The 113,191-nt window shown below is 63.5% G+C and carries 100 protein-coding genes (1 of these 100 cut by a window edge); 45 read left to right on the forward strand and 55 right to left on the reverse strand.

Translation table 11 applies throughout. The features are described 5' to 3' along the window. The first annotated feature begins 473 nt into the window (after positions 1-473). Genes ACFQ2F_RS13015 through ACFQ2F_RS13025 form a run of 3 tightly spaced genes read left to right on the forward strand, consistent with a single transcriptional unit; the run spans position 474 to position 2,564 of the window. Positions 474-1,247, forward strand: coding sequence for an ABC transporter ATP-binding protein (locus tag ACFQ2F_RS13015; RefSeq protein WP_379090741.1), 774 nt, complete (start codon positions 474-476; stop codon positions 1,245-1,247). Further along, positions 1,247-1,954, forward strand: a complete 708-nt coding sequence (locus tag ACFQ2F_RS13020; protein WP_379090744.1) for an ABC transporter ATP-binding protein — start codon at positions 1,247-1,249, stop codon at positions 1,952-1,954. Before ACFQ2F_RS13015 ends, ACFQ2F_RS13020 begins: the two co-directional genes overlap by 1 nt. Further along, the gene (locus tag ACFQ2F_RS13025) at positions 1,920-2,564 is read left to right on the forward strand and encodes a hypothetical protein (RefSeq protein ID WP_379090746.1); all 645 of its coding nucleotides are present in this window, start codon (positions 1,920-1,922) and stop codon (positions 2,562-2,564) included. The genes ACFQ2F_RS13020 and ACFQ2F_RS13025 overlap by 35 nt, the downstream gene beginning before the upstream one ends. A 460-nt stretch (positions 2,565-3,024) precedes the next feature. On the opposite strand, the gene ACFQ2F_RS13030 is transcribed toward ACFQ2F_RS13025, so the two are convergent. The 3 genes from ACFQ2F_RS13030 to ACFQ2F_RS13040 all read right to left on the reverse strand — a co-directional run bounded on the left by ACFQ2F_RS13030 (position 3,025) and on the right by ACFQ2F_RS13040 (position 6,368). Then, positions 3,025-4,050, reverse strand: coding sequence for a branched-chain amino acid ABC transporter permease (locus ACFQ2F_RS13030; protein ID WP_379090748.1), 1,026 nt, complete (start codon positions 4,048-4,050; stop codon positions 3,025-3,027). Further along, on the reverse strand, positions 4,043-4,915 hold the full coding sequence (locus tag ACFQ2F_RS13035) for a branched-chain amino acid ABC transporter permease (protein WP_379090752.1): 873 nt from the start codon (positions 4,913-4,915) through the stop codon (positions 4,043-4,045). Before ACFQ2F_RS13035 ends, ACFQ2F_RS13030 begins: the two co-directional genes overlap by 8 nt. A gap of 154 nt (positions 4,916-5,069) precedes the next feature. Then, complete coding sequence (locus ACFQ2F_RS13040) at positions 5,070-6,368, reverse strand: ABC transporter substrate-binding protein (protein ID WP_379090755.1); 1,299 nt, start codon at positions 6,366-6,368, stop codon at positions 5,070-5,072. A 469-nt stretch (positions 6,369-6,837) separates the two neighbouring features. Between ACFQ2F_RS13040 and ACFQ2F_RS13045 the strand changes: the two genes are divergently transcribed. Genes ACFQ2F_RS13045 through ACFQ2F_RS13055 form a run of 3 tightly spaced genes read left to right on the forward strand, consistent with a single transcriptional unit; the run spans position 6,838 to position 9,897 of the window. After that, a complete protein-coding gene (locus ACFQ2F_RS13045) occupies positions 6,838-7,824 on the forward strand; it encodes a phosphotransferase enzyme family protein (protein ID WP_379090758.1) in 987 nt (328 codons plus the stop codon). 11 nt (positions 7,825-7,835) lie between these two features. Continuing rightward, on the forward strand, positions 7,836-9,173 hold the full coding sequence (locus ACFQ2F_RS13050) for an aspartate aminotransferase family protein (RefSeq protein ID WP_379090759.1): 1,338 nt from the start codon (positions 7,836-7,838) through the stop codon (positions 9,171-9,173). A 43-nt stretch (positions 9,174-9,216) separates the two neighbouring features. Then, a complete protein-coding gene (locus ACFQ2F_RS13055) occupies positions 9,217-9,897 on the forward strand; it encodes a haloacid dehalogenase type II (protein ID WP_379090761.1) in 681 nt (226 codons plus the stop codon). A 3-nt stretch (positions 9,898-9,900) separates the two neighbouring features. Here the strand turns inward: ACFQ2F_RS13055 and fabG are convergent, their stop codons facing one another. Then, entirely contained in the window at positions 9,901-10,677 is a 777-nt protein-coding gene (fabG, locus tag ACFQ2F_RS13060) for a 3-oxoacyl-ACP reductase FabG (RefSeq protein WP_379090762.1), read from the reverse strand. 117 nt (positions 10,678-10,794) lie between these two features. Next, positions 10,795-11,307: a DUF3617 domain-containing protein gene (locus ACFQ2F_RS13065; RefSeq protein WP_379090763.1), complete on the reverse strand. Its 513-nt coding sequence runs from the start codon at positions 11,305-11,307 to the stop codon at positions 10,795-10,797. Between the two features lie 257 nt (positions 11,308-11,564). On the opposite strand from ACFQ2F_RS13065, the gene ACFQ2F_RS13070 reads away from it, so the two are divergent. The 3 genes from ACFQ2F_RS13070 to ACFQ2F_RS13080 all read left to right on the forward strand — a co-directional run bounded on the left by ACFQ2F_RS13070 (position 11,565) and on the right by ACFQ2F_RS13080 (position 13,756). Further along, positions 11,565-12,158, forward strand: coding sequence for a tyrosine-protein phosphatase (locus ACFQ2F_RS13070; protein ID WP_379090765.1), 594 nt, complete (start codon positions 11,565-11,567; stop codon positions 12,156-12,158). 23 nt (positions 12,159-12,181) lie between these two features. Continuing rightward, on the forward strand, positions 12,182-12,832 hold the full coding sequence (locus ACFQ2F_RS13075; RefSeq protein WP_379090766.1) for a cytochrome b/b6 domain-containing protein: 651 nt from the start codon (positions 12,182-12,184) through the stop codon (positions 12,830-12,832). Positions 12,833-12,991: 159 nt separating this feature from the next. Next, the gene (locus tag ACFQ2F_RS13080; protein ID WP_379090767.1) at positions 12,992-13,756 is read left to right on the forward strand and encodes a glucose 1-dehydrogenase; all 765 of its coding nucleotides are present in this window, start codon (positions 12,992-12,994) and stop codon (positions 13,754-13,756) included. Between the two features lie 57 nt (positions 13,757-13,813). Here the strand turns inward: ACFQ2F_RS13080 and ppsA are convergent, their stop codons facing one another. Continuing rightward, the gene (gene ppsA, locus ACFQ2F_RS13085) at positions 13,814-16,204 is read right to left on the reverse strand and encodes a phosphoenolpyruvate synthase (protein ID WP_379090769.1); all 2,391 of its coding nucleotides are present in this window, start codon (positions 16,202-16,204) and stop codon (positions 13,814-13,816) included. A gap of 100 nt (positions 16,205-16,304) precedes the next feature. Between ppsA and ACFQ2F_RS13090 the strand changes: the two genes are divergently transcribed. Further along, positions 16,305-17,594: an SDR family oxidoreductase gene (locus ACFQ2F_RS13090; protein ID WP_379090771.1), complete on the forward strand. Its 1,290-nt coding sequence runs from the start codon at positions 16,305-16,307 to the stop codon at positions 17,592-17,594. Then, a complete protein-coding gene (locus tag ACFQ2F_RS13095) occupies positions 17,594-18,073 on the forward strand; it encodes a DUF2269 family protein (RefSeq protein WP_379090772.1) in 480 nt (159 codons plus the stop codon). Before ACFQ2F_RS13090 ends, ACFQ2F_RS13095 begins: the two co-directional genes overlap by 1 nt. 10 nt (positions 18,074-18,083) lie before the next feature. Here ACFQ2F_RS13095 and ACFQ2F_RS13100 read toward each other — a convergent pair whose 3' ends face one another. The 7 genes from ACFQ2F_RS13100 to ectA all read right to left on the reverse strand — a co-directional run bounded on the left by ACFQ2F_RS13100 (position 18,084) and on the right by ectA (position 26,385). Beyond that, positions 18,084-19,331: an MFS transporter gene (locus ACFQ2F_RS13100; RefSeq protein ID WP_379090774.1), complete on the reverse strand. Its 1,248-nt coding sequence runs from the start codon at positions 19,329-19,331 to the stop codon at positions 18,084-18,086. Next, on the reverse strand, positions 19,331-20,746 hold the full coding sequence (locus ACFQ2F_RS13105) for an MFS transporter (protein WP_379090776.1): 1,416 nt from the start codon (positions 20,744-20,746) through the stop codon (positions 19,331-19,333). The genes ACFQ2F_RS13100 and ACFQ2F_RS13105 overlap by 1 nt, the downstream gene beginning before the upstream one ends. Positions 20,747-20,864: 118 nt before the next feature. After that, on the reverse strand, positions 20,865-22,301 hold the full coding sequence (locus tag ACFQ2F_RS13110) for a sodium/proline symporter (RefSeq protein ID WP_379090778.1): 1,437 nt from the start codon (positions 22,299-22,301) through the stop codon (positions 20,865-20,867). After that, a complete protein-coding gene (locus tag ACFQ2F_RS13115) occupies positions 22,301-23,740 on the reverse strand; it encodes an aspartate kinase (RefSeq protein ID WP_379090779.1) in 1,440 nt (479 codons plus the stop codon). The genes ACFQ2F_RS13110 and ACFQ2F_RS13115 overlap by 1 nt, the downstream gene beginning before the upstream one ends. A 327-nt stretch (positions 23,741-24,067) precedes the next feature. Further along, on the reverse strand, positions 24,068-24,472 hold the full coding sequence (locus ACFQ2F_RS13120) for an ectoine synthase (protein WP_379090781.1): 405 nt from the start codon (positions 24,470-24,472) through the stop codon (positions 24,068-24,070). 11 nt (positions 24,473-24,483) lie between these two features. Continuing rightward, positions 24,484-25,788 carry a diaminobutyrate--2-oxoglutarate transaminase gene (gene ectB / locus ACFQ2F_RS13125; RefSeq protein ID WP_379090782.1) on the reverse strand — a complete coding sequence of 435 codons (1,305 nt, stop codon included), beginning with the start codon at positions 25,786-25,788 and terminating at the stop codon, positions 24,484-24,486. Positions 25,789-25,845: 57 nt separating this feature from the next. After that, positions 25,846-26,385 carry a diaminobutyrate acetyltransferase gene (ectA, locus tag ACFQ2F_RS13130; protein ID WP_379090783.1) on the reverse strand — a complete coding sequence of 180 codons (540 nt, stop codon included), beginning with the start codon at positions 26,383-26,385 and terminating at the stop codon, positions 25,846-25,848. Between the two features lie 476 nt (positions 26,386-26,861). Here ectA and speE point away from each other — a divergent pair, with 476 nt between their 5' ends. Together speE and ACFQ2F_RS13140 are read left to right on the forward strand one after the other, a co-directional pair. Further along, on the forward strand, positions 26,862-27,692 hold the full coding sequence (gene speE, locus ACFQ2F_RS13135) for a polyamine aminopropyltransferase (RefSeq protein WP_379090785.1): 831 nt from the start codon (positions 26,862-26,864) through the stop codon (positions 27,690-27,692). Positions 27,693-27,751: 59 nt separating this feature from the next. Continuing rightward, positions 27,752-28,201: a hypothetical protein gene (locus tag ACFQ2F_RS13140; protein WP_379090786.1), complete on the forward strand. Its 450-nt coding sequence runs from the start codon at positions 27,752-27,754 to the stop codon at positions 28,199-28,201. A gap of 149 nt (positions 28,202-28,350) precedes the next feature. On the opposite strand, the gene ACFQ2F_RS13145 is transcribed toward ACFQ2F_RS13140, so the two are convergent. From ACFQ2F_RS13145 to egtB, 3 genes are all read right to left on the reverse strand, one after another. Next, on the reverse strand, positions 28,351-29,601 hold the full coding sequence (locus tag ACFQ2F_RS13145; protein ID WP_379090787.1) for a 6-phosphofructokinase: 1,251 nt from the start codon (positions 29,599-29,601) through the stop codon (positions 28,351-28,353). Between the two features lie 224 nt (positions 29,602-29,825). Beyond that, a complete protein-coding gene (gene egtD / locus ACFQ2F_RS13150; RefSeq protein WP_379090789.1) occupies positions 29,826-30,836 on the reverse strand; it encodes an L-histidine N(alpha)-methyltransferase in 1,011 nt (336 codons plus the stop codon). Next, on the reverse strand, positions 30,836-32,134 hold the full coding sequence (egtB, locus tag ACFQ2F_RS13155) for an ergothioneine biosynthesis protein EgtB (protein WP_379090791.1): 1,299 nt from the start codon (positions 32,132-32,134) through the stop codon (positions 30,836-30,838). Before egtB ends, egtD begins: the two co-directional genes overlap by 1 nt. 159 nt (positions 32,135-32,293) lie before the next feature. Here egtB and ACFQ2F_RS13160 point away from each other — a divergent pair, with 159 nt between their 5' ends. After that, positions 32,294-32,782 carry an MmcB family DNA repair protein gene (locus ACFQ2F_RS13160; RefSeq protein ID WP_379090793.1) on the forward strand — a complete coding sequence of 163 codons (489 nt, stop codon included), beginning with the start codon at positions 32,294-32,296 and terminating at the stop codon, positions 32,780-32,782. Between the two features lie 48 nt (positions 32,783-32,830). Here the strand turns inward: ACFQ2F_RS13160 and ACFQ2F_RS13165 are convergent, their stop codons facing one another. Together ACFQ2F_RS13165 and ACFQ2F_RS13170 are read right to left on the reverse strand one after the other, a co-directional pair. Beyond that, positions 32,831-33,397, reverse strand: a complete 567-nt coding sequence (locus ACFQ2F_RS13165) for an ActR/PrrA/RegA family redox response regulator transcription factor (RefSeq protein ID WP_379090795.1) — start codon at positions 33,395-33,397, stop codon at positions 32,831-32,833. A 218-nt stretch (positions 33,398-33,615) separates the two neighbouring features. Beyond that, entirely contained in the window at positions 33,616-34,995 is a 1,380-nt protein-coding gene (locus tag ACFQ2F_RS13170) for an ActS/PrrB/RegB family redox-sensitive histidine kinase (RefSeq protein ID WP_379090798.1), read from the reverse strand. Positions 34,996-35,149: 154 nt separating this feature from the next. On the opposite strand from ACFQ2F_RS13170, the gene ACFQ2F_RS13175 reads away from it, so the two are divergent. The 3 genes from ACFQ2F_RS13175 to ACFQ2F_RS13185 all read left to right on the forward strand — a co-directional run bounded on the left by ACFQ2F_RS13175 (position 35,150) and on the right by ACFQ2F_RS13185 (position 38,044). Further along, on the forward strand, positions 35,150-35,746 hold the full coding sequence (locus ACFQ2F_RS13175) for an SCO family protein (protein WP_379090800.1): 597 nt from the start codon (positions 35,150-35,152) through the stop codon (positions 35,744-35,746). A gap of 97 nt (positions 35,747-35,843) precedes the next feature. Beyond that, positions 35,844-37,115, forward strand: a complete 1,272-nt coding sequence (locus tag ACFQ2F_RS13180; protein ID WP_379090802.1) for a polyhydroxyalkanoate depolymerase — start codon at positions 35,844-35,846, stop codon at positions 37,113-37,115. A 131-nt stretch (positions 37,116-37,246) separates the two neighbouring features. Then, positions 37,247-38,044 carry a M48 family metallopeptidase gene (locus ACFQ2F_RS13185; protein ID WP_379090804.1) on the forward strand — a complete coding sequence of 266 codons (798 nt, stop codon included), beginning with the start codon at positions 37,247-37,249 and terminating at the stop codon, positions 38,042-38,044. 6 nt (positions 38,045-38,050) lie between these two features. Here the strand turns inward: ACFQ2F_RS13185 and ACFQ2F_RS13190 are convergent, their stop codons facing one another. Beyond that, positions 38,051-39,904: a transglycosylase domain-containing protein gene (locus ACFQ2F_RS13190; protein WP_379090806.1), complete on the reverse strand. Its 1,854-nt coding sequence runs from the start codon at positions 39,902-39,904 to the stop codon at positions 38,051-38,053. Between the two features lie 324 nt (positions 39,905-40,228). Between ACFQ2F_RS13190 and ACFQ2F_RS13195 the strand changes: the two genes are divergently transcribed. Next, positions 40,229-41,563, forward strand: coding sequence for an NAD(P)/FAD-dependent oxidoreductase (locus tag ACFQ2F_RS13195; protein WP_379090808.1), 1,335 nt, complete (start codon positions 40,229-40,231; stop codon positions 41,561-41,563). A gap of 194 nt (positions 41,564-41,757) precedes the next feature. Here the strand turns inward: ACFQ2F_RS13195 and gyrB are convergent, their stop codons facing one another. The 9 genes from gyrB to mutM form a co-directional block, all read right to left on the reverse strand. Next, positions 41,758-44,187, reverse strand: a complete 2,430-nt coding sequence (gene gyrB, locus ACFQ2F_RS13200) for a DNA topoisomerase (ATP-hydrolyzing) subunit B (protein ID WP_379090810.1) — start codon at positions 44,185-44,187, stop codon at positions 41,758-41,760. A gap of 65 nt (positions 44,188-44,252) precedes the next feature. Next, entirely contained in the window at positions 44,253-45,464 is a 1,212-nt protein-coding gene (recF, locus tag ACFQ2F_RS13205) for a DNA replication/repair protein RecF (RefSeq protein WP_379090812.1), read from the reverse strand. Next, positions 45,461-46,579, reverse strand: coding sequence for a DNA polymerase III subunit beta (dnaN, locus tag ACFQ2F_RS13210; RefSeq protein ID WP_379090814.1), 1,119 nt, complete (start codon positions 46,577-46,579; stop codon positions 45,461-45,463). Before dnaN ends, recF begins: the two co-directional genes overlap by 4 nt. 243 nt (positions 46,580-46,822) lie before the next feature. Next, on the reverse strand, positions 46,823-48,253 hold the full coding sequence (gene dnaA / locus ACFQ2F_RS13215; RefSeq protein ID WP_379090816.1) for a chromosomal replication initiator protein DnaA: 1,431 nt from the start codon (positions 48,251-48,253) through the stop codon (positions 46,823-46,825). Between the two features lie 110 nt (positions 48,254-48,363). Then, a complete protein-coding gene (locus ACFQ2F_RS13220; RefSeq protein ID WP_379090818.1) occupies positions 48,364-48,798 on the reverse strand; it encodes a rhodanese-like domain-containing protein in 435 nt (144 codons plus the stop codon). 855 nt (positions 48,799-49,653) lie between these two features. Next, the gene (gene rpsT / locus ACFQ2F_RS13225; RefSeq protein ID WP_379090820.1) at positions 49,654-49,923 is read right to left on the reverse strand and encodes a 30S ribosomal protein S20; all 270 of its coding nucleotides are present in this window, start codon (positions 49,921-49,923) and stop codon (positions 49,654-49,656) included. Positions 49,924-50,044: 121 nt separating this feature from the next. After that, positions 50,045-50,572, reverse strand: a complete 528-nt coding sequence (locus ACFQ2F_RS13230; protein ID WP_379090822.1) for a GrpB family protein — start codon at positions 50,570-50,572, stop codon at positions 50,045-50,047. A gap of 21 nt (positions 50,573-50,593) precedes the next feature. Next, positions 50,594-51,388: an enoyl-CoA hydratase gene (locus ACFQ2F_RS13235; RefSeq protein ID WP_379090824.1), complete on the reverse strand. Its 795-nt coding sequence runs from the start codon at positions 51,386-51,388 to the stop codon at positions 50,594-50,596. Positions 51,389-51,412: 24 nt separating this feature from the next. Then, positions 51,413-52,297: a bifunctional DNA-formamidopyrimidine glycosylase/DNA-(apurinic or apyrimidinic site) lyase gene (gene mutM / locus ACFQ2F_RS13240; RefSeq protein ID WP_379090826.1), complete on the reverse strand. Its 885-nt coding sequence runs from the start codon at positions 52,295-52,297 to the stop codon at positions 51,413-51,415. A 172-nt stretch (positions 52,298-52,469) separates the two neighbouring features. On the opposite strand from mutM, the gene ubiE reads away from it, so the two are divergent. Then, positions 52,470-53,219 (forward strand): bifunctional demethylmenaquinone methyltransferase/2-methoxy-6-polyprenyl-1,4-benzoquinol methylase UbiE, encoded by a 750-nt coding sequence (gene ubiE, locus ACFQ2F_RS13245; protein WP_379090828.1) that lies wholly within the window; start codon positions 52,470-52,472, stop codon positions 53,217-53,219. 8 nt (positions 53,220-53,227) lie between these two features. After that, complete coding sequence (gene ubiB / locus ACFQ2F_RS13250) at positions 53,228-54,793, forward strand: 2-polyprenylphenol 6-hydroxylase (protein ID WP_379090830.1); 1,566 nt, start codon at positions 53,228-53,230, stop codon at positions 54,791-54,793. Between the two features lie 3 nt (positions 54,794-54,796). On the opposite strand, the gene ACFQ2F_RS13255 is transcribed toward ubiB, so the two are convergent. Then, positions 54,797-55,255: a MarR family winged helix-turn-helix transcriptional regulator gene (locus ACFQ2F_RS13255; RefSeq protein WP_379090832.1), complete on the reverse strand. Its 459-nt coding sequence runs from the start codon at positions 55,253-55,255 to the stop codon at positions 54,797-54,799. A 49-nt stretch (positions 55,256-55,304) separates the two neighbouring features. Between ACFQ2F_RS13255 and ACFQ2F_RS13260 the strand changes: the two genes are divergently transcribed. The 5 genes from ACFQ2F_RS13260 (at position 55,305) to ACFQ2F_RS13280 (ending at position 59,724) form a co-directional block, all read left to right on the forward strand. Further along, positions 55,305-55,763, forward strand: a complete 459-nt coding sequence (locus ACFQ2F_RS13260) for a hypothetical protein (protein ID WP_379090834.1) — start codon at positions 55,305-55,307, stop codon at positions 55,761-55,763. A 44-nt stretch (positions 55,764-55,807) separates the two neighbouring features. Then, positions 55,808-57,043, forward strand: coding sequence for a bifunctional phosphopantothenoylcysteine decarboxylase/phosphopantothenate--cysteine ligase CoaBC (coaBC, locus tag ACFQ2F_RS13265; protein WP_379090836.1), 1,236 nt, complete (start codon positions 55,808-55,810; stop codon positions 57,041-57,043). Between the two features lie 17 nt (positions 57,044-57,060). After that, positions 57,061-57,522, forward strand: a complete 462-nt coding sequence (gene dut / locus ACFQ2F_RS13270; protein ID WP_379090838.1) for a dUTP diphosphatase — start codon at positions 57,061-57,063, stop codon at positions 57,520-57,522. Between the two features lie 2 nt (positions 57,523-57,524). After that, positions 57,525-58,328, forward strand: a complete 804-nt coding sequence (locus ACFQ2F_RS13275) for a HesA/MoeB/ThiF family protein (protein WP_379090842.1) — start codon at positions 57,525-57,527, stop codon at positions 58,326-58,328. 151 nt (positions 58,329-58,479) lie between these two features. Then, positions 58,480-59,724 (forward strand): FAD-dependent oxidoreductase, encoded by a 1,245-nt coding sequence (locus ACFQ2F_RS13280; RefSeq protein WP_379090844.1) that lies wholly within the window; start codon positions 58,480-58,482, stop codon positions 59,722-59,724. Between the two features lie 144 nt (positions 59,725-59,868). On the opposite strand, the gene ACFQ2F_RS13285 is transcribed toward ACFQ2F_RS13280, so the two are convergent. Continuing rightward, on the reverse strand, positions 59,869-60,858 hold the full coding sequence (locus ACFQ2F_RS13285) for a 2-hydroxyacid dehydrogenase (RefSeq protein ID WP_379090846.1): 990 nt from the start codon (positions 60,856-60,858) through the stop codon (positions 59,869-59,871). A 275-nt stretch (positions 60,859-61,133) separates the two neighbouring features. Here ACFQ2F_RS13285 and ACFQ2F_RS13290 point away from each other — a divergent pair, with 275 nt between their 5' ends. After that, entirely contained in the window at positions 61,134-61,640 is a 507-nt protein-coding gene (locus ACFQ2F_RS13290) for an SH3 domain-containing protein (RefSeq protein ID WP_379090848.1), read from the forward strand. 64 nt (positions 61,641-61,704) lie between these two features. Here the strand turns inward: ACFQ2F_RS13290 and irrA are convergent, their stop codons facing one another. Continuing rightward, positions 61,705-62,124: an iron response transcriptional regulator IrrA gene (irrA, locus tag ACFQ2F_RS13295; RefSeq protein WP_379090850.1), complete on the reverse strand. Its 420-nt coding sequence runs from the start codon at positions 62,122-62,124 to the stop codon at positions 61,705-61,707. Between the two features lie 286 nt (positions 62,125-62,410). Between irrA and fabA the strand changes: the two genes are divergently transcribed. The 4 genes from fabA to ACFQ2F_RS13315 are packed head-to-tail and all read left to right on the forward strand — an operon-like array spanning position 62,411 to position 65,388. Beyond that, the gene (fabA, locus tag ACFQ2F_RS13300) at positions 62,411-62,941 is read left to right on the forward strand and encodes a 3-hydroxyacyl-[acyl-carrier-protein] dehydratase FabA (RefSeq protein ID WP_379090852.1); all 531 of its coding nucleotides are present in this window, start codon (positions 62,411-62,413) and stop codon (positions 62,939-62,941) included. A 55-nt stretch (positions 62,942-62,996) separates the two neighbouring features. Beyond that, complete coding sequence (fabB, locus tag ACFQ2F_RS13305; protein WP_379090855.1) at positions 62,997-64,217, forward strand: beta-ketoacyl-ACP synthase I; 1,221 nt, start codon at positions 62,997-62,999, stop codon at positions 64,215-64,217. 47 nt (positions 64,218-64,264) lie between these two features. Further along, complete coding sequence (fabI, locus tag ACFQ2F_RS13310) at positions 64,265-65,173, forward strand: enoyl-ACP reductase FabI (protein WP_379090857.1); 909 nt, start codon at positions 64,265-64,267, stop codon at positions 65,171-65,173. 29 nt (positions 65,174-65,202) lie between these two features. Beyond that, on the forward strand, positions 65,203-65,388 hold the full coding sequence (locus tag ACFQ2F_RS13315) for a hypothetical protein (protein ID WP_379090859.1): 186 nt from the start codon (positions 65,203-65,205) through the stop codon (positions 65,386-65,388). A gap of 121 nt (positions 65,389-65,509) precedes the next feature. Here the strand turns inward: ACFQ2F_RS13315 and pnp are convergent, their stop codons facing one another. The 9 genes from pnp to trmB all read right to left on the reverse strand — a co-directional run bounded on the left by pnp (position 65,510) and on the right by trmB (position 76,051). Then, positions 65,510-67,633 carry a polyribonucleotide nucleotidyltransferase gene (gene pnp / locus ACFQ2F_RS13320; protein WP_379090861.1) on the reverse strand — a complete coding sequence of 708 codons (2,124 nt, stop codon included), beginning with the start codon at positions 67,631-67,633 and terminating at the stop codon, positions 65,510-65,512. A gap of 120 nt (positions 67,634-67,753) precedes the next feature. Beyond that, positions 67,754-68,023 carry a 30S ribosomal protein S15 gene (rpsO, locus tag ACFQ2F_RS13325; RefSeq protein WP_379090865.1) on the reverse strand — a complete coding sequence of 90 codons (270 nt, stop codon included), beginning with the start codon at positions 68,021-68,023 and terminating at the stop codon, positions 67,754-67,756. A 39-nt stretch (positions 68,024-68,062) separates the two neighbouring features. Then, complete coding sequence (gene truB, locus ACFQ2F_RS13330; RefSeq protein WP_379090868.1) at positions 68,063-68,989, reverse strand: tRNA pseudouridine(55) synthase TruB; 927 nt, start codon at positions 68,987-68,989, stop codon at positions 68,063-68,065. 24 nt (positions 68,990-69,013) lie between these two features. After that, on the reverse strand, positions 69,014-69,403 hold the full coding sequence (gene rbfA / locus ACFQ2F_RS13335; protein ID WP_379090870.1) for a 30S ribosome-binding factor RbfA: 390 nt from the start codon (positions 69,401-69,403) through the stop codon (positions 69,014-69,016). A 203-nt stretch (positions 69,404-69,606) separates the two neighbouring features. Further along, the gene (gene infB / locus ACFQ2F_RS13340) at positions 69,607-72,120 is read right to left on the reverse strand and encodes a translation initiation factor IF-2 (protein ID WP_379090872.1); all 2,514 of its coding nucleotides are present in this window, start codon (positions 72,118-72,120) and stop codon (positions 69,607-69,609) included. Next, positions 72,117-72,797: an RNA-binding protein gene (locus tag ACFQ2F_RS13345; RefSeq protein ID WP_379090874.1), complete on the reverse strand. Its 681-nt coding sequence runs from the start codon at positions 72,795-72,797 to the stop codon at positions 72,117-72,119. Before ACFQ2F_RS13345 ends, infB begins: the two co-directional genes overlap by 4 nt. 27 nt (positions 72,798-72,824) lie before the next feature. After that, the gene (nusA, locus tag ACFQ2F_RS13350; RefSeq protein ID WP_379090876.1) at positions 72,825-74,507 is read right to left on the reverse strand and encodes a transcription termination factor NusA; all 1,683 of its coding nucleotides are present in this window, start codon (positions 74,505-74,507) and stop codon (positions 72,825-72,827) included. 61 nt (positions 74,508-74,568) lie between these two features. Next, positions 74,569-75,123 (reverse strand): ribosome maturation factor RimP, encoded by a 555-nt coding sequence (rimP, locus tag ACFQ2F_RS13355; RefSeq protein WP_379090878.1) that lies wholly within the window; start codon positions 75,121-75,123, stop codon positions 74,569-74,571. A 163-nt stretch (positions 75,124-75,286) separates the two neighbouring features. Next, positions 75,287-76,051, reverse strand: a complete 765-nt coding sequence (trmB, locus tag ACFQ2F_RS13360) for a tRNA (guanosine(46)-N7)-methyltransferase TrmB (protein WP_379090880.1) — start codon at positions 76,049-76,051, stop codon at positions 75,287-75,289. A 131-nt stretch (positions 76,052-76,182) separates the two neighbouring features. Between trmB and ACFQ2F_RS13365 the strand changes: the two genes are divergently transcribed. Then, the gene (locus ACFQ2F_RS13365; protein WP_379090882.1) at positions 76,183-76,986 is read left to right on the forward strand and encodes a sulfite exporter TauE/SafE family protein; all 804 of its coding nucleotides are present in this window, start codon (positions 76,183-76,185) and stop codon (positions 76,984-76,986) included. Between the two features lie 22 nt (positions 76,987-77,008). Here the strand turns inward: ACFQ2F_RS13365 and metK are convergent, their stop codons facing one another. The 7 genes from metK to miaB all read right to left on the reverse strand — a co-directional run bounded on the left by metK (position 77,009) and on the right by miaB (position 84,566). Further along, the gene (gene metK / locus ACFQ2F_RS13370) at positions 77,009-78,184 is read right to left on the reverse strand and encodes a methionine adenosyltransferase (RefSeq protein WP_379090884.1); all 1,176 of its coding nucleotides are present in this window, start codon (positions 78,182-78,184) and stop codon (positions 77,009-77,011) included. A 106-nt stretch (positions 78,185-78,290) separates the two neighbouring features. Further along, complete coding sequence (locus ACFQ2F_RS13375) at positions 78,291-78,704, reverse strand: helix-turn-helix domain-containing protein (RefSeq protein WP_379090886.1); 414 nt, start codon at positions 78,702-78,704, stop codon at positions 78,291-78,293. A 160-nt stretch (positions 78,705-78,864) separates the two neighbouring features. Further along, positions 78,865-80,517, reverse strand: coding sequence for an apolipoprotein N-acyltransferase (gene lnt, locus ACFQ2F_RS13380; protein WP_379090888.1), 1,653 nt, complete (start codon positions 80,515-80,517; stop codon positions 78,865-78,867). Between the two features lie 31 nt (positions 80,518-80,548). Continuing rightward, complete coding sequence (locus ACFQ2F_RS13385; protein WP_379090890.1) at positions 80,549-81,520, reverse strand: hemolysin family protein; 972 nt, start codon at positions 81,518-81,520, stop codon at positions 80,549-80,551. Beyond that, positions 81,517-82,104, reverse strand: a complete 588-nt coding sequence (gene ybeY, locus ACFQ2F_RS13390) for an rRNA maturation RNase YbeY (protein WP_379090892.1) — start codon at positions 82,102-82,104, stop codon at positions 81,517-81,519. Before ybeY ends, ACFQ2F_RS13385 begins: the two co-directional genes overlap by 4 nt. A 2-nt stretch (positions 82,105-82,106) precedes the next feature. Beyond that, positions 82,107-83,039: a PhoH family protein gene (locus ACFQ2F_RS13395; RefSeq protein ID WP_379091559.1), complete on the reverse strand. Its 933-nt coding sequence runs from the start codon at positions 83,037-83,039 to the stop codon at positions 82,107-82,109. Positions 83,040-83,174: 135 nt separating this feature from the next. After that, on the reverse strand, positions 83,175-84,566 hold the full coding sequence (miaB, locus tag ACFQ2F_RS13400) for a tRNA (N6-isopentenyl adenosine(37)-C2)-methylthiotransferase MiaB (protein WP_379090894.1): 1,392 nt from the start codon (positions 84,564-84,566) through the stop codon (positions 83,175-83,177). Between the two features lie 139 nt (positions 84,567-84,705). Between miaB and ACFQ2F_RS13405 the strand changes: the two genes are divergently transcribed. Then, positions 84,706-84,894, forward strand: a complete 189-nt coding sequence (locus tag ACFQ2F_RS13405) for a DUF3008 family protein (protein WP_379090896.1) — start codon at positions 84,706-84,708, stop codon at positions 84,892-84,894. A 16-nt stretch (positions 84,895-84,910) separates the two neighbouring features. Here the strand turns inward: ACFQ2F_RS13405 and pbpC are convergent, their stop codons facing one another. The 3 genes from pbpC to ACFQ2F_RS13420 all read right to left on the reverse strand — a co-directional run bounded on the left by pbpC (position 84,911) and on the right by ACFQ2F_RS13420 (position 93,299). Next, entirely contained in the window at positions 84,911-86,974 is a 2,064-nt protein-coding gene (gene pbpC / locus ACFQ2F_RS13410; protein WP_379090898.1) for a penicillin-binding protein 1C, read from the reverse strand. Between the two features lie 32 nt (positions 86,975-87,006). Further along, positions 87,007-92,232 (reverse strand): alpha-2-macroglobulin family protein, encoded by a 5,226-nt coding sequence (locus ACFQ2F_RS13415; protein ID WP_379090900.1) that lies wholly within the window; start codon positions 92,230-92,232, stop codon positions 87,007-87,009. Positions 92,233-92,378: 146 nt separating this feature from the next. Then, positions 92,379-93,299: a LysR substrate-binding domain-containing protein gene (locus ACFQ2F_RS13420; protein WP_379090902.1), complete on the reverse strand. Its 921-nt coding sequence runs from the start codon at positions 93,297-93,299 to the stop codon at positions 92,379-92,381. 346 nt (positions 93,300-93,645) lie between these two features. On the opposite strand from ACFQ2F_RS13420, the gene ACFQ2F_RS13425 reads away from it, so the two are divergent. Beyond that, positions 93,646-95,751, forward strand: coding sequence for an AsmA family protein (locus ACFQ2F_RS13425; protein ID WP_379090904.1), 2,106 nt, complete (start codon positions 93,646-93,648; stop codon positions 95,749-95,751). A gap of 29 nt (positions 95,752-95,780) precedes the next feature. Here the strand turns inward: ACFQ2F_RS13425 and ACFQ2F_RS13430 are convergent, their stop codons facing one another. After that, positions 95,781-96,377, reverse strand: a complete 597-nt coding sequence (locus ACFQ2F_RS13430) for a TadE/TadG family type IV pilus assembly protein (protein ID WP_379090906.1) — start codon at positions 96,375-96,377, stop codon at positions 95,781-95,783. Positions 96,378-96,387: 10 nt separating this feature from the next. After that, the gene (locus tag ACFQ2F_RS13435; RefSeq protein ID WP_379090908.1) at positions 96,388-96,924 is read right to left on the reverse strand and encodes a TadE/TadG family type IV pilus assembly protein; all 537 of its coding nucleotides are present in this window, start codon (positions 96,922-96,924) and stop codon (positions 96,388-96,390) included. Positions 96,925-97,184: 260 nt separating this feature from the next. Between ACFQ2F_RS13435 and ACFQ2F_RS13440 the strand changes: the two genes are divergently transcribed. Beyond that, entirely contained in the window at positions 97,185-98,762 is a 1,578-nt protein-coding gene (locus tag ACFQ2F_RS13440; RefSeq protein WP_379090910.1) for a pilus assembly protein TadG-related protein, read from the forward strand. A gap of 116 nt (positions 98,763-98,878) precedes the next feature. Here ACFQ2F_RS13440 and ACFQ2F_RS13445 read toward each other — a convergent pair whose 3' ends face one another. Beyond that, positions 98,879-99,373, reverse strand: a complete 495-nt coding sequence (locus ACFQ2F_RS13445) for a pilus assembly protein N-terminal domain-containing protein (protein WP_379090912.1) — start codon at positions 99,371-99,373, stop codon at positions 98,879-98,881. Positions 99,374-99,828: 455 nt separating this feature from the next. On the opposite strand from ACFQ2F_RS13445, the gene ACFQ2F_RS13450 reads away from it, so the two are divergent. From ACFQ2F_RS13450 to ACFQ2F_RS13490, 9 genes are all read left to right on the forward strand, one after another. Beyond that, positions 99,829-100,008 carry a Flp family type IVb pilin gene (locus ACFQ2F_RS13450; RefSeq protein WP_379090914.1) on the forward strand — a complete coding sequence of 60 codons (180 nt, stop codon included), beginning with the start codon at positions 99,829-99,831 and terminating at the stop codon, positions 100,006-100,008. A gap of 134 nt (positions 100,009-100,142) precedes the next feature. Continuing rightward, the gene (locus ACFQ2F_RS13455) at positions 100,143-100,649 is read left to right on the forward strand and encodes an A24 family peptidase (RefSeq protein ID WP_379090916.1); all 507 of its coding nucleotides are present in this window, start codon (positions 100,143-100,145) and stop codon (positions 100,647-100,649) included. Positions 100,650-100,835: 186 nt separating this feature from the next. Then, a complete protein-coding gene (gene cpaB, locus ACFQ2F_RS13460; RefSeq protein ID WP_379090918.1) occupies positions 100,836-101,618 on the forward strand; it encodes a Flp pilus assembly protein CpaB in 783 nt (260 codons plus the stop codon). A gap of 44 nt (positions 101,619-101,662) precedes the next feature. Next, complete coding sequence (locus tag ACFQ2F_RS13465; protein WP_379090920.1) at positions 101,663-103,168, forward strand: type II and III secretion system protein family protein; 1,506 nt, start codon at positions 101,663-101,665, stop codon at positions 103,166-103,168. 21 nt (positions 103,169-103,189) lie between these two features. After that, the gene (locus ACFQ2F_RS13470; RefSeq protein WP_379090922.1) at positions 103,190-103,939 is read left to right on the forward strand and encodes a CpaD family pilus assembly protein; all 750 of its coding nucleotides are present in this window, start codon (positions 103,190-103,192) and stop codon (positions 103,937-103,939) included. Next, complete coding sequence (locus ACFQ2F_RS13475; protein ID WP_379090924.1) at positions 103,932-105,230, forward strand: AAA family ATPase; 1,299 nt, start codon at positions 103,932-103,934, stop codon at positions 105,228-105,230. The genes ACFQ2F_RS13470 and ACFQ2F_RS13475 overlap by 8 nt, the downstream gene beginning before the upstream one ends. 2 nt (positions 105,231-105,232) lie before the next feature. After that, on the forward strand, positions 105,233-106,789 hold the full coding sequence (locus tag ACFQ2F_RS13480; protein ID WP_379090926.1) for a CpaF family protein: 1,557 nt from the start codon (positions 105,233-105,235) through the stop codon (positions 106,787-106,789). After that, positions 106,782-107,771, forward strand: coding sequence for a type II secretion system F family protein (locus ACFQ2F_RS13485; RefSeq protein ID WP_379090928.1), 990 nt, complete (start codon positions 106,782-106,784; stop codon positions 107,769-107,771). The genes ACFQ2F_RS13480 and ACFQ2F_RS13485 overlap by 8 nt, the downstream gene beginning before the upstream one ends. Positions 107,772-107,773: 2 nt before the next feature. Further along, a complete protein-coding gene (locus ACFQ2F_RS13490; protein ID WP_379090930.1) occupies positions 107,774-108,751 on the forward strand; it encodes a type II secretion system F family protein in 978 nt (325 codons plus the stop codon). 198 nt (positions 108,752-108,949) lie between these two features. Here the strand turns inward: ACFQ2F_RS13490 and ACFQ2F_RS13495 are convergent, their stop codons facing one another. After that, on the reverse strand, positions 108,950-110,218 hold the full coding sequence (locus ACFQ2F_RS13495; protein WP_379090932.1) for a tetratricopeptide repeat protein: 1,269 nt from the start codon (positions 110,216-110,218) through the stop codon (positions 108,950-108,952). Positions 110,219-110,376: 158 nt separating this feature from the next. After that, complete coding sequence (locus ACFQ2F_RS13500) at positions 110,377-111,054, reverse strand: glutathione S-transferase family protein (protein ID WP_379090934.1); 678 nt, start codon at positions 111,052-111,054, stop codon at positions 110,377-110,379. A 130-nt stretch (positions 111,055-111,184) separates the two neighbouring features. Here ACFQ2F_RS13500 and ACFQ2F_RS13505 point away from each other — a divergent pair, with 130 nt between their 5' ends. After that, positions 111,185-112,615: a leucyl aminopeptidase family protein gene (locus ACFQ2F_RS13505; RefSeq protein ID WP_379090936.1), complete on the forward strand. Its 1,431-nt coding sequence runs from the start codon at positions 111,185-111,187 to the stop codon at positions 112,613-112,615. A 3-nt stretch (positions 112,616-112,618) separates the two neighbouring features. After that, on the forward strand, positions 112,619-113,191 hold the 5' portion of the coding sequence (locus ACFQ2F_RS13510) for an NlpC/P60 family protein (protein WP_379090938.1). It continues 303 nt past the right edge of the window; the window shows 573 of its 876 coding nt (coding positions 1-573); the start codon lies at positions 112,619-112,621; its stop codon lies off the right edge, out of view.

Genomic DNA, 113,191 nt, shown 5'->3' on the forward strand with positions numbered 1-113,191 from the left:
GAAGCAGACAATCTCAGGCACATCCGCACCCTTCTGCTTCGCAGACTCAAATGCCCGAAGCGCCGCCAGCCCGCTCGGACCAGCCCCAATAACGCATACGCGCTCGCTCATAACACGGCTCCTCATCGTTCTCTTATTAGCTTGCGTTCAGATTGCTGCCGCTCGGTGCCGCGCCCGCATTTTTGCGGTGTCTAGGATGGTCTCCGAACGGCACTCCCTCAGTGGAAATCGATGGGGGATCGCAACCATGGCGATCCTTCAACCGAGTCTTGGGATTTTCGCGTGTCTGCCAATTGCCATGGTGGGTTATCCCTTTAGGGATAGGCCGCATCGCCCGATCGCCGCGGTTCTACGCGGATCGTTCCGGAAGCGCCCTCGCGGCTAACCCGAAAGAGGTACGAACTTCGATGAATGCCCCGGGATAGGGGCCCGTGATATTGGTCATCTATCGCAACCGAAGGCCGGGCGGGCAGATGACCACGAGCGAGCAACACATCCTCGAAGTGCACAATCTGGGGCGCAACTTCGGCGGCATCGTCGCCGTCGACGATTTCAGCCTTAAGGTCAGACGGGGCGAAATCCACGGGCTGATCGGGCCCAACGGTGCCGGCAAGACCACCACCTTCAATGTCATCAGCGGCTTCTATCCGCCCTCCAGGGGGCGGATCGTCTATGCGGGCGAGGATATCTCGGGCCGGGCGACAAGCGATCTCGCCAGCCTCGGTCTCATCCGCACCTTCCAGGGCACGACCCTGTTTCATGAGCTGAGCGTGATCGACAATGTCCGCCTCGGCCGTCACCGCAGCGCCAAGGCCAGCTTTCTTCAGCGCGTTCTGGGCACGGACCGCGCCGTGGAGCAGGAGGCCGACGAGAGGGCGCATGAGATCCTCGCCTTTCTCGGCATGGACGGTCTGGCCGAAGAGCTGACCGCCAATCTCTCCCACGGTCACCAGCGGGCCTTAGGCCTCGCCGTGGCGCTGGCCGCCGATCCGCAATTGATGCTGCTCGACGAGCCCTTCACCGGCATGAACCCGGAAGAGACCAAGCGCATGGTCGACCTGGTGAACCGGGTACGAGACGAGCAGGACGTGACCATCGTCCTGATCGAGCACGACATGCAGGCGGTGATGGGGCTGTGCGACCACATCACCGTGATGAATTTCGGCACGCTACTGGCCAGCGGCAGCCCCAAGGAAGTGCGCGCCAATCCGCATGTCATCGAAGCCTATCTGGGGAGCGCAGCCTGATGCTCTTGGAGCTCCGCGACGTTCACGTCCACTACAACAAGGTCGCCGCCCTCAAGGGCATCGACATGGGCATTCCCGATCAGGGCATGGTCACCATCATCGGCGCGAACGGCGCCGGCAAGAGCACGACCTTGCGCGCCATCTCCGGCCTCACCCGGATCAGCAAGGGAGAGATCGTCTTCGACGGCCAGCGCATCGACAAGCTGCCGCCGGAAAAGATCGTCGCTCTGGGGATCGCCCATGTACCGGAAGGCCGCCGCATCTTCCCCGATCTCAGCGTCGAGGAGAATCTGCGCACCGGCGCATTTCTCCGCAAGGATCACGCCGAGATCGAGAAGGATCTGAAGGACGTCTTCAGGCGCTTCCCCCGTCTGGAGGAACGCCGCAGCCAGTGGGGCCGGTCGCTCTCCGGCGGCGAGCAGCAGATGCTCGCCATCGGCCGCGCGCTCATGTCCAGGCCCAAGATGCTGATCCTGGACGAACCCTCCATGGGACTTTCCCCCGTCATGGTCGACGAGATGGCCAGTATCATCCGTGACATCATGGAGCGCGGCGTGCCCGTCGTTCTCGTGGAGCAGAACGCGGAGCTGGCCCTCAAGCTCGCCCGCTTCGCCTATGTACTTGAGACTGGCAATATCGCCCTGGAGGGCCCCGCTAAGGAGCTGCACGACAATGAGCATGTCCGGCGCGCCTATCTCGGAGCGTAAGGCCGAGCGGATGCCTTCACTCTCCGAATCCTGGTCGACCCAGGAGATGATCAATGCCGGCTGGCGCGAGGCCGATCTTCAATGGGAAGAGGCCTCAGCCGCGGTCCTCGATGCGCTCAGCCGGGATAATTACGCCACCGCCGCTGAGCACGCAGGCCGCGCGCTCCAGCTCGCCCGGGAAAATTTCGAGCCCATCGATCCACGGCTCGGCACGAGCCTCGCCAATTACGGTATCTGCCTCGCGATCGAGGGCGACGCGGCCGCACTTCAATCGCTTGTCGACAAGGCCCTGAACACCTGGCGCGGCTCGCAGCCCTGGATCGCCAAGCTCACCGCGCCGCGTTCGGCGCGAAGCTCCATGTTCCATCTTCGTATGGAAGCCCTTCACCGGGAGACCTATCGCGCACGTTGGCGCCAGCGTTGGCAGGAGATCGCCGAGGAGTCCACCGGCCGGCTGCAGCGCCTGAACGACAGGCTCGCGTCGGGCGACCCTGCGTCTCCGCAAGTGCCGGCCGAAACCATGCTCGCCACCTGGATGCGCGAGCGGCCGGCCATGCTCAACGATACCCGCAAGCTTCTCGGTGCCAGCCTCCTGCTTCTCGTCTCCTGAGCTAAGCAAGCAATCGTCGCGGCCGTAGTGCCACGTTATCCTGAGGTGCGCGCGCAGCGCGCCTCGAAGGAGGCGTGGCCGGAACTCGGCGCTCATCCTTCGAGGCTCGACGCTGCACGCCGAGCACCTCAGGATGACGAGTGAACGTGTGGCTAGCGACCGGCCCCACACTCAGCGTCATGCCCGGACTTGATCCGGGCATCCACGCCGTTAGCGCGCAGCGAACTCAGCGGTCACTGGAAGGACGGAGAAAGTTGAGAAGGAACGGCATGGACTGCCGGGTTAAGCCCGGTAATGACGCTCTCTCTCTCTCTCTCTGGATCCGGGCCTGCATCCTTCGAGACGCGCGCTTCGCGCGCCCTTAGGGTGAGGAGCAACCTCTCAAGTCTGCTGCGCTGCTCCTCATGGTGAGGGCATTTGCGCAGCAAATGCGTCTCGAACCATGAGGCCCGGACGAAGCCTACTCCGCAGGCACCTCTTCGGTGCGCGTGGCCTCCCGCCGCTCCTTGCGGCCGGCGAGCCAGGCCTTGGTCTTCGGTACCAGGCTTTCCAGCCCGTCGGGCAGGAACAGGATGGAGGCGATCAGCAGCGCGCCGTAGAGCATCGGCCGCATCTCGTCGACCCCGAGACCGCGCAGGATCACCTCGTTGATAATGGTCAGCGTCACCACGCCGATGATCGGACCGTAGAAGGTCGCCGTGCCGCCGACGATGGCCCAGATGAGAATGTAGACCATCTCCTCCACATCGAACCGGTTGGGTGCGACCGCCCCCACATAGTGGGCATAGAGCGCACCGGCGAGGCCCGCGAAGAACGCAGAGATCACGAAGGCCAGCATCCGGTAGCGGAACGTGTTCACGCCGACGGATTCCGCCAGCCTGTCCTGCCAGTGGATGGCGTGGAAGGTGAGGCCGATGCGCGAGCGCTCGATGCGATAGAGAATGAAGAGCGAGACCGACACCACGATCAGGCAGAGATAGTAGTAGTTCACGGGCTCGAAGAAATCGATGCCGAAGAAGTCCGGCATGGCCGGGATCCGCTTGATGCCCTTGGGTCCGCCGAACAGGAAGGTGAGATCGCTCCACTTCCACATCAGCCGGATCACCTCGCCCGCGGCGAACGAGCCAATCAGGAAATAGAACCCCTTCATGCGGAAGAGCGGGAAGCTGAGCAGGAAGGCCACGAAGCCGGCCACGCTCGCGCCGAGCAGCATGGCGATCGGCACCGGCACCCCGAGCTCCTTGGCGAACAGGGCGGAGCCGTAGGCGCCCACGCCCATGATCACCGCATGGGCCAGGGACCATTCGCCGGTCAGGGTCAGCAGCCGGTAGCTGCACACCAGCAGCACGTTGATCACCAGCATCACCAAGATCTCCTGCTGCGAGAACGACAGGAGAAATGGCAGCACGATCAGAACGGCGGCCAGCACACCGAAGCCGATAAGCCAGCCGATGTTGTTGGAGGTTTTGGTTTCAGGCTTAGGCACGTTCCTTGGCTCCGAACAGTCCGGTTGGCTTTACGATCAGGACCGCCAGCATGAGCAGGAGCCCCACGATGTTGGCGAGCGTCCCGTCATACATCGTGGTGACGAAGGTGTAGACGAAGCCATACAGGATGGCGACGAGCACCGCCCCCTCCAGGGACCCGATACCCCCCACGATGATGATGATGAAGGCGGTCACGATCACCGAGTGGCCCATGAAGGGCGTCGGCGAGACGAGCGGCGCGGTCAGCGCGCCGGCCACGCCGGCAAGCCCCGCACCAATGAACATGGCAATCCGCGCCGTCTGGTTGATCGAGATGCCCTGCAGCGCGGCCGCTTCCCGGTCTTGGGCGCAGGCCCTGAGCGACCAGCCGAACTTGCTCTTGCGCAGGAAGATCCACAGCGCGCCTAAGAGTCCGATGGCGGCAAGGATCACGTAGAGACGCTGATAGGTGAGCACCGCACCATCGAGAAAGACGATTTTGTCCTGGGTGGAGGGCGGCACGTTCTCCATCCGCACGCCGAAGCCGAGCATGGCGGTCGTCTGGAGGATGAGTAGGAAGCCGATCGATGCGATCAGCCCGCCGAGCGGATTATCCCGTAACGGTCTGAACAGGCCCACCTCCATGAGCAGGCCGAGACAGCCCACGAAGATCAGACCGACGACGACGGCGAGGAAGAAGGGGAGGCCCATATCGGCGTAGAGCGCCACCACCGTATAGGCGCCCGCCATATAGAGCTCGCCATGGGCGAAGTTGATGACCCCCATGACGCCGAAGATGAGCACGAAGCCGACCGCGATCAGCGCCATGTAGCTCGCGGCATAGGTTGCGTTCACCACCGTCTGAAAGAACAGCTCGGCTGTCATCGTAAAGCTCCGTCTTGTGCCGGGCGGACGGAGAGCCGCCCGGCGAAACACCAGAATGTCATTCGAAGAAGTGGCGGCCTCTCCCGCTGTCCGGATTGCGCCAGGCGCAATCCGTCTGTGCGCCGGTAGCGGGAGAGGCCAATGGTCATCAGCCTCAGCTGCGCTGATAGTACATCTGGCCGAGCGCCTTCATGTGCTTGATCAGGAGCTCGCTGTGTTTGCCCCACCAGTCGGGGATGGACTTGAAGTCCTGGATTTTCGCCTTGCCGTCCTGGATGGCGACGACCGGCCAAAGACCGACCAGCGCGTTGTCGATGCCGAACAGCTCTTCGCCCCACCAGTCGGCCTCGCCGAAGGCGTGCTTGCCGACGCCGCCTTCCTTCATGGCGGCCAGCACGGCGGTCGGCTCCGTGGTGCCCGCCTTCTTCGCGGCGTCAGCCCAGAGGTCCATGATCGATGCATATTCCCAGGACACGGCGCCCCACTCGCCCGCGCCGTAGCGCTTCAGATATTCCTGATAGAAATCGTTGGGGCGCTTGAAGTTCACATGGGGCTCGTTCAGCTTCGGATCGTCGAAATCCGGGAACTGGAAGATGAAGCCCTCCATGAATTCCTTGGAGGTCTTCTCCACCATCTTCTCGTAGAAATCCGCCGTGCACGAGATCATCTGACCCTTGAAGCCCTGCTGGAAGGCCTGCTCGGTCAGCGGATGCACGTAGTCGGCGTAGCAGGTGTCGAGGCAGATGATGTCCGGCTTCAGCGCCAGCATCTTCGACATTATCGGCGCGAAGTCCGTGGTCGCCGGGTCGAAGAAGATCGGCTCGTCGAGCACCTCGATGCCCGCCGCCTCGAACGCGGCGAGATAGGTCGCCACTGAAGGCTTGCCGAGCGCGTCGTCCTGGGCGCAGATCACCGCGGTCTTCAGATCCGGCTTGTTCTCCGCGAGCCATTCCACGCCGGTCACGTTGTAGATCGGATGCACCTCGCACGGCGCAAGCAGCATGGTGGTTTCGGGCGTCAGATCGCTCGGCAGCAGGGTGGAGACGAGCATCTCCTCCCGTTCGGCAACCGGCGAAGCGCCGGGCCAGGGGTCGCCGCCAAGCATCATGATGAACTTGACCTCGTCCTCCTTGATCAGCTTGACCGCGCCGGCGCGCGCTTTGCTCGGGTCGTATTCGTCGTCGTACGAAACGAACTCGACCTTCATCATCTCGTCGCCGACCTTGATGCCGCCATCGGCGTTCACCCAGTCAGCCCAGATCTTGCAGCCGTCGAGCCCGGGCTTACCCCAGGCGGCGACCTCGCCGGTCAACGGTGCGAGAAAGCCGATCTTGACCGTCTTCTCCGCGCCGAAGGCAATCTTCGGCATGGAGACGCTGGCCATGAGAGCTGCTGCGGCCGTGGTTGACAGAAATTGACGGCGGTCCATGCCGCCCTTACCGAGTTTCCTCACCTTGATCCCTCCCTATCGGACCCGGAGCGCGATTTTCACTGGGCCGGAGGCCGGCACTCCTGTTTTGGACGGCTTGACGGTCGGTTTTGTCGAGCTGCGGGGCGATCGAGTGCCCATCGGCTCTGGCGTCTCTTTCCCGCAAGCGCTGGGTCGTTTACGTCGAACTCCCGTCCCGGTTGGACGCCGAAAACCTCGGGAAACAAGGCAGTTTGCGGTTCGCCGGGCGGCCGAGTGCGACAAGTTCACTCACCTCTTCGACTCTGAGAATCTCCCGGAAAACAACAATCCTCTTCTGGGGGTAACCCGAAGGGGGTACGGGATGAGGTGCCCCGCAGGCGCGTATCGTCAGCCTCGGATTTTCGAGGGGAACGGTGCGGGTTTGGGACGCGTCTGCGCCTATCCCCTTTTACATTGGGCGTCGGTTCGGCGATGCTGAAAGCACCGTAGAAAAACAGCAAACGGCCCGCCTATGCTTTATCAAGACGCTCTTTTGGAGAGGCTCGAATCCGGCCTGCGCAAATCGCTCCCCCAATGGGGTCTGCCGCAGGATGCCAAGGTCTCCCTCCTCGAGATTTCCGAGAACGCGACCTATCTCGCCGAAGATGGAAACGGCGAGAAGACCATCTTCCGCGTTCACCGGCCCGACTATCATACCGAGGAGGAGATACGGTCCGAGCTCGCCTGGGTCGCGGCCCTGCGGGAAGACGGCGTCGTGGAGACACCCCGCACCATCCCGACCGAGGACGGGTCGCCCCTGTCGTCCTTCTCAGACGGTGAAGCGACCCGCTACATCGCCGCCTTCTCCTTCATGTCCGGCAAGGAGCCCGACGCCGAGGACGATCTGGTGAAGTGGTACGGCGAGCTGGGCGAGATCAATGCGCGCCTCCATACCCATGCTCGGGAATGGCAGAAGCCCGAAGGCTTCACTCGCAAGACCTGGAATTTCGACACCATCATCGGCGATGGCGCCCTGTGGGGCGAGTGGTCCGCAGCCCCCGGCCTCACCGAAGAGGGCCATGCGATCCTGGAGAAGACCGCCGCGCTGCTCCGCAAGCAGACCGATGCGTTCGGGGCCGGCGAGGACCGCTTCGGTCTGATCCATTGCGACATGCGCCCGGCCAATCTCCTGGTCGATGGCGACCGTCTCGGCGTGATCGATTTCGACGATTGCGGCTTCTCCTGGTACGCCTACGACTTCGCCGCCGCGGTAAGTTTCCTGGAGCACGAGCCCTATCTGCCCGATCTCATGGCGGCCTGGGTCGAGGGCTACCGCAAGCAGGCCCCGCTTTCCGACGAGATCGCCGCGGCGCTTCCCATGTTCGTTATGCTCCGGCGAATGCAGCTCACCGCCTGGATCGCCTCTCATGGGGAAACGGAGACCGCCAAGTCCATGGGCGTGCCCTATACGGAAGGAAGTGTCGCTCTCGGTGAGACCTATCTCGCCGAGAACGGCTGAGGCTGAAGACAATGCCCGATACGAAGCAGATTCTGGCGCTCAATCGCTTCGATGCCGAAGACAGCGGATCCCTCGATCCGGCGCTTGCCGATCTCGTCCAACGGCGCGAGGCGACCTTCGGCGCGTCCTCCGTGCTGTTCTATCAGGAACCGCTCCACATCGTCCGGGCCGAAGGCGTCTTCATGTACGACGCCGACGGCAACCGCTATCTCGACACCTATAACAACGTGGTCCAGGTCGGCCATTGCCATCCTCGGGTGGTCGAGGCCATCGCGAAGCAGGCGGCGACCCTCAACACCAACACCCGCTATCTCTACGACAACATCCACGAATACGCCGAGCGGCTGCTGGAGACCTATCCGGCCTCGCTCTCCAATGTCGTGTTCACCTGCACCGGAAGCGAAGCCAACGACATCGCGCTTCGGCTGGCGAAGCTCTTTACCGGCGGACGGGGCTTCGTGGTCACCGAGAACGCCTATCACGGCAACACCGCCGCGGTGTCCGAGGTCTCACCCGCCTCGTTCAAGGGCCGCGCCCTGCCGCCCCATGTGCGCGCGCTGCCGGCGCCAGATCCCTATCGGGACCCCACCGACGAATTAGGCGAGCGCTTCGCCGACCAGATCGAGGAAGCCATCGGCGAGCTGGAGGAAGAGGGCATTCCCTTCGCCGGTTTCATCGCCGACTCCATCTTCTCAAGCGACGGCATCTATGCCGATCCGCCGGGCTTTCTGGAGCACGCCATCGAGGTCGTGCACAACGCCGGCGGGCTCTTCATCGGCGATGAGGTCCAGCCAGGCTTCGGCCGCACGGGCTCCCATATGTGGGGCTTCCAGCGCCACGGCCTAACGCCCGATATCGTCACCATGGGCAAACCCATGGGGAACGGCTTTCCTGTGGCCGGCGTCGTCACCCGGCCGGAGATCCTTCAGCCCTTCTGCGATGAGACCGGCTACTTCAACACCTTCGGCGGTAACCCGGTCGCCGCGGCGGCGGGCCTCGCCGTTCTCGATGTGCTGGAGGAGGAGGGCCTGCTGGAAAACGCCGAGAAGATCGGCAGCTATTTCCGCCAGGCCCTGGACGCCATGCAGCAGCTCAACCCGTGCATCGGCGATGTCCGCGGCGCCGGATTGTTCATCGGCATTGAGTTCAGCAAGCCCGGCACCACCGATCCCGATCCCGCCATGGCGACCGCCGTGATCAATGCCATGAAGGAGGAGGGGGTGCTGATCGGGGCTGCCGGCGCCGACGGCAACATCCTGAAGCTCCGCCCGCCGCTCTGCCTCGAAACCGAACATGTCGACTTCTTCCTGGAGAGCCTCTTCGACGTCCTGCAAAGGCAATCGTCATGAGCGGGCGAACGTCATAAGGGACAATCGGCATTAGGAGAATGTCATGACACCAAAGGTCATCTTCTTCGACGTCAACGAGACCCTGATCGATCTCGCAAGCATGCGCCGCTCCGTGGCCGACTCTCTCGGCGGCCGGGACGATCTCCTGCCGCTCTGGTTTTCCACCATGCTGCATCACTCGCTGGTGGAAAGCGCGACCGGCCACTTCCATCCCTTCGGTGAGGTCGGGGTCGCGGCCCTGATCATGGTGGCGGAATCCAACGGCATCCATCTCACTCAGCCCGACGCGGAGGCCGCCATCTCCGAGCCCTTCGCGTCGATGCCGCCCCATGCCGATGTTCGTCCCGGCCTGGAAGCGTTGAAGAAGGAGGGCTTCATCCTGGCGACCCTGACCAATTCGTCGGACGCCATGGTCGCCCGCCAGCTCCAGAACGCCGGGTTGTCCGATCTCTTCGACCGGCTGCTGACCGTGGAGAGCCTACAGATCTACAAGCCCAACCGCGCCGTCTACGACTGGGCGCTGGATCAGATGGATGTCGATCCGGAAGAAGCCATGATGGTGGCAGCCCATGGCTGGGACATCGCCGGCATCAAGACCGCGCGCATGCACGGCGTCTTCGTCGCACGGCCGGGCCAGGCGCTCTATCCCCTGGCCCCGCCACCCGATCTCGTGGTGAAGGATCTCGTCGAGCTGAGCGAGATCATGGTCTCCCGCGCGAGCTGAGCGCTAGCTATCCATTTCGTCGAGGGCTTCCGGCGACTCCGGCAGCACCTGACCGCCATCGACCACGATGGTCTGCCCCGTCACATAGGACGCCTCGTCGGACGCGAAATAGAGCGCTGCATTGGCGATATCGGCCACGTCGCCCAGCTCGTGCAGCGGGATCGCGGCCTTCATGCCTTCCAGATACTCCTCGCCCGTGTCGGCCAGGCCTTCCGTCATGATGTTGCCCGGCAACACGGCGTTGACCGTGATCTTGTTCGGCGCAAGCTCGATCGCTGCGGTCTTCATGAAGCCGAGCTGTCCCGCCTTGCTCGCCCCGTAATGGGACCAGCCGGGAAAGCCCGTGATCGGTCCGGTGATCGACGAGGTGATGACGATGCGGCCGCTCTTCTTTTGCTTCAGATAGGGCAGGACCGCGGAGACGCACAGGAAGGTGCTCTTCAAATTCGTGTCCATCACGAAGTCGAAATCCTGTGGCGTCATCTCGCCCAGCTTGGCCGACGGGAAGATGCCCGCATTGGCGCAGAGGATATCGATGCCGCCGTAGCGGTCGGCGGCGGCCTTGGCCATGGCCTCGCAGGCGTCCGGATCGCTCACATCGGCCTGGAAGCCCGAGGCATGATCGCCGATTTCCTTGGCGACCTTCTCCGCTTCTTCCAGATGGCGCGAGACGACCAGCACATTGATGCCGGCCTCGCCGAAGCGCTTGGCGATGCCGCGCCCGATTCCCTTGCTGCCGCCCGTGACGATGGCCGTGCGGCCTTCCAAAGATTTGAACATTTTTCTTTCTTGTCCCAGCTCGTGTTCCGACGGCCTCAAGACTGCGGCACCAGCGTTGCACTGTAAAGGCGGCACCCCCGGCAAAACCGCGCGACGCGACGGCGCGGGCAGGGGCGGCTATTTGACGTCGCCGCAATCCTCGCCGAGCCAAGTCCCTTCCGACTTGTGCGTCATCGCGATGGGTTGTCCCGCACGCGAGCCATTGAACTGCATGTTGCCCGTGTAATGAGTCTCGCTATCGAACACGTAGTCGATGTGTCCTGTTCCCTGGATCTCTCCCGTGCAGACCAGATCGGCGCTCATCCGATCTTCGCTCATCTGACGGTTCTCCATGGTGCAATCGCCCATATCTTCCGGCTTCGGCATCTTCTGATTGGCGAGTTCCTCTTCCGTCAGACACGTCTTGATGGTGGTGGTCTGCGGCTTTGAAAAGTCGGGGATCTCGATCCCCATGGCTTTGAGCTGGGCCATCTTGTCGGCCGGGATCGAGGGCATCTTCGGCATGCCGGCTCCGCCGATGGTCATGGTGGTCTTCTGTTCCCACAGGCCCGGCCGGCCGTCGGCCAAGGCGGATTGTGCCGAGAGGGCGGCGGCGCAAAGCGCGGCCGAAACGGTCCAGATTGCACGCATCGTATCTCTCCCTTGAACAATGATCGGCTTGCAAAGCTTCGCGAGCAGTTTGCGGTCTGGCGGTGTAAAGGTGAACCCCCCACTGCCATTCCGCCCGACCATGGACACTTCGCTTAGCGGACGCCCGTGCTATAGTCGCCGTCGCTCGAAAGGCCTGAAAAACAAGGGTTTCAGAGTAGGAATTTGTTGCCGCATGTCTCACGGAGCGCCGAGGGGATAGAAGCCCTTCACGGCCTTCTGAGAGAGGATAGAGCGGTATGGAAACGTCGAAGGGAAACACGCCCTCGTTCGGTCTTCAGGCGAAGCGTGTTGGCATCGGAGCCCTCGTCATGCTCGGGCTTATGGGCGCCTATCTCGGCATGCTCGAATTGTCGGGCAATTTCCGCGCCGTCATCCCTGGCGAGCTTTATCGCTCGGGACAGCCGACCGCTGCCGCCATTGCGCGCTATCGCGCAGCTCATGGGATCAAGACCATTATCAATCTCCGCGGCGAGAATGCAGGCCGCGACTGGTACGATACAGAGCTCGCGGAGTCGGAGAAGCTGGGCATCACTCATCTGAACTTCCGCATGTCGGCGAAGCATGAGCTCTCGCAAGCGAAAGCCGCGGAGCTTATCGACATGATGGCCGCGGCCGAGAAGCCGCTCCTGATCCATTGCTCTTCCGGCGCCGACCGCACAGGTCTCGCCTCCGCGCTCTACGTTGCCGCGGTCGCCAAGCTCGGCGAGATCCGCGCCGAGGACCAGCTCACCCCGGTCTACGGTCATATCCCGCTGCCATTCCTGAACATCTACGCAATGGACGACACCTTTGAGAAGCTTGAGCCCTGGCTCGGCTTCCCGGATTCATAAGAGGATCATGAAAGGGCTGGAGAATGACGGTGGAAACGGGAGGCGATCCGGCTTTGCTCGAAGACGATCCCAAAAGGCGCGGCGAGACGGCTGTCCAGGACAAGGGCTGGACTTATGTCTGGGACCCGTTCGTGCGTGTCTTTCACTGGGCGACGGTGCTGCTCTTCGCGGTCGCCTATATCACCGGCGACGAAATCATGGTCGTCCATGTCTGGGCCGGCTATGCCATCGCGACCCTCGTGACCTTGCGGGTGATCTGGGGCTTCGTCGGACCGGAGCACGCCCGGTTCAGCGACTTCATCTACAAGCCCTCGACAGTCCTCCGGTATTTCTCCGACCTGCTCCGCCGCAAGGCAGAGCGGCATCTCGGTCACAGCCCCGCAGGCGGTGTCATGATCGTCGCCCTGCTGATCGGCCTCGCCGTCACCTGCGGCAGCGGCGCCGTGCAATATGCGCTTGAAGATGGCGCCGGCCCCTTGAGCCTTGTCCTCACCCAGGTGCCGAAAGGGCAGCACAGCACCCTCCTTGCGCTCACCCACGAGACCCACGAGCTCGTGGCCAATCTCACCCTGGCCCTGGCGGTGGTGCATCTCTCCGCCGTGCTCTTTGCGAGCTACGCCTATCGGGAGAACCTCATCCGCGCGATGGTCTCAGGCTACAAGCGGCCGAACTAGGCTGCGTTCGCGCACCTCTCCGAAGGATCTGCACCGGGCTGCGGCCATGTCGCCTGCCGAGTCACGTTCAAATCCGGACATTTGCTTCCCATGTGAATCGGATATTGCCGCTGGTCTCGAGCCTGCCTTGGGGCCGTCATTGACGAGGAGGAAAACGCAATGGGCCGAGTAGATGGGAAAGTCGTTTTGGTCACCGGCGGGGCTGTGGGCCTCGGCAAGGCCATGGCCGAAATGATGGCGCGCGAAGGCGCCAAGGTCGTCATCACCGATATCAAGGACGAAGAGGGTAAGGCCGCCGCGGAAGGCATTCCGGATGCGCTCTATCTCCATCACGACGTCTCCAAGGAAGACGAGTGGGAAGACGTCATCGCCAAGACGGTCGAGAAGTTCGGCCGCCTCGACTGCCTGGTGAACAATGCTGGCGTCGCCATGGAAGGCGCTCCCGAAGACACCACCCTGGAGCAGTGGCGCTGGCTCATGGGCATCAATCTGGACGGCGTGTTCCTCGGCACGAAGCACGCCATCCGCGCCATGAAGAAGAACGACCCGAAAGGCGGCTCGATCATCAACCTCTCGTCTATCGAGGGGATTATCGGTGATCCCGGGCTCAGTACCTACAACGCCTCTAAGGGCGGGGTCCGGCTGCACACCAAGGCGGTCGCGCTCTACTGCGCCAAGAACAAGCTGAACATCCGGGTGAACTCCATCCACCCCGGTTATATCTGGACGCCAATGGTGGAGAAGCTGATGGCCGAGACCGTCGGCGTCGAAGAGGGACGCAAGCAGCTCGACTCCATGCACCCGATCGGCCATGTGGGCGAGCCCGACGACATCGCCTATGGCGCGCTCTATCTCGCCTCCGACGAAGCGAAGTTCGTCACCGGCGCCGAGCTCGTCATCGATGGCGGCTATACGGCCCAGTAGAAAAGCGGATTTCGAACCCGGCCGGATTTAAACCCGGCCGGGCCTGGTTGTCTGGCTCTAGCGCGATTTGGCTTTCGTGGCTTCCGCTTCGGCCACATGCTGCTTCACCGACATGAAGCTGTCCGGGGTGACCGAGATGGAGTCGATGCCGCATTCCACCAGGAAGTCGGCGAACTCCGGGTGGTCGCTCGGCGCCTGACCGCAAAGTCCGACCTTGGCGCCGGCCTCGTGAGCGGAGGCGATCACCGTGGAGATCATCCACTTCACCGCCGGGTCCTGCTCGTCGAACAGCTCGATGAGCTCTTCGGAATCCCGGTCCACGCCGAGGGTGAGCTGGGTGAGGTCGTTGGAGCCGATGGAGAACCCGTCGAAGCGTTCCGCGAACGCCTTCGCGCGAACCACATTGGCCGGCAGCTCGCACATCACGTAGACACCGAGCCCGTCCTCGCCGCGCGTCAGCCCGTTCTCGGCCATCACCTCCAGAACCTTGTCGGCTTCCTTGGTGGACCGGCAGAACGGGATCATCACGAGGATGTTCTTGAAGCCCATCTCGTCGCGTAAGCGGCGGATCGCCTGGCATTCCAGCGCGAAGCCCGGCGCGTAGTTCGGCGAGTAGTAGCGCGAGGCGCCCCGGAAGCCGATCATCGGATTGGCCTCCTCGGGCTCGAACCCGCTGCCGCCCAGCAGATTGGCGTATTCGTTGGTCTTGAAGTCGCTCATCCGCACGATCACCGGGTTCGGATAGACGGTAGCCGCGATCCGGGCCAGGCCACGGGAAAGCTGCTCCACGAAATACTGCGGCTTGCTCTCATAGCCGCGGGTCATGGCGTCGATCTCGCGCTTCACCTCTTCGTCTTCGAGCTGGTCGAACTCCACCAGCGCCATGGGATGCACCTTCACATGGTTGGAGATGACGAATTCCATGCGCGCCAGACCCACGCCATCGGCCGGAAGCTGCCACCAGCGCATGGCGGCGGCCGGATTGGCGAGGTTGAGCATGATCTTGGTTTCGGTTTTCGGGATATCCGCGAAATTGAGGGTCTCCTCCTCGAACTCCGCGTCGCCCTCATAGACGAAGCCGTCCTCGCCCTCGGCGCAGGAGACGGTGATGTCCTGCTCGTCATGCAGCACTTCGGTGGCGTCGCCCGTGCCCACGATGGCCGGCAGGCCGAGCTCGCGGCTGACGATGGCCGCGTGGGACGTGCGCCCGCCGCGATCTGTCACCACGGCCGCGGCCCGCTTCATGATCGGCACCCAGTCCGGATCCGTCGTCTCCGTCACCAGGACCGAACCGTCGACGAAGCGGTCGATATCGGAAGGATCGCGGATCAGGCAGACAGGCGCGGAGACCACCTTGCCGCCGATGGCGAGACCGGAGGTGAGCTGGCGCCCCTTCTCGGTGATGCGATAGCGCTTGAAGGAGCCCGTATCGCGCTGGGATTGCACGGTCTCGGGACGCGCCTGGACGATGAACATCTCACCGGTCCGGCCGTCCTTCGCCCACTCCATATCCATGGGGCAGCCGTAATGGCTCTCGATCTCCACCGCCCAGCGGGCAAGGTTGAGGATCTCCTCGTCAGTCAGAACGAAGTTGAGCTGCTCGGCGCGCGAGGTCGGCACGATACGGGTCGGATCTTCGCTATCGCGCGAATAGATCATCTTCTCCAGCTTCGAGCCCCGGCCCTTATGGATGATCGGGGTCAGGTCGGGCTTGTCGAGGAGCGGCTTGAAGACCTGGTAGGCGTCCGGATCGACGGCGCCCTGCACCACGCTCTCGCCCAGCCCCCACGAGCCGTCGATCACCACCAGCTTGTCGAAGCCGGTCTCGGGATCGATGGAGAACATCACGCCGGCCCCGGCCAGGTCGGAGCGCACCATCTGCTGCACGCCGATGGAAAGCGCGACCTTCAGATGGTCGAAGCCCTTGGTTTCGCGATAGCTGATCGCCCGGTCCGTGAAGAGAGAGGCATAGCAGCGGCGGCAGGCGGCGAGCAGCGCCCGGGTCCCGCGAATATTGAGAAAGGTCTCCTGTTGCCCGGCGAAGCTCGCATCGGGCAGATCCTCCGCCGTCGCGCTGGACCGTACGGCCACGTCGCCGGTCTCGCGTCCCATGCGCTGGGAGAGCTCCGCATAGGCAGTCTTGATCGCGTCGGAAATATCCTCCGGCCAGTCGGCGGCCAGGAATGCTTGGCGGATGGCGGAACCGGTCTCGGACAGGGTGGCCTTACCGTCCTGATAGTCGGCCAGGCGCTTCTGGATTTCTTCGTCCAACTGATTGGCTTCGACGAAGCGTCGATAGGCGTCCGATGTCGTGGCAAAACCCGGCGGCACCGGGACCCCGCGGCTCGCCAGGTTGGAGACCATTTCTCCAAGCGATGCGTTCTTGCCGCCGACCGTTGCCACGTCGTCGCGGCCAACCTCATCAAACCACAGGACGGAATTCGTCATGGCGTTTCCTCAAGTTTTTTTATGGCACTCTGCATAGAATGAACAATGCAAGAATGGGCCCAGAGAGCTTGGAGGCGGCTGTAGCAGGAAAGGGGGCAGCGTGCGAATTTTAGTCACTGGGGCGAGTGGATTTATTGGGGCTGCAATTTGCGCGCGTATGATCGCCGAAGGTCATGCCGTCGTGGGCGCTGGAAGGCCTGGCGGGTCACCTCTGCCCCGCGGTCTCGCCTGCGAGGTGACTGTCGATATGGCGCGGGCCAAGTCGCCTGACGACTGGACTCCCCACCTGTGTAACATCGAAGCGGTCGTCAACTGTGCCGGCCTGTTACAAGCCGGATCCGCGGGCACCCCCTCCGATCTCCACATCGCAGGGGTCGATGCGCTCTTCGCGGCCTGCGAGGCCGAAGGGATCCGGCGCATCGTGCATATCTCCGCCCTCGGGGTCGCAGAGGACTCGCCGACGGAGTTCGCTAAGAGCAAACACCAGGGCGACGAGGTCCTGATGACGCGCGACCTCGACTGGGTCGTCCTGCGCCCCTCGGTCGTGCTCGGCCGCTCTGCCTACGGAGGCAGTGCCCTAATCCGCGGCCTGGCCGCGCTTCCCATCCTGCCTCTCATCACGAGGAGCGGACCGCTGCAGGTCGTCGCCCTCGACGATGTGGTCGAGTCGGTCGTGTTCTTCCTGAAGCCGGATGCGCCAAGCCGCCTGGTCCTGGAGCTCGCAGGTCCGGAGCGGCTCAGCTTCGAAGAGGTCGTGGCCGCCTATCGCCGATGGTTCTGCTGGCCGCCCGCCCAAACGGTACGGTTGCCGGATGCCATCGGCTCCCTGCTATTCAGCCTGGGCGATTTCGCTGGCGCTCTCGGCTGGCGCCCGCCCGTGCGCAGCACGGCCCGCAAGGAGATCCTGCGCGGCTCCACCGGCGATCCCGGACCGTGGATGGAAGCGACCGGCATCAAACCGCAATCTCTGAAGCAAATGCTGGAAACCACGCCGCCCTCCGTGCAGGAGCGCTGGTTCGCAAAGCTGTTCTTCCTGAAGCCGCTGACCCTCATCGTCTTCGCCGCCTTCTGGCTCGTCAGCGGCCTGATCGCCTTGGGGCCGGGCTATGCCGAAGGGGTCGAGATCATGGAGTCGGCCGGAACGGGGGCATTGGCCAAGCCCATCGTCATCGGCGGCGCGCTGGCCGACATCGTCTTGGGGCTCGCCATGCTCTACCGGCCGACCGCCCGGCCGGCGCTCATAGCCGCTTTCATCCTCTGCATTCTTTATCTTGTCGTCGGCACGGTCCTTGCCCCGCAAATGTGGTCGACGCCGCTCGGCATCTTCACCAAGGTCGTGCCCATCATGGCCCTAAACCTGGTCGTGCTCGCGCTTCTGGAGGATCGCTGATGGCCCATATGCTTCTCGAATATCTGCACATCATCGGCGCGGCTATTCTGCTCGGCACAGGCATCGGCATCGCGTTCTTCATGCTGCTCGCCCACCGCACGGGAGATCCGGCGACAATCGCCGCGGTCGCGCGCATGGTGGTGATCGCCGACTATGTCTTCACCACCACCGCAGTGATCGCCCAGCCCATCACCGGTATCGCCTTGGCGCTCAGCGCAGGCTACTCTCTGCATCAGGGCTGGATCGTCCTTGCGATCCTGCTCTACCTGGTCACCGGCGCGTTCTGGCTGCCCGTGGTCTGGATGCAGTTGAAGATGCGCGATCTGGCGGAGCAGGCGGTGGAGCAGGGAACGCCGCTGCCGGAGCGTTATCACCGGCTGTTCCGCACCTGGTTCGCTTTTGAATTTCCGGCCTTCGCCGCCGTTCTTGCGATCTACTGGCTGATGATCGCCAAGCCCCAGCTTCCGTTGGTGGGCTGACGCACGCCGCTCAGCTCTGATCGGCCGGCACGTAGTCCTCCGGAATCTCCGGATCGAGGGTGGCCGACATCGGCGTCGTGGTGGCGTAGGTCATGAACGCGCCCTGGGCGTCGTCCGGAATGGCCTGGCCGGTCTGCGCACGCCAGAAGCCGTAAAGCGCGGCCAGGCCTGAGCAAATGCCGATGAAGAGGAACAACCCGCCGGCGCCCATGATGCCCATCATCGCCGCGGCAATCATCGGGCCGAGCGCCGAACCGGCCGAATAGACCAGCACCAGACCGCCGGAGACGCCGACGCGCTCTTCCAGGGGCACCTGATCGTTCACATGGGAGGCGCAGAGCGGATAGAGCGCGAAGCTCGTTCCGCCGAAAAGCATGCCGAGCAGCAGCAGAGCCACGTCGGGCACGTCCACGAAGGTGATGGCGAGCGACACGAAGAATACGGCCGTGAAGCAGCCGATGATCACCATGCGCCGGTCGTACCGGTCGGACAGCCAGCCCAGCGGCCATTGCAGCACGACGCCGCCAAGGATCACCTGGCTCATGAAGAAGGCTGTCGCGGTCAGGGTTAGTCCTAGCCGCGAGGCATAGACCGCGCCCAGGCCGAAGAACGCGCCGAGCATCATGCCGGCAAGCGTCGCGCCCACCAGACCCAGCGGCGAGATGGCGTAGAGCCGGCGGATCGTGGAGCGCGGCTGATAGGTGATGTCGGGCTGCGGAATATGGGTCAGAGCCACAGGCAACACGGCAAGCGACAGGATCACGGCCGCCGCCATGAAGGGCAGGGAGGGAAGCTCGTCCCCCAGATTGAGCAGGAACTGACCGAAGCCCTGGCCCGAATAGAGCGCGATCGTATAGCCGGCCAGGATCGCCCCGCGGGTGGTCATGGTGGCCTTTTCGTGCAGCCAGCTCTCCAGGCAGATATAGACGCCGGCCAAGCAGAACCCGTCGACGAAGCGAAGGAACGACCAGAGCGGCACATCCTGATGGAAGGCGTAGGCCAGGGTGCTCGCCGAGAAGATCGAGACGAAGCTCGCAAAGGCCCGGATATGCCCGACCCGCTGGATGACGTGGGACGCGCGCAGGGAGCCGATCGTCAGCCCGGCGAAGAAGCACGTGGCGACCAAACCGATGAGAAAGGAGGAGACGCCCTCCCGCTCGAGCCGGACACTGAGCAAGGTGGAGAGAAAACCGGTGCCCGCCATCATCATGAAGATGGCCAGCAGCAACGTGCGCACCGGCATAACCGCAGTAAGCATTAGGGAGTAGCGCCGGCGCCTTCCGCCATTTCTTCCTCGTCCATCTCAAGCACTTCGCGCTTCGATGCCTCGGTGCCGGGAATTTCCGTGCCGCGCAACGATTCGCCGGCCGTCTCCACAACAAAGAGCAGGGAGATGGCGCCGATCACGCAGGCCGCCATCATCAGATAGGCGGGCACCAGGAAATTACCGGTCTCGTCGATGAGCCATTCGTTGAAAGCCGGAGCCGTGCCACCGAACAGCGACGTGGAGACGTTGTAGGCGATGGCGAATCCGGCGAAGCGCACCTGAGTAGGAAACATCGCCGGAAATGTGGCCGAGATGGTGGAGAGCTGCGGCACATAAAGCAGGCCGAGCACCGCAAAGCCCACGATTGCGCCGGTTAGCGAGGTCGCCATGAGCTGGTAGAGCGGGATAACCGCGACGAAGAGTCCGATCAGCGAGAACCACCAGAGCGGCTTGCGGCCTATTCTGTCGGACAGATGTCCGAAGAAGGGAAGGAAGATCATCATGAACAGCATGCCGAGGATCGGCACCACCAGGGCCTCGTCCGTGGAAAGCCCGAGCTCGGTGCCGAGATAGGTCGGCATGTAGCTGAGCAGCGTGTAGTTCACCACGTTCAGCGCGATGACCATGCCGCCCATGGTGAGCAGGATGGGCCAGTATTCCGAGATCAGATCGCCCAGCTCGCCGACGACCGTCTTCTCCTGCTCGCCATGCTCCTCGATTTCCTCGAAGACCGGCGTGTCCTCCATCTTCGACCGGAGATAGACGCCGACGAAGCCGAGCGGTGCGGCCACCAGGAAGGGCAGCCGCCAGCCCCAATCGTGCATGGTCTCCGTGCCGAGCAGCAGCGAGAAGCCGAGCATCATCAAAGCGCCGGCGGAGAAACCGCCAAGCGTGCCGAATTCCAGGAAGCTGCCACAGAGCCCACGCTTATCGTCGGGCGCGTATTCGGCCATGAAGGTCGCCGCGCCGCCATACTCGCCGCCGGTCGAGAAACCCTGCAGCATGCGCAGCACGATCAGCATGATCGGCGCCCAAATGCCGATTGTCTCGTAGGACGGAACCAGCCCGATCAGGAACGTGCACCCGGACATCATCAGGATCGTCAGCGCAAGGATCTGCTTCCGGCCCAAAGTGTCGCCGAGCGGCCCCCAGAAGAAGCCGCCGAACGGCCGGACCAGGAAGGAGATCGCGAAGGTCGCCAGCGCGAACAGCGTGGCTTCCTTGGTATCGCCGGGAAAGATCGCCGTGGAGATATAGGTCACGCCATAGGCGTAGATCCCGTAGTCGAACCACTCGGTCGCATTGCCGATGGACGAGGCAGCGATGGCCCGCCGCAGCACGCCAGGCGGTGCGGCTTCGTCCGTTCCGGGATGTGGATGATGCGGATGCTGTTCGCCCTGGCTCATATGCGTCCCCCTTAGGTTTCACCTTGGGTTTCCCCTCGGCTTTGCCGGCCGCGCGCACGTGTCGCCAGCGAATTTGAATCGCGCCCAGCATGGGCACATCGCCATGCCAGTGCAAATCTCAGCCCTCGGCGAGGGCCTCTTCGGCGTCGTCTCTGCGCCGCTTCGTCATCGGGCTGGATATGAAAAGTCCGATCAGCACGCCGATCACCAGCCCTGGCAGTCCTTCGAAGATCATCTCGTGCAGGCCCACATGGCGCCAATAGAGGGCCACGGCCACGCCGGCGAACATCATCAGGATGGCGCCCCATTCGGAGACCCTGCGCCCCAGGGCGTAGACGATAAGGAGCGGGCCGAACGCCACGCCAAGCGTCGACCAGGACAGCACGACGAGATCGAAGACGCTCTGATTGCCGCCCAGCGCGATTACCAGGGCCAGGGAAGTCACCAGCGCCGTTGCGCCCTTCAGGATCCAGGGGTGCTCTAGCCGTCCGGGCACGATGTCATGGGTCAAGGAGGCGGAGCAGCTCAGCACAAGAGAGTCGGCGGTCGAGATGGTCGCCGCAAAAATACCGGCAAGCACCACGCCCACCAGCACCGGCGGCAGCACCTTGTCCGCCATAGTCGGCAGGGCGAGCTCGGGGTCGAGATTTGCCAGATCGGGCAGGTAGAGGCGGGCCAGCATGCCGACGCCCGTGGCCAGCGCGTAGAACACTGTGAAGAAGGTGTAGTACCAGACCCGGGCCCGGACCATGCTGTCGGCGCTGTCCAGCGCCATGAAGCGGACCATGATATGGGGCTGGCCGATGACGCTTAAACCGGCGAAGAGCCAGCCGACGGCGAACATCAGGATGCCGGCGATGCCGGGCACCAACATGTCGGGGGGCGTGAGGTCGAAGAAGCCGGGGATCTCGCGCCAGGCCTCAAAGGTCGCGCTCCATCCGCCAAGCGCCTGAATTCCGGCGATGAAGAGCACCGTCATGGCCACGAGCATGACGAGGCTCTGGGCGACATCGGTCCAGATCGAGGCGCGGATTCCGCCGGCGATGCTGTAGGAGAGCACCATGGCTGCGACCATCCAGGCGCCGGTCTCAGGCTCCCAGCCGAGCGTGCCCTGCAAAGCCTTGCCGCCCGCCGCGATCTGGGCGGCGGCGTAGGAGCCGAGAAACACGATGGTCATGAAGGCCGCGAGACGGCGCCAGATCGGCATATCGCCGCCGCTCCAGCGGGCCATCACCGCGCTGAAGGAGGCTTCCCGCGTCCGCTCCGTGGCGTGGCGCAGCCGGCCGTGAACATAGAGAGAAGCGAGAAAGTCGCCGAGGATCCAGCCCACCATGAGCCAGACGGCCGCCAGCCCGACCGCATAGGTGTAGCCGATCACGCCGATGAACATGTAGCCGCTGTTGTTGGTGGCAACAGCCGACAGTGCGACAACCGAGGGCGGGACCTGGCTACTGGCGAGGTAATAGTCCTCGCGAGACTTCCGGGCGTGTCTCGCCGAGGAAAGGCCCACGGCGAGGAAAAGCAGCAGAAAGAAAATGAAGCTGGCGAGGACCATTACGCCGCTTCGCGTTTCCCCCCGATATCCCCTTCTTCGATCAGAGCGCTATGCAAGGTGCGCACGGCGGTCTCGTAATCGGCCGGATCGAGGATGAACTGAACGTCCACGTTGCGGATCTGATACTGCAGCGCCATCACGTCGACATCCGCCTTGAGCAGCACCTCCAGCGCCCGCGGGACGAGGCCGGGGCCACCGAGATCACTGCCGATCACCGCAACCATGCAGACCGGCTGGGACGAGATCGCCGCGGCCGGGAACTTCTCGTCCAGATCGGCGACCACGCGGTCAACCGTGGCGCTGTCGCTGGAGAGATAGTGGGTGATGGTGTTGGCGTTGGAGCACTTGCTAACGATCCAGGCCTTGTGACGGGTCAGCGCATCAAGGATGCCGGAGTCGTAGCCCTTCTCACCGACCATATCCTGCTCGAAGAACTGCAGCGCGAACATGGAGCGCACGCCGGCGATGATCTCCACCTTCGGCTTGTCCGAGACATAGTCGCCCTGGATCAGGGTGCCTTCGTCCTCGCGGTCGAACGTGTTCTGGACCCGCAGCGGAATATCCGCCTGGCGAAGCCCACGGCCTGCGCGGGGGTGGATCGCCTCCATGCCGAGATTGGCGAGCTGGTCGGCAACGTCATAGTTGGTGCGGCCGATCTTGCGCGCCTTGTCCTCGCCGACAAGCTTCGGATCGGCGCTGGAAAGATGGAATTCCTTATGGATGATCGCCTCGCGGGCGTCCGTCAGAACGGCGATGCGCGAGAAGGTCATCTCTGAATAGCCGCGGGCATAGCGGCTCACCATGCCGCCCTCGCAGCCGGCATAGCCGGTCACGATGGGAAGCTGGGTGGTCAAATCTATATTGTCCAGCTCCCGGCGGATCCGCTGATCGAGGCTCATCACATCGCGATCGTGCCAGCCCGTCAGATCGACGAAGACCGCATTCACGTCGCGGTCTCGCAGCAGAAGCGCGGTGCAATAGGCGCTGTGCGCCTCGCCGATGCCGGCCAGCATCTCCTGCATGGTTGAGAGCTGCTCGGTGAGACGGAAGCGTCCGTGGGAGCGCAGCCGGTCGAGATCGTCCAGGCAGGCCCGGGCGCCGTCGATCCGCTCGTTCACGAAGCGGTCCGCCTCGATCAGGCGCTCAGGCCGGGCGAACATCTCCGCGTTGCGGGCATGCATGGCGTTGCGCACATTCTCCAGCGCTTCCCGCCAGGGATGCTCCCGGTCGTTCTTTGCGAACGCCGAATGAACGCCGGCTTCGCCTGTCTTTTTGTTCTTCAGAAGAAGGTTTGTCATGCCGGCATACGCCGAAACGACGAAGATCCTGTTGTAGAGCTCCGGGCCCTTTCGACCAGCGATCAGCACATTGTCAAAGACCGTCTGGGTGGCGGAGATAGAGGTTCCGCCGATTTTCTCGACGCTATGCTGTCCTGTCATGCAGCCTGCTCCGTAAGTCGTCCCGCGATGGGATAAATGGGATGAACCTCGCGCGCAGCCAGAAGACCCGGCCGGGCAGGGCTGGCGGCAAACGGTTCAGCGAGTTGGTTTGAGCCCGCATTATACACGAAGAACGCGTTCGCCGGAGGGTGCCGCGTCATATTGCCAGCGGACCTATGCACTCTATGGCAGCCGAATATGACAGCGGTTCGAGGATCGGTCCTCCCTCTCACCGCAGCTTCCGCCGCCCAGCGGGATCGGTAACTGTCTCTCATGACAATCTTCCCTGTGTGCAGTGGATAGTGAAAGTCGAATGGCAATTCAGCCTTAAGAGACTGCGTCCTCCTCATCGAGATCGGCCGGATACGCGCCGTTCTCGTCGTGGACTTCTCTGCCGGAGACCGGCGGATTGAACACGCACGCGCAGATGATATCGGTCTCGGGGCGGAGTATGTGCTTGTCGTGATTGTTCAGCGCGTACATCGTGCCAGGCTCCAGCGTGTGGGTCTCACCCGTGCCGAGATCCTCGATCGTGCCGTGACCCTCGATCACGTACACGGTCTCCAGATGGTTCGTGTAATGCAGGTGCAGCTCCGCGCCCGCGTAGAGCGTCGTGATGTGGAAGGAGAAGCCCATGCCGTCCTTCTTCAACTGCATGCGGGCGCTCTCCCACCCGTCGCTCTTCACATTCGCGTCCGAGGCGCGGATGTCCGATAGCTTACGAACAAGCATGAATTTCCCTCTTACTCTGCTGCGACTTTAACCGGACCGCCGAGCACCTCGTCGACGCTCTCTTCGATGATGTCGAGACCGGTCTTCAGGTTCTCGTCGTCGATGACCAGGGCGACCAGGATCTTGACCACTTCGCTGTCGGCGCCGCTGGTCTCGATGATCAGACCGCGTTCGAAGCACTTCTGGGTCACTGCACCGGCAAGCTCGCCGTTCTCCATGGCCACGCCGCGCATCATGCCGCGGCCGCGGGTCTCTAGCCCGTGCTTCTGGGCGATCGCCTCAAGCCGGTCCTTCATGATCTTGTCGCGGCGCTTCACGTCGTTGACCAGCTTATCGTTGGTCCAGAACTCCTTGAAGGCCGCCGTGGCGGTCACGAAGGCGTGGTTGTTGCCGCGGAACGTGCCGTTGTGTTCCGCCGGCGACCAGATATCGAGCTCAGGCTTGATCAGCGCCACCGCGAACGGCAGGCCGTAGCCGGAAAGCGATTTCGCCTGGGTGATGATGTCCGGATTGATGCCTGACTCCTCGAAGCTGAAATAGCTGCCCATACGGCCACAGCCAGCCTGGATATCGTCGACGATCAGCAGTGCGCCGTGCTTCTTGGCAATGTCGGCGATCTTGCGCAGCCACTCGTCGGAACAGGCGTTCAGCCCGCCTTCGCCCTGCACCGTCTCAAGGATGATGGCGGCCGGTTTGTCGAGGCCGCTGGACGGATCGGAAAGCCGATGATCGAGCTGCTCGGCCGTATCCACATCCGGACCGAAATACCCGTCATAGGGTTCGTGGGAGACATCGCCCAGGGAGACGCCAGCGCCGGCCCGCTTCTTCACGTTACCGGTGGCGGCGAGCGCGCCGAGGGTCATACCGTGGAAGCCGTTGGTGAAGGCGATGATCTGGGAGCGCTCGGTCACCTTGCGCGCCAGCTTGATCGCAGCTTCCACCGCGTTGGTGCCGGTCGGACCGGTGAACATCACGCGATGGTCCATATTGCGCGGCTTCAGGATGATCTCCTCGTAGGCCTCCAGGAACTCGTTCTTGGCCTTGGTGTGAAGGTCCATGGCGTGGGCAACGCCGTCGCGCTCGATATACTCAAGCAGCGCCTTCTTCATCACCGGGTGGTTATGGCCGTAGTTGAGCGAGGAGCAGCCGGCCAGGAAGTCGAGATAGCGGCCGCCCTGCTCGTCATACATCCAGACGTCCTGGGCCTTGTCGAACTCGCGTGGAATGGCGCGCGAATAGCTGCGAACGATGGACTCGCGGCGCTCATAAATGTCGGTGTTGGGTTTATCGGGGCTGGGATTGGGTGTCTCGGTCATCGTGATCTTCCTTTGCCTCGTCTCTCAATGTGTTCAGCGCTCTAATCGTTTAGCGCTCTATGTGTTCAGCGGGCCGATCGTCGCCTGCCACTCCGTATCGTGCTTTCCGGCGAAATGCTTCTCGCGCTCGAAGAGAGGAGCCTTGGATAGAGTCATCCCGTTCTTCTCCGCGAAGCCTCCGAACATGGCCCAGGAGGCGGCATTGTCTTCGGTGACCGTCGTTATCAACGCGGTGCAGCCACGGACAGCGGGGCGGGAAACAAGCTCGTTGAGCATCCGCCCTCCAAGACCTTCGCCGCGCGCGGACTTGTTGACCGCGACCTGCCAGACGAAAATCTGATCCGGATTGCTCGGGGGCCTGTATCCGGAAATCCAACCCACCAACTCGCCGTCCCGTTCCGCGACCACGCAGGTGTCCGCGAAATGCGTGCATTGGAGCAGGTTACAATATGCCGAATTTGTGTCGAGCGGCGGGCAGTTGGCTATGAGCTCCGTGACGTCAGGCCCATCCTCCGGGCACGCCGTCCGAAACTGTATCTCCCCCTTCGAGGAGCTTGCTTGTGCCGCGCCTTCCCCCTGGGGATGGCTAGCATTCACCGATCTGAAATCGCTGATGTTTCCTCTCCCAAATACGCATACGCCAAAAATTCACAAAGCATACGGCTTGAGTAATTGAGCTTTAGATACGCAAGCCGCCAGTTCATTTCAACCGCGCGGCCTCCCGCCGCAGGGTTGTCGAACGTTCAAAAGAGGCCGAAATCTGCCAAAAATCAGGCGCTGCGCTGCACAATCTTGGGTGTAATCTCTGTTGGCAAACAATGTGTAAACCGGAATGGCTCGCAGAGCCCGCCTCATCCGGGTGGAAGGTAGACGAAGCAGAAAAATAATCTGGAAGACTGCTTCTTTTGGAGGCACGGACCCACCCAGCAGGACTGAATCCGGCCCCGATCGCGGCCACCGTGCCCATTCGAGGCCAAGCTCCGAAATTCGCTTGCAACGCTTCTAGCGATCTGCGAAGAGCCGCGCTCCGGTCAGTTCGACAAGGCGCGTTTCGCCGGCAAGGAAGTGTTTCGATGGAAGAATGGGTCGAAGAAACCCTCCATCCCGGCATGCGCTTCGGCCTGAAGGCCGACCGGGTCCTTCACGACAGCAAGACCGACCGGCAGCATCTCGTAATTTTCGAGCATGGCCGGCTGGGCAAGGTGATGAGCCTCGACGGCGTCGTCCGGCTCACCACGGCGTGCGCCTTCGTCCATCATGAGATGATCGCCCATCTGCCACTGCTGGCCCATGGCCGGGCCGAGAGCATGCTCATCGTCGGCGGGGGAGACGGCGGCGCCCTGCGCGAAGCCCTCAAGCACAAATCTCTGCAGCACGTCACACTGGTCGAGACCGGCCAAGGCCTCATCGATCTGAGCCGTGAGCATTTTCCGGAAGTCTCGGCGGGCGCCTTCGACGACCCGCGCGCCGAGGTCGTTATCTCCGACATCGCTGATTTCGTATTGAAGACCGACCGCCGCTTCGATGTGATCGTTGTGGATTCCACCAAGCCCCTTGCCCCGGAGGTCTACGCCGGCTGCAAACGCGTTCTGAACGACGGCGGCATCATGGTGACCCGGAGCGGCACGCCTTTCCTGGACGGGGCACGGCTTACTGAAAGCGTGAAGGCCTTGCACGGCCTATTCCGGGATGCCTCCGCCTACCTCGCCGCGCTACCCACCGGCCCCGGCGGCGCGACCGCCTATGGCTGGGCCACCGACAGCCTGGCCCTTCGGCGCCTGAGCCGGGACGTCATCTGCACCCGCTTCAAGGAGGCCGGGCTGCAGACCCTCTACTACAATCCGGATATCCACATCGCGGCCTTTGCGCTGCCGGGCTATGTCCGCGCGCTGATCGAGGCGTAATAAGCGCTTCTTAAGTGCGCCGCGTGCTAGGCTGCCGACCCAGTCTGGTGGAGGCCGTGATGCTGAAGGTTCTCGGATTTGTCGCTGCACTTCTGGTCGCCGTGCCCGCTTTTGCGCTGCCCGCGCCGCTCAGCGAGAAGGAGCTGACCGAGCAAAGCGACCTCGTCGCCCTGATCGAGGTGCTCTCTGTCACCTCCGTGGGCGCGCTGCCCGACATGGAGACCCGCCAAGCCCTGCTCTTTTATCACGCCAAGGCAAAGGTGCTGGAGGTGAAGAAGGGCGACGTGAAGCCCGGCACGATCATCACCATCGAGTTTCGCGAAGTGCCGGAGGATATCGTCGGCCGCTGGGAGGTCTCCTACTACGCGGGCGAAGAGCTCTGGACCTATCTGAAGAAGCGTGGCGGAAACTATCGCGCCACCGCCTGGAACGCCCGCGGCGAGCAGGTCCGCCCGGCCGTCAGCAACAAGCTACCCGCCCAGCCGGGACAGACAATCAGCGCCGAATAGAGGCTCCGTCAGTCGTCATTTCGGCCCCCGAGCCCGAAGCACAGCGCCCGTCATCCCGGCGCAAGCCGGATCCAGGAATTGGTTCAGAGCTCCGGGCTGGATGCCGGCTTTCGCCGGCATGACGCCTCAGTGATCGGCCACGACCGCGCCTAGAGCCGGCCGAAGCGCGGCAGCTCGCCCACCAGCGGCTCGCAATACTCGTAGAACGCTTCCGTCACGTCGTTGCTGCCGGAGATGAAATCCGCCGGCATATGGCGCGTATGCCGCGCGACGTTGGAGAGGTTGGTCTGAGAGCAGGCGCTGCGATAGCCCGTCCCGTTGCCGCTCCGGACCAGGATCACCGAGGCGTGGCTCTCGCCCTTGGCCGCAAGCTCCGCCGCATAGCGTCCCACGGCGCGCGCCTCTTCCGCATCGACCGCCGACGGCACGGGCCAGCAGCGCTGCAGATAGCCGAACGTATCGGCGCGGACGCGCGGCGCCTTTCCGCCCTCAGGGGTCAGCCCTTTCTTCACCAGATCCGAGAGCCCGTCGCCCAGGGCGCCGGTGCCGGAGAGCTGGATATTGCCGTGGGCATCGCGCTCCGCATTGGCTGCAAGCTGCGGTCCGATCTCCTCGCCCTTCTCGTTGCAGATGCCCTCGCTTACCGCGATCTGGCAGCGGCCGAGTTTGGAATAGACCGCATCCACATCGGCCAGGAAGCGTTCGGTGGAGAAAGGCACTTCGGGCAGGTAGATCAGATGGGCGGCATGGTAGCGGGAGGGCTCATCCGCTCCGCGGCTGTCGCCGCGGGCCAGCGCCGCCGCCGCGGTGAGGAAACCCGCATGCCGGCCCATGATCACGTTGATCTTGATGCCGTCGAGGCTCGCATTGTCCATGGAGTCCCCCATGAACGCCATGGTCACGAAGCGCGCCGCGGACGGGAAGCCCGGCGTGTGGTCGTTCTCTTTCAGATCGTTGTCGATCGTCTTCGGCACGTGGAAGCAGCGCATCTCGTAGCCGGCCTCCGCCGCCTTCTCGCTGACGATGCGGCAGGTGTCGGCGGAATCGTTGCCGCCGATATAGAAGAAGTAGCGGATGTCGTGGCGCTTGCAGCCTTCCAGGATGCGTTCGCAATAAGCCTCGTCCGGCTTGTCCCGGGTGGAGCCAAGCGCGGAGGAGGGGGCGCGCGCGATCGCCTCCAGTTTGTTCTCGTCGATTGCAGAGAGGTCGATCAGCCCGTCATCGCCTTCCGCGATCAGGCCGCGGACTCCGTGGCGCATGCCGAGGATCTTCTTCACCTGGCCGGAACTCGCGAGCCCCGCCTTCAGCCCCTCGATCACGCCCACCAAGGATTGATTGATCACCGCCGTCGGTCCGCCCGACTGGCCGATCGCCGCATTTCCGGAAATCAGGTCCGCCACGTAAATCCCCCATGCATCCGCAAGGTCCAAAAGAGCCGAGACAATGCCCGGCAGGAGCGCGAGTGGCAAGACGGTCGGGGGCAAGCAAGGTGCTTGCTCCACGTCATCCTGAGAGCCTGTCCCGGACTTGATCCGAGATGCGAGCGAAACGAGTCTCGAAGGACGACGTGGCCCATGCTCCGAGGCACGCCCTTGGCGTGCACATCAGCATGGCGGCCCCAGACCTACCCCGGCAATCGCAGCAGGTGCAGGCTGAACAGAGCGTTGTCGTCCACCCAGAGCGCCGCGTGTCGCCAGCCGGCGTCGGTCGCCAGCAGACGGAATTCCGGCAGGGTGTATTTGTGGGAGTTCTCCGTGTGGAGCCGCTCGCCTTCCGCGAAATCGAACCGTTCGCCCAGCACGCTCACCCGTTGGGCGGCTTGGCTCACCAGATGCATCTCCACCCGGCCATGCTCGGTATTGAACACGGCATCGTGCTCGAACAGGTCGAGATCGAACGTCCCTTCCAGTTCGCGATTGATGCGCTGCAGGAGATTGAGATTGAACTCCGCCGTCACGCCTTTCGCGTCGTTATAGGCGGGGAGCAGGATATCCAGCGGCTTCTTTAGATCGACCCCGATCAGGAACGCCGAGCCAGGGCCGAGAGACTCCGCCGCGTTGGCCAGGAACTTCCGCGCTTCCGGCTTGGTCAGGTTGCCGATGGTCGAGCCGGAGAAGAAGCCGAGCTTGAAGCGCTTGGCCAAGTTGCCGGGAAGATCCACCGGCCGGGTGAAATCCGCCACCAGCGGCTGGATGTCGAGATCCGGAAAACGCGCATCCAGCGCCTCCTTCGCCTGGGCCAGGCACGTCGCTTCGATATCCATGGGCACATAGGTCTGAAGCGCTTCGAGCGCCTCGATCAGCAGCACCGTCTTGCGGCTGGAGCCCGAGCCGAACTCGACCAACGCCTCCGCCGGGCCGATCTGCTCGGACATGTCTGCACCGTAGGCGTCAAGCAGCGCGATCTCCGTGCGGGTTGGATAATACTCGTCGAGATCGGTGATCTCCTCGAACAGCGCCGAGCCCCGCGCGTCATAGAGGAAACGCGAAGGGATCGCCTTGTCGTCGAGGGAAAGCCCCTCGAGAACGGCTTCGGCGAACTCCGTCAGCTCCGGCGGCAGACCGCCGCTCGCAAGCCGGTCGCGCCGCGCCCGTGTAGAAGTCGTCGCGGTCGCTTCTTTCGAATTGCTATTCATTACGCATCGGCCGCAAGTCGGAGGCCGGTGAACTGCCAGCGTTGGAAGGGATAGAAGAAGTTCCGGTAGGTCCGGCGGATATGGCCCTCCGGCGTGGCGCACGAGCCACCTTTCAGCACGAACTGATTGCACATGAACTTGCCGTTATATTCGCCGACCGCACCGACCGCCGGCTTGAATCCCGGATAGGGCAGGTAGGCGCTGGCCGTCCATTCCCAGACATCGCCATACATCTGCTGCAGGCCGTCCGCCTTCGGATCGGCAGGCATGGGACGAAGATGATCGGCGCCAAGCGTCCGGCCCTTCACGGGCAGGTCTTCAGCGGCAAGCTCCCATTCGAACTCGCTCGGCAGGCGCTTGCCGGCCCAGCGGGCGAACGCGTCTGCTTCGAAATAGCTGACATGGGTGACGGGCGCTGCCGGATCGACAGGGCGATAGCCGAGCAGCGTCATCTGCATGAAGCCGCCTTCTGCCTCGTCCCAATAGAGCGGGCCTTTCCAGCCCCTACGGTTCACCCGGGACCAGCCGTCTGAGAGCCAGAGCGTCGAGGTCTCGTAGCCGCCATCCTCGATGAACTCGATCCACTCCTTGTTGGTCACGCAGCGATTGGCGATCCGGAAGGGCCGGATCAACTCTTCATGGCGCGGCCCTTCATTGTCGTAGAAGAACCCGTCGCCTGCATGACCGAACTCGTGAATGCCGCCCTCGAAGGATGTCCAGGTGAGTTCGCCCGGCGCATCGGCCGCGACGCCCATCTTGGCTTCGCGATAGGCCGGCTTAAGCGGCTCTTCGGCGAACAGGGCCAGGATGTCGGTGAGAAGCAGCTCCTGATGTTGCTGCTCGTGATTGATGCCCAGCTCCACGAGCGCCCGGGCGTCCTCGGGCAAATCCACCTCGGTGAACATCCGCTCCAGCGCCTCGTCCACATAGGCGCGGTAGCTGCGGACCTCGGCGGCAGAGGGCCGTGTCAGCAGCCCGCGCTTATCCCGCGGCTGCCGGTCGCCGACCGTGTCGTAATAGGAGTTGAAACAGTACTCGAAATTCTCGTCATAGACCCGGTACCCGGGGAGGAATGAGCGCAGCACGAAGGCTTCGAAGAACCAGGTGATATGGGCCAAATGCCACTTGGTGGGGCTGGCATCGGGATTCGCCTGAACGACCTGATCCTCGTCGCTCAACGGTGCGGCCAGGTCGAGAGACACTCGTCTGGTCTCCATCAACCGGCGGAAAAGCTGATCGTTTTCAGGGGTGGTGGCCTGGCTTTGGGGTCCGGCCGGAACCGCTTCGCTGATGCTCAATCTTGCCTCCTTGCCCATCCCCCGGCAGGAAGCCTAACAAGGGCATGCGCACTTCTCAAAGAATGTTAGGCGCAGCGGTATCGTTCCCGCATGGCTTGTCCCAATATTGGGAGTGGGTCAGCATATTTGGAATCACACCTGCGTGAGCGGAGCTGGAAGATGCTGAAAGGGCGTCTGGCAGAGCAAGAAGACGATCCGGTGCTGTGTCCGGACGGCCGGCAATCGCCCGCCGCCGCCGCGCTGCAGCGCGGCGTCTGCCGAACCTTGCGGACCCTAGGCCACTCGGTGATCACCGAGCTGACCCTGGCGGGCGGTAGGCGTGCTGATGTAGTTGGGTTGTCGCCCTCGGGCGATATCTGGATCGTGGAGATCAAGTCCTGCCTGGCCGACTTTCAGGCCGATGCCAAATGGGCCGACTATTACGACCACTGCGACAGGCTCTATTTTGCCGTCGCGCCGGACTTTCCCCACGAGGTGATCCCGGAGGAAACCGGTCTGATTCTGGCGGACAGGTTTGGGGCGGAAGTCATGCGCGAGCCGGACGAGTTCCGGCTCACGGCGGCGCGCCGCAAGGCCATGACCTTGTGCTTCGCGCGCACAGCCGCGCTCAGGCTCCAAAGAGCGCTCGATCCCTTCTGCGGGGAATGATTTCGCGATACTCGTGCCGGCTAGGCGGAAGCGCTTACGTCGAAACGCCTATTTCGGCGCGCGCTTGGCCAGGATCCGCTGCAGCGTGCGGCGGTGCATGTTGAGCCGGCGTGCCGTCTCCGAGACATTGCGATTGCAAAGCTCGTAGACCCGCTGGATGTGCTCCCAGCGCACCCGGTCCGCAGACATGGGGTTCTCCGGCGGTGGCGCCTTCGCATCCTTGGCGATCAGCGCGTTGTAGACATCGTCCGCATCCGCAGGCTTAGCGAGATAGTCCACCGCGCCGAGCTTCACCGCGTTCACGGCCGTGGCGATGTTGCCGTAGCCGGTCAGCACAACAGCCCGGGCTTCGGGCCGCATGTCGGCGAGCGCCGCGATAACGTCGAGCCCGTTGCCGTCGTCGAGGCGCATATCCACCACGGCGAAGGCCGGCGGGCTCTTGCGCAGGGCCGTCAGCCCTTCCTCGACGGTCGGCGCGGTCTCCACCTCGAAGCCGCGGGATTCCATGGCGCGTGCCAGACGCGCGAGGAACGCCCGATCGTCGTCGACGATCAGAAGCGATTTGTCTTGCGGCGGGTTCTGCTGCAAGGGGGTCTCGATAGGTTGAGCATCCATGATCCTAACCTTTTATAAGCCGGGCCGGTCGCGCTCCAGTTTTAAATCCGTACAGGGTAAAAACCGCGGTTCGCGTTTGTAATGTAGACCGACGCGGGAATGGCTTGGGAATATGCTCTTTAAATAGGCGTCAGCGCTGAAAAATCCAAATCCGTATGGTTAACAAGCGCGGGAGTTCATAAAAGATAAGCTAAAAGTCGCCGGATACCGCCGATTGCTCAATCCGCCCAGCCCTGCTCGAACCGCTTCCGCGGCCAGACCACGGTCACCACGGCGCCGCCCGGCGACACAGCACGGTTGGCGAGCTCCAGCCGCGCACCCGAGCGTTCCAGGAGTGTCTTGGCGATGAAGAAGCCGAGCCCCATGCCGATATGCTCGTCGGGCGCTTCCTCGCCCCAGCTCTCGCTCGGCCGGGTCGTCACGAAGGGCTCGCCGAGCTGCTCCAGCACGTCGGGCGGGAAGCCCGTCCCGTCATCGGCGATCACGATCCGCACCTCGTCTTCGTTCCAGGTAGCGGTCGCGTCCACCCGGCTGGCGGCGAAGTCGATGGCGTTCTCGATGAGATTGCCCAGCCCGTAAAGCACGCCCGGATTGCGCTGCATCACCGGCTCCTGCATCGCCGGGCTGTTGGGATCGAGCCCCGGCGCCGGCCCGGTGGTCACATCGATCGGCACGGACACCAGCCGGTGGGGCTCCACCACGTCCTCCATGAGATGGCTGACGGTCATGCGGGAAACGATGAGGTCGTTCTCCTCCGCCTTGGCTGCCAGCTGGCCGAGGATCTCCCGGCAGCGCTCAGCCTGATCGCGTAAGAGCTGAAGGTCCTCGAAATGAGGGTCCTGGGCCGAGGCGTCTCGCAGAAGCTCCTTGGTGACCACGGAGATCGTTGCGAGCGGCGTGCCGAGCCCGTGGGCAGCGGCTGCGGCAAGTCCGTCCAGGGCCGAAAGTCTTTGTTCGCGCGCCAGCACCATTTCGGCGGCCGCCAAGGCTTCCGCCATCCGCCGGCCTTCTTCAGCCGTCCGCCAGGAATAAAAGCCGATGAAGAGAAGGCCGGAGACCACCGTCGCCCAGATCCCCAGCACATAGAAGAACGGGAGCTCCAGGGACGACCCGCCGAACCAAGGCAGCGGATAATGATACCGCGTGAGCGCCGTCGCCAGGATCACCGCCAGGACGCCCAGAGTGAGCGTGACCCGCGGCGGCTGAGTCGCTGCGGAGACTGTAACCGGCGCCACCAAGAGGAAGGCGAACGGGTTCTCCATGCCGCCCGTAAGATAGAGCAGGGCCGAGAGCTGGAGGATGTCGAAGCCCAGCATCAGAAGCGCAAACGGGCTCGGCAGCCGCTGGCTAGCGGGATAGCGCAGCCGCAGCATCACGTTCAGCCAGGCTGAGGCCGCGATCGCGATCAGGCATGGAACGATGGGCAGGTCGAGCCCAAGCACCCAATAGCTGCCCACCACCGTGAAGCTCTGGCCCATCACGGCGAGCCAGCGCAGCCGCACCATGGTCTGCAGGCGCAGCCGCGTTTGCCCCCGCTGGAGCCAATCCGGCAGCCGAGGCCCGGCCACGGCCGATATTTCCTGTTCGGTCACAGTCATTCTGCTCTGGGCTTAAATCGGCCAAGCGCGGCCCGCAAGCGCAAGCCCCCCTTAGCGTAACCATTTCTCCCTGCTAAAAGGACGCCACGCTCAAGACCGGCCGCGATGTCGCATCCACCTGTCTTGCCACGAAACGCCAACTATATGGTTCGCCATGCGCCGCCTCATCACCGTCGTCGTCATCGCTTTCTGCCTCGGAGCCGTCATCGGCCTCGGCGTGCTTATTGCCACCCAGCCGACCGGTCCGCGCACCGAAACCACCGGCACCGCCCTGATCGGCGGTCCGTTCACCCTGACCAATCAGGATGGTGAGCGGGTCACGGAGGAGGACTTCCGCGGCAAGCATATGCTGGTGTTCTTCGGCTTCACCCATTGCCCGGACATCTGCCCGGCGGAGCTTCAGGTCATCGCCGAGGCCCTCGATCAGCTGGGCGACGAGGCCGATGAGGTCACACCGATCTTCGTCAGCGTCGATCCGGAGCGCGACACGCCGGCGGCCCTGAAGAGCTATCTTTCGAATTTCGGCGACCGATTCGTCGGGCTGACGGGATCGGAGGAGGAGATCGCCAAGGTGGCCAAGGAGTACCGGGTGGCGTTTAAAGTCCACAAGGAAAACCCGGACGACGAGAACTACAATGTCGACCACAGCGCCATCGTCTATCTGATGGGCCCGGACGGCACCTATATCGACCATTTCAGCTACGGCACCGGGGCCGACGAGATGGCGAAATCCTTGCAGCGCTACCTTTAGCCGCGCATCCGAATCCCGCTTCAGCCACGTTTTGATGTTGCAATGCAACGTAACCGCCCCATCTGAATTGTGCGGTGCGGTATAACCTGAGGTCCCGATGCTCTATCATCTCTACGAACTCAATCACGCGGCTCTCAGCCCCGCTCGCGCGATGGCTGACGGGTTCCGATTGCTGTTCAAACACCCGCTGAACCCGGCCTCACACACGCCTATCGGCCGCACTGCCGCGGCGACCCTGGAGCTGTTCGAGCGGACCACAAGGCGCTATCGCAGACCGGAGTGGGGCATTGACGAGGTCACCGTCGACGGCAAGACCGTGCCGGTGCGCGAGCGCACCCTGGTCTCCAAGCCGTTCTGCAATCTCGTCCATTTCGAGCGGGACCTGACAGGCATGCGCCGCCGCGACCCCAAGGTGCTGATCGTCGCGCCAATGGCCGGCCATTTCCCGACCCTGCTGCGCGGCACGGTCCAGGCCATGCTGGCCGATCACGACGTCTATGTCACCGAGTGGCAGGATGCCCGGAATGTGCCGCTGGCCGCCGGGTCTTTCGATCTCGACGACTATATCGACTACATCATTGAATTTTGCCGCTTTTTCGCAGGCGACGTGCATCTCATGGCGGTCTGTCAGCCGGTCGTGCCGGTGTTCGCCGCCGTCTCCCTGATGGAGCAGTCCCGGGAGCGCGCCGTGCCCCGCTCCATGGTTCTCATGGCGGGCCCCATCGATGCGCGCGAAAGCCCCACCGCCGTCAATTGCTTCGCCCTGGATCGTGGGCTGGAGTGGTTCCGCCGCAACGTGATCACCCAGGTGCCGTGGCCCAACCCGGGCATGATGCGCCTGGTTTATCCTGGTTTTCTGCAGCTTTCCGGCTTCATGGGCATGAATCTGGACCGCCATATCACGGCCCATCGCGACCTCTTCCAGCATCTGGTTCAGGGCGATGGCGATTCGGCCGAGAAGCACCGGGATTTCTACGACGAATTCCTCGCCGTGATGGATCTGACGGCGGAGTTTTACCTGCAGACCATCGACGAGGTGTTCCTTCGGCATCTTCTGCCCAAGGGCGAGATGACCCATCACGACGTCACCGTCGATCCTAGCAAGATCGAGCATGTGGCCCTCATGACCGTCGAAGGCGAAAAGGACGATATTGCGGGCATCGGGCAGACCTCGGCCGCCCACAAGCTTGCCTCCAAGCTGCCGGAGAATATGCGCGAGCATTACATGCAGCTGGGGGTGGGGCATTACGGCGTCTTTAACGGCTCGCGTTATCGTGACGAAATCGTGCCGCGAATTACCGATTTTATCGCCATGCACAATCGAGGCGAGAGTCGGCTGAGCCGCGCCTTCGGCAATCTGATCGGCTAGCCGACAATCCGAAAAAGCCGTCATCTGGCTGTGGTATTCTAGGGGGAAAGCCGTCCGATTCGAGACGGTTCGCGTAGGGAGTCTGCCAAATGCTCAAGCGGCTGAAGCCAGGCCGAAAAGAAACTATTGAGTTGAATATCAAGGGCTTGGGGGTGCCGGTCTTGATGCGGCGCAGCCCGCGCGCCCGCCGGTTCAGCTTGCAGGTTTCGGAAGCCAAGCGCGGCGCCGTCTTGACCGTTCCCGTCTACTCCTCTTTCGCCGATGCGGACGAGTTTCTCTCCCGTCATCTGGACTGGTTGAAGGAGCGCCTGGACGGTCTATCCGAGCCCGTCCCCTTCACCGATGGCGCGGTGATCCCCTTGCGCGGCTATGCCCACCAAATCCATTTCGCAGGCCCCGTGCGCCGCCGCGGCGTCGCCTGGATCGATGCGGAAGACAGCATCGATCTGCCGGCCTGGCCAGAGGCCGCCGCGCAAGACGCGGACAATCTGCCAAGGCTCTGCGTTTCCGGCGAGCCGGAGCATGCCCCGCGGCGTCTCCTCGACTGGCTGAAGCGCCAGGCCCAGCACGATCTCAAGGACGAGGTCAGCTATCAGGCCGAGCGCATGGGTCTTGCACCCAAACGCATATTCGTCCGCGATCAGACGACCCGCTGGGGATCCTGCTCCACCTCAGGGGCTCTGTCCTTCTCCTGGCGGCTCATCCTCGCGCCGGGCTTCGTGCTGGAATATCTGGTGGTCCACGAGGTTGCCCATCTTGCCCACATGAATCACGGGCCGCGCTTCTGGAGGCTGGTGGAAAAGACCATGCCCGATTACGAGGAAGCGCAGAAATGGCTCCGCGATCATGGCGCGAGCCTGCACCGCTACGGCGCGGAATTCATCGGCCCGGCTGGCGCGAGCGACTCTCCGAAAGAATCCATCGAATAATCGGGCTTACCCGCCGAACATGCCGAGCATGCGCTTCAGCCAGGCCGAGCCCTGGTCGGCGGCCCGCTTGCCCATCTCGATCGGTCCGGTCGAGGCGGTGATGCCCGGCGAATAGGTGCCCGGCAGACCGTAAGGATGCTTGTCGGCATGGGCCGCCAGCATCACGTCGTGCCAGACTTCGGCGGGGATCGTGCCGCCGGTGACCTTCTTCATGGGCGAGTTGTCGTCATTGCCGATCCAGACGCCCGCGAGGTAATGGGCCGTGTAGCCCACGAACCACGCGTCCTTGGAGCCCTGGGTGGTGCCAGTCTTGCCGCCAGCCACATGTTTCGGAATGCCGGCGCGGCGCCCCGTGCCGCTCACCATGACAGCGTTCATCATGTCGTTCATGGCGCCGAGTTGCGCCTTGCCGATGGCCGGCGCCGCGGGCGAGGGCTGCCAGTGATAGAGCACCCGGCCGTCGGCGTTCCGGATCTCCTCGATCACATGGGTCTGGGCGCGCATGCCGCCATTGGCGAAGGGGGCATAGGCCGCCGTCAGCTCCAAAAGACTCACCTCGGACGTGCCCAGCGCGATCGACATGTCTCTGCCGAGCTCTGATTCAATGCCCATCCGATGTGCGGTCTGGACCACCCGGTCCGGCCCCACCTGCCGGATCAGCTTCACCGCCACCGAGTTGAGGGACTTTTCGAGGCCCGTCCGGAGCGTGACCTCGCCATAGTATTTCGAGTGATAGTTCTTCGGGTTCCAGCCCGCCAGCGACACCGGCGAGTCGATGGCGATGGAATCCGGCGTGTAGCCGACCTCCATGGCCGCCAGATAGACGAAAGGCTTAAAGGACGACCCCGGCTGGCGCTTGGCCTTCACTGCGCGATTGTAAGGGCTCGTCTGATAGGAGCGCCCGCCCACCAGCGCGCGCACCGCGCCGTCCGTGCTGAGCACCACGACGGCGCCTTCGTGACGCCCGCTGGTCTTGTCCTCGGCTTCGAGCCGTGCCTGGAGCGTCTGCTGCGCCGATTTCTGGACCGCCGGCTCGATGCTGGTGGTGACGATCAGATCGCCGTGCTTCTCGCCCACATAGTCGGGCAGGATCTCCGCCACCCAGTCGACGATATAGGGATAGCCGGTCTGGTCGCCCTCGGCGCGCAGGCCCAGCGGCTTCGCCGCGGCGCGCTTCGCCTCGTCCTCGGTGATGAAGCCTGCAGCGACCATGTTGTCGAGCACCACGCCGAGCCGGGAACTTGCCAGCTTCCGGCTGCGGGTCGGCGCATAGGTCGACGGCGCCTTCAGGAGCCCGGCCAGCAGCGCGGATTCGGGCAAGTCCAGCTCGGTGGCGGACTTTCCGAAATAGCGCCGCGAGGCGGCCTCCACCCCGTAAGCCCCACCGCCGAAATAGACCCGGTTCAGGTAGAGCTCCATGATCTGGTTCTTGTCGAAATGCCGCTCCAGCCAGATCGCATAGACCATCTCCTCGATCTTGCGCTCGATGGTCCGGTCGGGCTTCAGGAACAGGTTCTTGGCGAGCTGCTGGGTGATGGTCGAGCCGCCCTCAACGAAGGCGCCGGCCATGATGTCCACCGCGGCCGCACGCATCAGGCCCAGCGGATCCACGCCGAAATGGCTGTAGAAGCGCCGGTCCTCCGTGGCGATCACCGCCTCGATCAGATGAGGCGGCAGCTCCTCCACCGTCACGTGGCCCCGGCGAAGGCCGCGCTCGGCCAGCATGGTGCCGTCGGAGGCCAGCACCTGAACGTTCGGCGGCCGGTCGTCCAGGGTGATCAGCACCGGGTCCGGCAGCTTCGATGTGAGGTGGATCGCGTAGAGGCCGAAGCAGACGGCGAACAGCACGCCCGCCAGCATGGTGAAGCGGAAAAGACGGCCGAGAACGGGCGTTCTCTGCTGTTTGCGACGACGCCCGCCACTGCCCTTTCGGCGCGGTGAGGTACCCCGTTTTGGGCTCTTGCGCCGCCCCTCAAAGGAGGGTTCGATGCGTCCGTCGTTCGCAGCTCTACCTGCGGGCCGTCGCTTGCGCCCGTTGCTCATTAATCACGCCCCGCCAATGGCTGCTTCAAATCGCCCGCAAATTCGCCTTAACCATAGGTTTCTAGCCTTGCTATCGGGTTAAGGTCTGCGGCCCTTAAGGCCCGAATCGAAATCCCAATCCACCGAACGAAGCTGAACTCCATGTCACCCCCCGTCTCCCGCATCGTCACCGACGACCGTCTTCCCGAAAGCGCCGATGTCGCGATCATCGGCGGCGGAATCATCGGTTGCTCGGCCGCCTATTACCTCGCCCGCCGGGGCCTCTCCGTCGTCCTGGTGGAGAAGGGCCATGTCGCCGGAGAGCAGTCGAGCCGCAACTGGGGCTGGGTGCGCCAGCAGGGCCGCGCCGAAGCGGAGATGGCCTTGTCGCGGGAATCCTTGCGCCTCTGGGGCGAGCTTCAGCAGGAAAGTCCGAAGGATCTCGGCTTTCGCCCTGCCGGCGTCCTCTATGTCACCGAGACCGAGGACGACATGGAGCGCTGGCGCAAATGGCAGATGACGGCGCGGAAATATCAGATCGAAAGCCGCATCCTGGATGCGGACTCCGCCAGCGAGCTCACCCCCGGCTGCACCATCCCCTGGATCGGCGGGCTTTATACGGAAAATGACGGGCGCGCCGAGCCGGCGCTCGCAGCACCGGCCATCGCTCAGATGGCGCGGGACAAGGGCGCCGTCGTTCTGCAGCGCTGCGCTGCAAGGGGGCTGGAGCTGGAGCAAGGGCGCGTCACCGGCCTGGTGACCGAGAAAGGGACCGTGAAGACGGAGAAGGTGATCTGCGCCGGCGGCGCCTGGGCGGCCCTGTTCTGCCGCCGCCACGGTTTGAAGATCCCGATCCTGGGCGTGCGGGCCACCGCCATGCGCACCTCCGAGGCACCCGAGGTCACCCAAGGCATGATCGGCACCGCGCCGTTCTGCATCCGCAGACGGACCGATGGCGGCTATACGCTCGCCAAGCGCAGCCCCTTGCGCTTCGACCTAACGCCGGAGGCGTTCCGCCATATGGCGGCGTTCTGGCCGGCCTTCATGAAGGAAGGCAGCAAGATGAAGATCCGCTTCGGCCGCGAGTTCTTCGAAGCCTGGGCGCGGCCGAAGGACTGGCCTCTCGACGAACCGTCGCCTTTCGAGAAGGAGAGCATCCGGGTCACCGATCCGGAGCCCGACCCGCAGCCCATCGGAGAAGCGATCCGGAATCTGCGGAATGCCTACCCGGAGCTTGCCGGAATTCAGATGGCCGAGAGCTGGGCCGGTCTGATCGATGCCTCCCCTGATGCCATCCCCGTGATCTCCGATGTGGATGCCATTCCGGGCTTCTATCTCGCCGCCGGCTCCAGCGGTCACGGCTTCGGCACGGGGCCTGCGGCCGGGCATCTGATCGGCGATATCGCGCTGGGCGAAGAGCCTATCGTCGACCCGTACCCGTTCCGCTATTCGCGCATGGTGGACGGCACGACCCTCGTGCCTGAGACCGGGTTTTAGGGGCAGTAGCTTCGCCACCACCGCATGCGTCGTGCCGGGACAAGCCCGGCCATGACGACAGAGTCATGAGCGAAAGTAGTGTCCCGCGCACAGCCATCATTCCGGCGCAAGCCAGAAATCCAGCAGCAAGTTCGGAGTCTCGGTCTGGATACCGGCGTTCGCCGGTATGACGGAGCGTCTCTTGCTCCGCCCCGCTAAATATCCAGGTTCGCCACCTGAAGCGCGTTTTCCTGGATGAACTCGCGGCGGGGCTCCACCACGTCGCCCATGAGCCGGGAGAAGATCTCGTCCGCCTCGTCCAGCTCGCCGAGCTTCACCTGAAGCATGGAGCGGCTGTGAATATCGAGGGTGGTCTCCCAGAGCTGCTCCGGGTTCATCTCGCCCAGACCTTTGTAGCGGGATAGCGAGAGACCCTTGCGGCCCGTGGTCATCACCGAATCCAGAAGCTCGCTCGGACCGTGGACCACGAGGTTGGAGTCCTTCCGGCGCAGCGTGCCCGGCCGGTGATAGATCTCCTGCAGATGGGGCGCATACTGATCGAGCCGTCGCGCATCGGCCGAGGCGATGAAAGGGCCGTCGATCAGGTGGGATTCCATCACGCCGCGAAGCTCGCGCCAGAACCGCAAGCCGCCCTCAGGCAGGGCTTCAGCTTGCCAGCCTTCCTCCGTCTCCTCGGCGAGCGTATCCAGCCGCTTGGCCACATACGCGGCCGCATCCTGGGCTTGGGCCTGATCCTTCAGAACGCCCGGAGACAACGCGCCTGCGATCGCCGCCTGCTCGATGATGAAGCGCGGATAGCGGCTGTGCAGCCCGGTCAGGATATTGGTGATGCTCCGGGCCTTATCCACGATGTCGCGCAAGTCGGCGCCCGCGTGCTCGGTCCCGGCGCCGGTCACCAGCACGGTCTCGTCGAGGCCCTGATTGATCAGGTAATCGGTCAGAGCCGCCTCGTCCTTCAGATAGTGCTCCGACTGGCCGCGCTTCACCTTATAGAGCGGCGGCTGGGCGATATAGAGATGGCCGTTCGCCACCAGCTCCGGCATCTGCCGGTAGAAGAAGGTGAGCAGCAGGGTGCGGATATGGGCGCCGTCCACGTCGGCGTCCGTCATGATGATGATCTTGTGGTAGCGGAGCTTCTCGATGTTGAAGTCGTCCCGGCCGATGCCCGTGCCGAGCGCCGTGATCAGCGTTCCGATTTCCTGGCTCGACAGCATCCGGTCGAAGCGCGCCCGCTCCACGTTCAGGATCTTACCGCGCAGCGGCAGCACCGCCTGGAATGCCCGGTCGCGCGCCTGCTTGGCGCTGCCGCCGGCGGAGTCGCCCTCCACCAGGAAGAGCTCCGATTTGGCGGGATCGCGCTCCTGACAGTCCGCGAGCTTGCCTGGCAGCGAGGCCACGTCCAGCGCGCCCTTCCGCCGGGTGAGATCGCGGGCCTTGCGCGCCGCTTCGCGAGCGGCGGCCGCCTCCACGATCTTCTGCACGATAACCTTGGCCTCGCTCGGGTTCTCCTCGAACCACTGAGCAAGGGCGTCGGCCACAACGCTCTCCACCACGGGGCGAACCTCCGAGGAGACGAGCTTGTCCTTGGTCTGGCTGGAGAACTTGGGATCCGGCACCTTCACGGAGAGAACGCAGGTCAGCCCCTCACGGGCATCATCGCCGGTCAGCGAGACCTTCTCCTTCTTGGCGATGCCGGACTCCGCCGCGTACGAATTCACCGTGCGGGTGAGCGCGGCGCGGAAGCCCGCCAGATGGGTGCCGCCATCCCGCTGAGGGATGTTGTTGGTGAAGCACAGCACATTCTCGTGATAGCTGTCGTTCCACCACAGCGACGCCTCCACCGACATCATGTCCTGCTCGCGTCCGACCATCAGCGGCTCCGAAAGCAGCGGGTGCTTGGTGCGGTCCAGGAACTTCACGAAGGCCGCCAGGCCGCCCTCGTAGTTCATCACTTCCGTCTTGGGCTCGACGCCCCGGTGATCGGACAGCGCGATCCGCACGCCGGAGTTCAGAAAGGCGAGCTCGCGCAAGCGGTGCTCCAAGGTGGCGTAGTCGAACTCCACCATGGTGAAAGTGTCTTGGGACGGCGTGAAAGTGATCCGCGTGCCGGTCTTGCCCTCCGACGGGCCGACCTCTTCCAGCGGCTGCTGCGCCTCGCCATGGGCGAAACGCATGAAGTGCTCCTTGCCGCCGCGCCAGATGGTGAGGTCCAGCTCCGACGACAGCGCGTTCACCACCGAGACGCCCACGCCGTGCAGGCCACCCGACACCTTGTAGGAATTCTGGTCGAACTTACCGCCCGCATGGAGCTGGGTCATGATGACCTCGGCCGCGGACGTCCCCTCGCCATGCATCTCCGTCGGGATGCCGCGCCCGTTATCCTCCACCGTGACCGAGCCCTCGGCATTCAGGGTCACGTGAATCTCGTCGCAATGCCCGGCAAGCGCCTCGTCGATGGCGTTGTCGACCACCTCGTACACCATGTGGTGCAGGCCCGAGCCGTCATCGGTATCGCCGATATACATGCCCGGCCGTTTGCGCACGGCATCGAGTCCCTTCAGCACCTTGATGGAATCGGCGCCGTATTCGGGAATCGGAGGTGTCTCGTCGGTGGATTTATCCATGCAGAACCTGGGTCTGATCGTGATGTGAGATGCGCCAGGGCGGGGGTCGTCGAATCCCTGGTTGTTTAGCCTGATATTGTACCGCAATTCACGGTAAAAATCTGCGCTTCCGGCAACATAGTTGCGAAAACGGAGGCCTCCGTTCCGGTCATCCAGGCCTGCGCCCCGAGCCGGAAAATCTCCGAAAAAAGCGCCTCTCTGCGGGTTGCATCGAGATGGGCCGCCACCTCGTCCAGAAGGATCAGCGGCGCCGCGCCGTCGAGCTCCGTGATCAGGGCGGCTTGGGAGAGGATGAGGCCCAGAAGGAGCGCCTTCTGCTCGCCGGAGGAACACACCTCCGCCAGCCGCTCCGAAGGCCCGTGAGAGACAACTAAGTCGCTTCTGTGAGGCCCTTCAAGGGTTCTCTGTGCCGCACGATCCCGCTCCCGGTCGCGCGCAAGCCGCTCCCGGTAGCCATCCTCCACCTCGACCGCCGACCCGTCCATCAGGTCGGCCTCGAGCGTGCCGGAAAGGGCGAGCGAGGCCCAGGGGAACAGCCCTTCCATCAGGCTTTCCTTGGAGTCCTCGATCAAAGCTGCGAGCCGCGAGACCGCATCCAGCCTGGCGGCGGCCATGGCCGTGCCCGTCTCGGCCATTTGCTCCTCGAGCCCGGCGAACAGGGAGGGCGATCCCTCATGGAGCTGAAAGAGCCGGTTCCGCTGGCGCATGGCCCGCTCGAACCGTGCCCGCGGGCTGCGCATCTTCGGGTCCACCGCCAGCATCAGCCGGTCGAGAAACCGTCGGCGCTCCGCGGCCGGCCCCGTGAACAGCCCATCCATGGCCGGGATCAGCCAGACCAGCTTCACGTGATTGGCGAGCGCGTTGGATGAGGAATCCTTGCCGGCGATCCGCACGTTGCGCGAGGTGCGGTCCTCGTCGCCTGCGAGCCCGAACCCCGTGCCGAGCGAAACGGTCTCCCCGCCGTTTGAGATCTTGCCGGCGATGGCCCAGCCGCCTTGGCCCCCATGACGGGCCAGTTCCTTATAGGGACGGCTGCGCAAACCTTGCCCCGCGCCCAGCAGAGAGACGGCCTCCAGCAGGCTCGTCTTGCCGGCGCCGTTATCGCCGACCAGCACCACGGGCCGCGCATCCATGTTGAGACGCGCGGAGGCGAAATTCCGGAAATCGGTAAGGGTCAGCTGTTCGACGAACAGCCGCTCGGCGAAGTCTTTGTCGGATCCGCCGTCTTGCGATCCGCTGATGATATGAGGCTCGTTCGCTATCGGTCTCGCGGTCATACCCGCATCGGCATCAGCACGTAGAGCAGGGAGGGGTCATCGCCGTCCCTCACCACAGTCGGCGAGCCCGGATCGGCGAAGATATATTCCGCCGTGCCGCTCTCGAGCTGCTCGGCGATGTCGAGCAGGTAGCGCGCGTTGAAGCCGATCTCCAGGCTGTCGGAGTCGTAATCGATGGGCAGCTCTTCCGTGGCGCTGCCGCTATCGGGATTATTCACCGAAAGCACCAGCTTGTTGGGGGCGATGGCGAGCTTCACCGCGCGGCCCTTGTCGCTGGAGAGCGTGGAGACGCGGTCCACCGCCTTGGCGAAGGCGATATTGTCGACCTCCATCTCCTTGTCGTTGCCTTGCGGGATCACCCGCTCGTAATCGGGGAAGGTCCCGTCGATCAGCTTCGAAGTGAGCACGGACGTCTTGGTGGTCGCCCGGATCTTCGAGGCGGAAAGCTCGATCTTCACCTCTTCGTCCGCATCCTCGGTCAGCCGGTGCAGGTCTGCTACCGCCTTGCGGGGTACGATCACGCCGGGCATGCCGCTGGCGCCCGACGGCAAGGGAAGCTCCATCTGCGCCAGCCGGTGGCCGTCCGTCGCCACGGCGCGCAGGGTCCCTGCACCCTCGCTCTCCACCGCATGGAGATAGATGCCGTTGAGGTAGTACCGCGTCTCCTCCGTGGAGATCGCAAACCGAGTCTTCTCGATGAGCTTCCGCAGGTCCTTGGCCGGCACCGAGAAGGAGTGGGAGAGATCTTCCACGCTCAAGGACGGGAAGTCCTCCGCCGAAAGGGTCTGCAGCGAAAAACGCGCCGGGCCGCAAGAGATGTTCAGCCGCGCCGCCTCGCCGTCCAGGGACAGCTCGATATCCGTCCCGTCGGGCAGCTTCCGCACCACATCGTGAAACATGTGGGCCGGCACCGTGGTGGTGCCTTCGGTCTTGGTCTGGCAAGGGACGGCCTCCACGATCTCCATGTCGAGATCTGTCGCCGTCAGCCCGAGCTCGCCCGCATTCGCATCCAGCCGGACATTGGAGAGAATCGGGATCGTGTTCCGCCGTTCGACCACGCTTGCCACATGGGCCAGGGCTTTCACCAGCCCCGCTTTTTCAATGGTCAGCTCCATGATCCCGCTCGACTCCTGAAATGCTTGTCGAATATGCCTGCCGCACTCTCACCCGGCCTCCCGCCGGCGGCGTCAGGGCCGCTATCGGTAAGCCGTCTGGCTTCCGTCCCTACGGGCGAGGCGTGCGTGAGAAAATTCGTAGAACGCGCGTCCAGAACTTGCCGCGAGAGGCGCCAATTTGCAAGCGAAAGGGCGGGATTCCGGCTCTTCGCCAAAACCCCGCCGTGGCCTCCGTGAAACGCTTCAGTCCCGCAAGAGACGCTGCAAAAGCTCGATTTCTTCGCGCATTTGCGTGTCGTCCGACATCAGCTGCTCGATCTTGCGGATCGCATGCAGCACCGTGGTGTGGTCACGGTTGCCGAAGCGGCGGCCGATCTCGGGCAACGAACGCGACGTGAGCTGCTTGCAGAGATACATGCCGATCTGGCGCGGGCGGACGATGGAGCGGTTACGCCGCCCCGAGAGTAGGTCCCCCCGGTTCACCCCGTAATGCTTGGAGACGGTCCGCTGGATGTCGTCGATCCGGACCCGCTTGGGCTCCGTGCCGCGCATCAGCTCCCGAACGATCTGCTCGGCGATCTCCAGAGTCACCGGCTGATCGGTCAGCTGATAGGCCGCCCGCAACCGGTGCACCGCACCTTCGAGCTCCCGGCCGCTCTCTGTGAGACGGTCGGCCAGATAGCTCAGCACCGTATCGGAGATTTCCAGCCCCGGTGTCTCCCGGCAGGCATCGCTCGCCCGCTTGGCGAGGATCTTGTGACGCAGATCGCGATCCATTGGAGCGATCTCCGCCACGAGCCCGCCGCCGAGCCGCGACCGCATCCGCATGTCGAGACGGTCGAGATGGTTCGGGGCCCGATCCGCCGCGACGACAACCTGGCGCCCGCCGTCGATCAGCGAGTTCAGGGTGTGGCAGAACTCCTGCTGGATGGTCGGCCCCTGCAGGAACTCCATGTCGTCGATGATCAGAAGATCGATCCGCCGCAGGTTCTCCTTGAACGCCAAGGCATCTTTCGCCCGCAGCGCCTGGACGAAGCCGGACATGAACCGCTCCGCCGTCAGGTAGAGCACCTCGCCCTCGGGCTTCGCCTTGGTGAACTGCCAGGCGATGGCATGCAGCAGATGGGTTTTGCCCAAGCCCACATTCCCGTGCAGGAACAGCGGGTTGAACATCTGCTGAGAGCCTGCGCCCGTGCCGGACACCTGGTTCGCCGCCGCATTGGCGAGCTGGTTGGACGCGCCCACCACGAACGTGTCGAAGGTCAGCTTCGGGTCCAGCGGCGAGCCGTCGAACCCGCCATACCCCGTCCGCAGAGGCAGTGTGACCTCCGCCGACTCCGTCACCGCGACCCGCGGTGCCGGCGCTGCCTCGGCCGCCTTCCTTGCAGCATTCTGATGCTTGAAATGCGGCTGCCGTACCTGGAAGTCCAGGCGATCGAGATCCGCCCATTCCTGACGGCTCAGCTGGATCACGAAGTCGTAGTAGTGGGACCGCAGCCAGCTCTTCAGAAAGCGCGTGGCTACCGTCAGGTAGGCGGTATCGTCCTCGATTCTGTCAAGTTCGACGCTGCGAAACCAACTCGAATAGACGTCTTCACCCAATTCAGCTTGCAGACGTGACTTGATCCTCTCCCACGCGGCACGGTCCGCCGCGTCGTCCTTTTTATCTGTCACTTTTAGTGCCACCCGTTCGTCTACCCCGCGCAGGCACGCACCGCTTACTCCAGACACGAGCAGCACCCCCCTGACGCGGACAGCCTCCTGTCCTCACGGCCGATCGTTGCCTAGCTTTGAAGCCAGGGGAGACCTGCCGCCTTCCAGCCTCCGACGGCGCCCCGATGCCTATCGTCGTCCAGCGGCCCCTCAAAACCGCCGGCGACGTTGTGACAGGCTCGAAACCCCATCGCCGCCATCGCCATGGCTGCTGCCATGCTCCGGCTGCCCGAACGGCAGATGAAGAAAAGGTCGTCGTCTGGCGAGACGCCGAGAGCCTTCAGCTCTCCGGCCAGACGTTCGGCAAAACGCGGATCGACCGTTTGGTCGGGAAATGTCTGCCACTCGACGAGAACGGGCCGCTTTCCGAGATCCCCGAGATCGGGAATACCGACATACGTCCATTCTGCTCTCGTCCGCACATCGACGAGTTGAGCTCCGCCCTTGGACGAGAGCGACTTCCAGGCCGTCTCAACGTCCACGTTATCGACTTCGCTATCGCTCATCTCCGCGCCCAAGCAGCAGGTCCCCTTTTGAAAAACCTAGGTATCGAGCGGTCAACTCAAGTACTAGATAGCTCGAAAGCCACTAAACCTAGTAGTTCTTCTGCTACAAACGCCGCACTCTACGTCGCCTACGACTAAAAACTTCAAACTTTCCCCTCCAAACACGTGATTTAGACAAAACTTTCCCGTCTCGACACTGGCCGAGCTTGAAAACTGTATTGTGTTGGAGGGGGCTACCCCGTTCGGATGAATGAACTATACACGGGCGGTTTCGGCCGATCAAGCAACCGCCCTGTGCCCAAAAGGCCCTCGCCCGGGTTCGGCGCGCTCCTCAATCCTCGCCGCCAACTCCCTGTGCTGCAAGTCTGATTCGATCCGGCGAGGCCTTTCCGGTAGCGAGTTACAACCGCTCCAAAGGCCGGATTCGGGGTGAAAAATTTTTGCTAAAAAAGCGTGGCCTCGGCGCGCTCCAGCTTCGGTTTTCGGACCGGCCCGCGCCGTCAAACAATTGATATATTCACGAAATCGACATGAAGGGGCGGCGAGAAAATCGCCAAACCGACCCAAAAATTTCGTGTCAGCTTCGCAACAGAGTGACTTTTTTGGCCTCGGCGGAAAATTTTTGTGTTGCAAGATCGGCGGCTGAAGAGTCCGGAGGTTGGGTGCCTGCGGGCTGCTCATTTGTCCTGGGCGATTGCCGCCGTTGCGCGCAGAATCCGTCGCCGGAGGAGGCCTGAGGCGGGAACCAGCCGCCCATGCGCAAAGAGCGCGCAAGGGAACCCTTACGCGCTCAAGAACGGTGCTGGCAGCGCTCCGCCGAGGCTGCCGATCAAACCTGTAAAAAGGAGTGGCGGTCTACGCCGATTCCATCGCGCCGATGCGCTTGGACAGCCGGGAGATCTTCCGCGAGGCCGTGCGCTCGTGCAGCACGCCATTCTGGCCGTTGCGGGCGATGATCGGCTGGGCTGCGCGAAGGGCGGCCTGAGCCTCGTCCTTCTTGCCAGACGCGATCGCCTCTTCGACCTTGCGGATGAAGCTGCGCATGCGGCTCTTCCGGGCGACGTTCACTTCCGTCCGCTTGTTGATCTGCCGGACGGCCTTCTTTGCCGATTTCGTATTGGCCATATGTCGTTCCCAAAGCGCGTGCCACGCCGATCCATTCGGCGGCTCTCCGCGCAATAAATCCTGAAAGGAGAATTGACCGCGCTCTATAACGGGCGCGGCCCAAACCGTCAACTCCATGCCGTCAACTGTCTCCGCGCTTTGCCGGATCCCCGCCATCCCCAGAAGCCTTCAGGACTTGGCCAATGAAGTCCGACTTTGCGGCCCTATAGTCCTCCATGGGCTTGCCTTCGAACCGGCGTTTCAACGCGTTATATCGCGAGACCAACTGAGGATCGGCGAGCAGCCGAGAGACGAAGAGGTGGAAGAAATCGTGCTCGCCGCCTATCGCCGTCAACTGGATGCCGAGGGCCGGTGAGGCGTCCGGTTTCTCGAAAGCCGAGAAAGTCTCCGTTCTGATGGAACCGCTGTTGCGAGCGTAACGCGCGCTCAGCACCCGATCCGCGGCAGCGAAATCCGGGAGCCGTACCCGCACGACGATGTCGAGATCACCCTTGGTCACACACCCGGGTACGGCGGTCGCGCCGACATGGTGGATTTCCGCCGTCTCCGGCAAGACCCGACGAAGCGACTCGCTCGTTTCGGCGAAGAGCCGGTCGGCCGCCTCTCGAGCCGCTTCCATATCGGCCAGGCGGAAGGGCGATTCGCACATCCTGCTCGCCTCCGCGGACTCTCACCGGTCCTTGAAGTCGGGCTTCCGCTTCTCCGTGAAGGCGGCCATGCCCTCCTTCTGATCCTCCGTGGCGAAGGTCGAATAGAAGAGATGCCGCTCCTGGCGGATGCCCTCTGGGAGCGGCGTCGCCATGCTGGTGTTGATGGACTTCTTGATCATAGCCACCGCCGGCTGGGAGAAGCTCGCGATCTTCGAGGCGATCTTCATGGTCTCCTCCATCAGGGCGGTTTGCGGAACCACCCGCGCCACCAGCCCTGAGCGCTCCGCCTCTTCCGCGTCGATGCGGCGGCCGGTCAGGCACAGATCCATGGCCTTCGCCTTGCCCACCGCCCGGGTCAGCCGCTGGGTGCCGCCGGCCCCCGGCATGATGCCGAGCTGGATTTCCGGCTGGCCGAACTGGGCGCTGTCGGCGGCAATGATCATGTCGCAGATCATGGCGAGTTCCATGCCACCCCCCAGCGCAAAGCCGGAGACCGCCGCAATCAGCGGCTTCTTATGGGAGGCGATGGCGTCGTAGGGCGCGATGAAGTCGGTGTTGAAGGCATCCGCAAAGCTCTTGTCCTTCATCTCCTTGATGTCGGCGCCGGCTGCGAAGGCTTTCTCGCCACCCGTCAGCACCACGCAGCCGATCTCCGGATCCGCATCGCATTTGTCGAGCACGGTGTTCAGCTCGGACAAAAGCTTGGCGTTCAGCGCGTTCATGGCGTCGGGCCGGTTCAGGGTGATCACGGCCACCCCGCCTTCTTGGGCCACCAAAAGTGTCTCGCACTTCGTTTCGGTCTCGATTCCGTTCATGGTCCCACCTCTTTGTTGGTTGGGTTAGCGTTGGCAACTCGGGCAATAGAAGGTCGAGCGGCCACTCTGCACGATGCGCTTCACAAGCCCCTGACACTCCGGATCCGGGCAGGGCTTACCTTCGCGTCCATACACCTTGAAGGAATGCTGGAAGCGGCCGAGCGATCCGTCCGCATGGGCATAATCCCGCAAAGACGAACCGCCCGCGGCGATCGCATCGTTGAGAACGCGGGAAATGGCATGGGCGAGCCGGGCGCAGCGCGCCGTGGGCTCGCCGTCCTTGGTCACGATGGTCCGTGCCAGCCGGACGGGCGACAGCCGCGCATCGTAGAGCGCTTCGCACACATAGATATTGCCGAGCCCTGCGATCCTGCGCTGATCGAGCAGGGCGGCCTTCAGCGGCGTCTTGGCGCCGGCCAGCACGCTCGCCAGCGCCTCCGGGGTGAAGTCCTCCCCCAGGGGCTCGATCCCCAGCCCCTTGAAAAGCGGGTGCTCCGGCATCTCGGCCTCCGGCACCAGGGCCATATAGCCGAAGCGCCGCGCGTCGGCGTAGCGAACGGCCGCCCCGTCCTGCAGGTGGAAAACGATATGCTCGTGGCGAGGGATCTCTGTGGCGGTATGGGCAAAGACGCCCGGCTTCACGGCCGTGCCGTTGGCCTCGTCCACGGTGAACCGGCCGGTCATACCCAGATGCATCACCAGCACCTCGCCGTCGTCCAGCCGCGCCAGGATATATTTCGCCCGCCGGTCCATGGCCTCGATCCGGCGCCCGGTGAGGCGCACGGCAAAATTCGCCGGCAGCGGAAAGCGCAAATCCGCCCGGCGCTGCTCCACGCTCTCGATGGTCTTGCCGACCATGAAGGGGGCGAGCCCAAGGCGCACGGTCTCGACTTCGGGAAGTTCCGGCATAGGGGATCCGGGGGTGCCGCACCCCCATTGCGGAGCCGCATTTAGAGGGTGCAAAGACGGAAAATCATTGCTGCACCGCAACAATAGCCTGTTCATACCCCTTAGGCTATTGTCCGCAGCCATCCTTGAGGGCATACGGCCCCGAGACGTTTTTTCCAACCGGGCGTAAGGCATGGCGGCATCCGAAAAATACAGCTTCGGCTTCGAAGAGGTCGACGAAGGCGCGCGCCAATCCCGTGTGAACGACGTCTTCGCGCGGGTCGCCAAGAACTACGACCTCATGAACGACCTCATGTCGGGCGGCATGCATCGGCTCTGGAAGGACGACATGATCGCCCAGCTCAACCCGCCGAGGAGCGAGGCACCCTTCGCGCTGCTCGATGTGGCGGGTGGCACGGGCGACATCGCCGAGCGCTTCCTGAAGGCGTCCGGCCCGAACGCCACTGCCATTATCTGCGATATCAGCGCCGAGATGCTGGAGGCGGGACGGGAACGCCATGCCGGGCTCGACCGGGTCGAGTTCGTGCAAGGCAATGCCGAGGCGCTTCCCTATGAGGACGGCCGCTTCGACGCCTATACCATCGCCTTCGGCATGCGGAACGTGACCCATATCGACCGAGCCCTGCAGGAAGCCTTCCGCGTGCTGAAGCCCGGCGGCCGCTTCCTCTGCCTGGAATTTTCCGCCGTCGAGGTGCCCATGCTGGACACGCTCTACGATCTCTTCTCTTTCAAGGCGATTCCGGCCCTCGGCCAGGCGGTCGCCGGCGATTCCGCCTCCTACCGCTATCTGGTGGAGAGCATCCGCAAGTTTCCGAGCCAGGAGCCCTATGCGGGGATGATCCGCGATGCCGGTTTCGAGCAGGTGCGCTACCGGAACCTCACCGGCGGCATCGCGGCAATCCATTCGGGCTGGCGGATCTGAGGGATACGATGAACCCGATCACCAACTCATTCCGGCTCATGCGCGCCGGCTGGACCATTCTCTGGAACGGTGCCCGGGTCGTGCCGGCGGACGCACAAATCCCGGCGCCCCTGAAGATGTTCGCGCGGAAAGAGAAGAAGCCGGGCCAGGAGAGCAATCAGGACCGGCTGACCCGCGCGCTCACTTCGCTGGGGCCCTCCTACATCAAGCTGGGCCAGTTCCTGGCGACCCGCGACGATATCGTGGGGCCCGATCTTGCGAAGGATCTGGCGCCTCTGCAGGACAAGTTGCCGCCGTTCCCCATGGCTGAGGCCAAGCGCACTATCGAGCAAGAGCTGGGCCGTCCGGTGGAGGAGCTCTACACGGAGTTCGACGCGCCGGTGGCTGCCGCTTCCATCGCCCAGGTGCACAAGGCGAAGGTGAAGAATGGCGACGGCACCGAGGCGCCGGTCGCCGTGAAGGTGCTGCGGCCCGGCATCGAGCGCCGCTTCACCCGCGACCTGGAGAGCTTCCTCTTCGCCGCCCAGACCATCGAGGCTTGGCACGGGCCGAGCCGGCGTCTGCGCCCCGTCGCCGTGGTCGAGACCCTGGCCCAATCCGTCACCATCGAGATGGATCTGCGGATGGAGGCCGCCGCCATTTCCGAAGTGGCGGAAAACTCCAAGGACGATCACGGTTTTCGCGTGCCCAAGGTCGATTGGACCCGCAGCGCCCGGCGCGTCATGACCCTGGAATGGATCGACGGCATCCCCATCGCCGACAAGGCGGCGATCCAAGCGGCTGGCTTCGACCCGAAGGAGATCGGCCAGAGGCTCCTGCAGATCTTCCTGCTCCACGCCATGCGCGACGGTTTCTTCCACGCCGACATGCATCCCGGCAATCTGTTCGTGGACGATCAGGGCCGCATCGTCGCCGTCGATTTCGGCATCATGGGCCGGCTGGGCCTGAAGGAGCGCCGCTTCCTGGCCGAGATCCTCTACGGCTTCATCACCCGCAACTACCAGCGCGTCTCCGAGGTCCATTTCGAGGCGGGCTACGTGCCCCGCCGCCACTCGGTGGAGCTGTTCGCCCAGGCGTTGCGGGCCATCGGCGAGCCCATCATGGACAAGAACGCCACCGAGATCTCCATGGCCGCGCTGTTGGGCCAGCTCCTGCAATATACGGAAGTCTTCGACATGGAGACCCGGCCCGAGCTGCTGCTGCTACAGAAGACCATGGTGGTCGTCGAGGGCGTGGCCCGCCAGCTCGATCCGGAGCTGAATATCTGGACCGTGTCCGAGCCCGTCGTACGCGAATGGATGGAGACTCATTTCGGCGCCGAAGGCCGCATTGAGCAGGCCGCCGAGGGCGCGGTCAGCCTGGGCCGCTTCGCCGGTCACATCCCGCGGCTCCTGGGCCAGGCCGAACAGGCGGCGGATGCATTCTCGGCCATGGCGGAGGAGGGGCTTCGCCTCGACCGCTACACCGTGGAGCGCATGGCCGACGCCCAGAGCCGCAAGGGCCGCATGGGCCGGTTGGCGCTATGGGTCGGCGCCATTTCGCTGGCCGTCATCGCCGCCGCGATGGTGTTTTAGGGGTCACTCTTCGCGCTTTTCGATATTTTCGCGCAATCGCAGTAAGACGCGATGTGCCTCCTCGATCTCCTTCACGCTTAGCCCGTCCATGAGTTCGTCGGTCATCGGCTCCCAGAGATCGACCGCTGCGTCGTAGGTCTCTCGGCCCCGTTCGGTCATCACGACGAGTTGCGCCCGCTTGTGATGCGGGTTCGGCACGAAGCTGACGAGCCCCTCCCGACTTAGATCGTTGACAATCCGCTGCACGTTCTGGCGGGCGCCGCCCATGTCCCGGGCCAGCCATGCGACCGGTCGTGGCGTTTCCGCCTCCGCAATGGCCCCGAGGATCTGCCAGCGGGCGCTCGTCAGTCCGAGCCCTTCCACGAGCCGGTCGCCCGCAATCAGCAGCCGGCTGTTCAGCCGGAAAAGATCAAGCACCAGAGCGGTCACGGCCTGACGGCCTGTAGAACTATTAATTGACATTAGTATCCATAGAACCGCTATGACATGATAGTGTCAATTGGAGGTTGTCATGCGGATTATTCATCCCATAGCTGGCGCGCTAGCGCTAATCATCATCGCGACGTTCTGGATGGCTACCGTATCGAGCGAGCTGTTCGGCTCCCTGGACGCGGTCGCGGCCGTAAAGACAGGCATCGCCTGGGGCTTGCTGTTGCTCGTCCCGTCGATCGCTCTGGCTGGCGGCACCGGATTCTTGCTGGCTAGGGGCTTCAGAAATGCACTGGTCGCGGCGAAGCAGAAACGCATGCCGTTAATCGCGGGCAATGGCCTCCTGATTCTGGTGCCCGCGGCTCTCTATCTGGCTTGGGCAGCCAATGCCGGGGCGTTCGATTCCACCTTTGTGACGGTACAGATTGCCGAACTCATCGCCGGCGCGGTCAATGTCACCCTATTGTCCCTCAACATGCGCGATGGGCTGCGGCTGACGGGCCGATTGAAGCCGGTAGCTCTATCCCGCCGAGCCGCCTGATGCAGTAACGCGAAATGCACCCCATCTATGCTATGAAACAAGCCATGGAGCAGAGCTTGCAAGGAAAACGCGTCCTTCTGATCGTGGGTGGCGGCATCGCCGCCTACCGCACGCTGGACCTCGTCCGCCGTTTGCGCGAACGGGGCGCGGAGACGCGCGCGATCCTGACGAAGGCTGGCGCGGAGTTCGTGACGCCCCTGTCGCTCGCCACGCTCACGGCCAACAAGGTCTTCACCGAGCTGTTCGATTTGAATGACGAGGCGGAAATCGGTCATATCAGCCTGGCTCGCGAAGCCGATCTGGTGCTCGTCGTGCCCGCAACCGCCGATCTCATGGCCAAGATGGCCCACGGTCAGGCGAATGATCTTGCGACCACGGTGCTGCTTGCCACCACCGCGCCGGTCCTTGTCGCGCCCGCTATGAACGTCCGCATGTGGGAGCATACGGCCACCCAGCGGAACGTCGCCCGGCTCAAAGAAGATGGCTGCCGCTTCGTCGGTCCTCAGGAGGGCGACATGGCCTGCGGCGAATACGGCTTCGGCCGCATCGCCGATACGCCGGATATTCTGGCCGCCGTCGAGAACGTCTTCGCCGAAAGCGCCCAAGGCCCGCTCTCCGGCAAGCACGTGCTGATCACCGCCGGCCCGACCCACGAGCCCATCGATCCGGTGCGCTATATCGCCAACCGGTCCTCCGGCAAGCAGGGCTATGCGCTCGCCCGCGCCGCTTCCTCTCTAGGCGCCCGCGTGACCTTGGTCACCGGGCCGACGGCTCTGAAGGCGCCCGACGCCGTCAACGTCATCCATGTGGAGCGTGCCGCGGAGATGCTCGAGGCGGTTCAGCGTGCGCTTCCCGCCGATATCGCGGTCATGGCCGCCGCCGTCGCCGATTGGCGCTGCGCCGGCGAGGCCGACCAGAAGATGAAGAAGCGGGAAGGCCAGGAGACCCATTCGGTCCCGCTCGCTCGCAACCCGGACATTCTGGCGACGATCGCGCAAAGCGGCCCGAACCGCCCACCCCTGGTCATCGGCTTTGCCGCCGAGACCGAGAACGTCATCGAGAACGCGACGACTAAGCGCCAGAAGAAGAATGCCGACTGGATCGTCGCCAATAACGTTTCGCCCGCCACTGGCATCATGGGCGGTGACGCGACCCGTATTCACCTGGTGACCGAAAGCGGTGTCGAGGACTGGCAGCCCATGGGCAAGGACGAGATGGCGGAAGCGCTGCTCCGCCGCGCCGCCGGCACGCTTTCCGGGCTTCGCTCCGCCGCCGAATGAGTGCTATTGCACCGTCGATGAGCACCCAATCCGTATCCCTGAAACTGACCTGGCTGCCTCATGGCGAGGGGCTGCCCCTGCCGGCCTATCAAAGCGAGGCTGCAGCCGGGTTCGATCTTCTGGCGGCCGTGCCGGAAGGCGAGGACATCCAGCTTCGCCCCGGCGAGCGCCAACTCATTCCGGCCGGCTTCTCCATGGAGTTGCCTAAAGATTTCGAGGCGCAAGTTCGGCCGCGCTCCGGGCTCGCCTTCAAGCACGGCGTGACCGTGCTCAACAGCCCCGGCACCATCGATGCGGATTATCGTGGGGAGGTGAAGGTCCTACTGATCAATCTGGGGCAGGAGGATTTCGTGATCCGGCGCGGCGAGCGCATCGCCCAGATGGTCATCGCGCCTGTGACCCGCGCCGAGATCGCCGCCGTGGTCGAGCTCTCCGAGACGGCCCGCGGCCAGGGCGGCTTCGGCTCCACGGGACGGTAGAGATGTTCTCCGACGAAGAAATCGAGCGCTATAAGCGCCACCTGGTCCTGAAAGAGATCGGTGGGGACGGGCAGCAGCGCCTGAAGCGCGCACGGGTGCTCATCGTCGGCGCAGGTGGGCTCGGCTCGCCGCTTCTCATCTATCTCGCCGCCGCCGGGGTCGGCACCATCGGTCTCGTCGATGACGACACCGTCAGCCTCGACAATCTTCAGCGCCAGATCGCCCATGAGACGGGCGCGGTCGGTGAGCCGAAGACCGAGAGCGCCGCACGGCTCGTGCATCGGCTCAACCCTCATGTCGAGGTGAAGACCCATCAGACCCGGCTCGATGTCGACAATGCGCTTTCGCTGATCGAGGGCTACGACATCGTCGCCGACGCGTCCGACAACTTCACCACCCGCTACCTGCTCAACGATGCCTGCTATTTCGCGAAAGTCCCGCTGGTGTTCGCGGCCCTCGGCCCCTTCGACGGGCAGCTCACGACCTTTCGTGCCTTCGAAGAGAGCGCCGACGGCAATCCCAACCCCAACTATCGCTGCCTTTTCCCGGAGCCGCCCCCGCCTGGCACTGTCGCCCCGTGCGCGGAAACCGGCATTCTCGGCGCCGTGGCCGGAGTCATGGGCACCCTCCAGGCGGTCGAGGTTCTGAAAGAGCTGACCGGCACGGGCGAAAGCCTCGTCGGCCGCCTGGTCCTCTACGACGCCCTCGCCACGCGGTTCTCGACCATGCATTACGCCTGGGACCCGGAAAATCCGCTGAGCGGCAGAAACGCGAAATTCACCGATCTCAGCCATCTGAAAGCCTGAAGGCCGAGCAGGGCTGAGAAAGGGCAAGAGAAAGGCATGTCGCCGCGGGGCCGAAACCGTGGACGGCTGCGCCGCGTCTCTATCCCGTACGGTCCCGGTTGAGATAGGAAGAGACATGCGCTTTCTTGGGGGAGGCCTAAGGCAACACGTCATGGCCAACGAAAAGCTGAACGTGCGCTGCTGCGTCGTGGGCGGCGGACCCGCCGGGATGATGCTCGGCTATCTACTGGGCCGCGCCGGCGTCGACGTGCTGGTGCTTGAGAAACACGCCGATTTCCTGCGCGATTTCCGCGGTGACACCATCCACCCCTCCACCATGCAATGCCTCTACGAGCTGGGGCTGCTGGACGCGTTTCTGAAGCGGCCCCATCAGGAGGTCCGCGAGATCGGCGCCGATATCAGCGGCAAGCGCTACGAGATCGCCGATTTCTCACATCTGCCGGTGCATAAGCGCTGCATCGCCTTCATGCCTCAATGGCACTTCCTCGACTTCCTGGCCGGGGAGGCGAAGGCGATCCCGAATTTCAAGCTCCGGATGGAGACCGAGGTCACCGATCTCGTCTGGGACGGTCACCGTATCGCGGGCGTCCGCGCCAAGCACGGCGACGACCGCCTCGATATCCGCGCGGATCTGGTCGTCGGCTGTGACGGCCGCCACTCCACCGTACGCGCCAAGGCGGGGCTTCAGGTCAACGATCTTGGCGCGCCCATGGATGTGCTCTGGATGCGCATCCCGAAAGAGCCCGACGCCGAGGGCGGGACCCTCGGCTATATCGGTGCCGACGGCTTCCTGGTGATGCTCGACCGCGGTGATTACTGGCAATGCGCCTTCGTCATCGCCAAAGGGAATTTCGAGGCGGTGCAGGCGGAAGGTATCGAAAGCTTCCGCGACAGGCTCGTCCGGATCAATCCGGAGATTTCGAAGAACGTACAGGCACTTGCGAGCTTCGACGATGTGAAGCTGCTGACCGTCACCGTGGACCGGATGCAGCGCTGGTACCGGCCGGGTCTGCTCTGCATCGGCGATTGCGCCCATGCCATGTCGCCCATCGGCGGCGTCGGCATCAATCTGGCGATCCAGGATGCGGTCGCGACCGCAAATATTCTGGCTGAACAGCTTCGCGACGGACCGGCCGCCGTCGGCCTGCTCGACGAGGTGCAGCAGCGCCGGCAATGGCCCACCCGGATGACCCAGTCCCTGCAGATCTTCCTGCAGAACAAGCTCATCAAGCCGCTGCTGGCCCAAACGAGTGCGCCAAAGGCACCGCTCGCCATCAAGCTGTTGAACTGGATCCCGCCGCTCCGCCGTATTCCGGCGCGCATTATCGGCATGGGCTTCCGGCCTGAGCATATTCGCTGCCGCGAGGTGCTCACCCCGCCTGAGAAAAAGAGCTAGGCGCTCCACCACGTCATCCTGAGGCGCTCGCGAAGCGAGCCTCGAAGGAGACCTGGCCCGAACCTGTCGCCCATCCTTCGAGGCTCGGCGAAAAGCGCCGAGCACCTCAGGATGACGTCTCCGATGCGGAGCAGGCTCTGCAGCCTAGAACATCGCGGGATGCACGCGATCGGGCGGGGAATGTCCGTCCAGGAAGGTCTTGATGTTGATGATGACCTTCTCGCCCATATCGATACGGCCCTCGATGGTGGCCGAGCCCATATGGGGCAGCACGACGACGTTGTCGCTCTTCAGAAGCCGCGGATTCACCGCCGGCTCGTGCTCGAACACGTCCAGCGCCGCACCTGCGATCTCGTTGTTCTCGATCATGCGGGCGAGCGCGTTCTCGTCGATAACCTCGCCGCGCGCCGTGTTGACGATATAGGCAGAGGGCTTCAGCAGGGCGAGGCGCCGTGCCGAGAGAAGATGATAGGTCGCCGGCGTGTGGGGGCAGTTGACCGAGATGATGTCCATCCGGGCCAGCATCTGATCCAGGCTGTCCCAATAGGTCGCGCCGAGCTCCTGCTCGACCTCCGGGGCCACCCTCCGGCGGTTGTGATAATGCACCTGCAGGCCGAAGGCCCGGGCGCGCCGGGCCACCGCCTGGCCGATCCGGCCCATGCCGACGATGCCGAGCCGCTTGCCGAAGATGCGGTGGCCGAGCATCCAGGTCGGCGACCAGCCGGCCCAGTCGCCTTCGCTCTTCAGAAGATGCGAGCCTTCCGCCAGGCGCCGAGGCACCGCAAGGATCAGCGCCATGGTCATGTCGGCCGTATCCTCGGTCAGCACGCCCGGCGTGTTGGTCACCAGGATGGACCGGTTCCGCGCCGTCTCCAGGTCGATATTGTCCACGCCCGTGCCGAACTGGGCGATCAGCTTGAGGTTCGGGCCTGCCTGGCTCAGCACAGACCGGTCGATCTTGTCGGTCACCGTGGACACCAGCACATGGGCCGTCTTCACCGCTTCGATCAGCTCGTCGCGCGAAAAGGGCTTGTCATCCAGATTGAGCTTGGCATCGAATAGCTCGCGCAGGCGCGTCTCCACCACCTCGGGCAGCTTACGAGTGACAATCACAGTGGGTCGTTCGGAATCCATAATCCATCCTGTCGAGACTTCGCTCTCGGTGGTGAACGCCGCCGCGGGACCTTTCCAGGCGGCAATTCGCCGCTTTCTCTAACAGAAGCGAATGCAACAGATAAGGCCCATGTGCGCGGAACGCCAGGATTGTGCGGTTAACGCCACGTTCCCTTCACTTTTCTGGCTCACCAGAGGCGGGGCGGTCGGCGCCGCGGCGGGGCTGATCGAGGCTTTTCTTTCCGAATGAGGCAAGTGTGAAAAGACGAAGCGCTGCGATTTTTCTCGGGGTCCTCGTGAGCGCCGCATTGGCCGCCGTGGTGATCGCGTCCGACGGGTCGCCGCTCGGGGCGGCCGAAGGAAAGGGCAGCGATAGCGGCCTCCCCGTGCCGCGCTTCGTGAGCCTGAAGGCCGACCGGGTCAATGTCCGGCGCGGCCCCAGCACCGACCAGGCCATTTCCTGGGTGTTCTCCCGGGCCGGCCTTCCCGTCGAGGTGATCGCCGAGACCGTCAACTGGCGGCGCGTCCGCGACAGCGAAGGCTCCGACGGCTGGGTGTTTCATAGCCTCTTAAGCGGAAGACGCACCGTGCTGATTACGCCCTGGGCCAAAGAGAGCGAATCCGTTCCCCTCTATAGCCGGGACTCCACGAGCTCCGGCGTCGTGGCCGAGCTCCAGCCAAACGTGCTGGGCGACATCGAATCTTGCGATGGGGAATGGTGCGAGATCGTCGTCGGCGATTATAGCGGCTACGTGCAGCAGGAGATGCTCTGGGGCGCCTATCGCGGCGAAGTCGTCAACTAAGAGAGAAAATTAGACAGAGAGAAAATCAGACAGAGCGAAAAAAGCGGCGAACACGCCGAGTCGCTTAGCTTGTGCGCTTGAGCCGCACGAGGACATCCACCCGCGAAACGGTCATGCCCTCGGGCACTTGCGGGAGCCCCTGGATGGAAATCTCGCCATGCTCGATATCCATAAGCTCGCCCGATTGCTCGCAGAGGAAGTGATAGTGGTTCGAGGTGTTGGTATCGAAATAGGTCTTCGACCCTTCCACCGCGACCTCGCGCAAAAGCCCGGCTTCCGTGAACTGGTGCAGGGTGTTGTAGACCGTGGCAAGCGACACCGGCAGATTCTGCGACTGCACGGTTTCGTAAAGCATCTCCGCGGTCACGTGACGCTCTTCGCCGTCGAACAGCATCGTGGCCAACGCCATGCGCTGCCGGGTCGGGCGCAGGCCCGCCTCGCGCAATAGCTTGCCGATATCCTTATTGCTCTGCGTTACGCTCATGGGCTGGGAATATAAGAGGAAGCCTTGATTCCCGCAATGCGGGCTGAACACGCTATGATCGGCTGGTTAAGCCAGGAAAAGTTGTCCGTTGCAAGGCGTTCGGGCGCTTCTGTCATAGTGGGCGCTCTCAAGCCGTTTTGCCGGAAGTCGTTTTGCGCCCCGGCACGTCCGTCAAAGGGTTTTGGCTTCTGATCGACTGTGATAGGTAACGCGGCGACTGTCAGACCCGGACCGCATCGCGATGGAACGCTTGATATGCGCCGGCGGAAATAAAGAAGGACTGTGCATGACCGAGCGTCGCGCTCAATTCGACTACGAGGATCTCCTTGCCTGCGCCAGAGGTGAGCTCTTCGGCCCTGGCAATGCGCAACTGCCGCTGCCGCCTATGCTGATGTTCGATCGCATCTCCCAGGTGGTCGAGGAGGGCGGTGAGCATGGCAAGGGCCAGATCCGGGCCGAGCTCGATATCAAGCCCGATCTCTGGTTCTTCCCGTGCCACTTCAAGGACGATCCGGTCATGCCGGGCTGCCTTGGACTGGATGCGCTGTGGCAGCTCCTGGGCTTCTTCCTCGGCTGGCTTGGCGCGCCGGGCAAGGGCCGTGCGCTTGCCGTGGGTGAGGTGAAATTCTCCGGCATGGTGCTGCCAACCATGAAGAAGCTGGAATATATTGTGGATCTGAAGCGGGTGATCCGCCGCAAGCTGACCCTCGGCATTGCCGATGGGACTTTGCTTGCCGATGGCGAGGTGATCTACCAGGCGAAGGATCTGCGGGTCGGCCTATTCACGGCCGAGCAAGAAGCGGCGGCCACCGCGTGAGCGGAGCCCGACCGGCAATCGATTTCAACTCTAAAGGCTCCGTCGAGGGATACCCATGAGGCGAGTGGTCGTGACTGGAATGGGCGTGGTTTCGTCCATCGGTAACAACGCCCAAGAGGTGCTGGCGTCTCTGCGCGAGGCCAAGTCCGGATTGGTGAAGGCCGACGATTATGCGGAGCTCGGATTCCGCTGTCAGGTGCATGGTGCGCCCAGCCTCGACTGGCAGGAGGCCGTCGACCGCAAGATCCGCCGCTTCATGGGCGCAGGCGCTGCCTGGAACTATGTCGCCATGGAGCAGGCGATTCAGGATGCGGGTCTCGAAGAAGACGAGATCTCCGACGAGCGCACCGGTCTGATCATGGGCTCCGGCGGCCCGTCGACCCGCGCCATCGTGAACGCGGCTCAGACGACCCTGGAGAAGGGGCCGAAGAAGGTCGGCCCGTTCGAAGTGCCGAAATCCATGAGCTCCACGAATTCGGCCACGCTTTCAACGCCTTACCACATCAAGGGCGTCAGCTATTCCATCTCGTCCGCCTGCTCGACCTCCGCCCATTGCATCGGCAATGCGGCCGAGCTCATCCAGCTCGGCAAGCAGGATCTGGTCTTCGCCGGCGGTGGCGAGGAGCTCGACTGGACCCTCTCGGTCCTCTTCGACTCCATGAACGCAATGTCCTCGGACTTCAACGATCAGCCCGAGAAGGCGAGCCGCGCCTATGACGAGGCCCGCGACGGCTTCGTCATCGCAGGCGGCGCAGGTGTGGTGATCCTGGAGGAGCTGGAGCACGCTAAGGCCCGCGGCGCCAAGATCTATGCCGAGCTCATCGGCTACGGCGCCACGTCCGATGGCTACGACATGGTGCAGCCCTCGGGCGAAGGTGCGGTGCGCTGCATGCGCATGGCCATGCAGAACCTGAACGGCGACAAGATCGACTACATCAACCCTCACGCCACCTCCACGCCCATCGGCGATCTGCGCGAGATCGAGGCGATCCAGGAGGTGTTCGGCGACGACATACCGCCGATCAGCGCGACCAAATCCCTGACGGGCCATTCGCTCGGCGCGGCAGGCGCCCATGAGGCGATCTATTCGCTTCTCATGATGAACAACGGCTTCATTTGCGAATCCGCCAACATCGAAAATCTCGACCCCGCCTTTGCCGATATTCCGATCATTCGCGACCGGAAAGATGACGTGGACCTCAATTGTGTGATGTCCAACAGCTTCGGCTTCGGCGGTACCAACGCAACCCTCGTTTTCCGGCGCTATGATGGCTGACACAGACGCTTGGGAAACGCTCCACCACGAAAACTAGAGCAAGTGCCATGACCACAGAGAAACACGACATCGCCGAGCCCGGACCGCTCATGAAAGGCAAGAAGGGGCTCGTCCTGGGCGTTGCCAACGATCGATCCATCGCGTGGGGCATCGCCAGGGTGCTGGCAGGTCAGGGCGCCGATCTCGCCTTCACTTATCAGGGCGAATCCTTCGGTCGCCGCGCCAAGCCGCTGGCGGAGTCGACCGGCGCCACCATCATCGAGCCTTGCGATGTCGAAGACTACGAGAGCGTGGAGCGTGTTTTCGACAGGATCCGTGAGGAGTGGGGCAAGCTCGATTTCGTGGTGCATGCGCTCGCCTTCTCCGATCGCACGGAGCTGAAGGGCCGGTATTGCGATACCAGCCGCGCGAACTTCTCCCGCACCATGGAGATCTCGTGCTTCTCGTTCACCGAGATCGCCCGGCTCGCAGCCGATCTGATGACGGACGGCGGGTCGCTCCTGACCCTGACCTATGGCGGCTCCAACAAGGTCGTGCCTTGCTACAACGTCATGGGCGTAGCGAAGGCGGCCCTGGAAGCGTCCGTGCGTTATCTCGCCTCCGATCTCGGCGGCAAGGGCATCCGGGTCAACGCTCTCTCGGCAGGTCCCATGCGGACCCTGGCCGGTGCCGGGATCTCCGACGCGCGCATGCTGTTCCACTATCAGGCCGACAATTCGCCCATGGGCCGCACGCCCACCCTCGATGAGGTCGGCGGCTCGGCCCTCTACCTGCTTTCCGATCTCTCCGGCGCCGTCACCGGCGAGGTGCATTTCGTCGATTGCGGCTACAGCACCATCTTCATGCCAAGTCTGGAATCTATGAAGGCGGCCACCGGCGAGGAGACCGACGACGAGAAGGCCGAAAAAGCGGCTGCCGCGTCGTCCAAGGGCGCGTCCCGCGAGCCCGTACAATAGGCCTCTCGGCAATCTAGGGAGTAAGTTGGATGGTTGAACTCGTGTTTACAGCATGCCTCCTGGCCGGGGGCGGAGACTGCCAGAAGGTGACCATTCCCATGGAGAAGGTCGAATCCATCAGCGCCTGCATGAAGGCGGCACCTGAACGCATCAAGGATTGGCAGACCGACAATCAGGACAAGATGGTTGCCGGCTTCTCCTGCAAAAAGGTGTAAGCCTGTCGGCATCGAATGCCATCAGACAAAAGAAAGGCCGCCCCGTGAGGCGGCCTTTTTTGTATCTGGCTTCTAGGTCTGGTGGGAGAGAGGCCGAACCGGCCTCCCGTCAGCGACCCGGCTAGCTGGCGTCTTCCGCCTCCAGCTCCTTGCCGGTCTCCTGGTCCACGACCTTCATGGACAGGCGGACCTTGCCGCGGTCGTCGAAGCCGAGCAACTTCACATAGACCTTGTCGCCTTCCTTCACGACCTCGTCGACGGTCTTCGGACGTCCTTGGGTCAGCTGGGAGATATGCACCAGCCCGTCCTTGGGACCGAAGAAGTTCACGAAGGCGCCGAAATCCATGATCTTCACGACCTTGCCTTCGTAGATCTCGCCGACCTCCGGCTCTGCCGCGATGCCCTTGATCTTGGCGATCGCAGCCCGGATGGACTCGCCGTTGGGCGAGGCGATCTTCACCGTGCCGTCGTCGGCGATGTCGATCTTCGCGCCGGTCTCTTCCACGATGGAGCGGATGACGGAACCACCCGTGCCGATCACTTCGCGGATCTTGTCGGTCGGGATCTGCATCACCTCGATGCGCGGTGCGAACTCGCCGACCTCGGGCCGTGCGGTGTTCAGCGCCTTGTCCATCTCGCCCAGGATATGCAGCCGGCCGTCCTTCGCCTGGTTCAGCGCGACCTGCATGATCTCCTCGGTGATACCGGTGATCTTGATGTCCATCTGCAGCGAGGTAACGCCCTCTTCCGTACCGGCGACCTTGAAGTCCATGTCGCCGAGATGATCCTCGTCGCCGAGGATGTCGGAAAGAACGGCGAAGTCGCTCTCTTCCTTGATGAGGCCCATGGCGATACCGGCCACGGGACGTGTGAGCGGCACGCCCGCATCCATCAGAGCAAGCGAGGAGCCGCAAACGGTCGCCATGGAGGACGAGCCGTTGGACTCGGTGATCTCCGAGACCAGGCGCAGCGTGTAGGGGAAGTTCTCCTTCGCCGGCAGCACCGGATGGATCGCCCGCCAGGCGAGCTTGCCATGGCCGATCTCGCGACGGCCCGGGGAGCCCATGCGGCCAACTTCACCCACCGAGAAGGGCGGGAAGTTGTAGTGCAGCATGAAGCTTTCCTTGTAGGTGCCTTCCAGGGCGTCGACGAACTGCTCGTCCTCACCGGTGCCCAGCGTGGCGACTACGAGGGCCTGGGTCTCGCCGCGGGTGAACAGGGCACTGCCATGGGTACGGGGCAGGATGCCGACTTCCGAGACGATCGGCCGGACCGTGGAAAGGTCGCGCCCGTCGATACGGGACTTGGTCGACAGGATATTGCCGCGCACCACGTCTTTCTCAACGCTCTTGAAAGCGCCGGAAAGCTTGGCGGCGAATGCGCCGTCGTCGTCCTCGGGAACCAGCTCCGCGGCAACCTTGTCCTTCACCGCCGCGATGGCGTCGCGGCGCTCGGTCTTGGTCGTGATGGCGTAAGCATCGCGAAGACCGCTCTCGGCCATCTCGCGAACCTTTGCCGTCAGCTCCTCGGCACCTTCGTCCTGCGGCACGTCCCAGGGCTCCTTGGCGGAGTTCTGGGCCAGCTTGACGATGGCGTCGAGCACCGGCTGGAAGCCCTTATGGCCGAACATGACCGCGCCGAGCATGACGTCCTCGGGCAGCTCTTCCGCCTCGGATTCCACCATCAGCACCGCGTCCCGGGTGCCGGCGACCACCAGGTCGAGCTTGCTGTCGGCGAGCTCGTCCAGGGTCGGGTTCAGCACGTACTCGCCGTCGATATAGCCGACGCGGGCCGCACCGATCGGGCCCAGGAACGGAATGCCGGAGATGGTCAGGGCCGCCGAGGTGGCGACCATGGCGACCATGTCGGGATCGTTCTCCAGATCGTGGGAGAGAACCGTCGCGATCACCTGGGTCTCGTTCTTGAAGCCCTTCGCGAAGAGCGGACGGATCGGACGGTCGATCAGGCGCGAGGTCAGCGTCTCTTTTTCGGTGGGACGGCCTTCACGTTTAAAAAAGCCGCCAGGAATCTTACCGGCGGCGAATGTCTTCTCTTGGTAGTTCACAGTCAGCGGGAAGAAATCGATCCCGGACCGGGGCTCTTTGGCGGCAGTCGCCGTAGCGAGCACCGTGGTCTCGCCGTACTGCACCACGACGGCGCCGTCGGCTTGGCGGGCCATGCGGCCGGTCTCAAGCTTGAGAGGGCGGCCAGCCCATTCGATTTCAACGGTCTGCGGATTGAGCATGATGTTTATCTCGATTCGGATGTTATCGGTCTGACGCGCCGCCCGGATTGGCAGCGCGCGAAAGCCCATCCGTCACGGTGCGGCCCCTGCCGCAACGCCGTGACGGATCGGCTTGGCAAATCACCGGCGAATGCCCAGACGGCCGATCAGGGTCTGGTAGCGCTCGACGTCGCGATCCTTGACATAGTCGAGCAGCCGGCGGCGTTGGCTCACCATCTTGAGCAGGCCGCGCCGGGAATGGTTGTCGCCGGCATGGCTCTTGAAATGTTCGGTGAGGTTTCCGATCCGCTCGGTCAGGATTGCGACCTGAACTTCGGCGGATCCGGTATCGCCAGGTTTCGTGGCGTATTCTTCGATAAGCTCTTGCTTGCGCTCAGCGCTAATCGACATCGGGTTCTCCTTATGAAATGTCTGAATGGCAAATCGCGGTCAGCCGGGAAAGTTGAACACCCGGGTGGGCCGCATCTCGCCTCGGTCAACTTCACCAACCGCCACGAGGCGCCCTCGGGAGGTGGCGTAGGCAGGCCCTTCGATGATGGGTGCGTCCCGGCCTCTGATCAGCACGGGCTGGCCCCTTCTGAGCCTCGCCGCGTCATCGCCGCTGATGGCGAGCGCCGGGATGTCGTCCAGCGCTGTCTCCAACGGCTCTAGCTGCCCCAGAAGGGCATCGCGGCCGGCGGCACTATGTCCTAACTCTTCCAGCTTTGCCAGTGAAATTGCGGCACTCTCGGTAAACGGGCCGACCCGTGTCCGCCTGAGCGCCGAGACATGGCCGCGGGACCCCAAATGTCGCGCGACATCGCGGGCGAGGGACCGGATATAGGTGCCTTTGCCGCATTGGGCCTCAAGCACGGCGTGGTCGGAATCGGGCATCTCCACCAGCTCCAGCCGGTCGATAGTGACCTTGCGGGCGGCGAGCTCGAAATCGCTGCCCTCCCGGGCCAGATCGTAGGCCCGCGCGCCATCCACCTTGAGGGCCGAATAGCGCGGTGGGATCTGTTCGATCTCGCCGGTGAAACGGGGCAGGGCCGCTTCGATCGCGGCGGCGTCGGGGCGCACATCGCTGGTCTCTCCGATGGCGCCTTCCGCATCGTCCGTCTCGGTCTCTGCGCCGAAGCAAATCGTGAAGCGATAGACCTTCGTGCCGTCGACCACGTAGGGCATTGTCTTGGTGGCTTCGCCGAAGCCGATGGGGAGGATGCCCGTCGCCAGCGGGTCTAGTGTCCCAGCATGGCCGGCCTTCTGAGCGTTGAAGAGATAGCGCAGCTTGCCGACCGCCTGGGAGGAGGTCATGCCGACCGGCTTGTCGAGGACCAGCCATCCATGGACCGGAAATCCTTTGCGTCGCCGCGCCATTAGCTGAATGCCCTTAGCCGCCGGCTAATCTTCGTCGAGATCGCGGGTCACCTCGGGCGAAGCGAGGATCTCGTCGATCCGCTGGGAGGTCTCGAAGCTGGCGTCCCGGCGGAAGCGGATCTCCGGCATGTAGCGAAGCTCCACCCGCTTGGCGAGCTCGCCGCGGAAGAACTTGGCGTGCTTCTGAAGGTGGTCGACCACCTCTCTCACCTCGGTGCCGCCCAGCGGCATCACATAGGCGGTCGCCAGCTTCAGATCCGGCGACATCTTCACTTCAGGCACGGTGATGGTATGCCGCTCGATCACCTCGTCCATCAGCTCACCCCGGGTGAGAATGTCCGACAAGGCGTGGCGGATAAGTTCGCCGACCTTCAGCTGGCGCTGTGAGGGGCCTTTGGCCTTTTGGCGTGTCATGAGGAAAGAGTCCTCTTGAAAGCGGCTGCCTGTCGCGCCGCCGAAATCATTGAATGAAAACAGATGCTCTGGTTGTCATTGCCCGACTTGATCGGGCAATCCAGTAGCCACTGTCTAAGCGCTATAACTCACGCAGTGGTTACTGGATCCCCGCTTTCGCAGGGATGACAGCCGAACGCGTGGCAACGCGTCGAGCAGACGCTCTAAAGCGTCCGCTCCACATGCTCCACGGTGAAGCACTCGATGACGTCGCCTTCGCGCATGTCCTGGTAGTTCTCGAAGGCCATGCCGCATTCCTGGCCGGTCTGAACTTCCTTCACCTCGTCCTTGAAGCGCTTCAGGGTCGAGAGCTTGCCTTCGTGCACCACGACATCGTCGCGGATTAGGCGGACATGGGCGCCGCGCTCCACCTTGCCCTCGGTCACCTGGCAGCCGGCCACCTTGCCGACCTTCGAGATGTGGAAGACCTCCAGGATCTTCGCATTGCCGAGGAAGGTCTCGCGCCGATCCGGCGAAAGCATGCCGGACATGGCGTCCTTCACGTCGTCGACCAGATCGTAGATCACCGAGTAGTAACGGATCTCCACCCCGGCCTTCTCCGCCGCCTGGCGGGCCTGGGCATTGGCACGGACATTGAAGCCGAACACGATGGCGTTCGAGGCCGCTGCCAGCGAGATGTCGGACTCGGTGATGCCGCCGACCGCCGAATGAACGGGGCGCGCCCTCACCTCATCGGTGCTGATGTTGTCCAGCGCCGAGGTGATCGCCTCGACGGAGCCCTGCACATCGCCCTTGATGAGATAGGGGAACTCCTGCGCGCCGCTCTCTTTCAGCTGATTCATCATCTGCTCGAGAGAGCCGCGCTCGCCGGCGACGGCGAGTTTCTTGCGGCGCTCGCGCTGACGGTAATCGGTAATCTCGCGGGCCCGCGTCTCGTTCTCAACGACGGCGAACTGATCGCCCGCCTCAGGCGCGTTATCGAAGCCGAGAACCTCGACCGGAACGGACGGGCCTGCCTCGTCGACCTGCTCGCCGTGATCGTCGATCAGCGCCCGTACCCGGCCCCAGGAGGTGCCGGCCACGATGATGTCGCCGCGCTTCAGGGTGCCGCGCTGCACCAGCGCCGTACCCACGGGGCCGCGGCCGCGCTCCAGCTTGGCCTCGACGATGACGCCGTCGGCCGCCCGGTCCGGGTTGGCCTTGAGCTCCATCACCTCAGACTGCAGAAGCAGCGCTTCCAGAAGCTTGTCGAGATTGGTGCGCTTCAGCGCCGAGACCTCGACCTCCAGCGTATCGCCGCCCATGCTCTCCACCACGATCTCGTGGCTGAGCAGGTCGGTGCGCACGCGGCTCGGATCGGCGCCCTGCTTGTCGATCTTGTTGATCGCGACGATGATCGGCACGTTCGCCGCACGGGCGTGATTGATCGCCTCCACAGTCTGGGGCATCACGCCGTCGTCCGCCGCCACCACCAGCACTACGATATCGGTCACCTTGGCGCCGCGGGCACGCATGGCGGTGAACGCCTCATGGCCCGGCGTGTCGATGAAGGTGACCTTCTGACCCGCTTCGCCAGCCTCGAGCTGGTAGGCGCCGATATGCTGGGTAATGCCGCCGGCCTCGTGGCCCACCACGTCGGTGGTGCGCAAGGCGTCGAGCAGCGAAGTCTTGCCGTGGTCGACATGGCCCATGATGGTCACGATCGGCGCACGGGACTTCAGATCCTCTTCGGCATCCTTCTCGCCGATGAAGCCTTCTTCCACATCGGCCTCGGACACGCGCCGGACCGTGTGGCCGAAATCCTCGGCGATGAGCTGCGCGGTATCGCCGTCGATCACATCGGTGATCTTGTGCATCTCGCCGTCCTTCATCAGGAACTTGATGACGTCGACGCCGCGCTCGGCCATGCGGTTCGCCAGCTCCTGAATCGTGATCACGTCAGGAATGGTCACCTCGCGGATGATCTTCTGCTGGTTCTGCTGGGCCGGCTGTTTCTTCTGACGCTCGCGATGGCGCTTCAGCGAAGCAAGGCTCCGCTGGCGCTGATCCTCGTCGAGCGCATTCGTGATGGTGAGACGTCCGCGCACGCGCCGATCGTCGCCGCGACGGCTGGGCGACGGGGTCTTCTTGCGCTCAGGCACGCTGGGTTTCTCGGCCGATTTCGGGCTGGCCTTGCGCTGCGGCTTCTCGTCTTCCTCTGCCACCTTGGCCTGGGCGCGGGCCTTGGCCTCGCGCTCTTCTTCCAGACGGCGCTCGCGCTTGGCGGCTTCTTCCGCCTCCCTGGCGGCGGCACGCTCGGCGGCGCGCTGTGCCTCGATCTCTTCGCGTTCGCGCTGCTTCACGTCCCGCTCCTTGGCGTTGGACAGTGCGCGAGCACGGGCATCCCGCTCCTCGTCGGAGAGGGATTTCAGAACCACCTTCTTGTCCTGGGCCGGCGCTTCGCGCTTGGCTTCAGGCTTCGGTGCGGGCTTGGCTTCCTCTTTGGCCTTCGGCGCAGCGGGCTTCGTCTCGCGCTTCGCCTGGGGCTCTTCGGACGCCGCCGCGCCGCCGCTCCCGATGGAGCGCCGCTTCTTCTTCTCGACAAGCACGGATTTGCTTCGCCCATGGCTGAAGTTCTGGCGCACATGCCCAGACTCAACAGTTCGGCGTACGTTGAGGCTCAGCTTGTTGCGCGATCCGCGCGATGTCTTTTCGTCGGTCTCGTTCGTATCACTCATTCCGTGTCCGTATCTGGCCCGATGGAGGCCTCAAACGCGCCGCTGCCGAGAAAATAGCGCTCCGCGCGATTGGCGGCTTCGATGAAGTTCTTGGCCGCCCCGCCTCGGGCAAGGGCTGCATGTATCACATTTGGCCGGCCTAGAACCAAACTCAATTGCTCCGCGGTAAATCCCCGGATGGGCGGCAGGGTCTGATGCTCGGCCCGCGCCCGGAATTTGGCATCCAGTTTCTTGCACCCGTCTTCCGCGGCATCGCTCGCATGAACCAGGGCAAGAACCCGATCTCGCTTGATGGCGGCTTCGACCTTGGCGAAGCCGCATGTGACTTCGCCAGCCTTATTCGCGAGACCGAGTGCCGAAAGTGCTGCTTCGTTTAGCATTTGCCCGACACGATCAGCAAGGCCGGGGGGCACCTTCAGGGATGTCTTGAGGCCGCGGCCGAAGGCATTGCGCTTGGCCGCCTCCGCCACGGATGCGTGGTCCGCGGTGATCCAGACCCCGCGGCCGGGGAGCTTTTCCTTCAGATCCGGCACCGCCTCGCCGTCAGGCGAGGCGACGAACCGGATCAGCTCATGCTTTTCGCGGGACGCTCGCGTGAGGGCACAGCGGCGCAGGGACGGAGAATCCTTCTCCGCCTCCGCCGTAGGGCTTGTCTCTGCCTGTGCCAGCTCTTGCAACAGCGTATGCTCCCAGCGCGAACACGGCTACGCGTCCGCGGTGTCCGTATCGGCATCGTCGGCCGGCGTCTCGCCGGAGTCGCCTTCCGATGCCTCGGTTTCCTCTTCGCCTTCGCCTTCGGCCTCTTCTTCAGGCTCGGGCTCCGGCTCCGGCTCTTCCTCGATCCAGCCCGCCTTCACACGGGCGGCCAGGATCATGTCTTCGGCGTCCTGCTTGCTCACGTTGAAGCCTTCCAGAATGCCATCGTAATGGGTCGTCTCGCCGTCCTTGCGCTCGTTCCAGCCGGTCAGGTCGTCGGTCGCGCAATCGGCCAGATCCTCGACGGTCTTCACGTCGTTCTCGCCGAACGCCACCATCATCGGCGTCGTGACGCCGTTCACCTCGGCCAGAGCATCGTCCACGCCGAGCTCCTTGCGCTTGGCGGTCATCTCTTGCTCGATCCGGTCCAGATACTCGCTCGCGCGGGCCTGGATCTCGCTGGCGGTCTCGTCGTCGAAGCCCTCGATGGAGGCGATTTCGTTCTCCTCCACGAAAGCCACTTCCTCGATGGACGAGAAGCCCTCCGAGGCCAGAAGCTGGGCGATGACCTCGTCCACATCCAGCGCTTCCATGAACATCTGCGACCGCTCGGCGAACTCCGCCTGGCGGCGCTCCGATTCGTTCGCTTCCGTCATGATGTCGATGTCCCAGCCCGTGAGCTGAGAGGCGAGGCGCACATTCTGGCCCTTGCGGCCGATGGCCAGCGAAAGCTGCGCATCGGGCACCACGACCTCGATGCGTTCGGCATCTTCGTCGAGCACGACCTTGACCACCTCGGCCGGCGCCAGCGCGTTCACGATGAAGGTCGCGGCGTCTTCCGACCACTGGATGATGTCGATCTTCTCGCCTTGAAGCTCGTTCACCACCGCCTGGACGCGGCTGCCGCGCATACCGACGCAGGCGCCGACAGGGTCGATGGACTGATCCCGCGAAATCACCGCGATCTTGGCGCGGCTGCCCGGATCGCGCGCCACCGACTTGATGGTGACGATGCCGTCGTAAACCTCCGGCACTTCCTGGGCGAACAGCTTCGCCATGAACTCAGGATGTGTGCGCGACAGGAAGATCTGCGGGCCGCGCTGTTCGCGCCGCACGTCATAGACATATGCGCGGATACGATCGCCGTAGCGGAAATTCTCCCGCGGCAGGGTCTCGTCCCGGCGCACGATGGCTTCCGCCCGGCCGAGATCGACGATCACGTTGCCGTATTCGACCCGCTTCACGATGCCATTCACGATGGTGCCGACGCGGTCCTTGTACTCCTCGTACTGGCGCTCGCGTTCAGCATCGCGCACCTTCTGCACGATGACCTGCTTGGCGTTCTGGGCGGCCACGCGGCCGAAATCCAGCGGCGGCAGCTCCTCGGCAATGAAGTCGCCGATCTGCGCTTCCGGATTGCGCCGGCGGGCGTCCTCCAGAGAGATCTGAGTCGCCTCCATGGTCACGTCTTCGGAGACCTCCAGCAGACGCTCCAAACGGATCTCGCCGGTCCTCGGATCGACCTGGGCGCGGATCTCGTTCTCGCTGCCGTAGCGGGACTTGGCCGCCTTCTGAATTGCGTCTTCCATCGCCGCGATGACGACGTCTTTCTCAATCGACTTCTCGCGCGCGACCGCATCCGCGATCTGCAGGAGCTCAAGCCTGTTGGCGCTAATACCCGCCTCAGCCATGTGCCTTTGCCTCCGGTTCTATCAAACGATGGGCAGCCGGTTCGGGCTGCGCTGACGGTTCCTAATGGGCCTTACTGCGCGAAAGATCCTCGCGCAGACTGTCCTTGTCGCTCACCAGCTTGGCCTCTTCGATCATCGAAAAGGGCAGGCCGATCACCTGTGCTTCGCCGCCTTTCTCGAGCTGCACGATCATCCGGGCCTCGCCGTCCTCGGCACCGTCGATCACGCCGCGAAAACGCTTGCGGCCATCGATGCCTTCGGAAAGCTCGACCTTCGCCTCGTAGCCGAGAAAGGTCTCGAAATCGCTCGGCCGGACCAGCGGTCGGTCCATGCCGGGCGAGGAAACTTCTAAATTGTACGCTCCGGGCAGAGGATCGTGGGCGTCGAGCACCTGCGAAAGCTCCCGGCTGATGGTCGCGCAATCGTCGACCGTCATGGTGTCGCCGGGACGCTCCGCCATCACCTGAACCGTGCTGCCGCCTTCGCCGGACATCTTTACGCGAACGAGCCGGAAGCCGAGCTCCTCGAGCACGGGCTCGGCCAGATCGGCAATCACGCGGGCATTCCCCGTCTCACGGGTGAAACGCCGCTCCAGGCTGGGCGTCAGGTTCGACATCAACGTCACAATCCTCGCTGAAAGCGAGAACCCGCGATGGTCTCGAAAAGGCCCGGCTCCCAAGAGACCGATGGACCTAACAAAAAGGAGCGGGCCGCGGCCCACTCCTGATGGAGACCATTCATGAGTTCTGACGGGTAATATACGCCGTTTTCTGGGGAGTTCAAGAAGTTGTCCCCGCTTGCGGACCACGCCTGAAGCGGAGATAGCCGCAAACCCGGCCCGCAGCCTTGGCTTTCTTCTCGTAGCGGGTCTCCGGCCAGTCCTCTGGACGCTCCCGCCAATCGGAGGGGCGTTCCGCGAGCCATTCGAGCTCCTCGAACTTCCGGGCCGTGAGCAGGGTGCGAGCCAGATATTCGGCGCTGTCGCTCCCCAGCCGGAATTCTCCGCCGGGCTTCAAGACGCGCACGATCTCGGCAACCGTCGAGCGCCGGATCAGCCGCCGCTTGGCATGGCGCTTCTTCGGCCAGGGATCGGGAAACAGAACGAAGACGCGGGCGATGGAAGCGTCGGGCAGCCAGGCCAGCACGTCCCGCGCATCGTCGTCATGCACACGGATATTGGTCAGGCCAATCCGTTCCGCATGGCCCAGCAGCGAGGCCACGCCGTTCATGAAGGGCTCGCAGCCGATCAGCCCGATCTGCGGGTGATGCTCCGCCTGCCAGATCAGATGCTCGCCGGCCCCGAAGCCGATCTCTAGCCAGGCCTCTTCCGGATTGCCGGGAAACAGCGCCGAGGGGTCCGGTGCCGGACCGGAAAGATCGAGCCGCAACTCCGGCAGCCGGGTCTCCATCAGCTTCTCTTTGCGCGGACTCAGGCGATGGCCTTTCCGCCGCCCATAGGAGCGAAGGCCTTCCGGCTTCTGCTTGCCGGCTCCCGAATCGCGCTGATCCTGCGTCAAACTGCCCGCCTCAAAAATGCTTCCCATACGCCTGTTCGCACCAAAAAATTCCAATTTCAAATCGGCGGGGAAACTCTTCTTCCTTAGCCGCCGAATCCGCTGGCCCGGCGCCCGAAATTCCACTATCGGCGCTCGTCCTATTTCTGGAGAGCGCATCGATGACGGAAACAATCGGCCTGGATGTCTTCTGGGATTTCACGCTGTTCGCAGCCGTGGGATTTCTTGCTCAGCTCGTCGACGGCTCTCTGGGCATGGCCTATGGCGTCGTCTCGACCACGGTTCTTCTATCCTTCGGCGTGCCGCCTGCCAACGCATCGGCGAGCGTCCATGTCGCCGAGCTCTTCACGACTGGGGCCTCCGGCGCGTCTCATCTTTGGAATCGCAATGTCGATACCAAGCTGTTCTGGCGTCTGGCCCCGGCCGGCATCGTGGGCGGCATCCTCGGCACCTATCTCCTCACCTCCATCGACGGCAACGTCATCAAGCCCTTCATCGTGGCCTATATGGCCATTATGGCTGCCGTGATCCTGTGGCGGAGCCTGCGCCGCTTCACCCCCAAGCGTGAAACGCCGAGAGGGGTCTCGTTCCTCGGTCTCGTGGGCGGCTTTGTCGATGCGGTGGGCGGCGGCGGTTGGGGACCGGTGGTCACCTCGTCCCTGGTCGGGGCGGGAGGCGTGCCGCGTTATGTCATCGGCACGGTCAACACGGCCGAGTTTCTGCTGACAGCGGCCGTCTCTGCCAGCTTCGTAGTGGCGCTCTTCTCAGGTCATTGGGAGGAGGGCGGCGATCTCGCCAATAATGCAGCCGCCGTCGCCGGCCTGATCGTGGGCGGCCTCGTGGCCGCGCCCGTCGCCGGCTATGCCGTGAAACACGTGGCGCCGCGGGCCCTGGGCATCGCCGTGGGCGTGCTCATTCTGCTGCTGGTGATTTTCCAGGCGGCCAAGCTCGCCGCCTGGATCTAATGAACCCGGCTGGGGCTGACGCCTAGCTCAGATGTCCCTTGAGCGGCTCGACGAGGTCGAGCTTCTCCCAGGAGAAGCCGCCGTCATTGTCCGGCGTGCGGCCGAAATGACCGTAGGCGGCGGTCCGCTCGTAGATCGGCCGGCTTAAGGAGAGATGCTCGCGGATGCCGCGCGGCGAAAGATCCATCACCTCGCGGATCGCCCGCTCGATCTTGTCCTCGGCAACCTTGCCCGTGCCATGCAGGTCCGCATAGATCGAAAGCGGCTGGGACACGCCGATGGCGTAGGAGAGCTGCAAGGTGCAGCGATCGGCCAGTCCTGCGGCCACGATGTTCTTGGCGAGATAGCGCGCCGCGTAGGCTGCGGAGCGGTCCACCTTCGTCGGATCCTTGCCGGAGAAGGCGCCACCGCCATGGGGCGCCATGCCGCCATAGGTGTCGACGATGATCTTGCGGCCCGTAAGGCCCGTATCGCCGTCGGGACCGCCGATGACGAAGCGGCCGGTCGGATTGACGTAGAATTGGGTGTCGCCGTCGATCCAGCCCTTGGGCAGGTTGTCGGTGACGACATCCATGACGATCTCGCGCACCCGCTCCTGGGTGACGTCCTCGCCATGCTGGGTGGAGACGACCACGGAGTTTACCCGCTTGGGCTCGCCGTTTTCGTAGTTGAGTGTGACCTGGCTCTTGGCGTCGGGGCCGAGCTCCGGCGCAGTTCCGCCATGACGCAGCTTGGCCATCTCGTGCAGGATGGAATGGGCGTAGTGGATAGGCGCCGGCATCAGCGGCTCCGTCTCCCGGCAGGCGTAGCCAAACATGATGCCCTGGTCGCCGGCGCCCTCGTCCTTTTCTTTGTCCTCATCCGCGTCCACGCCCATGGCGATGTCGGCGGACTGCTCATGGACGTAGAACTCGAACTCGGCGTTGCCCCAGTGGAAGCCGTCCTGCTCGTAGCCGATATTCTTGATGCAGTTGCGTGCGGCGTCTTCGATCACCTGGGGGGTGATGCTTTCCGGACCGCGCACCTCGCCGGCCATCACGATACGGTTCGTGGTGACCAGGGTTTCTACGGCGACGCGGGAATGGGGATCGGCATCAAGATAGAGGTCCACGACGGCATCGGAGATGCGGTCGCAGACCTTGTCCGGATGGCCTTCCGAGACCGATTCACTCGTAAAGACGTAATCTTGTCGAGACAACTCCACCCCCTCTGGCAGGAACACCGCTTGACGCGCAAAAATCGGGCGGGTTGTCGCAACGAATGGTCGAAGGGTCAAGCCCGCTTCAAGGGCCGCGACAGGCGGCCTAGGACTTGCTCTCCTGATTGCTCAGGGAGCGCACAAGATCGACCACGCTTTTACGAACTTTGGGATCGGCGATTTTGACGAAGGCTCTGTTGAGCTCCAGGCCTTCACGGCTGTTCAGGAACTCAAGGATGAAAGTCTCGGATTCGGCTTCCGCCATGCCCGTGGGCGCGGAACCGTCGAACTGCGGGGCTTCTTCAAAAAAGAACTGAACCGGGACGTCGAGAATTTTCGAAATCTGAAACAGGCGGCTTGCACCGATCCTGTTGACGCCCTTTTCGTATTTCTGAACTTGCTGAAAAGTAAGGCCCATACTCTCGCCGAGACGCTCCTGGCTCATGCCCAGAAGCATCCGCCTAAGCCGCACGCGGCTACCCACATGCGCGTCGACAGGATTTGGCTTTTTGCCGGCCATTGGCTCACTCGTAACTGTCATGAAAAAGGGATACCTTACGTGGAACTCCATGCCGCCGCGCGCCGATATACAGGTTGTCAACAGGGGCGCATCGCGACACCGAGGTGTCTTAAGGGCGGCATCAGATGGCGTCAAGCGTGCCAAAACCGCACGCGGGAGGCTATTCTAATTTATTGTTTAATTGAAACGTTCTCATCCCGATGCAACCCATAACTGTAAGCAACCACAGGATAAATTCTATTGGTCTCTCGAAACGAGTGAAAAAGGTTGCGCCGAAATTTCCCGGGAGCGCTGCATCCACAACGCCTTTTCTCTCCAGGCCAAGCTCGCCGAGAATTCGGCCCATCGGATCGACGACTGCAGAGATTCCCGTATTGGCTGCACGCACCAGTGGAAGGCCTTGCTCCACTGCCCGCACGCGCGCCTGGTGGAAGTGCTGATAGGGGCCCACGCTGCGGCCAAACCACGCATCGTTGGTGACGTTCAACATCCATTTCGCGCCACGTCCGCGTGCATTGACTTCATCGGGAAACAAAACTTCGTAGCAAATCAGCGGCATAAGCGTTGGGATTCCAGGCACGTTTAGCCGCCGCGGCCCCTCGCCGGTGGTGAAGCCGCCTCTGATTCCCGTGAGCTGCATGATTCCCAAGCGCTCCATGAAGTTCTGGAACGGCAGGAATTCGCCGAACGGCACCAAGTGAATCTTGTCGTAGGTATCGACGATCCGGCCCCCTTCGCTGACCGCAAGCAGACCATTATAGACCTTGCGGTAGGTGCCTTCCGGCGCCTCTTCGTAGACCATTCGAATCGAGCCCACGAGAAGGGCGCCCCCTTCGGGAAGCATCTCTCCGATGGCGGTCAGCGCTTCCGGCTCGTTCTCCAGGACCACCGGTATGGCCGTCTCCGGCCAGATCAAGACATCGATCTGATCGAGCCCGACGCCGTCCTTTTCCGTCTCGCTCAACTGGAGATAGTCGCGGAAGATCCGGTCGGCATTTCCGGCCTTCCACTTCTCCGCCTGATCGATGCTGGCCTGAACGATCCGCAGCTTCGTGTCGGTCATTGGGACAGGCGTGGTGTCCAGTCGCCACGCGCCCCAGGTCACCCCGGCGCCCAGCAGAAGCAGGAGGCAAAGCGCCAGCGCGCCTGCGCTCCGTCGCCCCTGAAACGAGGAGCCGCCCGGCGCGAAGCAGGCGGCTGGCGCGGCGAAGAGCAGGGCGGCCAGCACCGTCAGGCCATAGACGCCGAACAGAGCAGCCATCTGCATCATCGGCAGGTTGGGGGTCAGGGCATAGCCGAGCAGGTTCCAGGGCTGGCCGGTGAAGAGATGGCCGCGGATGAACTCGAACAGGCCGAACCCGGCCGCCAACGCGAAGACGCGGCCCGCACCGCGGCTCCAAAGCAGCACCGCAAAGACCGTCGCGCCCACGAAATAGAGAGCCATCCAAGAGGCGAAGCCCGGCAGGATGAAGGGGATCAGCCAGCCGTGGCGCTCCGGCTCCACCAGGAAGGCTTCCGCCAGCCAGTAGAAATTGGCGAGGAAGAACCCGAACCCATAGAAGAAGCCGCCCGCGGCGGCCGAGCGGATGCGCCCGTTCCAGGTGGGATAGACGGCGTAGGAGCCGTCCAGCATCCAGACCAGGGCGCCGAAGGTGAAAAAGAGAGCAGGCCAGAGATCGTAGGGGGCAAAAGCCAGCGCGCCGATCGCGCCGGCAAGAGTGCCGAAGCCGGCCCGGCGCCAGCCGCGCAAATGGGCAACCCATCCGGCGGCCGCATCGAGACGTGCGAACGCCCCTGTCAGCCCGTGGGCCATTACCGCCGGGATGAGAGAGTGAAAGCCACGGCTACTTCGCGCCGCTCGTCTCGGCCTCGCGGGCCGTCGCACGCTGCCGGCGAATGCGGAGCTTCTTCACGCGCCGCGGGTCGGCCTCGAGAATCTCGAACTCGACGCCGCTCGGATGTTTCAGCAATTCCCCGCGCACGGGCACGCGCCCCGAAAGCGAAAAGACAAGCCCGCCCACCGTATCGACATCGTCGTCGTCATCTGGATCGACCAGAACCTGGCCGAGCCGGTCCTCAACGTCCTTCACCGGCGCGCGCGCATCGGCGATCAGCCCCGTGCGATCGGTGGTGATCAGCGGCTCTTCGTCCACGTCGTGCTCGTCCTCGATCTCGCCCACCACCTCTTCGATGAGGTCCTCGATGGAGACCAGCCCGTCCGTGCCGCCATATTCGTCGACCACCAGCGCCAGATGGACGCGCGTCGTCTGCATCTTCAGAAGAAGATCGAGCACCGACTGGGATTTGGGCACGTAGAGAATGTCCCGGGTGATCTCGATATCGCCGAGGGACTTCTTCAAATCCACATGGCCGAGGCTGAGATTGTCGCCATTGGCATTCTCCGCCTCTTCGGCGATCCAGGACATCAGATCGCGGATGTGGACGAGCCCCAGCGGCTCGTCGAGCGTGCCGCGGAAGACGGGCAGCCGCGAATGCTCCGCCTCGCGGAAGACTTTCAAAAGTTCGTCGATGGGGATCGAGCCCTCCACGGACACGATATCGGCCCGAGGCACCATCACGTCCTCGACTGTCAGCTTGCCGAAGCGGAGGATGTTGAGCAGCATCGTACGCTCAGGCGCGCTGAACGTGTCGCGCGCATCCTCGCTTCCGGACAAGGCATTCTCGATCAGCGAGCGAAGGTCGGGCTCCTCGCCAAGCCCCAGACGGGCCAGCACCCTGTCGAGCCAGGAGCCTTCTTCGGGAGATCGTTCTGTTTCGGGGGCCGGCTCTTGTTCCGGCAACGCAGCGTTACTCATCCTGCAATTCCAGCCTGCGCCAGAGGCTCCGTCTCACCGTAGGGATCGGCGATACCGAGCTGGCCCAGGATTTCGGTCTCCAATGATTCCATTTCTGTGGCTTGCGTCTCGTCCATATGGTCGAAGCCGAGAAGGTGCAGCACGCCGTGCACCACCAGATGGGTGACGTGATCTTGTGGCGGAATTTCGAGCGTGGCGGCTTCCCGTCCGACCGTGTCGAGACTGAGAATGACATCGCCCAGCGGCAGCGCATCTTCGAAGACGTCGCCAGCCATCATCTCGGCGGGAAAGGAAAGGACGTTTGTCGGCTTGTCCTGGCCGCGGAAGTCGCGGTTCAGAGCCTGCACGGCGGCATCATCGGTGAAGACGATCGCCACCTCGTGAGGCTTGGAATCCACATCCGGCGATCCGGCGCGGAAAGCGGCCCGGGCGGCCTCCTCGAGGCGCTCCTCGGCCAGCGCCCAACTCGCGGGCGGACGGGCGTGCCACATCAGCGAGACGCATAAATCCGTCTCGTCTCCGGCTTCCGGCTTCGGGACCGTCTCTCCCGAAGCCTCGGGTCTACTGGGAACGTCTTCACTCATTGTTATTCGCGGCTCTCACTCGACGCCGCTTCATACGCATCTACGATACGGGCCACAAGCTCCCGCCGGACCACATCCTGGGGTTTGAAGGCGATATGGGAAATACCGTCGACACCGTCCAGGATCTTGATGGCCTCTGTAAGGCCCGAATCCTTGCCATATGGCAAATCCACCTGGGTCGGATCGCCTGTGACGATCATCTTGCTGCCTTCGCCCAGGCGCGTCAGGAACATCTTCATCTGCACCGGGGTGCAGTTCTGCGCCTCGTCCAGGATGACCATGGCGTTGGAAAGAGTCCGCCCGCGCATGAAGGCGAGCGGTGCGATCTCGATAGCGCCCGTAGAAAGCCCGCGCTCGACCCGCTCCGGCGGCAGCACGTCGTAGAGCGCGTCGTAAAGCGGGCGCAGGTAAGGATCGACCTTCTCCCGCATGTCGCCCGGCAGGAAGCCGAGCCGCTCGCCCGCCTCGACGGCCGGTCGGGACAGGATGATGCGATCGCAGCGCCCGCTTTCGAGCGCGGCGGCCGCGAAAACCACGGCGAGATAGGTCTTGCCGGTGCCGGCTGGACCGGAGGCGAACACCAGATCGTGCCGCTCCAACGCCGAGATATAGGTGGATTGTGCAGGCGTGCGCGCGGTCACCAGACGTTTGCGGGTGCGGATCTGCTGGGCCTCGGCGCCCTTCGGCGCATCCGCCGGCTGGTCCGGTCCCGGCTGCACATCCGCATGGCGGATGGAGCCCACGACCTCGCCGATGCCGATCACCTCGCCCTTGGCGAGCCGGCCATAGAGATCTTCGAGCACCGCCTTGGCGATCTCGCAGGCCTCTTCCGGCCCGCGCAACGAGACCACGGTCCCGTTCACCACCGCCTCGATTCCGAGGCGATCTTCCAAGACGGCTAGATTTGCGTCGTAATCGCCGAGCAGATCGCGCATGAGCCTCGTGTCGTCGAAAAATACGACGAGCGGCTCTGTTTCGCCTTCGCGGTAGGCGGTCGCGCTGTCAGACGCGGGTTGTGGCGCCAAATTAGGTCTCTCGTCTCCGAGGTCTTTGTCCAAAGGGCCCGTTATTCAAACGGTCGCTTGCACGGCGTCATCCCATGCAAATCTGGAATTGATGACACCCGTAAGACTGTTCGGCCCCGCAGCGGTGATGTCAACCTCCACGATCTCTCCGAGCAGGCTTTCGGGGCCTTCGCTGTGTACAGCTTGGAGATATGGAGATCGTCCGGCGATTTGACCAGGTTTGCGGCCCTTTCTCTCGAAGAGAACCGGCACGGTGCGGCCCACCAGGGCCTGCTCGAATCGCTTCCGCTCCTCCTCGATCACCGCCTGGAGCACCTGAAGCCGCTCCTTTTTGGCTTCCTCTGGCACCTGATCCTCAAGGGTCGAGGCCGGTGTGCCGGGCCGTGCGCTGTATTTGAACGAGAAGGCCTGGGCAAAGCCGATCTCTTTCACCAGGGCGACAGTCTCCTCGAACTCGGCATCCGTCTCGCCGGGGAAGCCCACGATGATGTCCGTGGAAAGGGCGATATCCGGCCGGGCGGCGCGGATACGCCCGATCAGCTCGCGGTATTCCTCCGCCGTGTGCTTCCGGTTCATGGCCTTCAGCATGCGGTCGGCGCCCGCTTGGAAGGGCAGATGCAGGTAAGGCATCACCTTCGGTTCGTCGCCGTGGAGCGCGATCAGATCGTCCGCCATGTCCCGGGGATGGCTGGTCGTATAGCGCAGCCGCTCGATGCCCGGGATCTCCGCCAGGCGGCGCAGCAGATCGGCCAAAGACCAGTCTTTCCCGTCGAGTCCTTCGCCGTGATAGGCATTTACGTTCTGGCCCAGGAGGGTGATCTCCCGCACGCCCGCCTCGGCGAGACCTTCCGTCTCTTCCACAAGCTGGGCGACCGGCCGCGAGAACTCCGCGCCGCGCGTATAAGGCACCACGCAGAAGGTGCAGAACTTATCGCAGCCCTCCTGCACCGTGACGAAGGCCGACGGCAGCGCCCGCTTCCTGCTCCGGGCCGGGAGGTGGTCGAACTTGTCTTCGGTGGGAAACTCCGTGGCGAGCACGCCTCTCGAGCCCTTCGCCTTGGCGATCAGATCGGGAAGCTGGTGATAGCTTTGGGGGCCGACCACGAGATCCACCACATTGGCCCGGCGCATGATCTCCGCGCCTTCGGCCTGGGCCACGCAGCCGGCGACCGCGACCATGGTCTCCTTGCCGCCTGTGGCGCGGGACTCCTTGGTCTTCCGCACGCGGCCGAGTTCCGAATAGACCTTTTCGGCCGCTTTCTCCCGGATATGGCAGGTGTTCAGGATGACGAGGTCGGCGTCGTCCATCTCTTCCGTCAGGGCATAGCCCGCCGGCGCCAGCGTCTCCGCCATGCGTTCGGAATCGTAGACATTCATCTGGCAGCCGAACGTCTTCACGTGCAGCTTCAGGGTCTTGCTCGTCGGGCCGTCTGTCATGGGGCGTTTGTTGGGCAGCAAGGCTTATGCGTCAAGGGGTCGATTGCGCAATCGGACTGCGGCGAAAGCGTGAAGCCGGAAACTCGAAGCCTCCGCATTCGTTTTCTCAAGCGTAGCTCAACTATGAGGAGGAAAGACCATGCCGGCCAAATCGAAAGCGCAACAAGAAGCCGCTGGCGCGGCTTTGGCCGCCAAGCGCGGCGAGCGGAAGGTCAGCGAACTCCAGGGCGCCTCGAAGCAGATGTACGAGTCCATGTCCGAGAAGGAGCTCGACGAGATGGCCTCCACCAAGCGCAAGGGCAAGCCCGAGCACGTCGATAACTATTAGGCGCCTGGACTAGAGACTATTGTAGCCGGACGAGCACGCTGTCGGCGTGGCCCTGGGCGTCCGTTACCGTGACGCGGGTGAAGCCGGGCCCGTCAGGATCGAAGAACAGCGTCTCCCCCGGTCGCCGGATGGACAGCGGTGCGCCGTTCACCAGCACCGTGAGCGGCGCCTTGCCGCCTGCGATCTTCACCGGCACCGGATCGAGCGCCCCATCCATTGAGGAGAGCGCCAGGCTCGACCCATCCGGCGGGAAAAGGATTTTCAGCTTCGGCGTCATGTCTGCCGCCGCGACCGGATCCGCGTTGAATCGTTGGAGCGGCGGCGGCAGCGCGCCCGTGCTCGCGGTCAGCACGCCCTCCGGCGCTTTCGGTAGAGGGGCAGGCGCTTCTTCCAGCCGCGCGAACGCATCGAACAGGATGGGCGCCGCCGTCACGCGGCCCACGATACCTGGCACCGGCGCGCCGTCGGGCCGTCCGGCCCAAACCCCGATCGTATATTTCCCGTCATAGCCCACCGCCCAGGCATCCCGGTAGCCGTAGCTCGTGCCCGTCTTGAAGGCGATCCGTCCCGGCGCGGCACTTTCAGGCGGCGGCGCGTCTTTCAGGATATTGCCGACATACCAGGCCGCGACCGGGGCAAGCAGCCGCCGCTCCGGAAGGCGCGGCGCATCCGCCCGCTCGACCATGGGCTGGACCGTGCCCAGCCGGGCGAGCCCACTGAAGCCCTGGGTCAGGTCTTCCAGGGTGACGCCCACACCACCCAGCCCGAGCGCCAGGCCGGGATTCTCGTGCTTGGGCAGGATGAGATGCGTCCCCGCCCCGCCGAGGCGCGAGACGAGCCGCTCCGGCCCCACCGCCTCCAGCACCGAGATGGTCGGTACGTTCAGGGAGAGCTGCAGGGCACGGCGGACCGTCACCGTGCCCTGATAATGCATGTCGAAATTCTCAGGCGCATACGCGCCGAAGCGGACCGGCCTATCCTGGATCAGGGTGGAGGGATGGATGCGTCCGTCCTCGAACCCCATCCCATAGATGAAAGGCTTCAGCGTCGAGCCGGGCGAGCGGACCGCCCGGGTCAGGTCCACTTGGCCGGCGCGGCGTTTATTGAAATAATCCGGTGTCGCCACCCGCGCCCGAACCTCGCCGGTCGCATTGTCGAGCATGAGAATAGCGACCGAAGCGTCCGGTCCGATCCTGTCTGCTCCCATCTTGGCCAGGGCCTCGAGGCGGGCCTGGAAGCTCCGCTCCAGGGTGAGTTGATGAATGCGCTTTTCCGGTGCCGCGGCCATGGCGTCATCCGCCGCATGGGGCGCTAGCATGGGCATGGGATGCCGCCCTTGCGGCACCTTCTCCGCCTTCGCCCGGACGATCTCGCGATCGGCGAAGATGCCCGTCTCGGCGATCCGATCGAGCACCCGGTCGCGGGATTCCTTTGCGGCCTTCGGCGCCCGGTCTGGCCGGCGCATCTCCGGCGATTGGGGTAGGGCCACCAGCAGGGCCGCTTGGCCCAAGGAAAGCCGCCGCGGCTCCTTACCGAAATAGGCGAGGGAGGCGGCGCGCAATCCCTCCAGATTGCCGCCATACGGCGCGAGGGTCAGGTAGCGGGTGAGGATCTGTTCCTTGCTCAGCCGACGCTCGATCTGGAGCGCCCGGTAGACCTGGCGGATCTTTGCGCCGAGAGACCGCTCGTCTCGCGGCTCAAGCAATCGCGCGAGCTGCATGGAGATGGTCGAGCCGCCCGAAACGATCCGCCCGTGGGTCGCAAGCTGGCCGGCAGCCCTCGCCATCGCCAGCACGTCCACCCCCTCATGGCGGAAGAAGCGCTTGTCCTCGTAGGCCAGCAGCGCGCTCAAGAAACGCGGATCGACGGACTTGGCCTCCGTCGGCAGCCGCCAGCGCCCTTCTTTCGTCGTGTAGGGGCGGAGCAGCGCGCCATGCCGGTCCACCACGATGGGCGAAAGCTCGATCTCTTCGCCCAGAGGCGGTGGCCCCAGCGAATCCTTCAGCCCGGTGGCGGCACCCGCCGCCACCGCGCCTGTGAACACCACGCCCAGCGCGAAGCCTATGAGTGGACGGCCCATGGCCTTGTCCTCATCTCGTCCTCACGTTGTTCTCACCGCGCCGCCTTCACGGTGATCTTGCCCGTTCCCGTATTCCCGAACCGGTCGCGGGAATACATGTCCTCCACATGGGCCTGGGGCAGCACGTATTCGCCCGGCGACACCGCGCGGACCACATAGGCCACAGAGAACACCGCCGGGCTGTCCGCCGTCCGGTCGAAGGCCGCCGTGAAGCGGTCGTCCCGGAACGACTGATGCTCCGGATCGGCCCCGTCGGGGATCCAGGAGAAAGAGTCCGTCTGGCCCGAGCTGACCAGATGCGGATTGTCGATCTCGAAGCCCGCCGGCAGGTAATCGATCAGCGCGACCCGGGCGAATTGTGGCTGGGGATCGGTGATCCGCACCACGACCACGAAGCGCTGGTTCTGGGTCGCCGTGGTGGGATCGGCCGGCGCACCTTGCAGCGTGTAGTAGCTCCGCTCGATATGGAATCCCTGGTCCGCCGCAGGCTCCGCCGCGAAGGGCGCGCCGGAGACCGTGAGCACCGCATCGACCGGAGCCTCGCCCTCGTTGGTGACCGTGATCGGATTGCCGGAAAGCTCAAGCTCGCTGAGATTGCGGTAGACCGGCTCGTTCGCTTCTTCGCCGTTCACCGAGAGCGCAATCTCTTGCTGGCCCAATGCCCGCGCGGCGAGGATCAGCCAGGCGTCCTCCTGGGTGGAGGTGCGCTTCACGAGCTTCCGCGCCGGGCCGATCTTGGCCGTGGCGCTGACCAGCAGCGGCTTCGGCGCATCGCCTTCTGCTGCCAACGTCACGACGGCGGCCGCATCCCGCAAGGGCGATCCGAAATCCTGCCGTCCCGGCTCGGCTTCCGGGCTCTCGGGCAGCGCGCCGAGCGCGGCCCGGAACGCCTTCTCCGCCCGGATGCGATCGCCCAGCATGGCAAGCGCCGCACCGATCTGTGCCTTAGCTGCGGGCGTCCCCAAGGCACCGAGCTTCGTGTCGGCGATATAGCGAAGATCGCCCACCGGCGCCGTGCCGTTCCGCGCCAGAACGTAGAGCGCATAGGAGAGGGCAAGTCCGCCATCACGATCCACATCGGGCGCCGTGTTCACGTAGTTCCGCAGACGGTTCAGGGCGAGACGGAAGGCGTCGTCCGGAACCGGGTATCCTTGCGCCCGGGCCCGAGTGAAGAAGTCCGTTACATAGGCGTCCAGCCACGGATCGCCGCCATAGGCGCCCCACAGGCCGAACGCTCCTTCCGGAGTCTGACGCGCCAGCACTGTCTGGACCGCCTTGTTCAGCCGCTCGTCGATCGAGGCGTCCGCCGTCAGCTGCGCCTTCTCCGACAGCTCCTTGACGTAAAGGAGCGGCATGGCCCGGCTGATGATCTGCTCCGTGCAGCCCAGCGGATAGAGATCGAGAGACTGGATCAGCGTCGCGACGTCGAGCGACGCCCAGGGCGTCACCGATAGGGCGAGCTGGCCCGTGTTCGGCACGATATCGGCGAACAGCTCCGCGGAGGCTTTCAGGCTGCCACCCGGCGGCAGGGCCTGCACCGTCCGCCGTGACATGATCTGGGTCGCGGGCTTCACGGAGACCGCATAGTCCCGACGGGCCACATAGTCCTCAGGTCCTGTGACCGCGACCGTGAGGAAGGCGTCGCCTACCCCCGTCGCCGCGATGGGCAGGTTCAGCCCCGTCCGCTGCTTCTCATCCAGCGTCACCGTGGCCTCCGGCTTGGTCACGCCCACAGGTCCTTCTGAGGACACCGTGACTTGATAGTCGCCGGCAGCACCTTCCACATTGTCGAGGTCGAGCCGCAGCGTGCTCTGATCGCCGATCAGCAGGAAGCGGGGCAGGGTCGCGGAGACCACGACCGGATCGCGGATCAGCACATCGCCATCCGCTTCACCCACCTGGGTTTCGCTCCAGGCGACGGCCATGACCCGGGCCGTGCCCGTGAAGGCCGGAGTATCGAATTCGATCTCCGCCTCGCCGTTCTCATCCACGGTCACGATGCCGGAATAAAGCGCGAGCGGAGGCTGTGTGGGAGGGCTGCCCGAAAGCTCCGCCGCACCCGCGCCACCGCCGGTGCGGATCCGACCTTTGGTGCCTTGCATGCCGTCGATCAGCTGACCGTAGAGATCGCGGATCTCCATGGAGAGCTGCCGCTGGCCGAGGAAATACTCCGTGGGCGCCGGCGGCTCGTAATTGGTGAGATTGAGAATGCCGACATCGACCGCGGAGACCACCACACGCGCGCTCTCGCCCTCGGCGAGGTTCGCGATTTTCACAGGCACCCGTAGGGTCGTCTCGGGCCGGATCTTCTCCGGCAGATTGAGGCTCACATCGAGAGTGTGGGCCGCCTTGTCGATGGAGAAATAGGCGAGGCCGATGGACCGCCCCGGCATGCGCTTGGCTTCCGTCTCCAGGGGCCGGCGCAGCGTCGCCACGAGATAGGCGCCCGTGCCCCAATCCTCGCTCACCTCGAGCGGGATCTTGGCCGTGCCTTGCTCCACCTCTTCGGTCTTTGTGGCGAGCAGTTGGCCTGCGCCCATCACCGCGAGCGTCACCTGACCGGCGCTCCGCGCGGTCACCGCCGCCGTCATGGTGTCGCCGGGCTTATACTCGGATTTGTCGAGCGCGACCTCCAGGAAGTCCGGCGTGTCGGCGCTGGCCTCCGTATAGAAGCCCGCATCGAAGCCCACCGTGGTGAAGGGGCCCGCCGCGTCGGGGCTCGAGACCTCAAGCCGGTAGCGGCCCCAGGAGACCGGCGCGCCGATCTGGGCCGGCTCACCGGGCTTCACGTCGATCGAGCCGTTGGCCACGCGCCGCGTCACCTTGATGGGCTCGAAGCTCCAATAGCCGTTCTGGCGGTACCACTGATATTTGCTCTCGATCTTGAGGAGCTGCCATTCGAGGCCCTTCGCCTCCATCGGCTCGCCGTCGGGTCCGACCATCACGACCTGGAACTCGGCCTGCGCGCCGTCGGCGAGTGAGGCGCCCTTGAACAGCGGCTTCACACCGATCATCGGATCGCTCGGCTTGATGGGCAGCGTGATATCCCGTTCCACCGCGCGCCCGCCCAGCTCCGACATGCGGATGGCGATCTTCGCCTCCATGGGGTGTCCGGTATCGGGCACGTTGCGCACGGCGATGGGGAAGACCGCCTCGCCGTCCTTGCCCGTTGTGGGCAGCCCTTCCAGGGGCATGACCTCCCTGCTAGCGCCGGCATCCTGATCGGCATTCGGACCGAACTGATAGCCTGCGAAGCCCGGGCGTTCTTCCGCCTGACTGATGGTCACCTCGCCTTCCAGTGGCAGGCCCGAGGCAGGCGCGCCGTAGAGGAAGTGGCCGTCCACGATCAGCTCAACCGGCTGGCGGGGAACGATCGCCGGGGCGTCCGTCGCCAGATCGAACTCCAGCCGGTCGGGAACGTAGTCCTCCACCAGGAAGGTGGTGTCGCCGATGGAATCGCCTTTCGGGTCGGCATAGGCCGCGACCCGCCAGGTGCCGGTGGGGGCCGCGCCGATGATCGGCACGTCGAGATCGCGCCCGCCGATTCCCTCGTCCTGCACGACCTTGCGCCGGTATTCGACGCCGTCGGGCCGGCTGACCACGAGAGTGAGCGGCGTGTTCATCACCGCTTCGCCCGTGGCATCCCGCAGAAGCGCCGTAACATGCACGGTCTCGCCCGTGCGGTAGACGCCCCGCTCGGTGAACACGAAGGCATCGAGTGCGCCCGGCAGGGCCCGGCCTTCGACGCCGCGATCAGTCAGATCGAAAGGTGAGCCCTTCAGACTCAGGAAGCCGTAATCGACACCCTTCTGGGAGGCGATCAGCATGGCCGGCGCGAGCCCGCCTTCGCCGCGGGTCATGCCGGCGGCGAAATTCGCGCGGCCCGCATCGTCGGTCTTCGTCTTGGCGAGGATCTCGTTATTCCGGGCGACAAGCCGCAGCTCGACATCCTCGATCGGCTCGGTGGTCGCGAGCGAATTGACGAAGGCATGGATGCCGTCATCGCCAGAATAGGCCGTGAGCCCGAGATCGGAGACGATGAACCACTGGGTGGCGAGCTCCTCGTAGTCGTTGTCGGGCCCATCCGCCGGCTCAGCCGACATGACGTAGACGCCGGGCTTCAGATTCGGCACCGCCTCGTTGACCGGGAAATTGGTGGTTACGTCCTGGTTCAGGGTCTTCTCGACCGCGAGCGTGCCCGTCCAGACCTTGGCACCCTCCTTGTCGGCGATCTCGCTTAAGGAATAGGGGTAGAGATTGGTCTGGAAGTCGTTGCCCAGCACCGAGTTGATCAGATTGCGGTCGCCGATCCGGTACAGCGTGATGTCCAGCTTGTCGGTGTTCACGCTGATCAGCGGAATGCCCTGCTGGCCTGTCTTCGGCAGCACATAGTTCTTGCCCGAGACGCGCACCATTGGCGCCCGGTCCCGCACATAGATGTCGAAGGTCGCAGGCTTCAGAAGCGACTCGTCGATATCCGACGGCAGGCCCTCGCGCAGGGTGATGCGATAGGTCTCGCCGTGCTTCAGCCCGTCCACGCAAAGCTGCTGATCGTCGACGGAGAGCGCCGGCTTGTCCTGGCCTTCAACCACCACGAAGGGCGAGAAGTCGGCCCGGTCGGGAAGCGCTTCCGAAAACTGGAAGCAGGCCCGCGGCGAGGAGGCATCGGAATCGATGCTGTGGTCGGTGACCCGGAAGCCGTATTTTTCGCGCAGCTGCGTATAGATCTGGCGGAGGTTCTCCGTCTCCCGCACCGACAGCGCGACCTTCAGCGCGTTGAGCGCGTTCCGCCATTCCTGGCGCTTGCCGTAGGCATTGGCCAGCGTCACCAGCGCATCGGCCTGATCGTCCGAGGTCGCGGCCCGGCGGTAGGCGATATAGGCAGCCGTGGTGGCGTTCTTCTGAAGCGTGTAGCGGTCGCCGTCCTCCGGATCGACGCGCAGCAGAATATCCGCATAGCGGCGCCAGCTCCGCGCATCGTTCGGCTCCAACGCAACGATCTGGCCGTAGAGCCGGGCGGCGCCTGCGAAATCCTTTTGGCTCAGCGCCGCGTCCGCCTGCTTCTGCAGGGCGAGGGCAGGGGCGCTGACGCCGCTCGTTTCCGACTTCAGCTTGGCTTCCAGCTTGATGGCGTCGTCGTCGAGCCGATCGTTCTGATAGACCGGTGCATCGGCGAAGGCCGTCGAGACGGGGGCGAGGGCAACGAACGTGAAAGAGACGATGAGCGCCAAGAGCGCGGCGCGAACGAGAGCAGGCATGCGGATCCTCCGGAGGGTCCCTCTCGGCATCGCGGAGGCTTCTCGGCCGCCGCTCGGGGACCTGCAACGCATGCTAGTAGAGCGATGTGACAGGCGCTAGTGGCGCTGCACGCCTCAACTCAAAAAACCGCGCCCCGCCGCGCTCCTCAGGCGTTGCCGTCCCGGTCACCCACGAGCTTGGCGATCTCGCCCCTTATCCATTGATGGCACTCGTCCCGGTCGTAGCTGGAATGCCAGAGGAGTCGCACGGGCAGGCCGACCGGCTCCAAAGGCTGGGCGATGCGGATGAGCGAGAACTGCTTCTCTAGGATCTGCGCAAGGGAGGTCGGCACGGTTAGGAGCGCATCGCTATTCAGCGCAAGCAGTAGCCCCACCAGCACCGAGGAGACCTTCTCCGGCGGGGGTAGGAGATGGCCGGACTCGGCAAATTTCCGGGCCATCAGGTCGTAGGCGGGCAGCGCATTGACCGCCACATGGGTGGCTGCCGCGAAGTCTTCCGGCCTGGGCCGCTTGTTCGCCAGCGGATGTCCGGGGCGTCCCAGCACCACGAGATGATCGTCGAACAGCTTGCTTGAGCGGATGTCCGGGGCCGGGATCGCGGTGGATTCCAGGTCCACGGCAAAGTGGCACCGGCTGTTGCGCAACGCCTCGATGGAATCCTCGCCGCTGCCCGCCATCCAGCCGACCCGCACATTGGGTGCGGCCTCACTGAGGTGGTTGCGGAGAGGCTGGATCATGATCAACTCGCCGGCCTCCGACGCCGCGACGAAGAAGTCCCGGTCGGCCAGCGTTGGATCGAACGGCTTGTCCGGCCGAAGCAGGCTCTCCATGCCCGCCAGGATCACATGCACCGTCGGCGCCAGCTCCTGAGCTTTTGCCGTTGGCACCAACCGTTGCCCCGCCCGAACGAAAAGCTCGTCGGAAAAGATCTCCCGCAGCTTGGCGAGCGCATGGCTCACGGCCGAGGCGCTGCGCCCCAGCCTTTCCGCGGCACGGGTGACGCTGGCGTCGGTGAGCAGGGCGTCGAGGATGACGAGGAGATTGGCGTCGACTTCGCGTAGATGCATGAGGTGCAATAATTCATCTGAAAAGGTTTCACTTCATGCATGTTAATCTCCGGGCTAGGGTCCTGACAAGGCTGACGGGTATCCCAGCCCGAACGCCCCGAAGCGCCCATGGCTAGCCCCGCCCAAAGGGGCGGCCCTTCGCTTCCTCATCTCAACCGTGCGGCGGTCCGCTTGCTTCCCGGCAGCGGACCGCTAGCGGTTTGGGGCCGATTTTTGGAAAAGATGGGTCTTCAGATTCGCGGTGTTGCGCAGCGCCGAGCGCAGATACCTATTCTCACCGCAATTCTTTCGTTAATTTGGCGCTCCCTTTTCCGACATATTTGGCGGTGCGCCGCATCGATTCGTTATGAAGCTTTTCCTGAAAATCCTTGGCGGTCTCTTCTCGGTGATTGTGCTGGCTCTGATCGCCGCCAATATCTTTGTCTCTCCCGAAGCCATCCAGGCCCGCGTGGCCGAGCGCATCAAGCAGCAGACCGGACGCGAGCTCATCGTCAACGGCGAGGCCTCGCTGACCTTCCTGCCGAACCCTGAGATGGTGTTGACCGACACGACCCTGCGGGATCCGGGCACCGACGCCACGGCGATCGACCTCCACGTGGCGCGGCTTGAGGTCACCCTCGATCTCTTCGAGCTGATCAGCCAGCGGGTGGATGCCCGCTACGTGCTGTTCGAGCAGCCGCTGGTCACGGTGCGCCCCGGCAGCGCCCAAACGGCGCCACAGCGGCAAGGTCAAGCACCTGCTGAAGAGAAGAGCCGCCGCGCATCGCTTCCCGCGAAGAGCGAGCCGCGCTTCGCCAAGGCCTCCATGGCCTTCGCCGCCACGCCCCAGGACGACACGAGCGACGTGCGCCTGCGCGACGTGCGTATCGAAGACGGCACAGTCCGCATTCTCGATGAGAACGGTCAGGTGAACCGCGAGATCAAGCAGATCAATGCCTCTCTCGCCATGCCCCATATCGACGACCCTCTGACCTCCAATGGCAGCTTCCAGCTCAAGCAGAAGACCCTGAACTACAATCTGACTCTGACATCGGCCGGCGACTTGCGGGCAGGGCGGCAGGCCGATGTCGCACTGGCTCTCGCCGCGAAGGACTTCAAGGCGCAGTTCGACGGTGCGGTCGTTCCGGCGCCGGAAGTCAGCGCCCAAGGGGTGTTCAAGGGAACCTCGTCGTCATTCAAGAACCTGATCGAATGGACGCCCGATGGCGGTCAGCAGGCCAAGCCGGTTATCCCGGGCGAGCTTTCGAGCCAGGTCCAGTGGAGCTTTGCCGGCGCCACCCTCACCGACCTGATGTTCAAGCTCGGCGACACCACGGGACGCGGCCAGGCGGCGCTTCATCTCGATGGGCCGAAGCCGCATCTGCGTGCAGCCTTGGCAATCGAGCTTCTCAACGTGACGCCGTTCCTGCCGCAAGGTGGTGGTAGCGGCGGCGGGGGTAATGCCGCCCCGAAGCCGGCGGCCAACCCCGCTGGCGGCCAGCAGGGCGCGGTGCCGCAAAACGCCGCTCCTCAGGCATTCCCCAACGATTTTCCGGACGTCCCCTCCATGGAGGACCCGGCTGCGGACATGCAGCCCGGAGCCGCGAAGCCGAAAGAGCCGTCGCCGCTCGATGCCGACGTCAACGTGAATGTTCGCCAGACCCTGGTGGACAACATCACCATCGGACCGAGCGCGCTCGCCTTCAACTATAAGGACGGCATCCTGACCGCCAATCTCGGGGGCATGCAGCTCTATGGCGGCGAGGGGCGCGGCAAGCTGATCATCGACCAGAACCCGGCTGTGCCGGTCTTCTCGGCCAATCTCAATCTCGACCAGGTGGACGCCAAGCCCTTCCTCACCGATGCGGCGGAGTTCGACCGTGTGTCGGGCAAGATCAAGGTGATCTTGAAGCTGAACGGCAAGGGGATGGAGGCCGATGCGATCAAGAGGTCGCTCACCGGCAATGGCAATATCATGGTCAATAACGGTGCGGTCGAAGGCATAGACATCACCGGCATTCTCGCCCAGGTGGATCAGGGGCGCCTACCCAAGATCAAGGGCGGAAGCACACCGTTCGACAGCTTCGGCGGCAGCTTCACCATGCGAAAGGGCATCGCCGAGACTAAGAACTTCAAGCTGGTCAGCCAGTATCTGAACGTGAGCGCCAAGGGCACGGTCAACATCCCGGCCGGCAACCTGGACATCCTGGCCAACCCGGAGCTGGTCGCGGCACCCAAGGGCATGGGTGATGCCAAGGATCTGGTCGGCCTTACCATCCCGATCCGCATCCGGGGCCCGTTCGAGAACCCCACCTATCAGCCGGAGCTCGCAGGGCTGTTCAACAACCCCGAAGCGGCCTCAAAGACCATCAACAAGATCGGCGACGTGATCCAGGAGAAGTTCAAGGACAAGCCCGCCGGCGAGGCACTCGGCCGTTTCCTCGGCGGTGTGAAGATCAACGGCGGGAACTAAGCGCGAGGCGATTTCAGGTCCGGCTGCGACTAGCCGGGACAGCCATTGTCCGTCTTGTCGACCGTCGCCGACCGCCTCGGGCGCGAGTAGAATTTGCGGGACATCGTAAACTTCCCGAACGTTGACCCAAGAAAGGGAGCGTCCTCCCCGAAGAGGGGGACATAAGCATACTGCACATCGGCCATGATGACGCTGCTGCCGGGCGCCGTCAGGCCCTCTGGCAGATCGACCGAAGAATTCTTGGCCAGCGGTGCACCGTTGCCGTTGCTGCAACTCCAGGCGACCTTTGGGCGGTTCTTGTCGTCGGCGACAACGCTGGTGAGTACGATGCTCAAATCCTTGGTGGAATAAGGTGTCAGGATGGCGGTGGCGGCGTCTGTGATATTCTTGATCTGGGCGTTCGACAGGGTTCTCACTTGGGCCGTCAGGTCCGCGACCGTATAAGCGACTTGGTCCGTGCGCCGGTTAAGGGTCAGCATATTTCCGACCTCAACCGCGCCCAAGTATGCGGTGAGCATCAGTGGCAGGATGATCGCGAACTCGATCGCTGAAGTGCCGCGGCATTCCTGCTTCGCGCCACGCCAATACCTTGCGGCGATCGCTCCTGCTTTGCTTCGTCTCAGCATCGCCACGCTCCTAGAACGGCTCGTTGCGGAAGGCCGCCGCCGCCACAAGTCTCCCGTCGTCATCGTCTGGGTCACCGGATAGGGATTTGTCGTAAGTCCCTCGGAAGAGACTCGGAAGAAAGGAAAGGAGTGGCCATTCGTAGAAGACCGTTACGACGACGATGTCGTTACGCCCTCCCGGCTGGTAACGGTAATTGTCCTCGTCATCCTGTGGGAGGGCGCGGTCGGCCGCTCCAAAGCTGTCGTAGGTCTGGACGTCGAAACGGAGCTTGTCGCAGGTGAGCGGAGGCGTCACGCCATCGCACACCGCTTGCAGGAAGGCTTCTTTGCTCCCCTGCTGCGCCTGGCCTGTCCGAATGAGGCGCCCGGCCTCTGAGACGGTTTTCTCCAGGGCCACGTTGCCTGCATACCGCAGAGCGACATCGAAGAGCCCAAGGAGAAGGAGCATGAACACAGACCCGATGATCGCGAATTCAAGCGCGGAGGCGCCCTTCTTGTCGCGGCGGAATCTGCGCAGATGCCGGACGCCGTCTCGAAAAATAATCATGAATGATCCAGCAAGCATGGAGGACATCGTCCCTAATGTGGGTAGGATTAAATGTAAGCTGTTAAAAATGCGATAAAGAGAAAGAAAGGAGAAGGTTAACGGCAAAAATAATACTTATACTAAAATTTGATATAAATTTTATGCTGTTTTTAATGTTATTAATTACTTGAGGGAAGGAAATATTAGCTAGCGTACCCATGTAAAAAGCCGCATATATTCAAGCAATAGCCAATAGGCGCGGCTAGCTATGGGTAGGTGAAATGATCACGAAAAAACTCGCCCGTCTCACGGCGGATTTCTCTCGCTCACGTCGCGGAAGCGTCGCCATCCTCTTTGGGGTGGTGCTTCTGCCCCTCGTGATCGCGATGGGCGTGGGTTTCGATTACGGCCGCGCGCTTCTTGTGCGCGATCGCATGCACGAGGCGGCCGACGCTGCGGCCCTCGCCATCGGGTCCTGGCCGGACATGGACAAGGAGGCGCTGAAGGAAAAGGCGCAGCAATTCTTCGACGCCAACTACTCGGATGGGACGCTCGGGGCGTCCGGAAAAATCAATGTCCGCTTCGACAAGGACAACAACATCTTTGTGACGGTCACCGGCGAGATGCCCACGACCTTCATGAAGCTCGCGAACGTCAAGCAGATGGACGTTGCCGCCCAGACCATGGTGACCAAGGAGGAGCGAAACATCGAGCTTATCCTGGTCCTCGACACGACCGGCTCCATGCGCAACGGCGGCAAGATGAATGCCCTGAAGAACGCCGCCCGCGAGATGGTCAATACCCTGTTCAATGGGAAATCCACTTCCGACACCCTCAAGGTAGGCGTTGTGCCATTTTCCGCTGCGGTGAATGTCGGCTCGCAGATGAGCAACTCGCCATGGCTCGACCGGAGCGGCGCATCCAGCATCGCCAAAGAGGACTTCGTGCCCGGCACCAATACCTGGACGCTGTTCAGCAAGCTCCGCAACAAGAGCTGGGCCGGTTGCGTGCGCGAGCGGGCCGAGCCCTACGAGTTGACCGACGCCGCGCCGTCGAACTCCGACAAGGACACGCTCTTTGCGCCATACTTCGCACCGGACGAGCCGGACCCGGAGGAAGACTCCGGAGGTGGATGGTGGGGCGGAAGCAGTGGGCCCAACTACGCCAACAACTATCTAGACGATCAGAATCCGCAGAGCTGCAGTGGCTGGGGTTGGTATCAAACGTGTCAGGACTCTATGAACGATGAGCAGATCCAGAGAGACACGCGGAAATACGACAACGCCTACGTCAACAGCAGCACCTACGGACCGAACTATCTCTGTCCGCCGAACCCCGTCACGGCGCTGACGGACAACAAGAGTAAAGTTCTCAGTGCCATCAACGCGCTGGAGCCGGACGGCAGCACGGTGATCCCGGCGGGTCTGCTCTGGGGCTGGCGTCTGATCTCCCCCGGCGCACCCTTCTCGGAAGGTGCAGCTTATGACGACGAGACCTGGATCAAGGCGATCGTGCTGCTCACCGACGGTGAGAACAGCGTGAACGGCGGCAGCAACTACCACAACAAGTCGATCTATAACGCGTTCGGTTATGCCGCGAAGGGCCACCTCGGAAATACGAACGGCTACGAAGCCGAAGACGAGCTCGATGAAAAGACCTCGACCGTCTGCTCGAAGATCAAGGCTTCCAACATCCGGCTCTATACGATCGGCTTCCAGGTGAGCGGCCAGGTTCAGAACCTGCTGCGCTCCTGCGCCACCGAACCGGACATGTTCTACAATTCGCCGAGCAACTCGCAGCTCGCCGGCGTCTTCCAGGATATCGCCCAAGGCCTGGGTGAGCTTCGTATCGCCCGGTAGCGGACAGGAGATCCTGGTCTGCGGTAAACGCGCAAGGGCGAGAGAGCATCGGACAGCAGAAGGGCCGGAGTCGATCCTCCGGCCCTTCTTTTGTTGTTGACCCTGCGGCTTGCCGCCTATTGCACCCCGGAAGCAGCCGATCCCTGACCCATGCCCTGCTTTGCGGAGAGCTGCTTCTGAATGGTGTCGAAATATTCCGAGTTGTCGCCGATAGCGAGCGGTGAGGTGCATTTGGGTGCGCAGTATACGGTCTCATTGTTCCGCGCGCCGCGATGCACTGTGATCATGCCGTTAGAGGGGTCGGAGACCGTCAGATCGCTCTCTTCGATAATGTCGCCCTTGGCATTGACCACGATCAGATTGGTCCGGCCGAACGACTTACCGGTCACGACCAGCAGCTTGGAGTTCTGGACGGCGATGTCGGCGATCGAGGGATTGCCGACAATGATCTCCGCCGCGGGCTCCTCCAGATGCACGAGCTTGGCCTTGTCGAGCGGCACTTCAATTACACCTTCCGCAAAGGCCTGCGGGATAGCCCCGCCCGTAAATGCGAGGGGCAGCGTGAGGGCGAGTGCCCAGAGAGATGCTCTAAATCCAGTGACGTCGCGCATAAGGCGGGTCCTTCCGACTTCAGTCCTGTCCGAGCTTGGTCTGGAAAAGGTGAAGGATTCGCAAATCCCTGCGCCGTTTCTGTACGGCCCCGGCCGGGTAGCGGCGGGGAGTTTCGCGCCGCCAAACACCCGGTAGTGGAGATCGATAAGCGCATAAAATCTGAGTAAAAAGCGATCTTATTTCAATGAAAGCCCGGCAGCTTTTAGAAGTTGCTTGGAAAACAAGGAATAAAGAGAAGGTCGACTGAGATCCGGGTATGGCCGACAGTGGCGACCACCCATGTTGCCCGGCGAATACAATTCGTTAACTATAAGTCGTTGGAATTATTCTTTTCGTTTAACTTGGCCGTAACGCGGGACCGCTATGGTCTCCACAGTTCGAGCCGTCCTGAGGCGATCAACAGTCAGGGACGGCGAACTGGGTGCTGTGAAAATCTGTGAAAGGAACTGTCGAAATGAAAAATCTTGTTACGCGTTTCGCGAAAGACGAATCCGGTGCAACCGCCATCGAGTATGGCCTCATCGCCGCCGGCATCTCCGTCGCCATTATCGCTCTCGTGAATGCGATCGGCGGCAATCTGGAGACCGTCTTCACGTACATCCGCGATGAGCTGGGCACGGTTCCGACCGAGTAAGCTAATTGCTAGTTCAGGACTGTACGGAAGCCGCCCCTGCACGGGGCGGCTTCTTTTTTGTGGGGAAGCGTTTTCAACGCTCCCTTAGCGTTTGAACCGCATACTCCTCACCATCGTATGGGAGCCCGCCGGTCATGATCCAAGACCTTCTTATCATCACGATCTTTCCCGCCTGCATGGCGTTCGCTGCAGCGATGGATCTGATCACCATGACGGTCCCGAACCGGATTCCCCTGATACTGGTCGTAGGGTTTGCCTGTCTCGCGCCCCTTATTGGACTGAGCCTGCCTGAGATCGGCATCCAGACCGCAGCCGCCATCGGCGCTCTTGTCATCGGCTTCGGCATGTTCGCCATGGGCTGGATCGGCGGCGGCGATGCGAAGCTCTTCGCCGCAACCGTCCTGTGGCTGGATCCGCAGTCTCTGCTCGTCTACGTCATGTTCTCTGGCATCCTGGGCGGGGCGCTGACCCTTCTGCTGCTCGCCTATCGCAGCTATCCGCTCCCGCCCGCCATGATGTCCCAAGCGTGGGTTTCGCGCCTGCACCACCCGCAGGAAGGCGTGCCCTACGGCATCGCGCTCGCCGCTGGCGGTCTCATCGCCTATTCCGGAACGCCCTTCATGGCAGCACTGGGCACCTAGCGACGCCTCTACAGACGTCACCTTCTTCTCAAAGGGCGGGACGCGGGAAGCGTCTCGCCCTTTTTCATTGCACGATTTCGAGGCAGCGGCGGCCAATTTGGCACGGGCATTAACTCGCCGTTGAGAATTCGCGAGGCACAGTGGTCATGTTGCGCGAAACGCCGGGGGCGTGAGGAGTTCATTCGAATGAAAAAAGGCAGAATCATTGTTCTGGCCATTGCCTTCGTGGCCGCCATCGGCGCTGCCATGATGGCGCGCAACATGGTCTCTGACACAGAAACCGTTACGATCGAGAAGACTGTCGGCGCGAAGGACGTCTTGGTGACGGCAAAGGATTTCCGGCTCGGCGATGCCGTGACCGAAGACTCGCTCAAATGGCAGGAATGGCCCGAAGAAGGGGTTACGCCGGATCTCATCACCCGCGATCAGAATCCCGACGCCGTTAAGAACCTGATGGGTTCGATTGCGCGCGCACCCTTCATCGCCGGCGAGCCGGTCAAGGGACAAAAGCTCATCAAGGCGGGCGAGGGCGGCGTGCTCGCTGCGATCCTGCCGTCCGGCATGCGCGCGATTTCGACACCGATCAGCGAGGAGAGCGCGGCCGGTGGATTCATTCTGCCTAACGACCGCGTCGACGTCATCTTGAGCAGGCGGATCCAGGTCGGCAACGCGGATCAACAGGTCAGCGAGACGATTTTGCGCAACGTGCGCGTCCTCGCCATCGGCCAGACGCTCGAGACAACCGGTGAAGAGAAGGTCGTTTCCGGCGCCACGGCGACTTTGGAACTGACGCCTCGGCAAACCGAAATTCTTTCGCTCGCCCAGTCGATGGGACAGCTCTCGCTCTCGCTTCGCAGTCTCGCCGACACGCCCAAGCCGGGCGATACGGTGGACATCCGCAACGAGAAGAGCGGGTCCGTCAAAATGCTGAAATACGGCGTGCCGTCTCAGGTCTTTGGAGTGAACTGAGCACCATGAGCACGTCACGGGGGATAACAGGAAAAGGCAGGGAAATGGCTCGGTTACGTAAGCTGGTGTCCGTCTTGTGCGCCGTCGCGCTCGCAATCGGTCCGCTTGTCCCGGCACCGTCCGCAGCGACGGAGCGGAGCACGTCGCTCATCCGGGTGACCGCGTCCTCTGTTCCGGCCGTCCGCCAGATCGACCTGGGGCTGAACAAGTCCATGGTTGTCGAGCTTCCCGTGGCCGTGCGCGACGTGATGGTCTCAAACCCTGCAAAGGTCGACGCCGTCATGCAGACCTCCCGCCGCGCCTACGTTATCGGCAAGGAGCTCGGCGAGGCGAACGTCTTCTTCACGGACCAGAATGGCAATCAGGTTCTGACTCTGGAGCTCAATATCCAGCGCGATCTTTCGGCTCTGGAAGGACTGCTCGCCCGCCTCATTCCAGGTTCCGATATCCAGGTCGAGGCTTTCGGCGGCAACATCCTGTTGACCGGCCGCGTCGAGACCCCCCAGGACGCCACGCGTGCAAGCCAGATCGCCAACAGTGTCATCGCGTATGACCCTGACGCTCCGGCCACCACGACCAGCATGGGCGCCGGCGCTGCCGGTGTCGGCGGCATGGCGGAACACACGAGCATCGGCACCGAGCAGCGCAAGGTGATCAATATGATCACAGTCGAGGGCGAAGAGCAGGTGATGCTGAAGGTCTCCGTCGTCGAGATGGAGCGCAACACTGCGAAGCAGCTTGGCGTGAACCTTGAGGCGTTGGTGAATTCCGGGAACTTCCAGTTCGCCGCCTTGAGCCAATTGCCGTTCCCGGTGAACCAGGGGCCGATCGCGCCTGCGCAGGCTGCCGTCGGGTGGGCAAGTGGCTCGAATAGCGCCGACGCTATGCTTCAGGCGCTGGAGCAGAACGGTTTGATCCATACACTGGCGGAGCCGAACCTCACAGCGATCTCGGGCGAGACGGCCAACTTCCTGGCCGGCGGCGAATTCCCGATCGTCACGGGTATCGATACCACCACCAATACCGCATCGGTCGACTTCAAGCAGTTCGGTGTCGGGCTCGCCTTCACGCCCGTCGTGCTGTCGGAGGGCCGCATCAGCATGAAGATCTCGACCGAAGTCAGCGAGCTTTCCAACGAGGGCGCCATCGCCGTGACCGGCGGCTTCACAATCCCCGCCCTGAAGGTGCGCCGTGCCGAGACCACGGTCGAGCTGGCGAGTGGTGGGTCCCTGGTGATCGCCGGCCTGTTGTCGGATCAGTCCCGGCAGACCATTAGCGGTTATCCCGGCCTGAAAGATCTCCCGGTTCTGGGGACGCTCTTCCGCAGCCGCGACTACCAGAAGAACGAGACTGAGCTTGTGGTCATGGTGACGCCGTATATCGCGAAGGCTGTGTCCCGCAATGAGCTGACCCAGCCCGATCAGGGCTTCGGCTGGGCAAGCGACGTGAACGCCAATTTCATGGGGCAGATGAATCGGGTCTACGGACGCGAGCCGGAGGTCGTGCCCCAGGGTAATTTCGGTGGCGATGTCGGATTCATCGTCGAGTAGGAGAGAACGGAGAACGTGATCATGTCTGGATTTCCAAAAGTGCTCAGCCAGCGCCCCACAGGCGGCCGGTCTGCTGCCGCTCTCCTCGCCGTGCTGTTGTCGGGAACGGTCTTGACCGGATGCATGCAGGCCGGTCCGCGGTTCGAAGCGCCCTTCATGCTGGCCAATCCCACCGAGCGCCATCCGATCGTCGTATCGAATTCCGAAGCGCGGCTGGACATCCCGGTCTATGCCGGCTCCTACGGCCTGACCCGCAGCCAGGAGTCCCAGCTCTACAGCTTCCTTTCGGACTACAAGCGCAGCAGGGGGTCGAGGCTCGTCATCAAGGCGCCCGTCGGCGGTGACGAACGCGCGACGCGCGCAGTCTTCACCGATGTGAAGCAGGTTCTGCGCAGCCGCGGCTTCACCCAAAACGAGGTCGTGCTCGAGAGCTACTCGCCGGGCTACAAGTCATTCCAGGCCATCCGGCTGACCTACGACCGCTTCGTCGCAGAAGGACCGACATGCCCCGACTGGTCGGAAAACCTGGCCTATGACCCCAACAACGCGCCCTATCCAAACCTGGGCTGCGCTACCCAGCGGAACCTGGCCGCTCAGGTCGCCAATCCGCGCCACCTCGTGCAGCCGGCAGATGAAACGCCGCGTGCCAGTGAGCGCCGAGACACCGTGTGGGGCAATTACGTCAAGGGCGAGCCGACAGGCGCCGAGTGGAGGCCTGAGGCTCCGTCTGAGCGCGCCAACTCCAGCAATCTAGGAGCTCAGAGTGACTGATGCCGCGTACTCCATAGATCCGGAGGACGACGACGAGGCGCCCGCTCAAGGCACACCTCAGCGGGTCGATCCTATCCGCGCACGACCCGTCCCGCGGATCAACATTCAGGCTTTTTGCGAAGACCAGGACACCGCCGCCGCGATCCAGCATGCGAGCGAAGATCGCCGTCTTGCGAAAGCCCATGTGAACGTGCGCCTGGGTGGCGTCGAGGCTGCTGTCACCTTCTTCCGCAGCACCTCCACGCCGAATCTGATCATTATCGAGTCCTTCCTGAAGGGCGACGCGCTGCTGGCGGATCTGGACCGGCTGGCGGAGGTCTGCGATCCCGGAACGAAGGTTGTCGCTGTCGGTCACGTGAACGACGTGCTGCTCTATCGCGAACTGATAAAGCGCGGCGTGAGCGAATATGTTGTGGCCCCGATAAGCGTGGCTCAGATTATCGAGTGCATCTCCGATATTTACGCCAACCCTGACAGCGATCCGGTCGGCCAGACTGTGGCATTCATCGGCGCGAAGGGCGGCGCTGGGTCCAGCACGGTCTGCCACAACACCGCTTTCGCGATTTCGGCGGATCTGAAGGACGAGTCCGTCATCGTCGACCTGGATTTGCCCTTCGGGACAGCCGGGCTGGATTTCAACCAGGACCCAATCCAGGGGATTGCTGAAGCGCTCGCTTCACCGGAACGCATGGACGAGGTTCTGCTCGACCGCCTCCTGTCACGCTGCTCCGACCACCTGAGCCTGTTTGCGGCTCCTGGCACTTTGGACCGCACGCACGAGATCGAATCGGAATCTTGCGAGACGGTGTTGGACACGGTTCGGAACAATGTCCCATGGGTTGCCCTCGACGTGCCTCATATCTGGACCGAGTGGGCCCAGCAGGTCGTGATGCGCGCCGACCATGTGGTGCTGACCGCCGCACCCGATCTCGCCAATCTGCGCAATGCGAAGAACATCGTCGACCAGCTCAAGGCGAAGCGGGTGAACGATCGCCCGCCTTATCTCGTGCTTAACCAGGTCGGCATACCTAAACGCCCCGAGATTTCGATCAAGGATTTCGCCCAGGCCCTGGAACTCGATCCTGTGGTGGTGATCGACTTCGACGCGCCCCTGTTCGGGACGGCGGCGAATAACGGGCAGATGATCGAAGAGGTTTCCGAAAACTCAAAAGCCGCGGATCAGTTCCGCACCCTGGCCTACACCCTGACCGATCGGGTGGAGAGCAAGCGCGAATCCTCGTCGTTCCTGGGGTCGTTCCTGTCCAGCCTCGGTCTCAGTAAGAGTGCGTAGCGATGTTTGGTAAGAGGGGAACGAAAAAGAGCTTCTCCGAGGCCCCGCGCCCCGAAGAGAAACCGGAGCCGCGCGTGGCCGAACCGGACCGGGAGTCCGACGCCGCCGAGTCCGCGAAACCGGATTTCGAAGCCAGCCTGGAGTCTTCCGAGACACTGCCGGCTCAGGAAACGCCTCCCACCCCTATGGAGGAGATCAGGCCGAAAGTGGCGAAGCCTCGGTCGGACAAGCCGAGCCGCAATCGCTCCGAAGAGTATTACGACGTCAAGACGACCGTCTTCACGGCGCTGATCGACACGATCGATCTGACCCAGCTCGCGCGGCTCGATGCCGACGTGGCCCGGGAAGAAATCCGCGACATCGTCAGCGAGATCGTCGCCATCAAGAACGTGGTGATGTCTATCGCCGAGCAGGAAGAGCTGCTCGAGGACATCTGCAACGACGTGCTGGGCTACGGTCCGCTGGAGCCGCTGCTTGCCCGTGATGATATCGCCGACATCATGGTGAACGGCGCCGAGACCACATACATCGAAGTGGACGGCAAGGTGGAGCCGGCGTCGATCCGTTTTGCCGATAACGGCCAGCTGATGAATATCTGCCAGCGGATCGTGAGTCAGGTTGGCAGACGTGTCGATGAATCGAGCCCTATCTGCGACGCCCGTCTCCCAGACGGCAGCCGCGTGAACGTCATCGCGCCCCCGTTGGCCATCGACGGGCCGAGCCTCACCATTCGTAAGTTCAAGCGGGATCGACTCACTCTCGATCAGCTTGTCAGATACGGCTCGATCAGCCCGGAGGGCCGGACATTGCTGGCTATCGTCGGCCGAGTTCGCTGCAACGTGATCATCTCGGGCGGTACGGGCTCGGGTAAGACGACGCTGCTGAACTGCCTCACCGCCTATATCGAGCCGGATGAGCGAATCATCACCTGCGAGGACTCCGCCGAGCTCCAGCTCCAGCAGCCACACGTCGTGCGTCTCGAAACGCGTCCGCCCAATCTGGAGGGCGAAGGCGAGGTTACCATGCGCGACCTGGTGAAGAACTGTCTGCGTATGCGTCCCGACCGGATCATCGTCGGCGAGGTGCGCGGCCCGGAGGCCTTCGACCTCCTCCAGGCCATGAACACCGGCCATGACGGGTCCATGGGCACGCTCCACTCCAACAGCCCGCGCGAATGCATCTCTCGTCTGGAGAGCATGATCTTGATGGGCGGCTACAACCTGCCGGCCCATACCATCCGCGAGATGATCGTAGGCTCGGTGGACCTCATCGTTCAGGCGTCCCGTATGCGCGACGGCTCGCGCAAGATCACCAGGATCACCGAGGTCATCGGCCTCGAAGGTGACGTGGTGACCCTCCAGGATCTCTACCTCTATGACATAGAGGGCGAGGACGCCAACGGCCGCATCATCGGCCGTCACCGCACCACAGGTATTGCCCGGCCCGCGTTCTATGAGCGCGCGCGCTACTTCAACGAAGAAAAGCGTCTGTCCGAAGCGCTTTCCGCGGGCGAGGTGCTCGACGAAAGCGGCCGGCCGTTAGGAGACCACGTTGGTTAGCCCGGAGCTCTTCCAGACAGCCATTATCTTCATGGTCGCGCTCGCCGTCGGCGTCTTCGCCTATGTCCTGATCTCCCCGTATTTCAGCGAGAGCGAAGCGACCAAACGAGTAGGTAACGCCTCTCGCGGAGCGGCCAGCCGGCGGCTGGAACCCTCTGTCAAGCAGCCGATGCACATGCGCCGCAAGCAGGTGCAGGAGACGGTCAAGGAGCTAGAAGCCAAGCATAAAGCAAGCAAGCGGATCGATCTCAGAACGCGCATCCAGCGCGCCGGTTTTAGTATCAAGCCGCGGACCTTCCATCTGATCAGCTTGCTGACCGGCGTCGTCGGTTTCGTGTTCGTGCTGATCCTCGGATCGCCACTCTGGGTCGGCGTTCTGGCAGGTTTCGCCGCTGGTGTCGGGCTCCCGCGCTTCGTCTTGAAAAAGGCGGCGGAGCGCCGTCAGAACAAGTTCCTGGTCGAATTTGCCAATGCCATCGACATCATTGTTCGCGGCGTGAAGACCGGCCTTCCGCTCCTAGACTGTCTGCAGATCATCGCTAATGAATCGCCGGAGCCGGTGAAGAGCGCCTTCGTCGACCTCGTCGAGCAGCAGCGGGTCGGCATCCCTCTACCTCAAGCGTTCATGAGGATGTACGAGCGCATGCCGCTCCAGGAAGTGAACTTCTTTGCCATTGTGATCGCCGTGCAGGCCCAGACCGGTGGCAATCTCGCGGAAGCCCTGTCGAACCTGTCACAGGTCCTGCGTTCGCGGCACCAGTTGCAAGCGAAGGTGAAGGCCTACAGTGCCGAGGCGAAAGCGTCGGCCATGATCATCGGTGCGCTGCCGATACTGGTCATGTTGGCGATCTACATCATGACGCCGGACTATATCTCGACACTTTTCACAGACCGGATCGGCAATCTGCTCCTAATCGGCAGCGCGCTTTGGATGCTCACGGGCGTTCTGGTGATGCGCAAAATGATCAATTTCGATTTCTGACCATGGATTATCTCTTCCTCCTCCTCGACCGCCAATTCGTCATCATGCTGCTCGTCGGCATGGCGGCCTTCGCGACGGTGGCCACGCTGATCATGCCGCTCTTTGCTTCAGACAGGCTGGATTCGCGGATGAAATACGTTGCCGGCGAGAGGGAGCGCATGCGCGAAGAACGGATGGCGGCTCTCGCCGATCAGCAGCGCGAAGCGCGGCTCCGTCAGGATCCCCGCACATTCATGAAGCGCTTCGTCGATCGCTTTAACCTGCGCAAGGCCCTGGAGACGGAGGAGACGCACCAAAGGTTGAAAATGGCCGGACTGCGCGGTCAGGCCCCTGTCGTGGCCTTTCTGTTCTTCCGGGCCACCTTGCCGCTCGTGGCCTTCTTTGCAGCTGCTTTCTATCTGTTCTTTGTCTCTGCGTTCGAGCTCAGCGGTCTGATGAAGTTCTGCATCGCGGTCGGCGCCGCCTATCTCGGCTTCTACCTGCCGAACATCTTCATCACCAATCTTATTCAGAAGCGCCAGAAATCCATCAAGCAGGCCTTTCCGGATGCCCTCGATCTCCTTCTGATCTGCGTCCAGTCCGGCATGTCCATCGAGTCGGCGATGAATAAGGTCTCGACGGAGATCGGGCCGCAGTCTCTGGAACTGGCCGAGGAGTTTGCTCTCACGACGGCAGAGCTCTCCTATCTGCCTCAGCGTCGCCAGGCCTACGAGAATCTGGGCAAGCGTACGGGCGTTCCGGCCGTAAAGGCCGTAGGCACAAGCCTGCTTCAGGCGGAGCGATACGGTACCGGGCTCGGCCAGGCCCTGCGCGTCATGGCGAAAGAAAGCCGGGATGGCCGCATGAACGAGGCGGAGAAGAAGGCTGCAGCGCTGCCGCCGAAGTTGACGGTGCCGATGATCCTGTTCTTCCTCCCCGTACTCTTCGTCGTGCTCCTCGGCCCTGCAGCGATCAAGGTGTTCGATACGCTCGGAGGTTAGTGCGCAAGGCCTGAGAGCGAGCGACAACATTTTCTATAAGCGATAAACGGGCCGGATCCCCCGATCAACAGACCGGCCGCGGAAAACCTGCCTGCGCTGCTGTCCAGGCTGTGCGGCGCCGACGCCGCCCGTAGCCATCCGAAAAAGGCGGCGTCCGGAAACGCCGCCTTCGCTTTCTCGAAAAAATTGAGCTGGCTCTTAGTCCAGGTCGGAGCGCAACAGGCTCGCTGCCGCCGCAGCGTCACCCTGACTTTGCGCGGGCTGGCCCGGTGCCGCCTGGGCGACCGCCGTCCGTGCAGGCGTGATTTTCTTTGCCACCGTGGTCGACTGTGTGGCGCTAGGCTCGTAGCGCTGAGCAACGACCGGACGCCGGACCTCGGCGGGGATCGGGATGTTCCGGGAGGCGACCGTCGACGGCGCCTGTACGGGGCGCTTCTGAGCGACGCTGGAGCCGGAGCTCTGGGACCGCTCGGCCTCGATTGCGGCCTGGCTCGAAGCCGTCTGAACGCTCTGGGGAAGCCGGCCGGCAGGCCGCGCCGGCGCATTGCCGGCAAGGGTGCTGGACGCGGCCATGTGGACGGGCTGGGAGGCTTGGCTCGGCTGGCCGTGGGGCCCAAAGGGAGCGTAATCCTGGGCAGGGGGCTCTGGCACCGGCTCAGGCTCGGCAGCGGCCATCTGGGTCGGCTTGTTCAGCATCTTGCGCAGGTAAGCGACGTTCTGGTTCGCATCTTTTTTGTCGGCGCCCACCGAGGCCACCTGTGTGGCTTCGTTGAACTTGCCCTGCAAGCCGATCACCAGAGCGAGGTTCTGGCGCACCCGCTTGTCGGTCGCGCCGCTTGCAACAGCCTTCCGCAGCAGCGTCTCGGATTCCTTCGCCTTGCCGTCCAGCGCATAGGAGAGCGCGAGATTGTTGATCACGGAGGTCGAGTCCGGCTTCTGCTTCAGCGCGGCCTGGAAATAGCGCTGGGCGTTCGCATGATCGCCCTTCTTGGCGAGCAGCGTCCCTTGCGCCGAAAGGGTACGCCAATCGTTGACGCCCTTCTTCTGAGCCACCGCGAGAGATTTCTGGGCGATATCCGTCCGCCCTAGCTCCAGTGCCACCCGGCCGAGCTGGGCTGCGATCTCGCCGTTGCCCGGGTTCGCCCGGAAACCGTTATTCAGGACGGTCAGCGCCTGCTGCTTGTTGCCCGTGGCCTTCAGCGCATAGGCGTAGCCCAGCACCATCCGCGGATCGCTCGGCTTGCGCGCATAGGCCGACGCCCACTGGCCAACCTTGGCGCGGTTCGACTGAGCGCCGCTCAGCGACGCCGAATCCACGGTCGGCAGATCCATGCCGTTCGTTCCGATGAGCCCGGTGCCGCCGGTTTTGTTGCAGCCGCCGAGCAGGGCTGCTGCGGCTGTGGTCAGGATCAAGACCTTAAAGAATGAACGGCGGGACCCTTCGGTGTCGAAAGAGACGGGAAACATGCACAAACCTCGTTGGCGACCGTAATCACGGCCGCTTCACTGCATTCGCTCCCGTTACTTTCTGATACACGCGTCAAAAAAGAATTAACCATAAGCGCTTGGAAAGGCATGAAAAGTTAACCGGCGTTAAGGAGTTGGCGTCTGAAGGGCGGCGCGGGCTAGGCGCCAGCCGGGTAGCGTTCGGCCATCTCGGCTTTGGCGCCATCCAGCCATTCCGCCATTTCCGGCATGGCCAGGATCGTCTCGCCATACGCGGCAGCCCTGCCGTCGTCGCCGAAATCGGACAGGTCCACCTGGAAGGTTTTGAATCGCGTGGCGACCGGCGCGTACATGGCATCGGCGATAGAGAAGCGTCCGAAGAGAAACGGGCCGTCGGCGGCATGCTTCGCCCGTGCGCCGGCCCAGATGGCGACCACCCGGGAGATATTGTGCTGCAGCGGTTCGGTCAGCTCCGGCGTCGGCAGGGTGCTCACCAGATCCATGGGCATGTCGTTGCGCAGCGCCTGGAAGCCGGCATGCATCTCCGCGGACACCGCACGCGCCTCGGCCCGGGCCTGCTCGTACTCCGGCCACCAGCCGGCCTCCGGATGCCGCTCTGCCAGGAATTCGAGAATGGCGAGAGAATCCCAGACCAGGAACCCGTCCGTCTTCAGCGCCGGCACCTTGCCCGACGGCGAATGGTCAAGGATCGACTTCTTGGTCTCCAGCCCACGGCGCAGGACGATATACTCCTCCTCGAACGGCACGCCGAAATGCTTCATGGCCAGCCAGGGCCGCAAGCTCCACGACGAATAGTTCTTGTCTCCAACCACGAGCCGGTAGCCATGCTCAGCCATTCTTGTCCTCCGCCACTGTCTTCCCGGTCACTGTCTTCCCGGTCATTCTCTTGCCTGCCATTGTCATCGGCGCAATGCCCTGCCATTAATGCGGCGCGCGCACAAGCTTGGCCACAACGCTGCGGAATCCATGGCAAATAATGCAAATACCCTGGAGGCCCTCGGCCTCCAACTGAAGACGTTCATCGCCGAGAAGGAAGCCGACGCTACGCCGATCTGGCTCGTCGGCTCTCTCGAAGACGGTACTCTCGATCAACTGAGTGAAGGCCAGCGGGCCTGGGTCGAAAGCCAGAACTGGCAGCCCGCGGCCGGAGCGACCCTGGTGCTGCCGGGGGAGAATGGCGCCATCGGCGGCGTGCTGCTCGGCACCGGCGGCGAGGGCTGGGAGAAGGATAAACCCTTCCTCCCCGGCGGCCTCCCCGGGAGCCTGCCGTCCGGCGACTACGCTTTCGCAAGCGATCTTCCCGATCCGGAGCTTGCAAGCCTCGCCTGGCTCGCCGGCTGCTACCGCTTCACCCGCTACAAGGCCGATCAGACCAAGCCGGCCCGCCTAAAGCTGCCCGAAGGCGCCGATCCCGATAAGGTTACGGCGCTGGCGCAGGCCACCTATTTCGGCCGTGATCTGATCAACACGCCGGCCAACGATCTCGGCCCAGCCGAGTTGGAGACGGCCGTGCGCGATCTCGGCCACACCTTCGGCGCCAGCGTGAAGGTCACCGAAGGCCGCGATCTCCTGGCCGACAATTTTCCCATGATCCATGCGGTCGGCCGCGCCAGCGATCGGCCCCCGCGGCTGATCGACCTCACCTGGGGCAAGCCGGACGCGCCGAAGCTCACAATCGTGGGCAAGGGCATCTGCTTCGATACCGGCGGTCTCAACATGAAGCCGGGCAGCGGCATGCTTCTAATGAAGAAGGATATGGGCGGGGCCGCCGCGGCTCTGGCCACCGCCTTCCTCGTCATGCAGGCAGATCTGCCCGTGCGCCTTCGCGTGCTGATCCCCGCGGCCGACAACAACATCTCCGGCAATGCCTTCCGCCCCGGCGACGTGCTGCAGAGCCGCAGCGGCAAGACCGTCGAGATCGGCAACACCGATGCCGAAGGCCGCCTCGTCTTGGCCGATGCGTTGGCCCTCGCCGACGAGGAAGAGCCGGACTATCTCATCACGTTTGCGACGCTCACAGGCGCGGCCCGCTCCGCACTCGGCCCGGACCTGCCACCGCTCTATAGCGACGACGACGATTTTGCCCAGGCGCTTCTGGAGGCGGGCACGAAAACGGGCGATCCCGTCTGGCGCATGCCCTTCTGGAACCCCTACGACGAGTGGCTGAAGAGCTCCATCGCCGACGTGAACCACATCTCCCAAGGGCCCTTCGCCGGCTCCATCACGGCAGCGCTCTTCCTGCGCCGCTTTGTGGAGAAAGCGAAGCGCTTCGCACATTTCGACATCTATGGCTGGGTGCCGCGTCCCACGCCGGGCCGGCCCCAGGGCGGCGAGCCCCACGGGGCGCGGGCGCTCTTCGCGTTCCTTCAGAAGACCTTCGGCAAGGCGGAGGGCTAGCGCGTGACCACGGACGGTCCGCCAGACCCCCGGCTTCACCCTTATCGCGACGACCTCGCCGCCGATTACTTGCGCGGGCAGATCGAGGCGCCTCGCTATGTCGAAGGCACGGCCTATCGCGTCGCGGTTTCCCATCTGCCGCTGCGGCGGGCCCCGAAAGCCGATGCCCCGTTGGAGACCGAAGCCCTCTTTGGCGAGACGGCGACCGTCTATGACGAAAAGGACGGCTGGGGGTGGGCCCAGATCCAGGACGGTTATGTCGGCTATCTGAAGATGGAAGGTTTGGCGGAAGACGCACCCAAGCCTACCCATCGGCTCACGGCGTTGCGCAGCTATCTCTATCCGAAACCGGACATCAAGACGCCGCCCCTCGATCTGATCAACATGAATGCGCTCCTGGTAGCGGACGGCAAGGAAGGACCCTTCCTGCCCCTTGCAACAGGCGGCTATGTCTTCGCCCGCCACGCAAAGCCGCTTCAGACTGCGGCGGAGGACTACGTCGCCATCGCCGAGATGTTCCTAGGCACGCCGTATCTCTGGGGCGGCAAGACGAGCCTCGGCCTCGATTGCTCAGGC

Source organism: Methyloligella solikamskensis (assembly GCF_042676065.1).
Classification (GTDB): Bacteria; Pseudomonadota; Alphaproteobacteria; order Rhizobiales; family Methyloligellaceae; genus Methyloligella; species Methyloligella solikamskensis.

What these genes read in the sequence shown, in the direction of transcription:
- ACFQ2F_RS13055 (WP_379090761.1), top strand. Translation starts at nt 9,217, where the DNA reads ATGACACCAAAGGTCATCTTCTTCGACGTCAACGAGACCCTGATCGAT.
- ACFQ2F_RS13105 (WP_379090776.1), bottom strand. Translation starts at nt 20,746, where the DNA reads ATGAGCCAGGGCGAACAGCATCCGCATCATCCACATCCCGGAACGGAC.
- ACFQ2F_RS13425 (WP_379090904.1), top strand. Translation starts at nt 93,646, where the DNA reads ATGAAGCTTTTCCTGAAAATCCTTGGCGGTCTCTTCTCGGTGATTGTG.
- ACFQ2F_RS13445 (WP_379090912.1), bottom strand. Translation starts at nt 99,373, where the DNA reads ATGCGCGACGTCACTGGATTTAGAGCATCTCTCTGGGCACTCGCCCTC.
- ACFQ2F_RS13035 (WP_379090752.1), bottom strand. Translation starts at nt 4,915, where the DNA reads ATGACAGCCGAGCTGTTCTTTCAGACGGTGGTGAACGCAACCTATGCC.
- ubiE (WP_379090828.1), top strand. Translation starts at nt 52,470, where the DNA reads ATGGCGGCATCCGAAAAATACAGCTTCGGCTTCGAAGAGGTCGACGAA.
- ACFQ2F_RS13020 (WP_379090744.1), top strand. Translation starts at nt 1,247, where the DNA reads ATGCTCTTGGAGCTCCGCGACGTTCACGTCCACTACAACAAGGTCGCC.
- ACFQ2F_RS13140 (WP_379090786.1), top strand. Translation starts at nt 27,752, where the DNA reads ATGCTGAAGGTTCTCGGATTTGTCGCTGCACTTCTGGTCGCCGTGCCC.
- fabA (WP_379090852.1), top strand. Translation starts at nt 62,411, where the DNA reads ATGACCGAGCGTCGCGCTCAATTCGACTACGAGGATCTCCTTGCCTGC.
- ACFQ2F_RS13255 (WP_379090832.1), bottom strand. Translation starts at nt 55,255, where the DNA reads ATGTCAATTAATAGTTCTACAGGCCGTCAGGCCGTGACCGCTCTGGTG.
- ACFQ2F_RS13450 (WP_379090914.1), top strand. Translation starts at nt 99,829, where the DNA reads ATGAAAAATCTTGTTACGCGTTTCGCGAAAGACGAATCCGGTGCAACC.
- ubiB (WP_379090830.1), top strand. Translation starts at nt 53,228, where the DNA reads ATGAACCCGATCACCAACTCATTCCGGCTCATGCGCGCCGGCTGGACC.
- trmB (WP_379090880.1), bottom strand. Translation starts at nt 76,051, where the DNA reads ATGGGAAGCATTTTTGAGGCGGGCAGTTTGACGCAGGATCAGCGCGAT.
- ACFQ2F_RS13500 (WP_379090934.1), bottom strand. Translation starts at nt 111,054, where the DNA reads ATGGCTGAGCATGGCTACCGGCTCGTGGTTGGAGACAAGAACTATTCG.
- lnt (WP_379090888.1), bottom strand. Translation starts at nt 80,517, where the DNA reads ATGGCCCACGGGCTGACAGGGGCGTTCGCACGTCTCGATGCGGCCGCC.
- cpaB (WP_379090918.1), top strand. Translation starts at nt 100,836, where the DNA reads ATGAAAAAAGGCAGAATCATTGTTCTGGCCATTGCCTTCGTGGCCGCC.
- ACFQ2F_RS13095 (WP_379090772.1), top strand. Translation starts at nt 17,594, where the DNA reads ATGGCCCATATGCTTCTCGAATATCTGCACATCATCGGCGCGGCTATT.
- ppsA (WP_379090769.1), bottom strand. Translation starts at nt 16,204, where the DNA reads ATGACGAATTCCGTCCTGTGGTTTGATGAGGTTGGCCGCGACGACGTG.
- ACFQ2F_RS13070 (WP_379090765.1), top strand. Translation starts at nt 11,565, where the DNA reads ATGGAAACGTCGAAGGGAAACACGCCCTCGTTCGGTCTTCAGGCGAAG.
- ACFQ2F_RS13470 (WP_379090922.1), top strand. Translation starts at nt 103,190, where the DNA reads ATGTCTGGATTTCCAAAAGTGCTCAGCCAGCGCCCCACAGGCGGCCGG.
- dnaN (WP_379090814.1), bottom strand. Translation starts at nt 46,579, where the DNA reads ATGGAGCTGACCATTGAAAAAGCGGGGCTGGTGAAAGCCCTGGCCCAT.
- ACFQ2F_RS13050 (WP_379090759.1), top strand. Translation starts at nt 7,836, where the DNA reads ATGCCCGATACGAAGCAGATTCTGGCGCTCAATCGCTTCGATGCCGAA.
- rbfA (WP_379090870.1), bottom strand. Translation starts at nt 69,403, where the DNA reads ATGACACGCCAAAAGGCCAAAGGCCCCTCACAGCGCCAGCTGAAGGTC.
- speE (WP_379090785.1), top strand. Translation starts at nt 26,862, where the DNA reads ATGGAAGAATGGGTCGAAGAAACCCTCCATCCCGGCATGCGCTTCGGC.
- ACFQ2F_RS13420 (WP_379090902.1), bottom strand. Translation starts at nt 93,299, where the DNA reads ATGCATCTACGCGAAGTCGACGCCAATCTCCTCGTCATCCTCGACGCC.
- ACFQ2F_RS13315 (WP_379090859.1), top strand. Translation starts at nt 65,203, where the DNA reads ATGGTTGAACTCGTGTTTACAGCATGCCTCCTGGCCGGGGGCGGAGAC.
- pnp (WP_379090861.1), bottom strand. Translation starts at nt 67,633, where the DNA reads ATGCTCAATCCGCAGACCGTTGAAATCGAATGGGCTGGCCGCCCTCTC.
- ACFQ2F_RS13395 (WP_379091559.1), bottom strand. Translation starts at nt 83,039, where the DNA reads ATGCGCGATCTGCTCGGCGATTACGACGCAAATCTAGCCGTCTTGGAA.
- fabB (WP_379090855.1), top strand. Translation starts at nt 62,997, where the DNA reads ATGAGGCGAGTGGTCGTGACTGGAATGGGCGTGGTTTCGTCCATCGGT.
- rpsT (WP_379090820.1), bottom strand. Translation starts at nt 49,923, where the DNA reads ATGGCCAATACGAAATCGGCAAAGAAGGCCGTCCGGCAGATCAACAAG.
- coaBC (WP_379090836.1), top strand. Translation starts at nt 55,808, where the DNA reads ATGGAGCAGAGCTTGCAAGGAAAACGCGTCCTTCTGATCGTGGGTGGC.
- ACFQ2F_RS13175 (WP_379090800.1), top strand. Translation starts at nt 35,150, where the DNA reads ATGCGCCGCCTCATCACCGTCGTCGTCATCGCTTTCTGCCTCGGAGCC.
- ACFQ2F_RS13285 (WP_379090846.1), bottom strand. Translation starts at nt 60,858, where the DNA reads ATGGATTCCGAACGACCCACTGTGATTGTCACTCGTAAGCTGCCCGAG.
- ACFQ2F_RS13075 (WP_379090766.1), top strand. Translation starts at nt 12,182, where the DNA reads ATGACGGTGGAAACGGGAGGCGATCCGGCTTTGCTCGAAGACGATCCC.
- ACFQ2F_RS13480 (WP_379090926.1), top strand. Translation starts at nt 105,233, where the DNA reads ATGTTTGGTAAGAGGGGAACGAAAAAGAGCTTCTCCGAGGCCCCGCGC.
- ACFQ2F_RS13190 (WP_379090806.1), bottom strand. Translation starts at nt 39,904, where the DNA reads ATGCTGGCGGGCGTGCTGTTCGCCGTCTGCTTCGGCCTCTACGCGATC.
- ACFQ2F_RS13505 (WP_379090936.1), top strand. Translation starts at nt 111,185, where the DNA reads ATGGCAAATAATGCAAATACCCTGGAGGCCCTCGGCCTCCAACTGAAG.
- ACFQ2F_RS13160 (WP_379090793.1), top strand. Translation starts at nt 32,294, where the DNA reads ATGCTGAAAGGGCGTCTGGCAGAGCAAGAAGACGATCCGGTGCTGTGT.
- egtD (WP_379090789.1), bottom strand. Translation starts at nt 30,836, where the DNA reads ATGAATAGCAATTCGAAAGAAGCGACCGCGACGACTTCTACACGGGCG.
- dut (WP_379090838.1), top strand. Translation starts at nt 57,061, where the DNA reads ATGAGCACCCAATCCGTATCCCTGAAACTGACCTGGCTGCCTCATGGC.
- fabG (WP_379090762.1), bottom strand. Translation starts at nt 10,677, where the DNA reads ATGTTCAAATCTTTGGAAGGCCGCACGGCCATCGTCACGGGCGGCAGC.
- ACFQ2F_RS13170 (WP_379090798.1), bottom strand. Translation starts at nt 34,995, where the DNA reads ATGACTGTGACCGAACAGGAAATATCGGCCGTGGCCGGGCCTCGGCTG.
- ACFQ2F_RS13440 (WP_379090910.1), top strand. Translation starts at nt 97,185, where the DNA reads ATGATCACGAAAAAACTCGCCCGTCTCACGGCGGATTTCTCTCGCTCA.
- ACFQ2F_RS13110 (WP_379090778.1), bottom strand. Translation starts at nt 22,301, where the DNA reads ATGGTCCTCGCCAGCTTCATTTTCTTTCTGCTGCTTTTCCTCGCCGTG.
- ACFQ2F_RS13495 (WP_379090932.1), bottom strand. Translation starts at nt 110,218, where the DNA reads ATGTTTCCCGTCTCTTTCGACACCGAAGGGTCCCGCCGTTCATTCTTT.
- infB (WP_379090872.1), bottom strand. Translation starts at nt 72,120, where the DNA reads ATGAGTGATACGAACGAGACCGACGAAAAGACATCGCGCGGATCGCGC.
- ACFQ2F_RS13230 (WP_379090822.1), bottom strand. Translation starts at nt 50,572, where the DNA reads ATGTGCGAATCGCCCTTCCGCCTGGCCGATATGGAAGCGGCTCGAGAG.
- ACFQ2F_RS13180 (WP_379090802.1), top strand. Translation starts at nt 35,844, where the DNA reads ATGCTCTATCATCTCTACGAACTCAATCACGCGGCTCTCAGCCCCGCT.
- ACFQ2F_RS13165 (WP_379090795.1), bottom strand. Translation starts at nt 33,397, where the DNA reads ATGGATGCTCAACCTATCGAGACCCCCTTGCAGCAGAACCCGCCGCAA.
- ACFQ2F_RS13115 (WP_379090779.1), bottom strand. Translation starts at nt 23,740, where the DNA reads ATGACAGGACAGCATAGCGTCGAGAAAATCGGCGGAACCTCTATCTCC.
- ACFQ2F_RS13220 (WP_379090818.1), bottom strand. Translation starts at nt 48,798, where the DNA reads ATGAGCGATAGCGAAGTCGATAACGTGGACGTTGAGACGGCCTGGAAG.
- ACFQ2F_RS13415 (WP_379090900.1), bottom strand. Translation starts at nt 92,232, where the DNA reads ATGCCTGCTCTCGTTCGCGCCGCGCTCTTGGCGCTCATCGTCTCTTTC.
- ACFQ2F_RS13275 (WP_379090842.1), top strand. Translation starts at nt 57,525, where the DNA reads ATGTTCTCCGACGAAGAAATCGAGCGCTATAAGCGCCACCTGGTCCTG.
- recF (WP_379090812.1), bottom strand. Translation starts at nt 45,464, where the DNA reads ATGACCGCGAGACCGATAGCGAACGAGCCTCATATCATCAGCGGATCG.
- fabI (WP_379090857.1), top strand. Translation starts at nt 64,265, where the DNA reads ATGACCACAGAGAAACACGACATCGCCGAGCCCGGACCGCTCATGAAA.
- miaB (WP_379090894.1), bottom strand. Translation starts at nt 84,566, where the DNA reads ATGACAGACGGCCCGACGAGCAAGACCCTGAAGCTGCACGTGAAGACG.
- irrA (WP_379090850.1), bottom strand. Translation starts at nt 62,124, where the DNA reads ATGAGCGTAACGCAGAGCAATAAGGATATCGGCAAGCTATTGCGCGAG.
- ACFQ2F_RS13260 (WP_379090834.1), top strand. Translation starts at nt 55,305, where the DNA reads ATGCGGATTATTCATCCCATAGCTGGCGCGCTAGCGCTAATCATCATC.
- ACFQ2F_RS13025 (WP_379090746.1), top strand. Translation starts at nt 1,920, where the DNA reads ATGAGCATGTCCGGCGCGCCTATCTCGGAGCGTAAGGCCGAGCGGATG.
- ybeY (WP_379090892.1), bottom strand. Translation starts at nt 82,104, where the DNA reads ATGAGTGAAGACGTTCCCAGTAGACCCGAGGCTTCGGGAGAGACGGTC.
- ACFQ2F_RS13405 (WP_379090896.1), top strand. Translation starts at nt 84,706, where the DNA reads ATGCCGGCCAAATCGAAAGCGCAACAAGAAGCCGCTGGCGCGGCTTTG.
- ACFQ2F_RS13195 (WP_379090808.1), top strand. Translation starts at nt 40,229, where the DNA reads ATGTCACCCCCCGTCTCCCGCATCGTCACCGACGACCGTCTTCCCGAA.
- ACFQ2F_RS13045 (WP_379090758.1), top strand. Translation starts at nt 6,838, where the DNA reads ATGCTTTATCAAGACGCTCTTTTGGAGAGGCTCGAATCCGGCCTGCGC.
- nusA (WP_379090876.1), bottom strand. Translation starts at nt 74,507, where the DNA reads ATGGCTGAGGCGGGTATTAGCGCCAACAGGCTTGAGCTCCTGCAGATC.
- ACFQ2F_RS13490 (WP_379090930.1), top strand. Translation starts at nt 107,774, where the DNA reads ATGGATTATCTCTTCCTCCTCCTCGACCGCCAATTCGTCATCATGCTG.
- ACFQ2F_RS13465 (WP_379090920.1), top strand. Translation starts at nt 101,663, where the DNA reads ATGGCTCGGTTACGTAAGCTGGTGTCCGTCTTGTGCGCCGTCGCGCTC.
- ACFQ2F_RS13455 (WP_379090916.1), top strand. Translation starts at nt 100,143, where the DNA reads ATGATCCAAGACCTTCTTATCATCACGATCTTTCCCGCCTGCATGGCG.
- ACFQ2F_RS13235 (WP_379090824.1), bottom strand. Translation starts at nt 51,388, where the DNA reads ATGAACGGAATCGAGACCGAAACGAAGTGCGAGACACTTTTGGTGGCC.
- pbpC (WP_379090898.1), bottom strand. Translation starts at nt 86,974, where the DNA reads ATGGGCCGTCCACTCATAGGCTTCGCGCTGGGCGTGGTGTTCACAGGC.
- ACFQ2F_RS13375 (WP_379090886.1), bottom strand. Translation starts at nt 78,704, where the DNA reads ATGGCCGGCAAAAAGCCAAATCCTGTCGACGCGCATGTGGGTAGCCGC.
- truB (WP_379090868.1), bottom strand. Translation starts at nt 68,989, where the DNA reads ATGGCGCGGCGACGCAAAGGATTTCCGGTCCATGGATGGCTGGTCCTC.
- ACFQ2F_RS13015 (WP_379090741.1), top strand. Translation starts at nt 474, where the DNA reads ATGACCACGAGCGAGCAACACATCCTCGAAGTGCACAATCTGGGGCGC.
- ACFQ2F_RS13430 (WP_379090906.1), bottom strand. Translation starts at nt 96,377, where the DNA reads ATGCTGAGACGAAGCAAAGCAGGAGCGATCGCCGCAAGGTATTGGCGT.
- mutM (WP_379090826.1), bottom strand. Translation starts at nt 52,297, where the DNA reads ATGCCGGAACTTCCCGAAGTCGAGACCGTGCGCCTTGGGCTCGCCCCC.
- ACFQ2F_RS13435 (WP_379090908.1), bottom strand. Translation starts at nt 96,924, where the DNA reads ATGATTATTTTTCGAGACGGCGTCCGGCATCTGCGCAGATTCCGCCGC.
- ACFQ2F_RS13065 (WP_379090763.1), bottom strand. Translation starts at nt 11,307, where the DNA reads ATGCGTGCAATCTGGACCGTTTCGGCCGCGCTTTGCGCCGCCGCCCTC.
- ectB (WP_379090782.1), bottom strand. Translation starts at nt 25,788, where the DNA reads ATGACCGAGACACCCAATCCCAGCCCCGATAAACCCAACACCGACATT.
- rimP (WP_379090878.1), bottom strand. Translation starts at nt 75,123, where the DNA reads ATGTCGAACCTGACGCCCAGCCTGGAGCGGCGTTTCACCCGTGAGACG.
- gyrB (WP_379090810.1), bottom strand. Translation starts at nt 44,187, where the DNA reads ATGGATAAATCCACCGACGAGACACCTCCGATTCCCGAATACGGCGCC.
- ACFQ2F_RS13280 (WP_379090844.1), top strand. Translation starts at nt 58,480, where the DNA reads ATGGCCAACGAAAAGCTGAACGTGCGCTGCTGCGTCGTGGGCGGCGGA.
- ACFQ2F_RS13100 (WP_379090774.1), bottom strand. Translation starts at nt 19,331, where the DNA reads ATGCTTACTGCGGTTATGCCGGTGCGCACGTTGCTGCTGGCCATCTTC.
- ACFQ2F_RS13365 (WP_379090882.1), top strand. Translation starts at nt 76,183, where the DNA reads ATGACGGAAACAATCGGCCTGGATGTCTTCTGGGATTTCACGCTGTTC.
- ACFQ2F_RS13080 (WP_379090767.1), top strand. Translation starts at nt 12,992, where the DNA reads ATGGGCCGAGTAGATGGGAAAGTCGTTTTGGTCACCGGCGGGGCTGTG.
- rpsO (WP_379090865.1), bottom strand. Translation starts at nt 68,023, where the DNA reads ATGTCGATTAGCGCTGAGCGCAAGCAAGAGCTTATCGAAGAATACGCC.
- ACFQ2F_RS13120 (WP_379090781.1), bottom strand. Translation starts at nt 24,472, where the DNA reads ATGCTTGTTCGTAAGCTATCGGACATCCGCGCCTCGGACGCGAATGTG.
- ACFQ2F_RS13385 (WP_379090890.1), bottom strand. Translation starts at nt 81,520, where the DNA reads ATGAGTAACGCTGCGTTGCCGGAACAAGAGCCGGCCCCCGAAACAGAA.